113 protein-coding genes (1 of these 113 running past the window's edge) are annotated in these 112,833 nt (G+C 69.6%); 70 read left to right on the top strand and 43 right to left on the bottom strand.

The genetic code is table 11. The annotated features are described in order from the left end of the window. The 5 genes from yidC to DEI99_RS17155 all read left to right on the top strand — a co-directional run. A protein-coding gene (gene yidC, locus DEI99_RS17175; RefSeq protein WP_111041752.1) for a membrane protein insertase YidC crosses the window boundary here: on the top strand, positions 1-575 show its 3' portion. It extends 394 nt beyond the left edge of the window; the window shows 575 of its 969 coding nt (coding positions 395-969); the start codon falls outside the window, past its left edge; the stop codon is at positions 573-575. Further along, positions 576-1,070, top strand: a complete 495-nt coding sequence (locus DEI99_RS17170) for a Jag family protein (RefSeq protein WP_111041753.1) — start codon at positions 576-578, stop codon at positions 1,068-1,070. Then, positions 1,067-1,726, top strand: a complete 660-nt coding sequence (gene rsmG, locus DEI99_RS17165) for a 16S rRNA (guanine(527)-N(7))-methyltransferase RsmG (RefSeq protein ID WP_111041754.1) — start codon at positions 1,067-1,069, stop codon at positions 1,724-1,726. Before DEI99_RS17170 ends, rsmG begins: the two co-directional genes overlap by 4 nt. Positions 1,727-1,807: 81 nt before the next feature. Next, positions 1,808-2,701, top strand: a complete 894-nt coding sequence (locus DEI99_RS17160) for a ParA family protein (protein ID WP_111041755.1) — start codon at positions 1,808-1,810, stop codon at positions 2,699-2,701. Beyond that, positions 2,701-3,666, top strand: a complete 966-nt coding sequence (locus DEI99_RS17155) for a ParB/RepB/Spo0J family partition protein (protein WP_111041756.1) — start codon at positions 2,701-2,703, stop codon at positions 3,664-3,666. Before DEI99_RS17160 ends, DEI99_RS17155 begins: the two co-directional genes overlap by 1 nt. Before the next feature lie 784 nt (positions 3,667-4,450). Here the strand turns inward: DEI99_RS17155 and DEI99_RS17150 are convergent. From DEI99_RS17150 to DEI99_RS17125, 6 genes are all read right to left on the bottom strand, one after another. After that, entirely contained in the window at positions 4,451-4,963 is a 513-nt protein-coding gene (locus DEI99_RS17150; RefSeq protein WP_181434433.1) for a YdcF family protein, read from the bottom strand. Between the two features lie 165 nt (positions 4,964-5,128). Further along, positions 5,129-6,091 (bottom strand): D-alanine--D-alanine ligase family protein, encoded by a 963-nt coding sequence (locus DEI99_RS17145; protein WP_111041758.1) that lies wholly within the window; start codon positions 6,089-6,091, stop codon positions 5,129-5,131. Positions 6,092-6,142: 51 nt separating this feature from the next. Continuing rightward, the gene (locus DEI99_RS17140) at positions 6,143-7,447 is read right to left on the bottom strand and encodes an aminotransferase-like domain-containing protein (protein ID WP_111041759.1); all 1,305 of its coding nucleotides are present in this window, start codon (positions 7,445-7,447) and stop codon (positions 6,143-6,145) included. Between the two features lie 151 nt (positions 7,448-7,598). Continuing rightward, positions 7,599-7,925 (bottom strand): thioredoxin, encoded by a 327-nt coding sequence (trxA, locus tag DEI99_RS17135; RefSeq protein ID WP_071258698.1) that lies wholly within the window; start codon positions 7,923-7,925, stop codon positions 7,599-7,601. An 86-nt stretch (positions 7,926-8,011) separates the two neighbouring features. Then, positions 8,012-8,998, bottom strand: a complete 987-nt coding sequence (trxB, locus tag DEI99_RS17130) for a thioredoxin-disulfide reductase (RefSeq protein WP_071258704.1) — start codon at positions 8,996-8,998, stop codon at positions 8,012-8,014. 83 nt (positions 8,999-9,081) lie between these two features. Then, the gene (locus tag DEI99_RS17125; protein WP_284180894.1) at positions 9,082-13,125 is read right to left on the bottom strand and encodes a DUF6049 family protein; all 4,044 of its coding nucleotides are present in this window, start codon (positions 13,123-13,125) and stop codon (positions 9,082-9,084) included. Between the two features lie 128 nt (positions 13,126-13,253). Between DEI99_RS17125 and DEI99_RS17120 the strand changes: the two genes are divergently transcribed. The 16 genes from DEI99_RS17120 to dnaB all read left to right on the top strand — a co-directional run bounded on the left by DEI99_RS17120 (position 13,254) and on the right by dnaB (position 30,173). Next, positions 13,254-14,687, top strand: a complete 1,434-nt coding sequence (locus tag DEI99_RS17120) for a CCA tRNA nucleotidyltransferase (protein ID WP_111041761.1) — start codon at positions 13,254-13,256, stop codon at positions 14,685-14,687. Positions 14,688-14,921: 234 nt separating this feature from the next. Beyond that, on the top strand, positions 14,922-15,305 hold the full coding sequence (gene rpsF / locus DEI99_RS17115) for a 30S ribosomal protein S6 (protein WP_071258718.1): 384 nt from the start codon (positions 14,922-14,924) through the stop codon (positions 15,303-15,305). 3 nt (positions 15,306-15,308) lie between these two features. After that, the gene (locus tag DEI99_RS17110; RefSeq protein ID WP_111041762.1) at positions 15,309-15,878 is read left to right on the top strand and encodes a single-stranded DNA-binding protein; all 570 of its coding nucleotides are present in this window, start codon (positions 15,309-15,311) and stop codon (positions 15,876-15,878) included. 47 nt (positions 15,879-15,925) lie between these two features. Continuing rightward, the gene (gene rpsR, locus DEI99_RS17105; RefSeq protein WP_017887834.1) at positions 15,926-16,183 is read left to right on the top strand and encodes a 30S ribosomal protein S18; all 258 of its coding nucleotides are present in this window, start codon (positions 15,926-15,928) and stop codon (positions 16,181-16,183) included. A 14-nt stretch (positions 16,184-16,197) separates the two neighbouring features. Beyond that, the gene (gene rplI, locus DEI99_RS17100; protein ID WP_071258725.1) at positions 16,198-16,650 is read left to right on the top strand and encodes a 50S ribosomal protein L9; all 453 of its coding nucleotides are present in this window, start codon (positions 16,198-16,200) and stop codon (positions 16,648-16,650) included. A gap of 245 nt (positions 16,651-16,895) precedes the next feature. Beyond that, positions 16,896-17,189 (top strand): WXG100 family type VII secretion target, encoded by a 294-nt coding sequence (locus DEI99_RS17095; RefSeq protein ID WP_071258728.1) that lies wholly within the window; start codon positions 16,896-16,898, stop codon positions 17,187-17,189. 72 nt (positions 17,190-17,261) lie between these two features. Next, positions 17,262-17,573, top strand: coding sequence for a hypothetical protein (locus DEI99_RS17090; protein WP_111041763.1), 312 nt, complete (start codon positions 17,262-17,264; stop codon positions 17,571-17,573). Next, positions 17,573-18,997 (top strand): hypothetical protein, encoded by a 1,425-nt coding sequence (locus DEI99_RS17085; protein WP_111041764.1) that lies wholly within the window; start codon positions 17,573-17,575, stop codon positions 18,995-18,997. The genes DEI99_RS17090 and DEI99_RS17085 overlap by 1 nt, the downstream gene beginning before the upstream one ends. Before the next feature lie 269 nt (positions 18,998-19,266). After that, complete coding sequence (locus DEI99_RS17080; RefSeq protein WP_071258728.1) at positions 19,267-19,560, top strand: WXG100 family type VII secretion target; 294 nt, start codon at positions 19,267-19,269, stop codon at positions 19,558-19,560. A gap of 87 nt (positions 19,561-19,647) precedes the next feature. After that, positions 19,648-19,959, top strand: a complete 312-nt coding sequence (locus tag DEI99_RS17075; protein ID WP_111041765.1) for a hypothetical protein — start codon at positions 19,648-19,650, stop codon at positions 19,957-19,959. Next, a complete protein-coding gene (locus tag DEI99_RS17070; protein ID WP_111041766.1) occupies positions 19,959-21,413 on the top strand; it encodes a hypothetical protein in 1,455 nt (484 codons plus the stop codon). The genes DEI99_RS17075 and DEI99_RS17070 overlap by 1 nt, the downstream gene beginning before the upstream one ends. Positions 21,414-21,462: 49 nt before the next feature. Beyond that, a complete protein-coding gene (locus DEI99_RS17065) occupies positions 21,463-22,092 on the top strand; it encodes a hypothetical protein (RefSeq protein ID WP_146247110.1) in 630 nt (209 codons plus the stop codon). Further along, positions 22,089-22,799: a hypothetical protein gene (locus DEI99_RS17060; protein ID WP_111041768.1), complete on the top strand. Its 711-nt coding sequence runs from the start codon at positions 22,089-22,091 to the stop codon at positions 22,797-22,799. Before DEI99_RS17065 ends, DEI99_RS17060 begins: the two co-directional genes overlap by 4 nt. After that, the gene (locus DEI99_RS17055) at positions 22,796-23,719 is read left to right on the top strand and encodes a hypothetical protein (protein WP_111041769.1); all 924 of its coding nucleotides are present in this window, start codon (positions 22,796-22,798) and stop codon (positions 23,717-23,719) included. The genes DEI99_RS17060 and DEI99_RS17055 overlap by 4 nt, the downstream gene beginning before the upstream one ends. After that, complete coding sequence (locus tag DEI99_RS17050; protein ID WP_111041770.1) at positions 23,719-28,182, top strand: FtsK/SpoIIIE domain-containing protein; 4,464 nt, start codon at positions 23,719-23,721, stop codon at positions 28,180-28,182. Before DEI99_RS17055 ends, DEI99_RS17050 begins: the two co-directional genes overlap by 1 nt. Before the next feature lie 623 nt (positions 28,183-28,805). Continuing rightward, entirely contained in the window at positions 28,806-30,173 is a 1,368-nt protein-coding gene (dnaB, locus tag DEI99_RS17045) for a replicative DNA helicase (RefSeq protein WP_071258770.1), read from the top strand. Between the two features lie 233 nt (positions 30,174-30,406). On the opposite strand, the gene DEI99_RS17040 is transcribed toward dnaB, so the two are convergent. Both DEI99_RS17040 and DEI99_RS17035 read right to left on the bottom strand, forming a co-directional pair. Then, positions 30,407-32,095 carry a ThiF family adenylyltransferase gene (locus tag DEI99_RS17040; RefSeq protein ID WP_111040479.1) on the bottom strand — a complete coding sequence of 563 codons (1,689 nt, stop codon included), beginning with the start codon at positions 32,093-32,095 and terminating at the stop codon, positions 30,407-30,409. After that, positions 32,092-33,075: an SMODS domain-containing nucleotidyltransferase gene (locus DEI99_RS17035; RefSeq protein ID WP_111040491.1), complete on the bottom strand. Its 984-nt coding sequence runs from the start codon at positions 33,073-33,075 to the stop codon at positions 32,092-32,094. Before DEI99_RS17035 ends, DEI99_RS17040 begins: the two co-directional genes overlap by 4 nt. Before the next feature lie 101 nt (positions 33,076-33,176). Here DEI99_RS17035 and DEI99_RS17030 point away from each other — a divergent pair, with 101 nt between their 5' ends. Continuing rightward, positions 33,177-34,340 carry an SAVED domain-containing protein gene (locus DEI99_RS17030; RefSeq protein WP_146247044.1) on the top strand — a complete coding sequence of 388 codons (1,164 nt, stop codon included), beginning with the start codon at positions 33,177-33,179 and terminating at the stop codon, positions 34,338-34,340. Positions 34,341-34,454: 114 nt separating this feature from the next. Here DEI99_RS17030 and DEI99_RS17025 read toward each other — a convergent pair whose 3' ends face one another. The 4 genes from DEI99_RS17025 to DEI99_RS17010 form a co-directional block, all read right to left on the bottom strand. Beyond that, positions 34,455-35,006, bottom strand: a complete 552-nt coding sequence (locus tag DEI99_RS17025) for a DUF6998 domain-containing protein (protein ID WP_111040477.1) — start codon at positions 35,004-35,006, stop codon at positions 34,455-34,457. Further along, positions 35,003-39,790, bottom strand: a complete 4,788-nt coding sequence (locus DEI99_RS17020) for a DEAD/DEAH box helicase (RefSeq protein ID WP_111040476.1) — start codon at positions 39,788-39,790, stop codon at positions 35,003-35,005. Before DEI99_RS17020 ends, DEI99_RS17025 begins: the two co-directional genes overlap by 4 nt. A 440-nt stretch (positions 39,791-40,230) precedes the next feature. Beyond that, positions 40,231-41,376, bottom strand: coding sequence for an ATP/GTP-binding protein (locus DEI99_RS17015; RefSeq protein ID WP_111040475.1), 1,146 nt, complete (start codon positions 41,374-41,376; stop codon positions 40,231-40,233). Between the two features lie 232 nt (positions 41,377-41,608). Continuing rightward, on the bottom strand, positions 41,609-42,544 hold the full coding sequence (locus DEI99_RS17010; RefSeq protein WP_146247043.1) for a hypothetical protein: 936 nt from the start codon (positions 42,542-42,544) through the stop codon (positions 41,609-41,611). 395 nt (positions 42,545-42,939) lie between these two features. Here DEI99_RS17010 and DEI99_RS17270 point away from each other — a divergent pair, with 395 nt between their 5' ends. The 6 genes from DEI99_RS17270 to DEI99_RS16985 all read left to right on the top strand — a co-directional run bounded on the left by DEI99_RS17270 (position 42,940) and on the right by DEI99_RS16985 (position 50,224). Further along, positions 42,940-43,212: a helix-turn-helix domain-containing protein gene (locus tag DEI99_RS17270; protein ID WP_111040473.1), complete on the top strand. Its 273-nt coding sequence runs from the start codon at positions 42,940-42,942 to the stop codon at positions 43,210-43,212. A 458-nt stretch (positions 43,213-43,670) separates the two neighbouring features. Then, entirely contained in the window at positions 43,671-44,402 is a 732-nt protein-coding gene (locus DEI99_RS17005) for a hypothetical protein (RefSeq protein ID WP_111040472.1), read from the top strand. Beyond that, complete coding sequence (locus DEI99_RS17000) at positions 44,389-46,464, top strand: TnsB C-terminal domain-containing protein (protein ID WP_146247042.1); 2,076 nt, start codon at positions 44,389-44,391, stop codon at positions 46,462-46,464. Before DEI99_RS17005 ends, DEI99_RS17000 begins: the two co-directional genes overlap by 14 nt. Then, positions 46,461-47,627, top strand: coding sequence for an AAA family ATPase (locus tag DEI99_RS16995; RefSeq protein ID WP_111040470.1), 1,167 nt, complete (start codon positions 46,461-46,463; stop codon positions 47,625-47,627). Before DEI99_RS17000 ends, DEI99_RS16995 begins: the two co-directional genes overlap by 4 nt. Positions 47,628-47,695: 68 nt before the next feature. Beyond that, the gene (locus DEI99_RS16990; protein WP_181434305.1) at positions 47,696-49,699 is read left to right on the top strand and encodes a TniQ family protein; all 2,004 of its coding nucleotides are present in this window, start codon (positions 47,696-47,698) and stop codon (positions 49,697-49,699) included. A 321-nt stretch (positions 49,700-50,020) separates the two neighbouring features. Further along, entirely contained in the window at positions 50,021-50,224 is a 204-nt protein-coding gene (locus tag DEI99_RS16985) for a hypothetical protein (RefSeq protein ID WP_146247041.1), read from the top strand. 398 nt (positions 50,225-50,622) lie between these two features. On the opposite strand, the gene DEI99_RS16980 is transcribed toward DEI99_RS16985, so the two are convergent. Next, positions 50,623-51,756, bottom strand: coding sequence for a serine/threonine-protein kinase (locus tag DEI99_RS16980; protein ID WP_111040467.1), 1,134 nt, complete (start codon positions 51,754-51,756; stop codon positions 50,623-50,625). Beyond that, positions 51,756-52,214 (bottom strand): hypothetical protein, encoded by a 459-nt coding sequence (locus tag DEI99_RS16975; RefSeq protein WP_146247040.1) that lies wholly within the window; start codon positions 52,212-52,214, stop codon positions 51,756-51,758. The genes DEI99_RS16980 and DEI99_RS16975 overlap by 1 nt, the downstream gene beginning before the upstream one ends. 369 nt (positions 52,215-52,583) lie before the next feature. Between DEI99_RS16975 and DEI99_RS16970 the strand changes: the two genes are divergently transcribed. Next, a complete protein-coding gene (locus DEI99_RS16970) occupies positions 52,584-53,402 on the top strand; it encodes a hypothetical protein (protein WP_111040466.1) in 819 nt (272 codons plus the stop codon). Between the two features lie 650 nt (positions 53,403-54,052). Here the strand turns inward: DEI99_RS16970 and DEI99_RS16965 are convergent. The 3 genes from DEI99_RS16965 to DEI99_RS16955 are packed head-to-tail and all read right to left on the bottom strand — an operon-like array spanning position 54,053 to position 55,718. Further along, a complete protein-coding gene (locus tag DEI99_RS16965) occupies positions 54,053-54,460 on the bottom strand; it encodes an SRPBCC family protein (RefSeq protein WP_111040465.1) in 408 nt (135 codons plus the stop codon). Between the two features lie 40 nt (positions 54,461-54,500). Then, positions 54,501-55,103 (bottom strand): GNAT family N-acetyltransferase, encoded by a 603-nt coding sequence (locus DEI99_RS16960; protein ID WP_111040464.1) that lies wholly within the window; start codon positions 55,101-55,103, stop codon positions 54,501-54,503. Positions 55,104-55,154: 51 nt separating this feature from the next. After that, positions 55,155-55,718 (bottom strand): GNAT family N-acetyltransferase, encoded by a 564-nt coding sequence (locus DEI99_RS16955; protein ID WP_111040490.1) that lies wholly within the window; start codon positions 55,716-55,718, stop codon positions 55,155-55,157. Positions 55,719-55,923: 205 nt separating this feature from the next. Here DEI99_RS16955 and DEI99_RS16950 point away from each other — a divergent pair, with 205 nt between their 5' ends. Further along, the gene (locus DEI99_RS16950; protein WP_146247039.1) at positions 55,924-56,508 is read left to right on the top strand and encodes a hypothetical protein; all 585 of its coding nucleotides are present in this window, start codon (positions 55,924-55,926) and stop codon (positions 56,506-56,508) included. 16 nt (positions 56,509-56,524) lie between these two features. Here DEI99_RS16950 and DEI99_RS17265 read toward each other — a convergent pair whose 3' ends face one another. Both DEI99_RS17265 and DEI99_RS16945 read right to left on the bottom strand, forming a co-directional pair. Then, entirely contained in the window at positions 56,525-56,839 is a 315-nt protein-coding gene (locus DEI99_RS17265) for a transcriptional regulator (RefSeq protein WP_111040462.1), read from the bottom strand. A gap of 815 nt (positions 56,840-57,654) precedes the next feature. Further along, positions 57,655-58,611 (bottom strand): GlxA family transcriptional regulator, encoded by a 957-nt coding sequence (locus tag DEI99_RS16945; protein WP_111040461.1) that lies wholly within the window; start codon positions 58,609-58,611, stop codon positions 57,655-57,657. 103 nt (positions 58,612-58,714) lie between these two features. Here DEI99_RS16945 and DEI99_RS16940 point away from each other — a divergent pair, with 103 nt between their 5' ends. Both DEI99_RS16940 and DEI99_RS16935 read left to right on the top strand, forming a co-directional pair. Continuing rightward, positions 58,715-59,368, top strand: a complete 654-nt coding sequence (locus tag DEI99_RS16940) for a DJ-1/PfpI family protein (RefSeq protein ID WP_111040460.1) — start codon at positions 58,715-58,717, stop codon at positions 59,366-59,368. Positions 59,369-59,397: 29 nt separating this feature from the next. Continuing rightward, on the top strand, positions 59,398-59,718 hold the full coding sequence (locus DEI99_RS16935; protein ID WP_111040459.1) for a hypothetical protein: 321 nt from the start codon (positions 59,398-59,400) through the stop codon (positions 59,716-59,718). An 85-nt stretch (positions 59,719-59,803) separates the two neighbouring features. Here DEI99_RS16935 and DEI99_RS16930 read toward each other — a convergent pair whose 3' ends face one another. Then, positions 59,804-60,610 carry an SDR family NAD(P)-dependent oxidoreductase gene (locus tag DEI99_RS16930; protein WP_111040458.1) on the bottom strand — a complete coding sequence of 269 codons (807 nt, stop codon included), beginning with the start codon at positions 60,608-60,610 and terminating at the stop codon, positions 59,804-59,806. Positions 60,611-60,667: 57 nt separating this feature from the next. On the opposite strand from DEI99_RS16930, the gene DEI99_RS16925 reads away from it, so the two are divergent. After that, complete coding sequence (locus DEI99_RS16925) at positions 60,668-61,249, top strand: TetR/AcrR family transcriptional regulator (RefSeq protein WP_111040457.1); 582 nt, start codon at positions 60,668-60,670, stop codon at positions 61,247-61,249. 150 nt (positions 61,250-61,399) lie between these two features. On the opposite strand, the gene DEI99_RS16920 is transcribed toward DEI99_RS16925, so the two are convergent. Then, a complete protein-coding gene (locus tag DEI99_RS16920) occupies positions 61,400-61,738 on the bottom strand; it encodes a zinc-binding dehydrogenase (RefSeq protein ID WP_258369147.1) in 339 nt (112 codons plus the stop codon). 310 nt (positions 61,739-62,048) lie between these two features. On the opposite strand from DEI99_RS16920, the gene DEI99_RS16915 reads away from it, so the two are divergent. The 3 genes from DEI99_RS16915 to DEI99_RS16905 all read left to right on the top strand — a co-directional run bounded on the left by DEI99_RS16915 (position 62,049) and on the right by DEI99_RS16905 (position 63,965). Beyond that, positions 62,049-62,612: a GNAT family N-acetyltransferase gene (locus tag DEI99_RS16915; protein ID WP_111040456.1), complete on the top strand. Its 564-nt coding sequence runs from the start codon at positions 62,049-62,051 to the stop codon at positions 62,610-62,612. A gap of 223 nt (positions 62,613-62,835) precedes the next feature. Further along, complete coding sequence (locus DEI99_RS16910) at positions 62,836-63,327, top strand: AAA family ATPase (RefSeq protein ID WP_181434304.1); 492 nt, start codon at positions 62,836-62,838, stop codon at positions 63,325-63,327. A 53-nt stretch (positions 63,328-63,380) separates the two neighbouring features. Next, entirely contained in the window at positions 63,381-63,965 is a 585-nt protein-coding gene (locus DEI99_RS16905) for a recombinase family protein (RefSeq protein WP_111040454.1), read from the top strand. A 151-nt stretch (positions 63,966-64,116) separates the two neighbouring features. Here DEI99_RS16905 and DEI99_RS16900 read toward each other — a convergent pair whose 3' ends face one another. Then, the gene (locus tag DEI99_RS16900) at positions 64,117-64,710 is read right to left on the bottom strand and encodes a TetR/AcrR family transcriptional regulator (RefSeq protein ID WP_111040453.1); all 594 of its coding nucleotides are present in this window, start codon (positions 64,708-64,710) and stop codon (positions 64,117-64,119) included. 102 nt (positions 64,711-64,812) lie between these two features. Between DEI99_RS16900 and DEI99_RS16895 the strand changes: the two genes are divergently transcribed. Then, positions 64,813-65,577 carry an SDR family NAD(P)-dependent oxidoreductase gene (locus DEI99_RS16895; RefSeq protein WP_111040489.1) on the top strand — a complete coding sequence of 255 codons (765 nt, stop codon included), beginning with the start codon at positions 64,813-64,815 and terminating at the stop codon, positions 65,575-65,577. A gap of 206 nt (positions 65,578-65,783) precedes the next feature. Beyond that, a complete protein-coding gene (locus DEI99_RS16890; RefSeq protein WP_181434303.1) occupies positions 65,784-67,523 on the top strand; it encodes a choice-of-anchor D domain-containing protein in 1,740 nt (579 codons plus the stop codon). A 16-nt stretch (positions 67,524-67,539) separates the two neighbouring features. Here the strand turns inward: DEI99_RS16890 and DEI99_RS16885 are convergent, their stop codons facing one another. Further along, a complete protein-coding gene (locus DEI99_RS16885; RefSeq protein WP_111040451.1) occupies positions 67,540-67,914 on the bottom strand; it encodes a MerR family transcriptional regulator in 375 nt (124 codons plus the stop codon). 89 nt (positions 67,915-68,003) lie between these two features. On the opposite strand from DEI99_RS16885, the gene DEI99_RS16880 reads away from it, so the two are divergent. Then, a complete protein-coding gene (locus tag DEI99_RS16880) occupies positions 68,004-68,717 on the top strand; it encodes an SDR family oxidoreductase (protein ID WP_111040450.1) in 714 nt (237 codons plus the stop codon). 133 nt (positions 68,718-68,850) lie between these two features. Here DEI99_RS16880 and DEI99_RS16875 read toward each other — a convergent pair whose 3' ends face one another. From DEI99_RS16875 to DEI99_RS16855, 5 genes are read right to left on the bottom strand one after another with little or no spacing between them, the layout of a single operon-like run. Beyond that, positions 68,851-69,615 carry a DUF1932 domain-containing protein gene (locus DEI99_RS16875; RefSeq protein WP_111040449.1) on the bottom strand — a complete coding sequence of 255 codons (765 nt, stop codon included), beginning with the start codon at positions 69,613-69,615 and terminating at the stop codon, positions 68,851-68,853. Between the two features lie 33 nt (positions 69,616-69,648). After that, positions 69,649-70,404 (bottom strand): IclR family transcriptional regulator, encoded by a 756-nt coding sequence (locus DEI99_RS16870; protein WP_111040448.1) that lies wholly within the window; start codon positions 70,402-70,404, stop codon positions 69,649-69,651. Between the two features lie 33 nt (positions 70,405-70,437). Continuing rightward, positions 70,438-71,103, bottom strand: coding sequence for an RraA family protein (locus DEI99_RS16865; RefSeq protein ID WP_284180893.1), 666 nt, complete (start codon positions 71,101-71,103; stop codon positions 70,438-70,440). Next, positions 71,085-71,354: a hypothetical protein gene (locus DEI99_RS16860; RefSeq protein WP_071258812.1), complete on the bottom strand. Its 270-nt coding sequence runs from the start codon at positions 71,352-71,354 to the stop codon at positions 71,085-71,087. Before DEI99_RS16860 ends, DEI99_RS16865 begins: the two co-directional genes overlap by 19 nt. Before the next feature lie 31 nt (positions 71,355-71,385). Continuing rightward, positions 71,386-72,732, bottom strand: a complete 1,347-nt coding sequence (locus DEI99_RS16855; protein WP_111040446.1) for a TRAP transporter large permease subunit — start codon at positions 72,730-72,732, stop codon at positions 71,386-71,388. 188 nt (positions 72,733-72,920) lie between these two features. Here DEI99_RS16855 and DEI99_RS16850 point away from each other — a divergent pair, with 188 nt between their 5' ends. Both DEI99_RS16850 and DEI99_RS16845 read left to right on the top strand, forming a co-directional pair. Continuing rightward, a complete protein-coding gene (locus DEI99_RS16850) occupies positions 72,921-73,418 on the top strand; it encodes a pyridoxamine 5'-phosphate oxidase family protein (RefSeq protein WP_111040445.1) in 498 nt (165 codons plus the stop codon). Positions 73,419-73,586: 168 nt separating this feature from the next. Next, entirely contained in the window at positions 73,587-74,120 is a 534-nt protein-coding gene (locus DEI99_RS16845; protein ID WP_146247038.1) for a hypothetical protein, read from the top strand. A 41-nt stretch (positions 74,121-74,161) separates the two neighbouring features. Here the strand turns inward: DEI99_RS16845 and DEI99_RS16840 are convergent, their stop codons facing one another. The 3 genes from DEI99_RS16840 to DEI99_RS16830 all read right to left on the bottom strand — a co-directional run bounded on the left by DEI99_RS16840 (position 74,162) and on the right by DEI99_RS16830 (position 75,934). Continuing rightward, a complete protein-coding gene (locus tag DEI99_RS16840) occupies positions 74,162-74,377 on the bottom strand; it encodes a hypothetical protein (protein ID WP_111040443.1) in 216 nt (71 codons plus the stop codon). A 71-nt stretch (positions 74,378-74,448) separates the two neighbouring features. After that, complete coding sequence (locus DEI99_RS16835) at positions 74,449-75,285, bottom strand: SDR family NAD(P)-dependent oxidoreductase (RefSeq protein ID WP_111040442.1); 837 nt, start codon at positions 75,283-75,285, stop codon at positions 74,449-74,451. A 70-nt stretch (positions 75,286-75,355) separates the two neighbouring features. Continuing rightward, complete coding sequence (locus tag DEI99_RS16830) at positions 75,356-75,934, bottom strand: TetR family transcriptional regulator (protein ID WP_181434302.1); 579 nt, start codon at positions 75,932-75,934, stop codon at positions 75,356-75,358. A 126-nt stretch (positions 75,935-76,060) separates the two neighbouring features. Here DEI99_RS16830 and DEI99_RS16825 point away from each other — a divergent pair, with 126 nt between their 5' ends. From DEI99_RS16825 to DEI99_RS16815, 3 genes are all read left to right on the top strand, one after another. Then, positions 76,061-76,429 carry an RNA polymerase sigma factor gene (locus tag DEI99_RS16825; RefSeq protein ID WP_181434301.1) on the top strand — a complete coding sequence of 123 codons (369 nt, stop codon included), beginning with the start codon at positions 76,061-76,063 and terminating at the stop codon, positions 76,427-76,429. Positions 76,430-76,550: 121 nt separating this feature from the next. After that, positions 76,551-77,153 (top strand): TetR family transcriptional regulator, encoded by a 603-nt coding sequence (locus DEI99_RS16820; RefSeq protein WP_181434300.1) that lies wholly within the window; start codon positions 76,551-76,553, stop codon positions 77,151-77,153. 80 nt (positions 77,154-77,233) lie between these two features. After that, positions 77,234-78,019, top strand: a complete 786-nt coding sequence (locus DEI99_RS16815; RefSeq protein ID WP_111040438.1) for an SDR family oxidoreductase — start codon at positions 77,234-77,236, stop codon at positions 78,017-78,019. A gap of 68 nt (positions 78,020-78,087) precedes the next feature. On the opposite strand, the gene DEI99_RS16810 is transcribed toward DEI99_RS16815, so the two are convergent. Further along, positions 78,088-78,522: a nuclear transport factor 2 family protein gene (locus DEI99_RS16810; protein ID WP_111040437.1), complete on the bottom strand. Its 435-nt coding sequence runs from the start codon at positions 78,520-78,522 to the stop codon at positions 78,088-78,090. A gap of 109 nt (positions 78,523-78,631) precedes the next feature. Here DEI99_RS16810 and DEI99_RS16805 point away from each other — a divergent pair, with 109 nt between their 5' ends. Further along, positions 78,632-79,228, top strand: coding sequence for a TetR/AcrR family transcriptional regulator (locus tag DEI99_RS16805; protein WP_258369141.1), 597 nt, complete (start codon positions 78,632-78,634; stop codon positions 79,226-79,228). A 41-nt stretch (positions 79,229-79,269) separates the two neighbouring features. Here DEI99_RS16805 and DEI99_RS16800 read toward each other — a convergent pair whose 3' ends face one another. After that, positions 79,270-79,911 (bottom strand): helix-turn-helix transcriptional regulator, encoded by a 642-nt coding sequence (locus DEI99_RS16800; protein ID WP_111040435.1) that lies wholly within the window; start codon positions 79,909-79,911, stop codon positions 79,270-79,272. Between the two features lie 195 nt (positions 79,912-80,106). Here DEI99_RS16800 and DEI99_RS16795 point away from each other — a divergent pair, with 195 nt between their 5' ends. The 6 genes from DEI99_RS16795 (at position 80,107) to DEI99_RS16770 (ending at position 86,321) form a co-directional block, all read left to right on the top strand. Then, on the top strand, positions 80,107-81,027 hold the full coding sequence (locus DEI99_RS16795; protein ID WP_111040434.1) for a bacteriorhodopsin: 921 nt from the start codon (positions 80,107-80,109) through the stop codon (positions 81,025-81,027). Between the two features lie 88 nt (positions 81,028-81,115). Further along, a complete protein-coding gene (locus DEI99_RS16790; RefSeq protein WP_181434299.1) occupies positions 81,116-82,339 on the top strand; it encodes a lycopene cyclase family protein in 1,224 nt (407 codons plus the stop codon). Then, the gene (locus DEI99_RS16785; RefSeq protein ID WP_111040432.1) at positions 82,336-83,382 is read left to right on the top strand and encodes a Brp/Blh family beta-carotene 15,15'-dioxygenase; all 1,047 of its coding nucleotides are present in this window, start codon (positions 82,336-82,338) and stop codon (positions 83,380-83,382) included. Before DEI99_RS16790 ends, DEI99_RS16785 begins: the two co-directional genes overlap by 4 nt. A gap of 311 nt (positions 83,383-83,693) precedes the next feature. Beyond that, the gene (locus DEI99_RS16780; RefSeq protein WP_502867009.1) at positions 83,694-84,206 is read left to right on the top strand and encodes an ASCH domain-containing protein; all 513 of its coding nucleotides are present in this window, start codon (positions 83,694-83,696) and stop codon (positions 84,204-84,206) included. 133 nt (positions 84,207-84,339) lie between these two features. Then, positions 84,340-85,677, top strand: coding sequence for a sensor histidine kinase (locus tag DEI99_RS16775; RefSeq protein WP_111040431.1), 1,338 nt, complete (start codon positions 84,340-84,342; stop codon positions 85,675-85,677). After that, a complete protein-coding gene (locus DEI99_RS16770; protein WP_071258921.1) occupies positions 85,674-86,321 on the top strand; it encodes a response regulator transcription factor in 648 nt (215 codons plus the stop codon). The genes DEI99_RS16775 and DEI99_RS16770 overlap by 4 nt, the downstream gene beginning before the upstream one ends. A gap of 19 nt (positions 86,322-86,340) precedes the next feature. On the opposite strand, the gene DEI99_RS16765 is transcribed toward DEI99_RS16770, so the two are convergent. Next, a complete protein-coding gene (locus tag DEI99_RS16765; protein WP_111040430.1) occupies positions 86,341-86,934 on the bottom strand; it encodes a CGNR zinc finger domain-containing protein in 594 nt (197 codons plus the stop codon). A gap of 64 nt (positions 86,935-86,998) precedes the next feature. Here DEI99_RS16765 and DEI99_RS16760 point away from each other — a divergent pair, with 64 nt between their 5' ends. From DEI99_RS16760 to DEI99_RS16725, 8 genes are all read left to right on the top strand, one after another. Continuing rightward, positions 86,999-88,297 (top strand): MFS transporter, encoded by a 1,299-nt coding sequence (locus tag DEI99_RS16760; protein ID WP_111040429.1) that lies wholly within the window; start codon positions 86,999-87,001, stop codon positions 88,295-88,297. 241 nt (positions 88,298-88,538) lie between these two features. Then, positions 88,539-89,501: an arsenic resistance protein gene (locus DEI99_RS16755; RefSeq protein WP_284180892.1), complete on the top strand. Its 963-nt coding sequence runs from the start codon at positions 88,539-88,541 to the stop codon at positions 89,499-89,501. 138 nt (positions 89,502-89,639) lie between these two features. Further along, positions 89,640-90,488 carry a formate/nitrite transporter family protein gene (locus DEI99_RS16750; protein ID WP_111040428.1) on the top strand — a complete coding sequence of 283 codons (849 nt, stop codon included), beginning with the start codon at positions 89,640-89,642 and terminating at the stop codon, positions 90,486-90,488. After that, positions 90,485-91,795: a DUF2254 domain-containing protein gene (locus tag DEI99_RS16745; protein WP_111040427.1), complete on the top strand. Its 1,311-nt coding sequence runs from the start codon at positions 90,485-90,487 to the stop codon at positions 91,793-91,795. The genes DEI99_RS16750 and DEI99_RS16745 overlap by 4 nt, the downstream gene beginning before the upstream one ends. A gap of 69 nt (positions 91,796-91,864) precedes the next feature. Then, positions 91,865-92,149: a YrhK family protein gene (locus tag DEI99_RS16740; protein WP_111040426.1), complete on the top strand. Its 285-nt coding sequence runs from the start codon at positions 91,865-91,867 to the stop codon at positions 92,147-92,149. A 14-nt stretch (positions 92,150-92,163) separates the two neighbouring features. Beyond that, a complete protein-coding gene (locus DEI99_RS16735; protein WP_111040425.1) occupies positions 92,164-92,640 on the top strand; it encodes a CBS domain-containing protein in 477 nt (158 codons plus the stop codon). Next, positions 92,637-93,923 carry an ArsB/NhaD family transporter gene (locus DEI99_RS16730; RefSeq protein WP_111040424.1) on the top strand — a complete coding sequence of 429 codons (1,287 nt, stop codon included), beginning with the start codon at positions 92,637-92,639 and terminating at the stop codon, positions 93,921-93,923. The genes DEI99_RS16735 and DEI99_RS16730 overlap by 4 nt, the downstream gene beginning before the upstream one ends. 38 nt (positions 93,924-93,961) lie before the next feature. Then, a complete protein-coding gene (locus tag DEI99_RS16725) occupies positions 93,962-95,821 on the top strand; it encodes a BCCT family transporter (protein ID WP_258369139.1) in 1,860 nt (619 codons plus the stop codon). A gap of 131 nt (positions 95,822-95,952) precedes the next feature. On the opposite strand, the gene DEI99_RS16720 is transcribed toward DEI99_RS16725, so the two are convergent. From DEI99_RS16720 to DEI99_RS16710, 3 genes are all read right to left on the bottom strand, one after another. Beyond that, the gene (locus DEI99_RS16720; RefSeq protein WP_111040423.1) at positions 95,953-96,936 is read right to left on the bottom strand and encodes a GNAT family N-acetyltransferase; all 984 of its coding nucleotides are present in this window, start codon (positions 96,934-96,936) and stop codon (positions 95,953-95,955) included. 175 nt (positions 96,937-97,111) lie between these two features. Continuing rightward, on the bottom strand, positions 97,112-97,705 hold the full coding sequence (locus DEI99_RS16715) for a TetR family transcriptional regulator C-terminal domain-containing protein (RefSeq protein WP_111040422.1): 594 nt from the start codon (positions 97,703-97,705) through the stop codon (positions 97,112-97,114). Between the two features lie 4 nt (positions 97,706-97,709). After that, complete coding sequence (locus DEI99_RS16710) at positions 97,710-98,264, bottom strand: hypothetical protein (RefSeq protein ID WP_111040421.1); 555 nt, start codon at positions 98,262-98,264, stop codon at positions 97,710-97,712. A 101-nt stretch (positions 98,265-98,365) separates the two neighbouring features. Between DEI99_RS16710 and DEI99_RS16705 the strand changes: the two genes are divergently transcribed. Continuing rightward, positions 98,366-98,914, top strand: coding sequence for an MOSC domain-containing protein (locus DEI99_RS16705; protein ID WP_111040420.1), 549 nt, complete (start codon positions 98,366-98,368; stop codon positions 98,912-98,914). Between the two features lie 12 nt (positions 98,915-98,926). Here the strand turns inward: DEI99_RS16705 and DEI99_RS16700 are convergent, their stop codons facing one another. Together DEI99_RS16700 and DEI99_RS16695 are read right to left on the bottom strand one after the other, a co-directional pair. After that, a complete protein-coding gene (locus DEI99_RS16700) occupies positions 98,927-99,106 on the bottom strand; it encodes a hypothetical protein (protein ID WP_111040419.1) in 180 nt (59 codons plus the stop codon). 48 nt (positions 99,107-99,154) lie between these two features. Beyond that, positions 99,155-99,712, bottom strand: a complete 558-nt coding sequence (locus tag DEI99_RS16695; RefSeq protein ID WP_111040418.1) for a TetR/AcrR family transcriptional regulator — start codon at positions 99,710-99,712, stop codon at positions 99,155-99,157. A 62-nt stretch (positions 99,713-99,774) separates the two neighbouring features. Here DEI99_RS16695 and DEI99_RS16690 point away from each other — a divergent pair, with 62 nt between their 5' ends. Both DEI99_RS16690 and DEI99_RS16685 read left to right on the top strand, forming a co-directional pair. Further along, positions 99,775-100,506: an SDR family oxidoreductase gene (locus DEI99_RS16690; protein WP_111040417.1), complete on the top strand. Its 732-nt coding sequence runs from the start codon at positions 99,775-99,777 to the stop codon at positions 100,504-100,506. A gap of 4 nt (positions 100,507-100,510) precedes the next feature. After that, positions 100,511-100,939: a RidA family protein gene (locus tag DEI99_RS16685; protein WP_111040416.1), complete on the top strand. Its 429-nt coding sequence runs from the start codon at positions 100,511-100,513 to the stop codon at positions 100,937-100,939. A gap of 163 nt (positions 100,940-101,102) precedes the next feature. Here the strand turns inward: DEI99_RS16685 and tkt are convergent, their stop codons facing one another. Beyond that, positions 101,103-103,109, bottom strand: a complete 2,007-nt coding sequence (gene tkt / locus DEI99_RS16680; RefSeq protein ID WP_111040415.1) for a transketolase — start codon at positions 103,107-103,109, stop codon at positions 101,103-101,105. A gap of 201 nt (positions 103,110-103,310) precedes the next feature. Here tkt and DEI99_RS16675 point away from each other — a divergent pair, with 201 nt between their 5' ends. The 5 genes from DEI99_RS16675 to DEI99_RS16655 all read left to right on the top strand — a co-directional run bounded on the left by DEI99_RS16675 (position 103,311) and on the right by DEI99_RS16655 (position 107,513). Next, positions 103,311-104,042 carry a GntR family transcriptional regulator gene (locus DEI99_RS16675; protein ID WP_139196379.1) on the top strand — a complete coding sequence of 244 codons (732 nt, stop codon included), beginning with the start codon at positions 103,311-103,313 and terminating at the stop codon, positions 104,040-104,042. 15 nt (positions 104,043-104,057) lie between these two features. Continuing rightward, positions 104,058-104,516: a PTS sugar transporter subunit IIA gene (locus DEI99_RS16670; RefSeq protein ID WP_111040413.1), complete on the top strand. Its 459-nt coding sequence runs from the start codon at positions 104,058-104,060 to the stop codon at positions 104,514-104,516. Continuing rightward, positions 104,513-104,809 (top strand): PTS sugar transporter subunit IIB, encoded by a 297-nt coding sequence (locus tag DEI99_RS16665; RefSeq protein WP_071258974.1) that lies wholly within the window; start codon positions 104,513-104,515, stop codon positions 104,807-104,809. The genes DEI99_RS16670 and DEI99_RS16665 overlap by 4 nt, the downstream gene beginning before the upstream one ends. Positions 104,810-104,811: 2 nt before the next feature. Continuing rightward, entirely contained in the window at positions 104,812-106,224 is a 1,413-nt protein-coding gene (gene ulaA, locus DEI99_RS16660) for a PTS ascorbate transporter subunit IIC (protein WP_111040412.1), read from the top strand. A 299-nt stretch (positions 106,225-106,523) separates the two neighbouring features. Continuing rightward, a complete protein-coding gene (locus DEI99_RS16655; protein WP_111040411.1) occupies positions 106,524-107,513 on the top strand; it encodes a matrixin family metalloprotease in 990 nt (329 codons plus the stop codon). Between the two features lie 97 nt (positions 107,514-107,610). On the opposite strand, the gene DEI99_RS16650 is transcribed toward DEI99_RS16655, so the two are convergent. Next, entirely contained in the window at positions 107,611-108,261 is a 651-nt protein-coding gene (locus DEI99_RS16650) for an SDR family oxidoreductase (RefSeq protein WP_111040410.1), read from the bottom strand. 111 nt (positions 108,262-108,372) lie between these two features. Here DEI99_RS16650 and DEI99_RS16645 point away from each other — a divergent pair, with 111 nt between their 5' ends. Continuing rightward, positions 108,373-108,861, top strand: coding sequence for a DUF4126 family protein (locus DEI99_RS16645; protein ID WP_111040409.1), 489 nt, complete (start codon positions 108,373-108,375; stop codon positions 108,859-108,861). Positions 108,862-109,053: 192 nt separating this feature from the next. On the opposite strand, the gene DEI99_RS16640 is transcribed toward DEI99_RS16645, so the two are convergent. Then, positions 109,054-109,605, bottom strand: coding sequence for a TetR/AcrR family transcriptional regulator (locus DEI99_RS16640; RefSeq protein WP_258369135.1), 552 nt, complete (start codon positions 109,603-109,605; stop codon positions 109,054-109,056). A 93-nt stretch (positions 109,606-109,698) separates the two neighbouring features. On the opposite strand from DEI99_RS16640, the gene DEI99_RS16635 reads away from it, so the two are divergent. Continuing rightward, positions 109,699-110,430 (top strand): SDR family oxidoreductase, encoded by a 732-nt coding sequence (locus tag DEI99_RS16635; RefSeq protein ID WP_111040407.1) that lies wholly within the window; start codon positions 109,699-109,701, stop codon positions 110,428-110,430. Positions 110,431-110,557: 127 nt separating this feature from the next. Continuing rightward, positions 110,558-111,529, top strand: a complete 972-nt coding sequence (locus DEI99_RS16630) for an NAD-dependent epimerase/dehydratase family protein (RefSeq protein WP_111040485.1) — start codon at positions 110,558-110,560, stop codon at positions 111,527-111,529. A 10-nt stretch (positions 111,530-111,539) separates the two neighbouring features. Here the strand turns inward: DEI99_RS16630 and DEI99_RS16625 are convergent, their stop codons facing one another. After that, positions 111,540-112,709, bottom strand: a complete 1,170-nt coding sequence (locus DEI99_RS16625) for a PQQ-dependent sugar dehydrogenase (protein ID WP_111040484.1) — start codon at positions 112,707-112,709, stop codon at positions 111,540-111,542. Between the last annotated feature and the right edge of the window lie 124 nt (positions 112,710-112,833).

Below are 112,833 nucleotides of genomic sequence, written 5' to 3'. Positions count from 1 at the left end.
AGGCCCAGATCAACAAGACCGGCATCGGTCTGCTGACGAACGACCTCGCGGCCTCCTTCGGCAACGCAGCGCTGTTCGGTGCTCCCCTGCACGAGACGTTCACGAACGCCTCCGGCTGGGAGGTCCGCGCCATCGCCGGCTTCATGATCGTCGTGATGACGGCCTCGCAGTTCGTCACCCAGCTGCAGCTCGTCGCCAAGAACATGTCCCCGGAGACCAAGGAGTCTCCGATGTACCGCCAGCAGAAGATGATGCTGTACATCCTCCCGCTGGTCTTCGTCATCTCGGGCCTGAGCTTCCCCCTCGGTGTCATGTTCTACTGGCTCGCCTCGAACATCTGGACGATGGCGCAGCAGTACTTCGTCATCCGCAGTATGCCGACGCCGGGCTCCGAGGCTGCCCTCGCCCGCGAGGCACGTCTGGCCAAGAAGGCGCAGCGTCGCGGCATCGCCACCCCGGTGCTCGCCGAGGCCGGCGCCGGCGCCGGTGCGGCCGAGGTCAAGGCCGTGCGTGTCACCACCCAGCGTCAGCAGCCGGTCGGCAAGCAGCGCTCGAAGAAGAACGGGAAGAAGTAAGTGACCGAGCAGGACACCGCCGCGGCCGTCGACACCACCGAGTCCGAGGACGCGCGTGACGAGGCCGACATCGCCGCGGACTACATCGAGGAACTGCTCGACATCTGCGATCTCGACGGCGACATCGAGATCGAGGAACGCGCCGGCCGGGTCTACCTGTCCGTGACGGACGACGGCGAGGCCCTGCGGGTGCTCTCGAAGCCGGACACCGTGACGGCCCTGCAGGAGCTCACGCGCATCGCGGTGCAGGCGGAGACCGGCGAGTTCAGCCGGCTCATCCTGGACGTCGGTGGCTCGCGCGATGCCCGCGCGGGCGAACTCCAGCGGCTCGTCGACACGGCGGTCGAGCGGATCGAGGCGGGTTCGTCGTCGGCCGCACTCCCCCCGATGTCCTCGTACGAGCGCAAGCTCGTGCACGACCTGGTCGCCGAGAAGGGCTTCCACTCGGAGTCCGAGGGTGAGGGTCGGGACCGCCACACGGTCGTCACCCGATGACCGATCCGGACACCACGACCGAGGTCGCGCTCGCGGTCGAGGCCGAACCGTCGGCGGCGGCCACCCTCTTCGGTGCTCGGATCGACCTCGCTCGGTCGTTCACCGCTGAGCTCGCTCGCCGCGGCGAGGAGCTCGGCCTGATCGGTCCTCGCGAGCTGCCGCAGCTCTGGACACGACACATCCTCAATTCCGCGTTGTTGGCACCCCTCCTGGAGGCCCGTGGCCGGGTCGCCGACGTCGGCTCCGGTGCTGGGCTCCCCGGCCTCGTGCTCGCCATCGCTCGGCCGGACGTTTCCTTCACGCTCATCGAGCCGATGGAGCGGCGCGTCGATTGGCTGACGAGCGAAGCTGCCCGTCTCGGCCTCGAGAACGTGACGGTGCTGCGCGCACGCGCTGAAGACGTCGCCGACGACGTCGTGGTCGACCAGGTCACCGCACGTGCGGTGAGCGCCCTGTCGAAGCTCATCCCCTTGACGGTGCCGCTCGTCCGTTCGGGTGGACAGCTCATCCTGATGAAGGGTGCACGGGTCGACGAGGAGATCGAGAAGGCCCGCAAGGTGATCCTCCGCAAGCGGCTCTCCGACGTCGAGGTGCTCGAGCTCGGGGAGGGCGTGGTCAACGAGACCACCCGCGTCTTCCGGGCTACAGTTGACTGACGCTGCGGATCGGGTCGGGACCACCGACCGCCGGCGGCTCCGCGTTTCACGTGAAACACCGAACCGGGGAAGAGGCACTCGTTGAGTTCATCGACCGACTACGACGCGTCGACACCGCTCGCTCGCGAGATCGCCGACCTGAACCGTCGCCGGCGTGCCATCGCCACCCAGCAGTTCCCGTTGCCGGCCGAGACACGGATCATCACCGTCTCGAACCAGAAAGGTGGCGTCGGCAAGACGACCACCACGGTGAACCTCGCAGCCGCGCTGGCACACGGTGGGGCACGTGTCCTGGTCATCGACCTCGATCCGCAAGGCAATGCCTCGACGGCGCTCGGGGTGGACCACCAGGCGGAGGTCGCGAGCATCTACGACGTCATCGTCGACGAAGCATCGATGGCCCACACCGTGCAGGCCTCCCCCGAGTCGGACACGCTGTGGTGCGTTCCGGCGACCATCCACCTCGCAGGTGCTGAGATCGAGCTCGTCTCGCTCGTGGCACGTGAGCAGCGGTTGCGCACGGCGCTCGACCTGTACCTGCAGTCGCTCGACGAGCCGTACCACTACGTCTTCGTCGACTGCCCGCCGTCGCTCGGGCTGCTGACGATCAACGCCTTCGTCGCCGCGCAAGAGGTCCTCATCCCCATCCAGTGCGAGTACTACGCACTCGAGGGGCTCAGCCAGCTGCTGCGGAACATCGAGCTGATCGAGCGACACCTCAACCCGAAGCTCCGCGTCTCGACGATCCTGCTGACGATGTACGACGGTCGGACGAACCTGGCGAACCAGGTGGCCAACGACGTCCGCGAGCACTTCGGGAGCCAGGTGCTCACCGCCATGATCCCGCGTTCCGTGCGGGTGAGCGAGGCGCCGAGCTACGGCCAGAGCGTCGTCGCGTACGACGTCAATTCGTCGGGATCGTTGTCCTACCTGGAGGCAGCAGCCGAGATCGCAGCACGAGGAGCGCAGAACTGATGGCACCGAAGCGAACCGGACTGGGTCGAGGCATCGGCGCGCTCATCCCGACGGCGACCGAGCAGCAGGACCGCCCGGTCGACGTGTTCTTCCCGACCGGAGGCTCGCCGTCCTCCGCCCCGACCGCCGACGACTTGGTGGCGGTGCCCGGGGCTCGCCTGGCCAACCTCAACCCCCTCGACGTGATCCCGAATGCGCAGCAGCCGCGCAAGGAGTTCCGCGAGGAAGAACTCCAGGAGCTCGTCCACTCCATCCGGGAGATCGGCGTCCTGCAGCCGATCGTGGTCCGGCCGATCGCTGGCGCTTCCGGCACCGAACCCCAGTACGAGCTCATCATGGGCGAGCGTCGACTGCGGGCAACCAAGGAACTCGGGCTCAGCACGATCCCGGCCATCGTCAAGGACACTCCTGACGACGCCATGCTCCGCGACGCACTGCTCGAGAACCTGCACCGCGCGCAGCTCAACCCGCTCGAAGAAGCGTCGGCGTACCAGCAGCTGCTCGCCGACTTCGGCATCACGCAGGAGCAGCTCGGTCAGCGCATCGGCCGTTCACGGCCGCAGATCACGAACACGATCCGCTTGCTCCGCCTCCCCTCCCCCGTCCAGCGGCGTGTGGCTGCCGGTGTGCTCTCCGCCGGGCACGCCCGCGCGATCCTCGCCGCACCCGACGCGGAAGCGATGGAGTACCTGGCAGAGAAGATCGTCAACGAGGACCTGTCCGTCCGGGCCGCCGAGGCCATCGCGCAGCAGCTGTCATCGAAGACACCGCAGAAGCCCGCCCCGCAGCCCAGCAAGCGCCAGGCGCACTTCAACGACCTGGCCGACCGACTGGGCGACCGGCTCAACACCCGGGTGAAGATCGCGGTCGGGGCCCGGAAGAGCTCGGTCTCCATCGAGTTCGCGAACGGGGACGACCTCAACCGGATCCTCGGGGAGCTCGGTATCGAGGACGTCGCGGGCTGACGCTCCGCCGCCGCTTGCGGCACCGCCTTCTGTACGGCGCTGTGCGGCCGTCTGCGGGCCGAACGTCGGTGCCTTGCCCGCGGGTACGGTCTTGCGGCTGCTGCGTCCTGTACGAGCCTGGTGCGGCTTGTGCAGCACCTCGGTTGGCCGGGGCCTGATTGAGCGGGCGGCGTTCCACGTGGAACATCAGTGCACTCCGAGAGACGGGATCCCTGGCGCATCGGGCTGAGCTCGGATCGTCGTGCGCAGCGGCCCGCCTCAGTACGATCGCGCGATGTGCTGCTGATCGCCGAGGCCCCGAGATCGCCCCGACCCGGGTCTCGCAGAAGCGACCGGCCCGGGAGGCGGATCGTCAGCTGCACACCGGCATTGAGGACCTCAGAGCAGCCAGTTCGCGCTTGCGACATGGGACGGTTGCGGTCCGGGCCGGCCCTGCCCCGCTCCGAGGTGCCCCTGCAGCGCGGCAACGAGGGTGGCGAGTACCGATGCACGTTGGTGGAAGATGCGGGCGGTACGGGGAGGGGTTGTCACGTCGTGTCGGAGGCTCCGGTCGATGAGCTGCCACGATGGCCGCCTGATCGAGCGGGAGCGCGGCGCGAGAGCACGACCCCGCCCCATCGAGCATCGGAATCGCACGCGCGGATGTGCGATCGAGCCGTTGATGCACCCTGGTCGATGTTCCCGGTGGCGAACGTGCCGCACGATCAGATCAACGCCGGGGGCGGTGATGTCTGCCGTCTTCGTCGTCGCGCAGACCATGGCGGGAGCGCCGTCCGAAGACCAGTCAGCCGCCCTCGAGCGGGACATGCGGCGACTCTGCCGGAGGTTTCACGTGGAACACGGTCCGCAGCTTCCACAGTCCGACCGCGGCGAACAGGGGCTTCAGCAGGATGGCCTCGCCGAGCTGGTAGTCCTCCGCAGCGACCAGCCGCTCAGCGAGCTCCGGACGCTGACGCGCGAGGTAGGTACGCGCTCTGGCAGCGTGGAATCCGTTCGACGCGAACGCGATCCAGTCCGATGATTCGATCCAGGGCACCGCGTTGCGGACGTTCTCCCACGTCGAACGACTGTCGGGTTCGATGGACACCGGCCCCTCCCACCCGAGAGCGTTCGCGATGTAGCCCTGCAGGAGCACCGCCTCTGCGACCATTCCGCGCACCGCTCCCCCACTGCAGAGGATCCGAGTGGCGGCGCCGGCTGTGCGAGCCGAACGTGCAGTGCGGACCGCTGTCCGGGCTCGCCAACGATTGACGACGTTGACACGATGACCGTGATTGCCGAACCCCAGGACGACCACGAGCCCGGTCGACCCCGCAGTCGGTCGAGGGAGTCGAGCGGCCTGGCGAGCGGCCCACCAGTGCACGGCTTCGCCGGATGCGAGTACCACCAGGCCCACGGCTGCCAGGGCGCCGACTCGAGATGTTCCACGTGGAACCTGTCGGGAATCCACGGTCGGGACGTCTCAGGCGTGGTGGTCGCGAATGGCCTGCTCCGCGAGTTCGGCGTAGGTCCACCCGAGGTCGAAGCCGGAAGCCGACAGTGCCTGCGGCAGCAGCGACGTCTCGGTGAGGCCCGGGAGGACGTTGGCCTCGAGGAACCAGGGGGTACCGGCCGCGTCGATGATGAGGTCGACACGCGAGAGATGACGCAGGCCGAGCGCCGTGTGTGCAGCGACAGCGGCCTCGGCGGCCGCTCCCGCGAACACCTCGGTCAGTCGCGCCGGGGTGTAGAAGGTCGTCTCCCCCGCGTTGTACCGCGCCTCGAAGCCGTAGATGCCGTTCCGCGGGACGATCTCGACGGCGGCGAGCGGGACGGGTCCGTCGCCCGTGTCGATGATGCCGACGGCGACCTCGGTGCCCCGGATGAGCTGCTCGACGACAACGTCGTCGCAGTAGGTGTAGGCGGTCACCATGGCACGCGGCAGGTCCTCGACGTCCTCGACGAGCGTCACGCCCTGGGCGCTGCCTCCGCGAGCCGGCTTCACCGCGAGCGGCACGGGGTGTTCGGCTGCGATCGCCGCCAGGACGCCGGCGGCGCCGAGCTCCCGGAACACGTCGTGGGACAAGGTCACGGACCGTGGTGTGCGTACACCCGCCCGCGCGACCAGCGCGGAGGCGGTGGGCTTGTCCCAGGCGAGGCGAGCGGAAGTGGAACGTGAGCCGACGTACGGGATGTCCACGGCCTCCAGGATGCCCCGCAGGGCCCCGTCCTCACCGGAAGCGCCGTGCAGGGCCGGCCACACGACGTCCGGGCGCGACTCGGTGAGGGCCGGCAGGAGCATCGCGTCGGCGTCGCGCAGGTCGACCTGCCAGCCGTACCCGGTGAGTGAGTCCGCGACCCGACGGCCGGACCGGAGGGAGACGTCTCGCTCGTGCGAGATGCCGCCGGCGACGACGACGACGTGACGGCGGGTGAGCTCGGCCATGCTGGGTCCTCTGGTGTGGAACGGGCTGCGCGGGGACGCGGAAAGTGCTGGTCAGGAGACGTTCGGCGGCGGAGCGCTCACCGAGGACGACTCCCGTGCGACCGCGTTCGGACGGGTCGCGGGCCCGAAGGTCTCGATGAGCTCGAGCTCGTCGTTGACCACGTTGGCCAGGCGCTTCACGCCGACGCGGATCTGCTCGGGCGTCGGGTAGCAGAACGACAGGCGGATGTGTCCGCCGCCCCGACCGTCGGCGTAGAACGCGGTGCCGGGCGTGTAGGCCACGAGCTCCTTCACCGCGCGGGGCAGCATGCCCTTCGAGTCGAGCGACTCGGGAAGGGTGAGCCAGACGAAGAACCCGCCGTTCGGCTTCGTCCAGGACAGGTCCGGCAGGAACTCCCCCAGGGCGGACAGCATCGCGTCGCGGCGCTCGGCGTAGAGTCCGCGGAAGGTGTCCACCTGGCCCTTCCAGTCCGCGGCGTCCAGGTAGGCGTTCACGACGTACTGCCCGAACGAGTTGGGCGCGAGCACGGCGGACTCGTTGGCGAGCACGAGCTTCTCGCGGATGGCGTGGGGCGCGAGTGCCCAGCCGACACGGAAGCCCGGCGCGAGGGTCTTCGAGAAGGAACCCAGGTAGACGACGCCCTCTTCGTCGATCGACCGGATCGCCTGCGGTGCCGGCTCGTCGAACCAGAGCAGCCCGTACGGGTTGTCCTCGAGCACGAGGATGTTGTTCGACCGGCAGATGTCGAGCACCTCGATGCGGCGCTCACGACTCATCGTGACACCGGCCGGGTTGTGGAAGTTCGGGATCGTGTAGAGGAACTTGATCCGCTTGCCCTGCGTCCGCAGCGCCGCGATGGCCTCGCGCAGGGCCTGCGGGACGAGGCCGAGCTCGTCGGTGGCGACGTGCACGGTCTCCGCCTGGTACGACCGGAAGACCCCGATGGCGCCGACGTACGAGGGCGACTCGGCGAGCACGACGTCGCCCGGGTCGATGAACAGCCGGGTGACGAGGTCGAGCGCGTGCTGCGACCCCGTGGTGACGACGACGTCCTCGGCACTCGCGCGGATGCCCTCGAGGCTCATGACGTCGACGATGTGCTCGCGCAGGGAGCGCAGGCCCTGGCCGCCGCCGTACTGCAGCGCCATGGCGGCGTCCTCGTTCATGACGCGGTCCAGGGAGCCCGTGACGAGCTCTCTGGGGAGCGCGGAGACGTACGGCATGCCCCCGGCCAGGGAGACCACTTCCGGGCGCGAGGCGACGGCGAACAGGGCTCGGACCTCGGAGGCGCTCAGCCCGGCGGTGCGCTGGGCGTAGGAGTCGTACCAGGGGTCGAGGCTGTTGCCGTTCGTCATCGAGTGCTCCGTTCAGTGGGACATTCCCGCCACACTACGACATCGACCTCCGGAACCCGGGCTGCTGGGTGGGGCCGATCGGCAACGGGTGGCATGCACGACGCCCCCGTCACCACGTGGGTGACGGGGGCGTCGGGTGGACCGGGGTGACCTACGCGAGGAACTCGGCGAGGTCGGCCTCGAGCGCGGGCTTCGGCTTGGCGCCGATGACGGTCTTGACGACCTCGCCGCCCTTGAAGACCTTCATCGCGGGGATCGAGGTGATCTGGTAGTTCATGGCCGACTGGGGGTTGTCGTCCACGTTCAGCTTGACGATCTCGATCTTGCCGGCGTGCTCTTCGGCGATCTGGTCGAGGATCGGCGAGACGGCGCGGCACGGGCCACACCACTCGGCCCAGAAGTCGACGAGGATCGTCTTGTCGGACTGCAGGACCTCGTCCGAGAAGGTGGCGTCGGTGACAGCCTTGGCGTTGGACATGGGTGTCCTTTCGTGTGGAGTCGGTACAGGGTGTGCAACCGGTCGGCGGGTCCCGACATTCCGGGTGCCCGCGCGGCCGGTGCGGGTCAGGCGGAGATGGTGACCGGCTCGACCGGGGTGACGCCCTCGGCCTGGTCGGTCAGGGTGTCCTCGAGGTCGGCGAGGTACTTCTCGGCGTCGAGCGCTGCGACGGCACCGGAACCGGCGGCCGTGATGGCCTGGCGGTAGGTGTGGTCGAGGACGTCGCCGGCCACGAAGACCCCGGGGACGCCGACGGCCTTCGAGGTGCGGCCCTCGACCGCGATGGTGCCCTCCGGCGCGAGCTCGAGCTGCCCGTGCACGAGGTGCACGCGCGGGTCGTTGCCGATGGCGATGAACAGGCCGTCGAGGGCGAGCTCGCTCTCGGTGCCGTCGACGGTGTCCTTGAGGGTCACACCCGTCACGGCGGAGTCACCCTGGATGCCGATGACCTCCTTGTTCCACGCGAACTCGATCTTCGGGTCGTTGTGGGCGCGGTCCTGCATGATCTTCGACGCGCGCAGGGTGTCCTTGCGGTGGATGACCGTCACCTTGTCGGCGAAGCGCGTGAGGAAGGTCGCCTCTTCCATGGCGGAGTCGCCACCGCCGACGACGGCGATGTTCTTCTGACGGAAGAAGAAGCCGTCGCAGGTCGCGCACCACGAGACGCCGTGGCCGGACAGGCGCTCCTCGTCGGGGAGCCCGAGGTGGCGGTAGGCCGAGCCGGTGGCGTAGATGACCGCGAGGGCCTCGTACGTCGTGCCGGACCCGACGGTGACCTTCTTCACGTCACCCGTCAGGTCGACGGACACCGCGTCGTCGTACAGGACCTCGGCACCGAAGCGCTCGGCCTGCTCCTGCATCTTGATCATGAGGTCGGGGCCCTGGATGCCCTCGGGGAAGCCGGGGAAGTTCTCGACCTCGGTGGTCTTGGTGAGCTCTCCGCCCGTCTCGACGCTCGAGGCGACGATGAGCGGCTTGAGCTCGGCGCGTGCGGCGTAGATGCCGGCGGTGAACCCGGCCGGACCGGAACCGATGATGATGAGCTGGCGCATGCCTGAATGCCCTTCCGTTGCGTGCTGACCGGGTCAACACATGGTACCGGCGCGGCATTCCACGCCGTACGGCAAGCGTGCGGTCAGCGGCCGAGGCGCGTGCGCAGGAGTCCGACGGCGTTCCTGATCTCGCCGTTCTTCGCGACGACGAGGACCCCGAAGTACACGACCGCCATCACCGCGCCGGTCAGGACGATGGTGATGAGCGCGCCGGTGCGGTCCGACATCGCGAACCCGCTCGGGCTGAACGCGCCGAAGAACAGTGCCACGGCGGCACCGGCGACCCCGGCCACGAGCGCGGCGACGACGAACTGCAGGTGCGAGCGGGTCACGACGGGGCCCTCGATGCTGCCCAGCTTCCGACGAACGAGGACGAGCGCCACGATCGTCTGCGCGGTACCGGCGAGGGTCGTGCACGCGGCGACCCCGATGCCGATCGCCGCGTTCGGGAGCGTGGAGGCCGCCAGTGCGCCGATCACGAACAGGACGGACTGGATGCACTGCATGAGGAACGGCGTGCGGTGGTCGTGCATCGCCCAGAACACGCGCTGCAGGATGAACAACATGCTGAACAGCACGAGCCCGGGCATGTAGGCGACGAGGACCGCACCGACCTGCACCGCGCTCTCGAAGGTCCCCTCGTAGAGCCGGCCGAAGGGGACGGCGACGACGACGAGCGCGACCGACGAGAAGACGGTGAACAGCCCGACGATGCGGAGCGACAGCGACAGGTTGCGGCGGACGGCGTCGAGGTCGCCGCGCGCGGCGTCGTGGCTCATCCGGGTGAAGTAGGCCGTCGCGATCGAGACCGCGATGATCGAGTGCGGCAGCATGAAGATGAGCCACGCGTTGCCGAGCACCGCGTTGCCGGGGCCTTCGTCCTGGCCCTTCCACGCGACGCTCGACTGCACGATCCCGGCGATCTGCGTCACCAGGATCATCGCGAACAGCCAGCCGGCGGCCGTTCCGGTCGACTTGAGACCGACGCCGCGCCACCGGAAGTCGGGGCGGAAGGACAGCCCGGCACGCTTCCAGAAGAGCGGCAGGAAGGCCGCCTGGGCGAAGACCCCGAGCGAGGCGCTGCCGGCGAGCAGGGCGATCTTCGCCGGCGTCCAGTCGTCCACCGCGGCGCCGCTGTTGCCGTACAGGGCGATGAAGACGACCAGGCCGGCGATGGCGATCACGTTGTTGAGCAGCGGCGCCCACGTGAACGGGCCGAAGACCTGCTTCGCGTTGAGGACCTCGCCGAGCAGCGAGTACATCGCGTAGAAGAGGATCTGCGGCAGGCACCAGAACGCGAACGCGATCGCCAGGTCGGTCGCGGCCGGTCCCCGGGAGTCCGAGGAGGTCGTGTAGAGGCGCACGAGCAGCGGCGCCAGGGCGGTCGCCGCGATCGTGATGACGATGAACGCGGAGCCGCCCAGCGTGACGATCTTGTTGACGTAGGACTGCCCGCCGTCGGCAGAGTCGCGCATCGAGCGGACGATCTGCGGGATGAGCACCGCGGACAGCAGGCCGCCCGCGATGAGCGCGTAGATGTTGTTCGGCAGCTGGTTCGCCACGGCGAAGGCGTTCGCCGAGGGGCTCGCGTTCTGCCCGATCGCGTACGCCAGCACGAAGGTCTTCGCGAACCCGAGGATCCGACTGACCATCGTGCCCGCCGCGAGCAGGGCGCTCGCCCGACCGAGACTGCGCTCGGCCACCGGCTCGGCGTCGACCTCTGGCTGCGTCTGGGGGGTGCTCACGGTCGGCTCCTCGGGGTCGCGCGGCGGCGCGACGGTGCTCGTCGGGGCAGCGGCGGCCGGGAGGCCCGGCGCACCTCCGGCGCGGTCGGTCACGTCCCGCAGGTGGTCGCTCCCGGACCCCGGGGTCGGCCCGGCAGCGGTCGCAGGGGCGGTCGCATGCGCGCCCGCCACGGTGGGCTGCACCGCGAGCGGCCGGTTCGGGTCGTCGTCATCGTCGTCCGGCTCGCCGTTCCGGCGACGTGCGCGCTTGCGGATGCTGCGGAAGATGCCGAACCCGAAGACCAGGACGAGGGCCGCCGCGGCCGCCGCGGTGATGAACGTCTCCCACTGGGCCTGCACGTTGAGCTGCACGACGGCGGGATCGGCGACGGCGACGCCGCTCGGGCTCGACAGCGACATCGTGAGTTCGACCGTGCCGTTGGCCACGGACTGCACCGGGACGGTCGCACGCGTCGACGACTTCGGCTGGACCTCGACCTCGATGTCGTTGCGGACGACGCGCAGGGCGGAGTTCGACGGCTGCACGAACAGGTGCACGGTCACCGGGTAGTCGGAGCGGTTCCGGATCGACACCGGGAGCGACGAGCGGTCGCCGAGCAGGGTGAGGCTGCTCGAGTCGACGATGCCGACCTTCTTCGTGGTCGCCGCCCAGGCCGCGGTGCGCGCGTCGATCGCGGCGCCGAGTGCGTCCTCGTCGCCGCGCCAAGCATTGGAGGCCAGGGCGAGCAGTCGGAGGCGTGCGGGCGCGGTGACCTGCTGCGGCGTCTCGAGGATGGTCGAGAACGCGGTCAGGCCCTGTTCGCCGCGCACGAGGCGTCGGAGCTGGTCGATGCGGTCGTCCCCGGTCGACGACCCGTCGAGGGTGAGCGACCCGGCGACGGAGCCGACGGCCGTCGACAGGTCGGACGGGGCGACCCAGGCGGTGTTCTCGAGGGCGTCGAGCGCCTGGCTGAGCCGCTCGGAGTCGGAGGGCCAGTCGCGGCCGAGGGTCAGCAGGACCGGGCTGGTCGCGGTGCCGGCGCTGGCCGCGGTGGCGAGCGTCGCGGTGAGTTCGGACATCGCCGTGGCCCACGTCTGCCGGTCCGAGGCGTCCGCGGCGGTGCGGAGCAGCCGGGACATCGTCTGGTCGGCGACGAGCACGTGGTCGTCGCCGATCTTCTCGGACGCGGCGATGGTGGTGTCCGCGCCCGCCGAGGTGTTGCCGCTGGCGACGATGGTCGTCTTCGTACCGGCCCGGCGGAGTGCCGGCAGGTCCTTCGTCGAGACGGTGCCCTCGTCCGGCCAGGCGATGGACTGCAGCGAGTACGGGAAGTCGAGCAGGGACGCGGTGGTGGGGAGCGTGGTCGTGGCGTCCGTGGTGCCGGCACCGGGCGTCGCGTCGTCACCGGGGACGGCGCTGGCGGTCGGGCTCGTGGTCTGACCCGGGGTGCCCGTCGGGGTCGGCGGTGCGGTCTCGGCGCCGGGGAAGTTCTCGTCCTTCACGGACTGGTCGAGGGAGATCGGCCCGAGGACGCCGTCCGAGCCGGCCTGCCGCAGGCCGGTGACGTCGGCGTCGGCGTACGGCAGCGCGAACGTCTCGTTGCGCAGGGACTCGAGGCGCTGCAGCCAGGTGGACGCGCTCGACGGGGCGTTCTCGCCGAGGATCCGGATCGAGGCGATGATGCGGGGGTCGACGGCGACGGCGACGTTGTGGTCCTCGGCGGCGTCGAGCTGCTGCGTCAGGGTGCCGTCGACGGAGGTCGCCGCGGCCAGGACGGCGGGGGTCAGGATGCCGTCGGTGGACTGCGGGACGGTGACGGGCATCGCGACCGAGACGCTGATCGGGGCCTGCTCGAAGTCTGGGTACCAGGTGATCGCGGAGCGGTCGACGGCGACGGTCTCCCCCGCGGTGTACTCGGCGGCGATGCGGCGTGCGCCGAACCCGGGGTACCCGCCGAGGGCGACGTTGCCGGACACGATCGACACCGAGTCGATGGTCACCGAGCGGTGCGCGGGGACGGCCGGGATCTCTACGGAGTCCATCGGCGCGCCGAGGTAACCCGTCGTGGTGGTGTCCTGCAGCCACGCGGCCAGGACGTCGCGCGTGCTCGCGGAGCGGAAGATGTCGAACTCGGCGGTACCGGCGGGCAGTGCCGCGTCGGTGTCGTTCGTGACCGTCACGGACAGGGTGAGGTCCTGGTCGCGCTGCACGACGCCGCGGTTCGCCGGGGCGATCGAGATGGTCGCCTTGCCCGCGTCGGCGGCGGCCGGGTCGGCGACGTGCGACTTCGGGGTCGAGACCTCGGCCGCCGAGGCGTGGTCGGCACTGACGGGCGCGACGACCAGGCCGAGCGCGACGAGGGTCGACGCGGCTGCGGCGAGCGTGGTGCGGAGGATCTGCATACGAGAGAGCGGGCCACGGGGTCGGTGCGGGCCGAGCACGAGTGTACGAGGGGCGACGATGAACACAGCCCGTGCGCGCGGGACCGGTGGAGAACTCCTGGCCTCGATCTGGGAGGATGAGGACCGTCATGCAGTCCGTTGCCCAGGCCGTCGAACGACTCGACGCACTCGCCGCCACCGAGCCCGTCGCCCTCCTCGCTCGGGTGTTCGCCGACGCCGGGCACGAGCTGGCGCTCGTCGGCGGCCCCGTGCGCGACGCGTTCCTCGGTCGCCCCGTGACCGACCTCGACTTCACGACCGACGCCCGTCCCGACCAGATCCTGGCGGTCGTCGAACCGATCGCGACCACCACGTGGGACGTCGGGCGGCAGTTCGGCACCATCGCCGCCCTCGTGCGGGGCGAGCAGGTCGAGATCACGACGTACCGCAGCGACGTCTACGACGGCGAGACCCGCAAGCCCGAGGTCGCGTTCGGCGACACCATCCAGGACGACCTGCTGCGCCGCGACTTCACCGTGAACGCCATGGCGCTGCGGCTGCCGGCCCGCGAGCTCGTCGACGTGCACGGCGGCGTCGAGGACCTGTTGGCCGCGCGCCTGCGCACCCCGCAGGCCGCCGTCGTGTCGTTCCGCGACGACCCGCTCCGGATGATGCGTGCGGCGCGGTTCACGGCGCAGCTCGGGTTCACCGTCGACGACGACGTCCGCGCCGCCATGCACGACCTCGTCGACTCCATCGACATCGTGTCCGCCGAGCGGGTGCGCGACGAGCTCGTCAAGCTGCTGAACACGGGCGACCCGGTGCCCGGCATCCGCCTGCTCGTGGACACCGGCCTCGCCGAGCGGGTCCTGCCCGAGCTGCCCGAGATGCGGCTCGAGATCGACGAGCACCACCACCACAAGGACGTCTACGAGCACTCCCTGACGGTGCTCGAGCAGGCCATCGGCCACGAGGCCGAGCGGCACGCCGACGACCCCCCGGACACCGTGCTCCGCCTGGCCGCCCTGCTCCACGACATCGGCAAGCCCGCGACGCGCAAGCTCGAACCCGGCGGCGCCGTGAGCTTTCACCACCACGACCTCGTCGGCTCGAAGCTCGCGAAGAAGCGGCTGCGGGCCCTGCGCTTCGACAACGACACGATCGCCGCGGTGTCACGGTTGATCGAGCTGCACCTGCGCTTCTTCGGGTACACCGAGGGCGCCTGGACCGACTCCGCCGTGCGCCGCTACGTCCGCGACGCCGGCCCGCAGCTCGAACGGCTGCACGAGCTCACCCGCTCCGACGTCACCACCCGCAACCGCCGCAAGGCCGACCGCCTGGCCTTCGCCTACGACGACCTCGAGGCACGGATCGCGGTGCTCGCCGAACAGGAGGAGCTCGACGCGATGCGTCCCGACCTGACCGGCGACGACATCATGCGGATCCTCGACATCCCGCCGGGCCGTGCCGTCGGTGACGCGTACCGGTTCCTGCTCGAGGCCCGGATGGACGACGGCCCGCTCGGTGCGGACGTGGCCGAGGCCCGCCTCCGCGCCTGGTGGGCGGCCCGCGACGCCGGCTGACGGGCTCGCCCGCAGTCTCCGGAACCAGGTTCCGGACTCCGAACCGCGCGATTCCACGGTGTGGTGTCCGGAACCTGGTTCCGCGAGCCGACCCACAGGCCGGTGGCGCGCCTCCAGGCAGTCCGCTAAGCTTGCGGGGTTGTGCCCGCGCTCCTGCGCACCGGTACACATGCATCAACCCTCCTGTCCCGGGAACTGCCCGGGGCCGCTGAGACCAGAGGAGGTGGGTTCCGCATGCACCAGTACGAACTGATGGCGATCCTCGACCCCGAGATCGACGAGCGCACCGTCGCTCCGAGCCTGGACAAGTTCCTGGCCGTGATCCGCAACGACGGTGGCACCGTCGACAACGTGGACGTCTGGGGCCGTCGCCGGCTCGCCTACGAGATCGCCAAGAAGTCCGAGGGCATCTACGCCGTCGTCGACTTCACGTCGACCCCCGAGGCCGCCAAGGAGCTGGACCGTCAGCTCGGTCTCTCCGAGGCCGTGCTCCGCACGAAGGTCCTCCGCGCCGAAGAGGGCATCGCGCAGGTCGCCGCCCAGAAGCAGCGTGACGAGGCGCGTGCGGCCCGCAAGGCCGCCAACGCCTCCCAGGCCGCGACCGCGAGCGCCGAGTAGCCCGTGGCCGGCGAAACCGTCATCACGGTGGTGGGCAACCTCACCGCGGACCCCGAGCTGCGCTACACGCAGAACGGGCTCGCCGTGGCGAACTTCACCATCGCGTCGACCCCTCGCACGTTCGACCGTCAGGCGAACGAGTGGAAGGACGGCGACGCGCTGTTCCTCCGTGCGAGTGTGTGGCGCGAGTTCGCCGAGCACGTGGCGGGGTCGCTGACGAAGGGCTCGCGCGTCATCGCGCAGGGCCGTCTGCGTCAGCGTTCCTACCAGGACCGTGAGGGTCAGCAGCGCACGAGCATCGAGCTCGAGGTCGACGAGATCGGCCCGTCGCTCCGGTACGCGACCGCCCAGATCACCCGCGCAGCGGGTGGCAGCGGCGGTGGCCGTGGTCAGGTCGGCGGGGGCAACTCCGGCGGCGGCAACGGTGGCTGGAACGGCGGCGGCAACACCGGCGGCGGTCAGTCGGACGCGCCCTGGTCCCCCCAGGGCGGCCAGCAGGGTGGCGGGAACGCACAGTCGAACGACGTGTGGTCCACCCCCGGCGGCAACTTCGACGACGAGACCCCGTTCTGATCCTCAGCGATCCAACGGACACAACTTCTTCTTCTTAAGGACACACAATGGCTGGAAAGAGCACCGGCGATCGCCGGAAGCCTCGCGGTAAGGGCGGCAAGAACGCCGCTCCCGCGAAGTCGATCAAGGTCGGCGTCATCGACTACAAGGACGTCGCGACCCTTCGCAAGTTCATCTCGGAGCGTGGGAAGATCCGCGCCCGTCGCATCACCGGCGTCTCCGTCCAGGAGCAGCGCCTCATCGCCCGTGCCGTGAAGAACGCCCGTGAGATGGCGCTCCTCCCCTACGCCGGCTCCGGCCGCTGATCGGAGGTCGACACATGTCGAAGCTCATCCTCACCCACGAGGTCTCCGGCCTCGGTTCCGCCGGTGACGTCGTCGACGTCAAGAACGGCTACGCCCGCAACTACCTCATCCCCCAGGGCTTCGCTGTCGCGTGGTCCAAGGGCGGCGAGAAGCAGGTCGAGTCGATCCGTGCTGCGCGTACCGCGCGCGAGCTCGCCACCATCGAAGAGGCACAGGACCTCAAGATGAAGCTCGAGAACGCCACCATCCAGCTGTCGGTCAAGGCCGGCAAGGACGGCCGTCTGTTCGGCTCCGTCCGTCCGGGCGACGTCGCTGACGCCGTCCAGGCGCAGGGCGTCGGCTCGCTCGACAAGCGCAAGGTCGAGGTCCCCGCGACCATCAAGACCGTCGGTGACCACGAGGCCACCGTGCGTCTGCGCGAGGACATCACTGCCGTGATCTCGCTCAAGGTCGTCGCCGCCAAGTAGCGCGACCTCGTTCCGTCGGAAGGCGGGTCTCCCCTCTCGGGAGGCCCGCCTTCCGTCGTTCCCGGGCGTCACGTCGTCGACACGGCTGGTTCTCCTGCCCGACGCACGTTCTTCTCGTGCGCGCACCGCTGGTGGAAGTTGCGGTGAACACCACTTGAACACCCCCGTTCGGGGGTCGAGGAGCCGATAGCGTCATCCCGGCCTCCGGACCCGGGGGTGTCGAACACCGTGAACAGGAGCAGGCCATGCCCAACTTGAACGTGACCTACGGCGAGATGCAGGACGCCGCGACCCGCCTCGTCAACGGCGAGCAGGACATCACCTCGAAGCTGCGTGAGCTGAAGTCGCTGGTCGACTCGCTCATCTCCGGCGGCTACGTGACCGACCAGTCGTCAGTCGCCTTCGGCAACTCGTACCAGGAGTTCAACGACGGCGCGACGAAGACCATCGAGGGTCTCGAGGGCATGTCGATGTACCTCAACAAGGCGTCCGAGGCGCTGCAGCAGACCGACCAGGAGCTCGCGAACGCGATCAAGTAGTCGGTCCGCCCGGGGTCGCACGCGTGGTGACCCCGGGCGCCCTCCGCGTCCAGCCCACGACCGGGAGCACCCATGGCAGACCTCATCATCACCCGCGCCGTCCTCGAGGACTCCGCGACCAAGCTGCAGCACATCTCCGACGAGCTCGAGCACCAGAGGTCGGACGACCGTGCCCTGACCGAGATCTACGGCCAGCACGACGTGCAGAAGGCGATGCACGACTTCTCCGGTGACTGGAAGATCCACCGGAACAAGATGAAGGGCGCCGTGAGGGACCTGCACGACAAGATGCAGAAGTCCACGGAGCACTGGACCGAGCTCGAGACGGACCTGACGGACAAGCTCGACACCGAGGCGCAGCCGACCGACGGGCAGGCCGCCTGATGCCGGCACGCGGTGGCAACTGGGCGTTGCTGCACGAGGGGTCCGACCCGATCGTCGCGGACGTGCCGACCGTGCACGAACTCGTGAACTACTACACGACGATGGCCCAGGAGATCACCTCTGAGGCGGACGTCCTCCGCAGGATCGGCGACGGCGACGAGTCGCAGTTCAAGGGCGAGTCCGCCGACGCGGTCCGGAAGAAGAGCAAGGAGGTCGCCGAGTCCCTGCAGCGGATGTCCGGCCGGTACGACGCGATCCGCGACGCCCTGACCGGCTACCTGCCCGAGCTCGAGACGGCACTGACCGAGTCGGCAGCCGCCCTGCGCGACGCCGAGGACGCCTCGGCCGCCGGTGCCCGGGCCGGCGCGATGCCCGACCCCGGCCAGGGCCGCGCGCAGGACGCGCCGCCGCTGACCGACGACGAGCAGGGGGCGATCGACGCCAAGGCGCGCGCCACGAGCAGCGCGAAGGACGGCGCCGACGCCGCGGTCGCGCGGTTGCGGCGGGCGGTCGACGGGGTGGACGCGGCCGGCAAGGCAGCGGCGTCGACGATCCGGGCCGCGTGGGACGACGGGCTGCACGACACCCTCGGCGACAAGATCAAGGCGTTCTTCTCGAAGCTGCTGAAGATCCTCGTCAAGATCTTCACCTACATCGGCATCGCCCTCGCGGCCCTGGCGATCCTCATCCCCGGCGTCGGCATGCTCACGTTCATGGCGGCGGTCGCCGCGGCGGTCACGCTCGTGCTCAACATCACGCTGGCGGGGATGGGCGAGGGTTCGTGGCTCGACGTCATCACCTCGGCGGTCGGGGTCGTGCTCGTCGGCGTCGGCGCCGGACTCACCAAGGTCGCGTCGCTGGCGAAGACGGCCGGACTCGGCAAGGGGATGCAGGGCTTCGCGAAGACGAACCTCGACAAGATCAAGAAGCTGCAGGACGTCCGGGCCGTCGCGATCAAGGACACCCTGCGTGACCCCGGCGCGCTGCGGACCGTCACCACGATCAACCGGCACATCAACCGGCTGACGGACGCCCGCATCGCGACGATGGGGAAGAACACGCTCGGCGGCTTCAAGGAGAAGCCGAACTGGTGGCGGCCGAACCGCGCGCTCTGGAACGACGACAAGGCCAAGATCCGCGACGTCTTCGCGAAGGACGGCAAGGGCTGGCAGTGGCAGCGCCTGATGAGCGTCGACCGGCAGATCGAGATGGACGCCATGAAGGTCGCCATGAAGCGCGACCACGGCGTCGACATCGCCGCCCTGCCGAACTGGCACAAGTACGCCGCCGGCGGGCGGGTGGTGGCGAGCTGGATGAACACGTTCTCGTACGGCCAGGGCATCAAGCCGACCGGGTGGGGCTCCGACCAGGAGCGGGTCCCGGGCTACAAGGACGCCTCGGGGCAGCTCGTCCACGGGTTCTGACGGACGTCGGGTGTCCCCCGTCGGGGGGACTCTCGCCGTCCGCGGACCCCGCGACACGCCGATGACCAGGATTTTCGTGCATCGGTGACATGTGAATACCGACGGGGATCGACCGCGCGGTGCTGCCGGAATACTGGAATGTGCACATCGGTGTGCACGGCTCCGGCACCCGCTGCTGCGAAAACGTACCCCGCGAAGTGGTTCCGGCCTGAAATAACCTCGGTCCTGTCCCTCGACCGGGGGGTGCAGACGAACAGCAGGAGCAGGCCATGCCCAACTTGAACGTGACCTACGGCGAGATGCAGGACGCCGCGACCCGCCTCGTCAACGGCGAGCAGGACATCACCTCGAAGCTGCGTGAGCTGAAGTCGCTGGTCGACTCGCTCATCTCCGGCGGCTACGTGACCGACCAGTCGTCGGTCGCCTTCGGCAACTCGTACCAGGAGTTCAACGACGGCGCGACGAAGACCATCGAGGGTCTCGAGGGCATGTCGATGTACCTCAACAAGGCGTCCGAGGCGCTGCAGCAGACCGACCAGGAGCTCGCGAACGCGATCAAGTAGGTCCCACCGCAGCGGTCCCGGCCTCGTCGACACCGACGGGGCCGGGGCCGATCCGGTTCCGATCCCGTTCACCGACCAGGAGCACCCATGGCAGACCTCATCATCACGAAGGCCGTCCTCGAGGACTCGGCCGCGAAACTGCAGCACATCTCCGACGAGCTGGAGCACCAGAAGTCCGACGAGCGCGAGCTCCAGGAGGTCTACGGCCAGCACGACGTGCAGAAGGCGATGCACGACTTCTCCGGTGACTGGAAGATCCACCGGAACAAGATGAAGGGCGCCGTGAAGGACCTGCACGAGAAGATGCAGAAGGCATCGGACAACTGGGCGTCACTCGAGCAGGACCTGCACGACAAGCTGTCCACCGAGGAGCACCCGGCCGACGGGCAGGCCGCCTGATGCCGGCACGCGGAGGGGACTGGGCGCTGCTCGGGGAGTCCACGGACCCGGTGATCGCCGACGTCCCCGTGGTGAACGACCTCGTGCACTACTACACGACCATCGCCGACGAGATCACGAGCGAGGCCGCCGTGCTCAAGAGCATCGGCGACGGCGACGAGTCGCAGTTCAAGGGCGAGACCGCGAACGCCGTCCGCAAGAAGAGCAAGGAGGTCGCGGAGTCCCTGCAGAAGATGGCCGGGCGCTACGAGGCCATCCGCGACGCCCTGACCGGGTACGTGCCGAGCCTCGAGCAGGCGCTCGACGAGTCCGCGGCGGCCCTGCACGACGCCGAGGACGCCGCGGCGGCCGGGGCGCGGGCGAACGGGATGGCCGACCCCTCACAGGGCCGTGCGTCGGACGCCCCGCCGCTCACCGACGACGAGCAGGGCCAGATCGACGCGAAGCACCGGGCCGAGACGTCGGCGAACGACAGTGCCGACGCCGCGAAGGCCCGCCTCCGGCGCGCGGTCGACGCCCTGAACGCCGCGGGCAAGGCCGCCTCGTCGACCATCCGCGGTGCCTGGCACGACGGGCTGCACGACACCCTCGGCGACAAGATCAAGGCCTTCTTCTCGAAGCTGCTCAAGATCCTCGTCAAGATCTTCACCTACATCGGCATCGCCCTCGCAGCGCTGGCGATCCTCATCCCCGGCGTCGGGGTCCTCGCGATCATGGGTGCGGTCGCGGCCGGGGTGAGCCTGGTCGCGCAGATCGGGCTGACGGCGCTCGGCGAGGGCAACGTCTTCGACCTGGTGATGGCGGTCGTCGGCGTCGTGACCCTCGGCGTCGGCGTCGGCGTCACCAAGGCGACGTCGGTCGCGGTCAGCAAGGGCATCACGGCGAGCAAGTCGGCGGTGCAGAACGGCCTGAAGGTCGACCTGGGGAAGATCTCGAAGCTCCGGAACGACGCCATCGGCGGGTGGCTCACGAAGACCAAGAGCCTGGACGACGCCCACGACGCACTGCAGGTCGCCGACAAGCTCGACGGCGACGTGACGCAGATCGCGATCAAGCGGATGGACGACGTGCTCGACAAGTTCAAGGACAACCCCATGTGGTGGAACCTGTCGAAGTTCGGCACGGTGTTCCGCAACGACGTGGCCATGGTCCGGAAGCAGTTCGGTTCCGACCTGTTCACCCGGCAGGGGTTCACTGGTTGGGCGGAACGCATCGGCGGCGTGGACTTCCAGATCCTGCGCAACGACCTGAGCAAGTGGGGCGGCGCGAACGGGATCGGCACGCTGGCGTCGAGTGCGCCGAAGTGGCACACCTACGTGAACGGCGGCCTGAGCGTCTGGGGCCGCAACTACTCGATCGCCGGCCTCGTCCTCAACCCCGTCGGTGACGGCGCCGACACGAAGCGCCCGTGGACCGACGACTGGAACGCGACGAAGCACCCGATCTCCGTCTGAGCCGGGGACCCGCCCGGCCCGACGTCACCCGAGACAAGCAGTGGAGCACATGACCCCGACACCCGTCCTCACCTCGCGCATCGACGTCGAGATCCCCCAGTGGCTCGTCGTGCCGGACACCGAGGGCGCGACGCCCGCGTGGCGCGCCGAGGTGCTCGAGCTCTTCGCCGCCGTCGTCCGCGTGGACGACGCGGCGGAGGGCGAGGACCGCGTGTTCGACGACGGCCGACAGGTCGACCCGGTCGCGGCGCTCGACACCCTGCTCGAGTTCCGGGCGGCGCTCGGCACCGAGGGCCGCCTCGTCGCGGGGCTCGGTGTGCCGAACCGGTGGCCGCTGCCGGTGGTGGTGTCGGTCGGCGTGGCGGAACCGGGCGGCGAGAGCCTGCTCGAGCTCGCGGGCGCAGAGGGCGGGCTGCCGGTCGAGCGGCCGGCCGTCGACGAGCTGCCCGAGCACGTGGGCGGCGAGGGGCCGATCGTCACCCGCTACGACCTCGACGACAGCGGCGCGATCTGGGCCACCGTCTGCGCCGTCCGTCGGGAGACGCTCACCGGGGCCGACGGGCCGGTGGACGTCGACACCCGCGTCCTCTGGCGAACCAGCGACCTCGACGTCGTCCCCGTCTTCGGTGGGGAACTCGTCGGCCTGATCGGAGCCATCCGGAACGAGGTGCACGCATGACCGACCTGACCGCGTCCTTCTTCATGGTCGTCCCGCCGGGGTGGGCGCGTCTGCCCGCCCGCGAGGAGGACCGCCAGGAGCTCGGCGCGGTGGTCCGCGAGGTCATCGCCCGCGCGCTCCCCGACGACCTGCCCCGCGACCGGGCGGAGCCCCTGCGCCAGGAGATGCGCAAGCGGCTCGTCGCCACGGTGGCCGAGGCCGGCGACAACGGCGCGACGGCGGTCTACCTGCCCGTGCAACCCGTCGACGGGTACACGCCGCCGGTGTCGATCATCGAGACCGAGGCGGAGGACGAGTCCGAGGAATCTCCGGAGCAGGTGATCGCCCAGATCCTGGCGGACGCGCTGCCCGACCGGCGCGACGACGAGGACCCGGGGATCCGCGAGGTCGACGGCGGGATCGCCGCGCGGACCGAGACCGTCATCCGTCGCGCCGACCCGGCAGCGGAGCTTCCGGAGCTCGGCGCCGAGCTGCCCGTCGTGGACGACCGGCAGGTCGTGTACACGATCCCGGTGCCGCACCGTCCGGGGCGGTGGGTCGTCCTGTCGTTCTCGGCGATCAGCCTGCCCGAAGCCGACGACCGGCTCACCGACGCCCTGGTCGCCCTGTTCGACGCGATCGTGACGACCTTCCGCTGGACCGACGTGCCCGGGGTGGAGCCGACCGCGCTGGAACGTCGGCTCGCCGAACTCGGGGGCGCCGCGTGAACTGGTCCTTCGTCGAGCCGCAGTCGCACCTGCTGCTGACGATGGCGGTCGTGCTGTTCCTCGGCGCGCTCGCCTTCGTCATCCCCACGATCGTCGCCGTCCGTCGGCGGACCGCGACCGACGCGCTCGCGTGGGCCGACCAGGTGCGTCGCGACCCGGCAGCGCCGTGGGCCGTCGACCGGGTGCTCCGCTCCGTCGACGCGTCGTGCGCGAACGCCGGGGTCGTCTTCCCCGGAGCGGTCCGGATGACGGTCGGCACGACGGTGCGGCTCGACCTGGCCTCACCGACGATCGCACCGCCGCAGCCGTGGACGGCCACGCCCGACGGACGGTCCTGGACCGCGCCGATGTGGGCGCTGCAGGCCGTGCCGCTCGTGGCGGCGGCGCCGACCGAGTTCGCCACCGTCGTCTCGCTCGGCACCGACGGGGACGAGACCGTCCTGGTCGACCTGCGCCGGGTGCGCGGGGTCGTCGCGCTCCGCGGGGAGCGCCCGGCCCGCGCCGCGTTGCTCCAGCGGATCGTCGACCAGGTCCGGACCGATCCGTGGGCGACCGGGACGGCCGTGCTCAGCGTGGGCGGCGCGTCGGACGCGGGCACGGCGGTGTCGGTGCGCGACGCGATCGCGGCCGTCACGGCGGACGCGACCCCGGGCCTCCTGGTCGTCGCCCGCGTGCCCGCCGGCGCGGACGGCCGCGAACTCGTCCGGCTGCTCGAGCGGCCCGGCGGTCGCTGGGCGTGCGTCGCGGCCGAGCCGCACACGCTCGCGCGCTGGACGCTCGAGGTCCGTCGCGACGGGACGCACGTGTCGGACGTGCTCGGGACGGTCCAGTGGACCGGGCTCGGGCTGTCCGTGCCGCTGGCGGCATCCGTCACCGCCGACACCGTGACCGAGCGCGACGGCGCCGAGGCGGACGCCTGATGCGCGTCGTCGTCACCGTCGTCGACGACGTCACCGGCGAGTCGTCGGACGTCCTGGTCGACGCGTCCGGACAAACCCCCATGCGGGGTGTCGTGGACGCGCTCGCCCGCCGGACGGGCGGTGCGCCGATGCCGGCGGACGCGCCGGACGGCGACGTGCCGTTCGCACGGAGCGGCCTGGTCGACGGTGCGGTGCTGCACGTCGGCGGCGCGGACCGACCCGAGTCCGAGCGCGGCATCGTCCACCTGCTCACCGTCGGCGGTGTGGACGCGGGACGAGCGCGCCGGCTGTCGCCGGGCACGTACCGGATCGCGGTCGCCGACGACGGCGCCCCGGTGGTCGGTGCGGACGCCGACGAGATCGCCGGTCTGGAGGCACGGATCGCCTTCGACGGCACCGTGACGGTCCGGCAGGCGGAAGGCTCCGGAGTCGTAACCGGTCCGGCAGGTTCGGTCACGCCGACCCTGGAGCAGGAGCCGGTCGGGGCGGAGTGGGTGCCCTGGATCCCCGACGCCCTGGTCCGGATCGGGGACACGGCCCTGACGATCCGCCCGGTCGCCGTCGTCGACCGCATGCTGCTCCGCCCGCCGGACTCGGGACAGCTCGACTTCAACCGGCCGCCACGACTGCTCCCGCCGTTCCTGACGACGAACTTCCGGATCCCGAAGCCGCCGGTCCCCCCGCAGCGCTCGGCCATCCCGTGGATCATGGTCTTCGTGCCGGCGATGTTCGGCATCGTGATGGCGACGGTCTTCCACTCGCCGTTCTACCTGCTGTTCGCGGCGATGACGCCGATCATGGTGGTCGGCCAGACCGTCACCAGCCGGCGCACCGGCAAGAAGAGCCACCGCAAGCAGGTCGCCGAGCACAAGCAGCGCGTCGCCGCGCTCGAGGCCGCGATCGACGCCGCCGTGCTCGCGGAACGCGACCAACGGAGGACCTCGGCGCTCGACGCCGGATCGCTCCGGGTCGTGGCGAGCACGCCCGGCCGACGCCTGTGGGAGCGGCGACCGTCCGACACCGACCACCTGCACGTCCGAGTGGGCATCGGCGACCTGCCGTCCACGGTGACCGTCGTGGACGACCGCGACCTCGACGGTCTGGCCGACGTGCCGCGCACGACCCTCGGCGTCCCGGTCACGGTGCCGCTCGCCGAGGTCGGCGTGCTCGGGATCGCCGGCGCCGGGGACGCCCCGCGTGACCTCGGCCGGTGGGTGCTCGGGCAGCTCGCCGTGACGCAGAGCCCGCGCGAGGTGCAGTTCGTCGTGCTCACCGCGCAGCAACACATGCCGGCGTGGGCATGGACGACCTGGCTGCCCCACGTGCGGCCGACGGCGGGCCAGGAAGCCCTCGCGCTCATCGGCGCTGACGGTGAGTCGATCGGCCGGCGGCTGGCCGAGCTCACCCAGGTGCTGGCCGAACGCCGGGCGGAACGCGCGAAGAACGGGATGAACCGCTCCCGGTTCTCCCCCGAGATCGTCGTCGTGCTCGACGGCGCCCGCCGACTGCGCGCCATGCCCGGCGTCGTCGGCCTGCTGCGCGACGGCCCCGCGTGCGGCATCCGCCTGGTCTGCATCGACGACGAGGAGTGGCAGCTCCCCGAGGAGTGCGTCGCCACCGTGACGCACCGCACGCCGACCGAGCTCGTCCTGCGCCGCCAGCTCGCCGCCCCCGTCGAGCTCGTCCTGGCCGACCGGGTCCGCGACGACTGGTACGACGACGTCGCGCGGGCGGTGTCCCCGCTGCGCGACACGAGCGGCTCCGACGGCGACGGGCTCGTCCCCGACGCTGCACGGCTGCTCGACGTCGTCGACCTGCCGCAGCCCGACGGGCGCCTGGTCGCCGACCGCTGGTCGGAGGGCGGTACGAGCACCTCGGCCGTCGTCGGCGTCGGCATCGACGGGGCCTTCGAGCTCGACCTGGTGAAGGACGGCCCGCACGGCCTGGTCGCCGGCACGACCGGGTCCGGCAAGTCCGAGTTCCTGCAGACGCTCGTCGCCTCGCTCGCCCTGCGGAACCGCCCGGACCGGATGACCTTCGTGCTCGTGGACTACAAGGGCGGTGCGGCGTTCAGCGTCGCCTCCGACCTGCCGCACACCGTCGGCCTCGTCACCGACCTCGACCAGCACCTGGTGGAACGTGCGCTCCGGTCCCTGCGTGCCGAGCTCACCCGCCGCGAGCACATCCTGGCGGCGTCCGGCGCGAAGGACATCGAGGACCACGAGGCGCACCTGGAACGCGGCGGCGCCGGCGAGGCGATGCCCCGGCTCGTGCTCGTGATCGACGAGTTCGCGGCGATGGTCACCGAGCTGCCCGACTTCGTCACGGGCCTCATCGGCATCGCCCAGCGCGGGCGCTCGCTCGGTGTGCACCTCATCCTGGCGACCCAGCGGCCCGGCGGGGTCGTCGGCCCGGACATCCGCGCGAACACGAACCTGCGCGTAGCCCTGCGCATGACGGACTCCGGGGAGAGCAGCGACGTCATCGACGTCGCCGACGCTGCACGGATCCCGAAGAGCGTGCCGGGGCGTGCGTACGCGCGCCTCGGGCACTCGTCGGTGGTGCCGTTCCAGTCGGCTCGCGTCGGCGGTCGGTGGGCCGGCGAGGAGGACCCGGCCACGGGCCTCCCGTTCGTCCGCGTGCTCGACTGGCGGGACTTCGCGACCGCACCGCCCGCCCGACCGGTCCGGAGCGACCGCGCGACGGCCGCCACGGACCTGTCCGTCCTGGTGCAGGCGATGGTCGACGCCCGGGACCGGCTCGGGATCGGCAGCGTGCACAGCCCCTGGCTGCCGCCGCTGCCCGAGCTCCTGCCGCTCACCGAGGTCGCGTCGGCGTCGGTCGGCGACCGCCGTCGGGCGACCGCCGCGACCGAGAGCCTGCGGTTCCCGTTCGGGCTCGAGGACCTGCCGGACACCCAGGAGCAGCGCGCCGCCGAGATCGACCTGGCGAAGTTCACCCACCAGTTCGTCGTCGGTGCGCCCGGGTCCGGCCGGTCGTCGGCACTGCGCGGGATCGCGGCGTCGGCGGCGCGCTCGATCGCGTCGTCGGACCTGCACCTCTACGCCATCGACTGCGGCAACGGTGCGCTCGCCTCGCTGCAGCAGCTGCCGCACTGCGGAGCCGTCGTGCAGCGCACGCAGGTCGAGCGCGCGACCCGGCTCGTCGACCGGCTGACGCGCGAGATGGCCCGTCGCCACGACCTCATCGCGGCGGCGTCCGCGGCCGACATCACCGAGCAGCGACTGCTCGCCGCGGCCGGGGAGCAGCTGCCGCACGTGCTCGTGCTCATCGACCGGTGGGAGAACTTCACCACCTCGCTCGGCGAGGTCGACGGCGGGGTCCTCACCGACTCGATCCAGTCGATGCTGCGCGACGGCGCCGCCGCCGGCATCCACGTCGTCGTCTCCGGCGACCGGACGCTGCTGTCGTCGCGCATGTCGACGCTCACCGACGACAAGATCGTGATGCGGCTGACCGACCGGCTCGACTACTCGCTCGGCGGGATCAACCACCGGAAGCTGCCCGCGTCGATCCCGGCCGGACGCGGCTTCCGCGCCGACTCCGGCATCGAGGTGCAGTTCGCCACCCTCGGCACGGACGTCTCCGGGCAGGGCCAGACCACCGCCGTGCGGGACCTGGCGAACGAGCTGCGCGCGGCCGCACCCGTGCCGCCGTCGCCGCGGCCGTTCCGGGTGGACGCCCTGCCGAAGGACCTGGACCTCGACGGCGCACTCGAGCTGTCGTCGGCGCCGGAGCCCGCACCGATGGTCGCCGTCACCGGCATCGGCGGCGACGACATGGAGCTGCAGACCGTCGACCTGTCCACCGGAGGCGGCACCTTCCTGGTCGCAGGTCCCTCGCGGTCGGGCCGGTCGACCATGCTCGCCGCCATGGCGCGCTCGTTGCTCGTCGGTGGGACGACCCTCGTGGCGCTCGCTCCGCGCCAGGGAGCGGTCCGGGACCTCGCCGGACTGCCGGGCGTGCGCGCGGTGTTCACCGGCGACGACGTCACGCAGGAACAGCTCGAACCCGTGCTCACGCCGGACGGCACGCCCGTCGTGCTCGTCGTCGACGACGGGGAGCTCCTCATCGACTGCTCCGCCGCACGGTGGCTGCGCGACTGGGGGCGGGCCGCCGTCGACAACCGGCAGGGCATGCTGCTCGGCGGCAACACGACGGGGCTCGCGGCGGGCTTCGGCGGGTGGCAGGTCGACGCGAAGAAGAACCGGCGTGGGGCCCTGCTCTCGCCGCAGGACACGCTGGCCGGCGACCTGATCGGCGTGCGGATCGCCCGGTCATCGATCTCGACGCGGATCGTGCCCGGCTCCGCTCTCGTCCACCTCGGGACGGGCCTGGCGTCGACGCTGCAGGTGCCGATGGTGTCGGCGACGACGCGGGCTGGCTCCGCGGGGGCCGCGGGGACGCGGGCGGAGTCGGCGGCCTCGTCGCTGGCTGGGTGATCGGCAGCGTCGGTGTCAGCGGCGTCGGCGGCGTCGATGTTCGCTTCGGTGTCGGTGGTGTCGGTGGTGTCGGTGGTGTCGGTGGTGTCGGCGTCGGCGTCGGTGTCGGTGTCGTCCGAGTCGGCATCGGTGTCGTCCGCGGTGGCTTCGTCTGCGGGTTCCGCGTCCGATGCCTGCGCGGGCTGAGGACTCCGCTGGGCGGTTACTTCCGGCGGGGGTACGCGCCCGCCTGGGAGCCAGCCGGGAAGGTTCTCCCCAAGCAGCGGTTTGTCAAGTCGTTTTACACAGTGGAAACGTCAAATCGGAACCTTCAACTGCACGTTGAACCCCGGTTGTCCACACACAGTGTGGAAACGAAAACCCCCGATGAAACAGTCGAAAGTATGTTCCCCAGGCCTACTTTCCACACCTCTCTCCACAGTTGTGCACACACTGTCCCGGCGTGTTCGGCGCGTCCTCCACAGAGTTATCCACAGGGGCGTTTTGTGGGGATAACTCTGGCCCCCTACGTTGGCCCAGCGACCCGGACCCAGGGGTGTGGTGTCGGACGTGGGCGGTAGAACGTCGTGTGGAGCTGGACGGTCGTGGGCCGGACGGCGTGGACCGAACAGTAGGGAGAACGTGTGTCGATCGCGCATCTGGACCCGGCGCCGCAGGACTACGCCGAGCGCGGCGGGATGGAACGCACTCCCCCGCACGACCTGCTCGCCGAGCAGTCGACCATCGGCGGCATGCTCCTGTCGAAGGACGCCGTCGCCGACGTCATCGAGACCGCCCGCGGCGTCGACTTCTACGTGCCCAAGCACGAGGTCATCTTCGACGCGATCCTGTCGCTCTACTCGCACGGCGAGCCCACCGACGTCATCGCCGTCACCGACGAGCTGACCAAGACCGGCCTGCTGTCCCGCGCCGGCGGTGCCGAGTACCTGCACAGCGTCACCAGCATGGTGCCGACCGCCGCGAACGCCGGCTACTACGCCGGCATCGTGGCCGAGAAGGCCGTGCTCCGCCGTCTCGTCGACGCCGGCACCCGCATCGTGCAGATGGGCTACGCCAGCGAGGGCGAGGTCACCGACCTGGTCAACAGCGCCCAGGCCGAGGTCTACAACGTCGCCGGCGGGGTGCAGACCGAGGACTACGTCCCCCTCACCGACGCCATCTCCGCCGCCCTCGACGAGATCGAGGCCGCGAAGGGCCGCGACGGCCAGATGACCGGCGTGCCCACCGGGTTCGCGCAGCTCGACGGCCTGACCAACGGGTTCCACCCCGGTCAGCTCATCATCATCGCCGCGCGCCCCGCGCTCGGGAAGTCAACGCTCGCGCTCGACCTCTGCCGCGCGGCCGCCGTCAAGCACAACGAGACCGCCGCGTTCTTCTCGCTCGAGATGGGGCGCGCCGAGATCGCCATGCGCCTGCTCTCCGCCGAGTCGAGCGTGCCGCTGCAGAACATGCGCAAGGGCACCGTCGACTCCCGCGACTGGACCACCATCGCGCAGACCCGCGGCCGCATCAACGACGCCCCGTTCTTCATCGACGACTCCCCCAACATGACCCTCGTCGAGATCCGCGCCAAGTGCCGCCGCCTCAAGCAGCAGCACAACCTGCGCATGGTCGTCATCGACTACCTGCAGCTGATGACCTCGGGCAAGAAGGTCGAGAGCCGCCAGCAGGAGGTCTCCGAGTTCTCGCGTGCGCTGAAGCTCATGGCGAAGGAGCTCCAGGTCCCCGTCGTCGCGCTGTCCCAGCTGAACCGAGGCCCCGAGCAGCGAGCCGACAAGAAGCCGCAGATCTCGGATCTGCGCGAGTCGGGATCGATCGAGCAGGACGCCGACATGGTCATCCTGCTCCACCGTGAGTCGGCCTACGAGAAGGACAACCCGCGCCAGGGCGAGGCGGACCTCATCGTCGCCAAGCACCGCAACGGGCCGACGGACACCATCACGGTGGCGTTCCACGGGATGTTCTCGCGGTTCGTGGACATGCCGCAGTAGGGGGTTGTCGCCGCGCAAACAACTTGTCTCCTTCGCGCAGAACTTGTCGCCGATGGCTCCTATGAGTTCCAAGGAATCTGTCGAATTCCACACTGTCGCGTCGCAAGCGCCACCAGCAGAGGAGGCTTTGAGAATTCACGGCTGGGGACAGCCGCGCGATGAACCTCAGCGGATTGCCGATGGGACGACCGAGAGCCCGAACGCCGCGGTCGCCGCACGCGGCCGGCTGGGCATCACGAGCCCTCCATTCCGGCTGTTGGGGCGTCGACCCACAGTGCCGGGGGTGCGTCGGCAGCGCCGGTCGGCAGCGCGAACAAATGTGCCCCCGTCGACGTGCCGCCTCGGTGCCTCCCTAGCGCCGAGACCGCCATCGCTGCGACGGCCGCTTCGTCGGCGGCGGACCCGTGAAACGTCGGAATCGAGCAGCCGCGAACTGGTGTGACTTGATCACTGGGTGCAGCCCTCCTCCAAAACCCGTGGTAGGCCTCCAGCTGCGGCTGCTCGAGTACAGACCGCCCAATCGTGTGATCGATGGACGCCAAGGAACGGGTGTCGCCGATGCCGCGCACCGTGACGATCCCACGGGACCCGGTGGAAGGGTCCGTCGCCAGCTGAGCCACAACGGCACCATCGCATTCGAGGTGCGTCAACGCGGTCTCAAGATCGACGCCGGCCGCGAGATTCGCGGTTGCGTCGACGATGAAATCGGCACTGGTGAACGCTGCGACGGCTGCGGAGTGATCAAGGTCAGTCAGTACATCGACATTGACATCGTCGGCGATGGCTTGCAGTCGCGCGGCGAGGGCGTCATCCTTTGGACGACCGACATCCAGTTCGACGTAGTTCTGACGCACGAGTAGTCCCCGGGTGATCATCGCCGGATCTGCCAGCACGATCCGCGCGACCCCAGCGCGCACGACGAACTCGGCGAACCAAGAACCGAGCGCCCCGCATCCGATGAGGGTCACCGTGCTGCCAAGGAATCCAGCAGCGTGGGTTCCAACGTCGCGCCGGGTCGAGACGCCAGGCCGGTCGTCAGACATAGCCCGCCATGTGATCGCCGCCATCGCCGTCGCAGGAGTGATGGCCCGCAGCGCGGTGATCCCGTCTTCGTCGATCCAGCCGGCCGCGACGTGGCGTTCTCCGCCAGCGGGATGAGGGATGCCGAGGAGCATGTACATGCCATCCGCAGCGGCGGGCCGGTTCGCGGCGTTTTGCAACGTCCGCACCATCATTGCGATGTTGGAGTCCTCCGCCGCCCTGAGCCGGTTGATGAGCGTGCCGATCGTGTCCCCGACGCCATAGGGCAGGGGCGCCGCGACGGGAAGGAACACAGCGGGGACGGCGCCTTCGACGGCATTGCCCCGAACATCAATGCGTCGGGCCGACCGGCGGGTGGCCCAAAACAGCGCCGGTTTGTCTGGCATCTGCGATCGCACGGATAGCATCTCGCCGTTCTCTGCGCCCGCCGGGACGCCGCCGATCGCGTGGTACAGCGAATCGCGTGCCGAGAACCGGCCCTCGGCAGCGTCCGCCAGCCAGTCGTAGAGTCGGTTGAAGAATCCGATAGCACCGCCGGCAGGATCCCACTCGCGGGCCGGATCTAAGTACAGACACAGTTCGCGGCCGTAGAGGACATGTGGTGCCCCGACGAACCGGTCGTGGGCAACCGTCACGGCCGGTGGTCGAGCCGAGTCCTTGCGGACGTGAACTTCGACCTGTTCATGCAAGTCCAGGGCGAGCCCGCCTGGTTCGCGGGCGACGTCGCCGGTATTGATGGTGATCAGCAGCACGAGGTGGCCAAGCGAGTCGACTTGTCGACGTTCATTCAGCCGGATTGGGAAGTGCGGGTCGTTCGCGAGCGTGCGCGTCTCGCCCAGGAATGCCATCTGCCAGTCGGTCGGCTGGCGATGAGCGGTCATCCAGCGCGACCCGCGATGAAGGACGACGCTGCCGACTCCTCCGGCTTCCCAAAACGCTGCCGGCCAGTAGAGACGCCGGCCTCTTTGAACCCCGGGCCGAACAGGCTCTGCCACAGCTCGACGCTCTCGTCCTTGTCTGTCGACTCGTACGCCTGAGTGGTGGTGTCGGCGATCGTGTGCAGCCGCTGACGGAAGTTCGCGTACGTCTCTTGGGTCCAGCGATGGTCGAACGTGAGACCCGTCCCGGACGGGTCTGTCACCGACGGCTTGTTCTCGCGTGCCCACACGTAAGCGTCGAGGTCATTGACGAGGTGGAAGAACGAAGATGGCAGATCGGCGTAGTAGCCAGAGTCGTGGATCTCGTTGGCAGAGGACACGCGATCGCCAAGCATCGTCGTCAGCAAGATGGAGCGGACCCCGTTGAAGCTGTTGCGGTTGTCCCGTACCCACTTGAACAAGCGAATCACCTTACGGAGGTTGCCATGTGTGTCGGCGTCCTTCGCCTGCATCCAGGTGGTAAACCCGGACGGGTTCGTCGGCTCCCAGATGTTGTCGTCGTAATTTGCAATGTGGCGGACACCGCCGCGCTCGATGGACGGGACGACGTCAACGTGGAAGTCGTTTGCGTAGAGGACGCGGACGCAGCGCGTCTTCCGATTCAGCGTCATCCCGGTGTAGTCGTGGTGGTCGTTCAGCGCCTTGCGGGTGGCGTTGAGGTAGTCCTTCGGGGTCCACGACGAATCGTCGGCGAGGTGCAGCGTGAAGTCCGCATCGAAATCGCGCCCACCTGACGGGTTGATGATGGTTTTCTGCGCCCAGGAACCCTGCTGCGACATGTCGTGCACCATCGGACCGAGCGTTTCGTCCCGGTTCAACGCGGCGTAGATACTACCCGCGCGGTTTTCGAGTGACTGAAGACGAGACGCGCTGAGGTTGACGCGATCCGTCAACAGCGTGTCAAAGTGGGCGGCGAGCTTCACGAGGGCTCCGTTCGGGTCGGGCCGGCAGAACATGACCGCTTATCGTGTTCCGTGGGTGTTCATAGCCTAATCCCGACCACCGACACGCCTGGGAGTGCGCAGTGACTGATGACGATGTGGCCGCACCAATGAGACGGGTGCGCCCCACGCCGCTCGCGGAACGGGAAATCTGGGCCAAGTCAGCAGGCCGGTGCAACTTCTGCGCCAAGTACCTCTTCGCCGAGGAATTTGACTACAAGCCCATTGCGGTCGGCCAGATCGCCCACCAGGTCGGTGCTACAGACGGTCCGAAGTCACCCCGAGGCCAGGCGCCCCTTACGGCAGACGAGCGATCGGAGCCCTCGAACCTGATGCTGCTGTGCCAGCCCCATCATCAGATGATCGACGGCGATCCCGACCGTTTCCCCGTGGACTGGCTGCAGCAGACGAAGCACGATTTTGAGACCCGCGTACGAGAGGCCACGAACTTCGCCTCACTCGAGCCCAGCGCCGCCGTCGTGCTGACGGCTCCGATCCGCGGCAACGACGTATCGATCACGCGGGAGCAGATCTCCGAGGCGTTGCAGTTCGAGAGCCTTCGCTTCGCTGGTGAGCACTACCGGGACTCAACTCTGGAGGTCCGACTTCAGCTACCCGAGAGCCGCGAGGAGTCGTGGAACGCGGGACAGATGACCATCCATCACAGGCTTGAACGACTTCAGTCGATGGTCGATGATGTCGGGGCGGAGTCTGTGAGTCTGTTCGCGCTAGGGCCTATCCCATTCCTCGTCGACCTTGGTGCATCGGTTGGCAACAAGTACCCCGTCAACGTGTTCGAGCCGCACAGCGTGGGCAGTCGAACCCGCTGGCGGTGGCCTGTCGAGCCCGGCGAGCCGAACGAGTTCGCCATCGATGTCCCGTCCCCAGACCAATCAGCAACCGAGCTGGTCGTATCCGTGTCGCTAACGGCGGCGGTCCAACTCGATCGGGTGCCAGGTCCGGTCGCCGCGCTGCCGCGGGCAAGTCTTCGCATTGATGGCGAGCCGCGAGTCGGCGCGATCAACTCGCAAGAGACGCTTCGAAACTTCGTCCGAGCTTGGCGGACGCTTCTGCAACGGGTCGAGGACGCGTTCCCTTCTGCAACGAGGGTCCACCTCGTCGCGGCCGTCGGATGCGCCGCCGCGATCGAACTTGGCCGATGGCGTATGCGCGACGCCCACCCCGAGTTCGTCGTCTATCAGCTACTCGAAGACCACACGTACCAAGAGGCGATCACTATTCGTTGAGCTGCCCGTCACTGGCTCAGGGATGCGAGAACCAGAACCGAGCGATCCTGTGTGGCGGACGAACAAGCCTGACGACACACAGCAAAGCGGTTTACACGTCAGACGTGAGCCCGCTCAGGGGGTCCTTGACAAAGCGGCATCGATGCTCTCGTACGCCGATCGCACGGTGGCGGTGACGTCAAGACCGGCGGCGGCGACGTTCCGGACGACGATGGCGGACGAGTTGGTGTGTTCGACTCGTCGACCGATCGCTTGCGTCTTTTCCGATGTGAGCTCTCGCGCCCAGATCAGGTCGTACGAGGTTGCGTCGAAGAGGAGGAAGAGGGCGTCATCGAAGTCGAAGGACCTGAACGCTGAGAAGTTCTGAGACCGGCGGTCAGCGGGATCAACAAGGCGCGCCTTGACCTGGATGCGCCGGCCGTTGGGTGTAGTGAGGTCGTAGCTCTTCTCTGAAATGGGCGCAAGCGTGCCACAGTAGGCGCGGAGCGCGATCGTCTCAGCAAGATCACCCAGTGGCGCGTTGCGTGTGCGGACGACCCCTCGCCGCAGGAGCTCGTCGAGGACAGCGACGTGTGATGCGAGCAGCTGCCGAACGGTCAGCTCCTGCGGGCGGAACGCAAGCGTCACCCCTTCCGCCGGGCCTACGCCCAAGTCGGTCGGGGTCATTCAGCGGATTCCTGGTACCGCAGTGCCGGCAGGCTCTGCACGATGCGCACCGTTTCGACACTGACGGTCACGATGCGTTGGATTAGCTCAACGATGTACGCCGGATTGCCGTGCTCGGCACCCCAGTCGTTGGGGTCGTTGACGATGCCTGAGGCCTTGTCGGTCTTGACTTGGTATCGCTCGAGGATCCAGTCGAGTGCCGACCGAGAGCCAAGCTTGTATTCGTGCGCCATGGCTGGGATGCCACTGATCGTCACGCCGGGCGCTACGTGAATGACCGTACGGTCCCAGTTGCCCGCCTTGCCGCCGTACCGCATCTTCGTCACGCGCAGGTCAGCGGGAATCGGCCCACTGAGCTCTACCGGGTACAAGTCGGCGCTTTCGTACCCAATGTGCAGCTCGGACAGCGCCCGACCTGCCGCCGCAAACGCCCGGAAGTCGGCCGGATCTGTCAGTTCCGGGATGCGCGGCAGCATTTTCTTCAGATCAGCGTCGAACTCGCGTCGGTAGTCCTCGGAGTGCAAGAGTCCGTAAACAGCGAAGAACACGTCATCAGCAGTGACTTCCTGCCCGTACAGCTGTCGGTAGGTGGCGAGGGCGGCGTCGGTGATGTTGTCGCGCCGCTGTGGTCCGTCGAACAGCGCAAACGTTCCGCCCTGTGGCTCGACGTCGTACACGTACCGAGGGAAGAACTGACCGCCCGACCCGGCTCCGGTCACATGCAGATCAGGGATTGCGTCGATCATCAAGACCGAGAAAGGGACTGCCGAACCGGCTCCCACGTAGTAGAAGCCATGGTTGCGCTGGCCCGAGTGGAAGTACGACGCGTGCTGAGCGGGCCGGTGAATGAGGCGAGGGTCGAAGCACAGCTGCTGACGGTTGAAGGGACGATAAATACTTGTTGTGATTTGGTTGCTGCCGACGTTGATTCGCTCTTTACGTTTGAAGCGGGCGAGTAGCGACGAAGACCAGCTGATGCGTTGGGGATCGGTGTCGATGAAGTTTTCGACAGGTTGGGGTTGGCCGGCGCGTTGCCAGCGGTCGAGTTCGGCGTTGTAGGCGTCGATCATGCTGGTGACGTTGCCGCGAAGGGCTGGTTCAGACGAGTTGTATACCCAGGCGTCCCGGTTGGTTTGTAGCCCGGCTGAGAAGCTACGGAAGATCGCCGTCTCGGGCGCTTTGCGATCCCCGATCGCGGTGAAGGCCGCGAAGGCGTCGTTGCGTTGGTTGATCCAGTCGCCGTGTTTGTTCGGGGTAATCTGCCGCCACGGGACGCCGTCGGAGTCTCCATACTGCTCGAGGAGTCCGAGTTTGTCGTCGCGGGTGAGGTAGTCCCCGATGTCGCGGTAGTGGATCGTTCTGGAGGACGGCCGGTCCGGGTTCTTCACCAGCAGGGAGATGACGATCGTGGCGCGGCTGCCAGGGCCGAAGGTCTGGCCGCCCTCTCTGAGTGCCTGCTCGCCGGAGGTGCGGGTGTTGCCGCGGAGGTTGAGGATGTAGAGCTCGGTGAACTCGTCTTGGAGGGCGAGGCGGAGGCCGGCGGCGGTGTTGCCGTCGAGGAAGCCGCCATTGGTGACGTAGGCGACGATGCCGTGGTCTTTGATCCGGTCGGATGCCCACCGGATGGCGCGGATGTAGGAGTCGTAGAGGCTGTTCTTGTTCTGCCCCGTGGACCGGGCCGCGTAGGTGGTGGCGATGCGCTTGTCGAGGTAGGGGTATTTGAGGTTCTGGTTGTTGTCGTTGGCGGAGTCCTGCCCAGATGAGTAGGGCGGGTTACCGACGATGATGCGGATATCGAGGGCGTTCTGCTGCTTCACGCGTTCGTTATTGTCGCCGAACACGCCTTGATCGTCGTAGGTGTCGTCGTCCTCAGCGGTCTGGAACGTGTCGGTGAGGACCACGCCGGGGAACGGCACGTACTCACCGCCCTGGAGGCCGTTGTACGTGGCCTCGATGTTCACGGCGGCGACGTAGTACGCCAGGAGCACGATCTCGTTCGCGTGGAGCTCGTGACGGTACTTGTGCGCGAGATCACTCGGGGTGATCAGGCCGGATTGCAGGAGTCGGACGATGAAGGTGCCGGTACCGGTGAATGGGTCGAGGACGTGGACGCCGTGGTCGGTGAGGCCGGCGCCGAAGTGGTCGCGGGAGAGCCGGTCGGCGCTGCGGAGGATGAAGTCGACGATCTCGTTGGGTGTGTAGACGATGCCGAGCCGTTCGGAGGTGCCGCGGAAGGCGCCGGTGAAGAACTTCTCGTACAGCCGCTTGATGATCGTCTGCCGGCCGGACGCGTCGGTGATCCCGGCGACGGTGCGTTGCACGCCGGCGTAGAAGCCAGCGAGGTCGCTGGTTTCGGTGGTGAGGTTCTGCTCTTCGAGGGCGTCGACCATGCGCTGCATGACCTGCGACACCGGGTTGTGGTCACTGAAGGCGTGGCCGGCGAAGAGGGCATCGAAGACGGGTTGGGTGATGAGGTGCTGGGAGAGCATCTCGATCGCCTGCGGCTCGCTGACGCCCGGGTTGAGGTTGTCCTGCAGTCCCTTCACGAAGCGAGTGAACTCGGTCCGCAGACTCTCGTTGGAGCCGTCGACGAGGCTGGTGATGCGCGCGATCTGCCGGCCGGCGATGTCGGCGACGTCTTTGGCCCAGTTCTCCCAGTAGTCGCGTTCGCCGACCTTGTCGACGATGCGGGCGTAGATGGCGTTCTGCCAGTCCGCCCCCAGAACGCTCATGTCGAGCGGAATCTGCGACGTCTCTGGGGTCGCCGTGCCCGGTGCTGGCTCGGGCAGGTCGTGGTCGTCATAGTGCGTGCCTATGACGGGGCCGGTGTCCGTGCGGCCGTTGAGGTCGATCTGTTCGATCTTCGCTTCGAACCGTTCATCATGCGCACGGAGCGCACGGAGGACGTCCCAGACGACCTTGAACTTGGTGTTGTCGTTGAGTGCCTGCTCGGGTGACTGCCCCGCGGGCACTGCGATCGGGAGGACGATGTAGCCGTAGTCCTTGCCAGGGGCCTTTCGCATGACGCGGCCGACGGACTGGACGACGTCGACGGGGCTGTCGCGGGAGTTGAGGAAGATGACCGCATCCAAGCTGGGCACGTCGACACCTTCGGAGAGGCAGCGGGCGTTGGTGAGGATGCGGCACACGTTCTCACCCGCCGTGTCGGCCTTCAACCAGTCGAGCTTCTGGTTCCGTTCGAGGATGTTCATCCCGCCGTCGACGTGGTCCGCTTCGAGGCGAAACGTCTGCTCGTCGCCGTCGGCGTCCCGGTCGATGCGGGCTCCGGCGAGGCTGTCCGCACGGACGCCGTCGACACCGTCATAGCCGTTGAGGTATCCGCGGACGGTTTTCGAGTCAGCGATGGAACGGGAGAACGCAACCGCCCGGCGCAGCGGCTTGTGCGCGTTCGGGGCGGTCGTGTCGATGCCCTGCACGCCCCGCTTCGCAAGGCCGTTGTAGATCCCGACGATGCGGGCAGCGTCGGGGATGTTCAGTTCCCCGTCGGCGGCGAAGGTTTCCTGGAAAGCGGACCCGATGGAGTCCTCATCGATCGTGAGGACCAGGACCCGGTAGTCGGTGAGGAGGTCCCGTTCGACAGCTTCCCCAAACCCAAGCCGATGGAACACGGGCCCGAACACGGCTTCGTCGTCCATCGAGTACAGCACCGCCGCGTTCTCGTCCGCCTGGCTGCGGGCGGACTCGGCGTAGATCTTCGGCGTCGCGGTCATGTAGAGCCGCGCCTGCGTCTGGATCGAATCGTCCGAATGGACCCGGAGGAACGCGGACTCTTCCGCGCCTTGCCGGATGAACCCGGCGGTGCGGTGCGCTTCGTCACAGATCACCAGATCGAACGGCGCCAGCCCCTCGGCCTGCGCCTTCGCGATGACGTCAATCGACTGGTAGGTGGAGAAGAACACAGTCAGTCCGTCGGGCGCTGAGCTTTTCGCGACCTCCGTCAACAGCTGCGCGGTGTTGGTTGTCGCCGGGTAGGCGAGGTCGGCGACGGTGAAGTCCTCAGAGACACGGCCGACCTTGCTGTCCGAGCAGACCGCGAACGCCCGCATGTCCATCGCGCGTTCCGCGGACCACTCCTTCAACGTTTGCGACAGCAACGCGATCGAGGGCACCAGGAACAGAACCGACCCCCCGGCACCGGCGACGTCTTCCGCGATGCGGAGACTGGTGAACGTCTTCCCGGTCCCGCACGCCATGATCAGCTTTCCGCGGTCATGGTCAGCGAACCCAGACCGGACGGCGTCGAGCGCTTCCTGCTGATGGGGGCGGAGCTGCTTCTTCTTCGGCGGTGCGACCTCGTCGGGCTTGTCGAAGGAGTATGTCGACCAGTCGATGTCGGACTGGTCGAACTCATCGATCGGGATCTGGTTCGACGGCAGACCCTGCCCGACCATCGCGTCCTGCGCGTTCTTGCCCAGCGGGGCCGTCGCGACCACGATCCGCGACGTGAACGGGTGCTTCCCCGACGCGGTGAAGAACGAGTCCAGGTCCCCCTTCTGAATGGTGGAGGTGGGGGCGTAGAACTTGCACTGGATCGCACACCAGCCCCCGCCGTGCCGCTCGCGGGCGACGAGGTCGATACCGGTGTCGGGCTTGCCGTCGCGGCCGGGCCAGTCCTGCCACAGCCACACCTCGTCGAACCGGGCCGTCCACGTGGGGTCCGTCGTCAGGAACACCTTCGTCAGACGCTCGAACAGGCGCCCCTTCGTGCGGGTGTCCGGCGCAATCTGCGCGTACTCGGCAAGCAGGTCATGGATCGATGTCATCGTTCGTGCCCCTCATCACAGCCAACACACTCAGAACCGCTAGATCGGCACGAGCACCCCCGAAATCGTATCCGCCCGACCGGGCCACTTTGCCTACTAGATTGCGTCTGGAGACGGCGGCGACGGCTGATCCCAAACCGCCGCGTACGGTTCCCTGACCTCGTCCCACAGCGTTCGACGTGCAGCGGCTGCGTCCTGCAGATTGGCGTGATCTGGTGCGAGAACGACGAACTCGTGCGGGATGACCCGCCCTGCTCGGTCTGTACGTCCATCGGGATCAGGGAAGCGCACCGCAAGCGTTCCGTTGCGTCTCGTGAAGGTCTCTGGTGTGCCTTCTGTCCCGGCGAACGCGTCTTCGTAGACCGCGAGCGGGTTGGCCAGGCCTGCCGTGTGGAGGAAGCGGAATCCCCACGTCTTCCCGCGGGTGGACCAGAGGAAGTTCACTTCGGGCTCTCGATCAACACCTTGTCATCGACAGCGTGGTCGAGCTCGAGGCGGAAGCCGAGCAGCACCGCGGTGAGGAAGTCGTGCCGAACCTTCGCCGTGTTGTACGCGTCCTCCAGCTTGTCTCGGCTGTGGTCAAGGAGAGGGTCCATGACGAACGGCAACGCCACCGTGATGAGCTTCAACGGGCCCGGCAGCTTCAACTTCGTCGCGACGAACGCAAGGACGGGACCGGACCGGTCCAGTAGCTCCTTCGCCACCTTGCTGCCACGGCGCATGGCCCCTGCCCACCGCACGTACCGAGAGAACGGCAAAATCGCAGCGATCGGCAACATCAGCTTGACCCCGACCTGCTGGTCAACGTCGATCTTCCCCGGCTCGAAGCGCGCTGAGGACAGCAGCACGAAGTCCTCGCCAAGCGCGAATGCGTCCGGCTCCTCGACGAACGCCGCGAGCTCTTCGTGTAGCAGCGTCATCTCCTGCCCGGCCTTCTCCACCAGCAGGTCGCGGAACCCCGTCACGTCCATCTCCGGCAGCAAGTCCGCCTTCGACAGCCCGAAGAGCCAGACCCTGGGGAAGCGCGCTAGCCGCTTCCCATCGGGTAAGAGCTCGCCGCGCACCTTCGAGACGTGGGCGATGTAGTTCGTCAGCAGCGCCTTCAAGTACCGCTCTTCTTCGCCGGCGTTGTCGACCAGCCGCTGCGCGTCGACTAACAGGACTGCCACGTCTGAGCCGACCAGCGCCTTGAACGTCTCACCCCGACGGACAAGTTCCTCCGCGGTCGAGGGATCCTCCTCAAACCACTCCCCTGGGTAGTCGTGCCAGACCAACCGCAACTCCTCCGTCGCTGGCTTTTTGCCCTTCCCCCCTGCCGTGGGGCGACGGGTGATCGAGAACACGTACCGGGTCGCGGTGTAGCGAGTCGACTCAGGAGCGATGCCAGAGTTTCGCATCCCGAGGAAGTTCTGATGCAGCCGATTCCTCTGCGCGGTGTCGTCCGCGGTGATCTTGTACACACTGTCTCGAACGAACGCCGGCTCCTGCGCCGCTCCGTAGAACGACGACAGCAACACTGTCTTCCCACTACCCGACTCACCGAACACGGCAATCTGCTGTTCCCGAGCAACCTTCAACGGTTTCATCCCTCGAACCTAGACGAAGTCCTGCTAAGTGCCGCCGGCGCGATCGAGCCTCAAGGCGCGTAGATCGAGCGGAGGCCACAATTAGTTGGCCGTCCGATCGTCGGCGTCGTGATGCAGACGACAGGCACACCGGCGGTCGAAGCAATCGCCGTCGACGAGGAACGCATCGCGCCGCATCTGTCTCGACGGTCGGGGCGGCGAACTGCAACCGCACGTCGCCGTCCAGCGTGTCTCATCCAGATCGGAACGCTCCCGCTTGACGAGCGAGACGGATCACGTCGTCGGCTCGCTCAGTTCGGAGCGCCGCTGCGGGGGTGAGGCCGTCGAGGTCATCGCTTGGAGCGTTCAGCCATACGGCGTCGCCCCACGGATCGTCCGCTTCTGGATCGAGTTCCACGAGTACCTCGGACAGTCGAGGAAGAGGTTGGCCGACCGCATCGAACTGAAACGCGGGGAACAGGCGGAAGTCATCCGCAGTCACAACGGCAAGCAGCTGGCCTCCTTGAACCCGCGCGTCGACTGCCTCGTTGCTGATCTGAAACCAGCCGCGCAGGCCCGCGGCGTCGTAGAACGGCCCGATCCGGTCAGAGAGCGCGTTTGGGTGGGAGTTCGAGGGGAACTGCGCGGCGCCCGAGTTGCGACGCGGCGCAGTGATGGGGTCCGCTTGGTTTCCGGACTCCGACTGGGCATCCTCGGAAGAGCGAGCTGAGAGTGCGGGCTTCAGGACGTCGCCGCGTTTGACCACGTGGGGCGGATCAATACCCGGTGGCGCCGTTGCAACCTGGTAGTCGGGCTCTGGCGGCCTATCCGGATCCACGAGGTTTGCTCCGGCATCGATGAGTGCGGTGACGAAGGCAACCGCTTCGTCGCCGCTCATTCGTCCCTCGGCGACCCAGCGGGCGAGCTCCCGGGCGTACGGGTCTAAAACGGCAATGCCCTCAGCCCCATGGGCGGCATCCGCCAGCGCCATCGCGCGGGTGGCAGTTGTGTCATCGGTTCTGTTCGGGCGGCTGCCTTCGAGGTGGTCAGAGATCAGCGCCATCGCTTCGGACGGACGGAGCGCCCCGGACACGATCGCGTCACGCAAGGCGACCAGCACCGGATCGGTGACCTGCTGCCCTGCGTGTCGAGGGGCCTTGCCCTCCCACGCCTCAGGGTTCGATGGCACGCCCGTCACGTCCAGAGCCGTGTCTCGAGCAGGTCCGGCGGCGGCTGCACATCCCGGCGTGCGGTGAGCCATTCCACCGGCGACGCCGCCCGGCCGCGGGCAGCCTCCCCCCGGTATCCGTCGATTCTGCTCGTAAACGAGGAAGAATAGAGCCGCCCAGGTACGAGGCCGGAGCAGGGGCAATGACAGAGGGCGGGAGCTAGGATGACTTGCAGGCACGACTCGCAAGGGTCGATGTCGACCCCGCGGCAAACGATCGGCAAATCGTGCGCCGTGCAGACTGAAACCGAGAAGGCTACTTCCGATTCGAGCGGACTCCGCGTCGGATACTTCCATGTGCCCGCCCGTGGCGCAAGTGCGGTTCCGACGCTCCTCACGCAGATCGGAACAGGTCGATGACCACACCCACCCCGCCACGTCGAGCAGGTAAGCCTCGGAAGACCGTCACTGACGAGGCTCGTGCAGAGCAACTCCTCGACGAGCTTCGTCAGGCCGAAGCCCTCTTCCGCGAAACGGCAGAACGACGCGTTCAGCTCGCGATCGAGGCGCATGCCATCGGACTGACGACGACAAGGATCGCTGAGGCGGTCGGAGTGAGCCAACCCTCGGTCTCCAACTGGGTGCGCGCTGCCCGCGCAACAGACGCTCATAGCAACCCCAACGAGTAATAAAAACCACTTGTATAAGCAGACCATAGCCTCTACGGTCTGATCCTGTGCAGAACCCTCCGCCATACGGACAGCCGACGAACAGCGATCCGCGAAGCAAGCCAGAGCTCCGTTTCGCTGGCGGCCCAGCCGGTATCGGACAACCCTCGCCGAGGGGCGAGGCGCCATTGTGGCGCCGACTTCCACCGCGGGTAGTTCCGGTGACCGACTCGCCGAGCTGGGCTGGCGAGCACGGTGAAGAGCTGGTCCGACGCTCCAAGCGCAAAGCGCAGGCGAGCGCGCCCGATCCCTTCGAGCATGCAGATCCCTTACGGGTCCTCACGGATTGGTTTGGGCCCGGCGACGCCGCTTCGAAACCCGTGTTCGATCCGTCATTTGAAGGGTGGCACCCGCGTCGTATCCGAGTGGGGAGCCCTTCGAGAGGGCGACGGCGTCTCGATATCGATCCGGCCCCCGGCATGCAGGACGTCGTGACGGTCTCGTACTCCCTCGACGGGAGACATGTCGAGACCGAACGCTTCAGCGACTTCGATCAAGACGCGCTGTGGTCGGTGCTGCCAATGAGGAACTTCGCGCGCCGGCTCGAGCAAGAGAACAAGCCGGTCAGCACCTGGCTGCACACGAACGGCCACCATGTCGGCTGCGAGTCTCACCACGAGCGGACCATGATGACCGTCGCGGACTTCCACTCCGCCATCCACCACATCGCCGGTCAACCGTTCACTCTGACCTGGCCAAAGAACTCACCTGCAGTCAGCCACACCCCTGATTCGGCGCTCCTCAGCCCCGGCCGCATCCCTCTGGTTCTCGACGTCAAGACCCCCGAGGACGCTATGAGCGAGGACTGGGTTGCCAAGCGTCCTCACGTCGAGGCTGCGGTCCACGCGATGGGCATGGGGTATCTGGTGTGGACGGGGATATCGCGGCGCTACCGACGGAATCTGGAACTGCTCACTGAGGCGAGGGTGCCGGAAGAGTCATACGCTCTCTGGAGTGCCGCTGCGCTAGCGCTATGCGACGAAGCTCTACCGGCGCGGGTGCTTGCAGAGCGTCTTGAGGCTTCGGGATACCGCCTCGAGTGGGCGCTCATGCTGATCCGACGGATGTTGTGGCGGCGCGCGCTTCTGACTGACATGTTCCGCCCGTTCGACTCGATGTCCGTCGTATGGCGTGCTGATGTCGAAGTCTGAGTGGCGGCGATCAGTGGAGGTCGGCGAGACGGTCGTCGTCGAGGGACAACCGCTCGTCATTCAACGGCGCAGCGGCGGTTGGGTGCAGCTCAGGGACGCTGCCGGGATGACGCCGCCGATGATGCGCGAAGCAGAGGTCGCCGCACTCATGTCGCGCGACGACGCGGCCCCGCCGATGGTCAGCGATCGTCTCGATGCGATCCACGACAACTTGTCCGAGGTTGCTAAGCGAAACTTTCAGAGCAAGAGGGATCTGCTGGCGTGGATCGAGACCGGCCGGCGCCCGGGCGATGCTGCCGACACCTCTATCGAACCGAGCTGGGATCCGGCGAAGTTCGACGAGAAGCGGCGGAAGCGCGCGATCGCTCAAGAGATCGCTCGACAGCGCGGCGTCGATGTGAAAAGTGCGCAGCGTTACATCTCACGCACCTTGAGCGACGCGACGCTCGGTGAGGACAATCTGCTGGACGGTCGCGTGTTCGCCAATCGCGGGCACCGCGTACATCCGCGGATGGAGCACTGGGTGGAGGAGTTCCTTACCGAGGGCGAGTTCGGCTCGTACCTCCCATCGGAGAGCAAGTACGTCCTGTTCGCCGCCTGGCTGCAGACGGAGCACGGCGAAACCGCCCCAAGTCAGAGCGTCTACGACCGCATCCAGAGCGACGTGTTCGCACGGAAACCGCACCTTCGGCTGAAACGTCGCAAGACCGCTGAGCTGCAGACGAAGTCCAAGAGCCCCAAACCTGCCCTGCAGCGACGACTGCCGAAGCGCGCCGGCGAGCTGTGGTTCATCGACAGCACGACTTCCAACGTCTATGTCTGGGACCCCTACGCGCCCGACCCGAAGGCTTCTACGTTCCGCCCGACGATGACGAAAACCATGGACGTCGCCTCCCGCCTCATCACCGGACGCGCCATCAGCAATAACGTCGGAGGCCTCGCTGCGAATCTTGCACTCGCGGACGCCTTCCGCAGCATGGTCCACGACCAAGGACCCGTGCTCGTTGACGGCAAACCCCACCCGCGAGCTCTTGCCGGAATCCCTCGTGCGATCACCCGGTTCCCGATCCCCCCGCGAAGGCTGCTCACCGACAACGGGACGGAGTTCCTCAACCGACTCGTTCTCGCGGCGCTGCACCGGCTCGGCATCGACGTGGAACCAGCGCGTGTCACGGACCCTCGAATGAAGGCTGCGCTCGAGCGGCATTTCGGCACAGACAAGACGAAGTTCGAGTCCAAGCAGCCGGGCTACGTGTCCGGGTCAGTTGACACCCGCGGGAGCGCCGCCGAGCGGGAAGCGTGCCTGACCTGGGAAGAGCTCTTCGACCGCGACGGCGAATGGACGGACCTCCACAACACATCCGTACACGGAGGCCTCCTCCCTCTCACCGGACGCCGAATCAGCCCCAACGCGCGGTGGATCGAACTCGCGGAAGAGTACGGATGCGTCCAGATCCCTGCCTGGCGGAACGAGTGGATCCGTTTCCTCGACAGTGACGTGCTCGCCATCAGTCCGTTCGGTGTGACGAGAAAGAAGTTCGTCTACCACGCCCCGATCCTTGAGACCCTCCTCGCTGTTCCCGGAGCGGCGCCAGGCGGGGTCGCCCGCATGTTCTACGATCCGTCGGACCTGCGTCGGATGTACTGCTTCGACCCCGATGGCAACGCTTGGGAAGTTCCTTGGGTTGGACTCGACGACGACACCGAGCCGTTCAGCGACTTCACGGTGGACCGTGCTCGCGCATACATCCAACCGGGCTCGTTCTCACCTCGAGAAGCGCAGAAGCGGCTCATCGAACTCGTGACCACATGGCGCCACCAGAACGCCCTCCTTGCTGTCCGACGAGCAGGCAGTACCCGAAACGAGGAGATGTACGCCGCTCAATTCGATCGGCTGCTTGCCGCTGATCACGGCACCGTCCGGTCGGAGCGCACCACCTCCCCCGGTGATGGCATCGAAGCGTTGCCCGACGCGGGAGCAGACTTGCCGGACTCCGTCCTGGAGTTCCTGACCGATGGCGCTGACGACTTCGACTCGGACCTCTTCGAGGAGTATGCGTGAGCAGCACGCTGCCCGAAGAGATCGTCGAACTGTTCGGCGATGACCCACACCCGGAGAGGAGCTGGCGACTGCTTGCACCGGTCGATCAGCACTTCGTCGAGCAGATCGCACTGCGCGCCGGTACCGACCCCGGCCGCATGACCCGAGTTGACTTCCTCCGCCTCGACGCTGACGCTCGACGCCGACGGGAACGCCGCATGCAGCAGTGGTACCAGTCATGGCCCTACATGCGGACCGGCCAATACCGCCTCGCCGAACGGCGCATCGCGGCCCTCCCCGAACCGAAACCGGGACGAGCACCCGACCTCCTCGCAGCTCCCTTCATCACCGGTGAGTCAGGCGTCGGAAAGACCTTCTTCCTGAAACACGTCGCGATGCGCGCCATAACCGAGTCCGCATGGAACCGCCGGCTTGATCTCGAAGACGGTCTCGTCGAGTCCGACCCCACGTACCGGTCAACCTGGCGACCGGTCATCTGGCACTCGCTGCAGGGCAACCCCACACCGAAGTCCCTCTTCCGAACGCTTTGCTCGAGTCTCGGCGTCCCCACCGGCGACGACCCGCATGCGTCCTTCACCATGGCCGCGCAGCGTCACGGGGTGCGGTGGATCTTCCTCGACGAGATGCAGATGGTCAACTACGACGGCCAATACGGGCGATACCTCCACGACGCGCTCAAAGCGCTCCAGAACCAGGGTTTCCGGCTCGTGATGGGCGGCCACAACATGCGCAGCGTGTTCCGGCGGCAGAAGACCGCGGCGCAGAACGCCGCACGCATGCAATCAGAGGCGCGGTGGGCGTTCATCGACTTCTCACGGTACGAGCACCGGACGCCGCAACAGGTGAAGGAATGGCGAACGCTCCTGGGCCGGCTGGACGACCGACTGCGGCTCGAGGGTCACGAACCCGGGGAACGAGTCCTCAGCGAGCGGTTCGAGGAATATCTCTGGGTGTCCACGCTTGGATACGCCAACTCTCTTGCAACCCTCGTCACCGACGCCTGCATCGGGGCGATGCGAACCCCATCTCAGCGCATCACACGGGCGCTGCTCGATGACGGTGGCGTGGAAGACCGCGTAGCGCAGGGCCGACAAGAGCGAATACGGCTCTGGGAGTCGGGCCGGCTCTCGTGGTCCACCGACTGGCCGGCATGGGCAGTATGACCCGCGCACCCAACCAGCCCTACAAAATCGGCGCAGCCGACGTCCGTCCACTGGGAACTACGATCACCGTGTTCGAGCACGAATGGTTGCCGAGCCTCTTCCGCCGGATCGGGTACTTCTACGGTCAACCGGCCGTCGTCATCGCCCACTGGTGCGGCTTGTACGACCTCCCCCGCACGTTCCGGGACCGGCTGCCAAACGTGCTCCACCCCAAAGCCACCGCAGGCATCACGGGCGGACTCGACTGCGACCCGCAGCTACTCCAAACAACCGTGATGTCGCACCTCGCACCGGACCTCGTCGCGATACGCCCAGACGGGAAGCCCTCCCAATCACATAACTGGACTCGCGGCGGCGGGACAAGGTACTGCCCGGAGTGCCTCGCGGAACGACCCGGCGTCTTCTACACCTACTGGCGCACATGGTGGGCCTTCCTCTGCCTGAAGCACCACACACCCCTCCGCGACGACTGCCCCGCGTGCAGTAGCCCCATCATCGAAGCCAACATCATGGAGGTCGAGAGCCGTAACCCGAACCAGTGCCACGCAGCACTCCCCTTCGGAGGCATCTGCGGGCACACCCTCACCAAAAGCTGGCCTGAAGCGCCGGTTCTCGACTCGAGCCCCGCCTATCGGGCTCAGGTCGCTTTATCGAAGGCCTGGGTCGAAACGGACCGCCGCCGGCGTGTGGTCGACACGAGCACGCTTCGCGGTATCGCCATCGCACTTCTTGGAACGCGGGACATCGACCTGGTCAGCAGCCTGTCGGACGTCCCACGAGACGCGCTCGAGGGACTCATTGAGGACACCGAACGGATCGGCACCACACCGCCTCGCGACGCGCTCGCGATGAGCGCGCTCATTGGGGCGGCACACCGCCTTGCAACTGACCCCGAGCCAGAGGTCAGTGCGACGATTCGGCGCATCACGTTCTCGCGACCCGTCCGCACCACCCAGGAGCTGTCGGGCCCCGGCAGCGCATCGCACCTCCTCGAGTTCTGGCCAGGCATCGGCGCGCCCATGCGAGGGAGAGTGCTCCGGGCGCTCGACGGAGACCTTCCCGACATGCAACGGCTCGTGCACGCCACCGCCGTGTCGCCCGGCTTCGCGGAACTCATCGTCGCTTTTGAGAAACCGGACCCACGGATCGAGCGCACCGGGTGGTCGTGGAACACCCTCGCCCTGGCGACCGAACAACCCCTCACCGACGTCCTCATTCCACCTCTCATGTGGCCGACCTGGGCGAACCCCCTCGGCGTCGACAACATCACCGATCCCTCCGCTTTACAGCGAGGACTCGCGGACGCGCTCCGTGTCGCCGGTGTTGGAATCGAAGGCGGTAGCGAACGAATCGCCGGGATCGGCCGGAAGCTCCGCCCTTCCATGCTCGGCACCCCTGAACAGGCGACTGCAGTGCTTCAGCAACTCGGAGAGCTAGCAGGATGGCTCCGTCTCAACCCGTCGCCCATCAACTACGTCGCGCGCCGATACCTCCGATGGAGCGGCTTACTCCCCGAAGCGGACTGGCACCTACTGAGTAGCAGCGTCGGAGAGCACCCTGGCAGAGGCAGAAGGCTGCTGAACGCTCAGCGCTACGCGTGGTTACGACTCACCGCCGCCGGTACCCGCGACCTTCCGCAGCACCTCGAATTCCAACTAGGTAGCCCAGACGCGGCCAACTACACCCGCTTCCTCACCACGATGAGTGCTGAGCTCCAGGCCGCAATCGACGACTACCTCACCGCCTGGCTCCCAAAACACCGCATGGACGGCACATTCTCCGAGGTCGGGTTCGTTCGCGCCTTCGAGGACGAACCCCTCGTGTGGGCACCGCCGCGATGGAGACCATCCGCTTCACCGCTCGCGCCAGAACTTGACGACATCGACTTCACTCAGCTGCACGATCGGGTGCGTGCGGGCGAGTACGCCCTCACTCACCTGGCGATGGACCTGCAGCGAAGCCCACGCCACGTTCGATGGGCCCTTGCCGAGCGACCTGTGCGGAGCGGACAGCCGCGGACCACGATCGATTGGAACTCGCGCCTCGACTACGCAGAGCCCTTCTACAACTAGGCCTCGCCCGTGGCCCTAATCGCCCGGCAACTTTGAGCTCTACGTCGCCCGTTGCCACCATGGTCCGCATGTGGAGGTTTCCTAAGACGCACGAAACGTGAGAGATCCGCCGGGATCGTTCGCAGCGCAGACGCAATCGCTACTCAGCAACCGTCGGCGGTGCTTCTGCCGCCGGGCTACCGCCACAATCCGTAGTAACTCAGCGCAGCACCATCAAGCGCGCCGCGTGCGCGGACCAGGCTTACGACCCAAGAACTGCAAGACGTTGTCGTCAGGGACTGAGTGGTCCAGCACGGCATCCCCACAAGTGGCAGTTCGCAGATGGCGCAGCCGATCTCCGAGCTCTGCGCCATCCAGCTCGCAATCGAGCACGAGTGCTTGCAGGACTTCCGCCCTTGTGGTCCGCTCACCCGCATCGATAGCGCGCTCGACGAGGGCGTCAAGTCGCTGGTCCAAAGCGAGCTGCAAGCGCAAGCTGACCTGCCGGTCGCGGCTGGTGCGGAGCAGCTCTGCGGCATTCACTGAGTGTCGTGTCTCTGCCATGTCTGACCTCCTCGCTACCTTAGATGTATGACTAAGCGAGGTATGTCAAACCTCCTTACAACCATGATGGCTGTTGGAGGCGTCGAGTGGCTAGATGCTCGCGACCACAGGCTCGCGCATGCGGCGCTTACAGGTCTCAGCCAAACTGCAAGCGGTGCCGAAGTTCTAGCTAGTTTCCACGTACCCCGAGTATGGCGACCCGACCCCGAAGTAGGGCTGCGAGTGCCCGGGGTAACCGGCGCGCTGTGGGACGCCGTGACGACTGGTTCGCTGCAAGTCGTCGAGCACAGCACTCGGGCGGGGTTTGTGCTCGCCTCGGGCCGCCAAGCCGAGGCGAGGCAGCTCTTGAGCCGCCTTCCGGCTGAGCAGGCAAGTGAGGTCTACCGAGTTGCTACCGACTGGGCAGCAGCCTCGACGTCTCGGAACACAAGAGCAAGGGCTTCTGCGCCTTCCACCTCAGGAGCGCGGCGCGCGAAGCGCGCATAACGCCTCCATGTCCGCCCGCCATCCATGCTGGTGGCTGCCGTCACACTGACGTGCCCGACGTTGCGTCCGCCCAGATGTTCAGAACTCACTCTAAGCATTCGTTGGCGTGCGCTCACCTGGCGCGGCGGCCACTTCCCGATCCACTCTGTAGAGCTGACGGGAGTCCAGTCCACATATCTCAGCCCTCGTAGGGATCTGAGGGCCTCGTCGGCCGAAGCGAATCGGCTTTCCGGCTTTGTGGCGATCAATCGTCGAACGAACGTCATCAGACTTGGGCTCACCCATGGCTGAAATCTGAGGTGCCGAGGCGTGAGAGCGGGCTTGCCCGCTTCCACTCGCTGCAACAGGACATTGCCGTCTAGTGCTTGGTAATCAAATGGGCCGTTCAGCAACTCGAACATTGTCAGCCCGGTCGAGTACAGGTCGCTACGCGCATCGAGCAACCCGGAGGAGTACTCGGGTGGTCGGTAGAGCAATGTCCCGCCGGCCGCATCTACCTGCTGCGAGTCGGCATCCAGGTGAGCAGCGCTCCCGAAGTCGCCAACGAAACCCTGATTCCGCGCTGCGTTGAGCATCACGTTGCCTGGCTTCACATCGCGGTGGACGACCCCTGCGGAGACGTGGAGGTAGTGCAGCGCATCGAGAACGCAGTCGATGATTGCGACAGCATCCGCAGTGCCGAATGCGTGGCCCTCGTTCAGTGCGGCATGAATGCTCTGGCCTTCATAATAGTCAGTGGTGAACGTGATCACCTTTAGCGACTCATCGTAATCTGGATCCCACTGCGCGTCCCTGACTTTGATGAGACGAGGGTGATCCATGCTTTCGAGAAGACGCGGCTCACTACGGGCGACGCCGTCAGGGAGGCCAAGCACGGAAATCGACTTTTGTACACGGAGACCGCCGAGAACGGTGTGCTCGTAGAGTTTGGTCTCAGCAGCGCTGCCCTCGTCGATGGTGCGCAGGAAGCTGTAGGTGGGAGCGTGAAGCACCCTGCGGACCCGCGCGTTATCGCCCAAGATCGCCATCAGGAGAGACGCTCCGCAAGCGCCGCGAGAGCGGCGAGATCCCGTTTCCCAGTCCAGTGCGGGGGATGAGCATCGACGATAGCCCCGACGTGCCCCGAGAGCGCACCGTTCTTCGGAAGATCTAGCGCGGAGCGGACCCACTTTCGGCTCCGCCGAACAGACGGGATACCTGCTCGGTCTGCGGCAAGCACCACCGCCGATTCCAGGGAGATCCTCACCACAGATTGGAAGTAGCTGGGTTGGAATCGGCCCGTCTCGGGTTCGAGAATGGTTACGACTGTGATGCCGTTGGCTGAGATGAGTCGCTCGGCCTCATCAAGGGCAGTGCGGATCTGCGTTGCGAGCGGCGAATCGGGTGCAGGCAGGATTCGCAACTGGGCATCTAGGACGTCACCGTCCTCCGAGACGACTGCGAGCCAAAGTTCGTTTGCGGTGCCGTTGACGCCGAGTATCGCCATGATTCCTCCCTGATTCAACCCCCATCATGCAGCCTCGGTTGCCGGTGTACTGCGAGACGAGCCGCGATCACTGAGACTGCTTCGCTTTCGCGGCCTCGTCGAAGTTTGGCGCGCTCCTACCGAAGATGCCAATCCGACCACTCGAAACTCACGCTTCCGCGGGCAGTCGCGATAGTCGCGTGCGCCGGCTCGCGGCGTCCCTCCTCCCGTGAGCTGGCCCGTGATGGCGATGCATCGGACCAGATGCGGCTAGGGGACCACGCGCTGAAGCAGTTTGCTCCGGCGAATTCGTTCAGCACCTAGCCGCGTCCGGCGCCTCACACTGGAAGCACCACGACACCCGGGCCAGCATCAAGGCATGATGAGAGCGTGGATGACACCGAAGTCTCGGGCCCCTATGACAATCGTGAGGCGGACGCGGATGCCGAGCGTGGGTTGCTGTTTCTACAGTTCGGATTCGCGCGGCGGGATCGACTCGATGACCGCTACCAGCAGTTAGCGGTACGCCCCAAATCCTCACTCGCCGGTGACAGCGCGGCGGCTCCGTACAATTCTGTTCCCGACCAGATTGTTAACCTCCTCGGCGCTGCGCTGGACCATCTTCACGGCTTGCAGGTCAGCGTCGAGAGCAGTGGCGGGGCCCTGCTAGCCATGTCATCGTTCACTCTGATCCGGAGCGCAATCGAAGTGGCAGGAACAGGGCTGTGGCTGCTTCAGCCCGCCGCGCGCGATGAACGGTTGCTGAGATCTATGAGGCTGACCCGCGAGAATCGGCGGCAGCTCCGGTCAGTTCTGAGCGATCTCGGAAAATCTGACCCGCGATTCGAGGTTGTAGAAGAACGCCTCAAAGACCAGGCAAACGCTCGCCCCCGTCTCGTGGGAGCAGACCTGACGAAGCTTGAACCGGTTACCGACCGGCTTCGCTCGATAGAGACCATGGTTCCGCCTCGGCACCACCCGCCTCTGGTCATCTGGAGGATGGCGAGCGGCATCGCGCACGGGAACACGAGCATGATGACAGCGGTCCTCGAGCGTCAGCAGGTCGAGGAGTTCGACGGCCGGTCGGCCTCCTTCAACGTCACGTCCAGTTTCGTCACCGTTTCAATGTTCTTTGACGCGGCCCTAAACATGGTCGAAGAACTCCTAGATCAGTTTGACCGACGCAACGACCCGCTTTCCGTGGTCTGACCAGTGAACGGCCGGGCAATTGTTGGCAGGCGTTGGTACAGTCCCGAAGTCACGAGCCTCCGGCACCATGGTCCAGCGCCGGCTCAGCTACCACGCGTTGGCCAGTCCACTCATGATCAGCGACTGCGTTGAGGGGTGCGCTGTCGCGAGACGGATCGCTCTCGCAGGCATGCGCGCGATCCCGCGCATCGTTTGTGTTCGCGAGGAGGACGGCAGGCACGTAACCCTTCACAGGGATCGCACACCCGCACAGTCGTGAACGGGTGCCCCGCAGCCTAATCGAGGCGGTACGCGATTCGGCGACAAGTTATTTGGTCGAGCTGAGTGACATGCACGTTGACTGCGAATCGCGTCAGGCGTATTGGCGACAAGTAGTGAGTACGTTGACAGGGGTTGTCGTCGTCCGCCAGCTGACTTGTCCCACTGCCACGCAGCGAGTCTGAAACACAGAAGTCGACACGTTTCTCGGCAGTAGGAAGGGCGACGTCGACCAGAGGACGGTTCGGAATCCGTGCATCGTGAGGCGTTCGTATGGCGTACGTGAACTGAGAGACTTCGCGGACCATCTATGTGAGACAGGTTCGCCCCGGATTCGGGCCGTAGGGAGCCGGGGCCGCCTGCAAGCACCCGGAGGTCTACTGGACGACCGGCTATCGAGACGCTGCGGCCAGCAGGTTCGTGAGGTGGAACGCCCAGCCTTCCTGGTGCGCCGATCGGACGTCCGACCCGTGAGTCAGCTGCGCGAAGCCATCCTCGCTCAGGGTTACGAGACTGCCTCGGCCGGCCTGCTCGATCTCGAATCGAACGTGCAGCGGCGTAGGCCAAGCCGCCTGCTGCCACACGAAACCGAGCGTGTTCGGTGGGGCAGCTTCCGTGACGTGACCATCGGCGTACTGCTCCCGCCCGTCCTCGGTCCACGTCTCACGCACCGCGGCGCCGACTTCCGGCCTCAGTGAGAGTTCCGGCCACCAGCTGTCGCGACCTTCGGTGAGTGCGAACCAGACCGCTGTGATCGAGGCATCTGAGGTCACTGTGAGCGACAGATTGTCATCGGACATGGAGTGAACCTAACCCCCCACTGTTGCACTAACGGATCGGCTACTGAGACGCGGCGCTGGTGGCAAGGCGCTCGTGGAGTGCGAACTTGACGGTGGGCCACTCGTCGTCGGTGATGGAGTACACCACCGTGTCCCGGATCGTGCCGTTCTCGAACACGGTGTGCTTCCGAAGTACCCCGTCTTGCTTCGCCCCAAGTCCCTCGATTGCTCGACGTGACTGGTGGTTGTGCCAGTGGGCACGGAACTCAACAGCCAAGCACCCCAGCTCCTCGAACGCTCGCGTGAGGAGCAGGAGCTTCGTCGCGGTGTTGAGGCCGGTCCGCTGGGCCTCCTTGCCGAGCCACGTAGAACCGCTTTCGAGTCGCCGGTTGGCGGGGTCAAGGTTGCAGTAGGTCGTCATCCCGACCGCTCGATCGCTACGCACGTCGATGACAGCCCAAGGGGCCATGCGGCCGTCGCGTTGGAGCGCGAGGCGGCTTTCGATGGTGTCGTGCATCTGCTCGGGCGCTGGGATGTGGGTGTACCAGGTTCGCCAGAGCGCGCCGACCGAGACTGCTCGCGCGAGGTCTGCCGCGTGCACGAGGGACAGCGGTTCCAAACGCGCCACCCTGTTACTCAGGCTCGGGGTTGCCCATTGCTCCATGAGCAGAGCCTAGGCACCCGACGTCGCCGGAATCGTCCGTTTCCGGATCGGCTACCGGACGGTCTGGCTTGCGGGAGTTGGGGGTGTGTCCCCCGACAGAACACGAGAGAAGACGAGCTGCGGGCTGTCGTAGAAACGGCTCGTTACCCCTTCCTCGGCGAATCCAAGGCGACGGCATACCCGGTGCGAGGCACTGTTCCTCGGGTCGGTGACCGCGAGCACGGAAGCAAGCCCACGGCTGGCAGCGTCAGTGAGGGCGCCGGCTGCGGCCTCCGTCGCGAACCCGAGCGACTGAGCGCTCGGATGCAGGTGCCAGCCGATTTCGACGGGACGTTCACCAGAAGCTCCGGCCGAGAGGTGTGCAGGCTTCAGTAAGGGGTTGCCCGCAAGCGCGTTCGAGTCTCGGAGCGCGATCGCCCAGACCCCGTGCACCGGGTGATCGAGTGCCCGCCGTCGCTGGATCGAGGCGACCGCCTCGCTCTTGCTCCGCATCGGCGTGGGATCAGCGCCCAAGTACCTTACGGTCTCCCAGCGTGATTCGAGGTCGAACAGAAAGTCGGCGTCGCCTTCCTCCCAGGGACGAAGAATCAGTCTGTCCGTGACGATCGAGCGCATCCGCCCACTCTCCTCGACTGAGCGCACAAGCGCCAGCAGCGCCCCCAATAGCCAGTCGGGGAACACGAATGCCGCGTCCGTTAGACGATCGTCTAACGGGACAGACTTTGCGGTGCTCGCCTTGCAGCGGGCGGAGGTGCGCGAAAAGACCCAGAAGCAAGGTCGCGTGGATCAGCCGCCTCAAGTCACGATCGAGTAACGGGTCGTGACACCACCTGAGAAGGCTCATAGCATCGATAGTTCCACTGAGAAACCACCACTGGAACTGTCGAAAGGAACAATGATGTTTTCAAGACGATTGACAGCGGGCCTCGTGTCCGTTGCTACCGTGATGGGAAGTTTATTTATCGCCGCGCCAAGTTCGGGAGCCACATTCGAACAAAGCGTTCAGCAGGACGTTGCAGCGGACGCAGCTACCGTGAACACTGCAAGCTCGGGGGCTGTTGAAACGAAGGCTATCGCTTCCCCGAACTACGTTGCGGGGAAGTTCTACTACAACTGCGTCAACTCGGACGGATCAATCCGTACGCTGGAAATCGGTGAAAAGACCACTGACTGCAAGGGTGCCGCGATTCAGCAGTATTACGAGAGCGGTCAGTTTGTGCAGACGATTTCCCTCACAACGGCCGGCACGATCGCAGACCCCGACCTGAGTAACCTGGGCTGCGCAATTGGCGTTGTCGGTACGGCACTCGCGGTACTGGCCACCGACGGGATCACGGTGCTTTGGATCGCTTCCACCTCGGCCACGGTGGGAGGCACGATCCTTTCCTGCGCCACTGGCACGTAGAGCTATCCCGTTCGGCCTACTCGCGAAGCAGCGCGCGCAGCGCCGCCACGTGACGCGAGTAGGCCGAGCGGCCCTTCCCCGTAAGCCGAACCGTCGTGCGAGTGCGACCTGCGCGAGAAATCTTGCTGACTTGCACGTAGGACTCTGCGCTCAGCGTGGCGAGATGTTTGCTGAGAGCCGACTCCGAAAGCCCGAGGATCTCCCGTAGAGCGGAGAACTCCATAGTGTCTACCACACTGAGGTAGGCACATATTGTCAGCCTCTTAGGCGCATGAATAACTTCGTTGAAGTCAGCCGCGGAAAATTGACCCAGGATTTCACCGATGGACATGACCTCGACTGCGTTCGTAGATGGCACCATAAGCAATGGTCGCGATGAAGACAACGACGGCGATGAGCACTGGTAGCAGCAAGTTACTCGACCCGACTGTGATGAAGCGCCCGAGAACCATGAGCCCGAGGATGACAAGCAGCAGGGCATACGTCCAGAGTGACGCTCGTCCTGATCGGAGACCACCGACAGTCGAACCGGACGCTGACCGCCGAATGCTGTACAGCAGGCGACCGACAGCGAGAGCGGCCAAGCCCCCAACTACAATCCAGATAGGCGTGCCCAGGCTGACGACCAAGCTAAGGGCAGCAAGCAGTACTCCGGAGCATGCGTAGAACCACAACGGGGCCTTGCTCGCCTGAGCGGCAGTTGTCTCCGTATGTTTCGCTGCACGCAACGACGCGCGCAGGGCTGTCTGGTCCGGTTCCCGACTTTCCATAGGGGCAAGTTACGCCGGTTGCGCCCCGCAGTCAACGGCGCCTTGTCTGCCGATGCGTCCACCTGCGCGCTGACCTTGCCGTCGATGAGGTCGTGGATCTGTTCCCTGGCAGCGGCGCCGTGTCAGACGCAATCGCAACGTCCACCGCGGTGGTGCGGCACGAACGTCAACGCGCGGCGCATCCGGTACAGGCGCAGCAGGTGCGCCGGACCGCGAGGGCGAGCACCGCGCGGAAGGCCGCGGTCCTCGCTGCGTTGCGTGCTGGCGGGTCGATCCGGTCTGTCGCGGCGGACGCACGAGTGTCGACGACCACGGTGCGGAAGTGGAAACGAGAAGCCGCGAAGGAGTAGCCCTAACCGGACTCGTTCAAGGATCGTCATCCGGACACGGAGGCCCGCCCCGCGACGGTCAGGGCCGCGCGGTAACGGGCAGGGCTCGTGCCGACTACGTCTGCGAACCGTGCGCGGAGATTCGCCGGCGAGCCCAGACCGGATCGCGCGGCGATCTGGTCGACCGAGAGATCGGTAGTCTCGAGAAGCTGTTGAGCGATGCGCACTCTCGCCCTGATCAGCCATCGGGACGGGGGAAGCCGTAGCTCGTCGATGAATCGCCTGTTGAGGGTCCTGGCACTCACGGCGGCTATGGCGGCGATGTCCGCGACGGTGATTGGCTCGGCCGCATTCGCTTCGATCCACTCGAGGACCGAGGTCAGGCTCGTGCTCCCGACTCTGTCGTCCTTGATGAACTGGGCCTGTCCAGCCTCTCTGGTGAGGGGCACCACCGCAGTCCGGGCGGTGTCCGCCGCGACCCCAGCCCCGAAGTCGCGGTCGACGAGGTGCAGACAGAGGTCGATACCTGCGGATGCTCCCGCCGAGCAGAGGAGCTGTCCGTTGTCGACGTAGAGCGCCTCCGGTACGACTTCGACCTCGGGGTGCCGGGTCGCGAGCAAGTCAACCGCCCGCCAGTGCGTCGTCGCCCGCAGGCCGTCGAGCAGCCCGGTCTGCGCCAGATCGAGGGCTCCAACGCAGATCGACGCGATACGGGCACCTCGTCGCGCGGCGTCCCGGAGAGCATGGAGGACCTCATCGTCGAGGGGGGCGCTCGGGTCGCTCCGCCCCGGGACGATGATCGTGTCAGCGGCTGCGGTCTCCGCGAGGGAGTAGGGGACCGCGATGCCCAGCGGGCCCGATGGGACGGTCGAGTCCGGTCCGGCGACGCGCAGGCGGTAGAGCGGCAGCCCAGCGGCATCTACCGCGCGCCCGAGGACCTCCACTGGAGTGGTGAGGTCGAAAGCGATCACGTCGGGGAGCGCCAGGACGACCACTCGGTGCATGGCGAGATCCTCGCACACGTTGGCTCATCGGCCACTCGTGCAAAATCGTGTCACTCCGTAGCGTCATCATGTCAGCCCGATACGCCGCCCGGAAGGACCCGCTGTGATCGCCCAGATCGTCCTCTACGAGGGCTTCGATCCCCTCGACGTCATCGCACCATTCGAAGTACTCAACGCCGGTTCGGATGCGCTCGGAGGGATCATCGACGTCCGTCTCGTCGGGCTTGATGCACCAGGTCCGGTCACGAGCGGAACCGGCGGACTGCAACTGAAGGCGAAGCACGTCCTTATGCCCGAGGCTCCCGGTGTTGTAATCGTCCCCGGGGCCTCCGGCCCGGTGCACGGCGATCCCGACACGGAACGCATCATCCCCGTGATCCTCGCCGGCTTGGCCGAGACAGCCCTGCCGAGCCTGATGCGACGGGCGTTCGCGGCACCGGACACAATCGTCGCGACGGTCTGCGGCGGTGGGCTCGCTCTCGCGATGGCCGGCCTCCTAGAAGGGCGGACCGCCGTGACGCACACGATGGGCAATGACGTCCTCGAGGCCACGGGGACGACTGTGGTTCGCGCCCGGGTCGTCGACGACGGGGACCTCGTCACTGCCGGCGGTGTGACGTCTGGCCTCGACCTCGCTCTGTACCTGCTCGAACGTATGCACGGGCCACGTATCGCCCACGCCGTCGAGGAACTCTTCGAGTACGAGCGTCGCGGAACCGTGTGGTCAGCACGTGGCCCTGTTCCGCTTCCCGCCTGAACCCACTACCACCAGAGGAACGATTGATCATGAGCACCCTCCCCGGTATCTGGGACCTCTCGATGCGAACGCCGATCGGCACCATTAACGCCAGGATGCAGTTCACCGCCGATAGGGGGATCATCGTCGGCGCGGCTACAGGCAGAGGAGAAGACGTGCCGCTCCGCGATGTCCGCGTCGAGGACACGAGCACTGGGGAGCACGTCACCTGGTCACAGAGCATCACCAAGCCGATGCGCCTCAATCTCGAATTCGACGTGCTCGTGAACGGGGACGGGATGGTCGGGCATTCGCGCGCCGGACGTCTCCCACGGACGACCGTCACCGGAACTCGCGTCCTGCACTCCTGAGGACGGCGCCGAGGAAGGCCGCCTGTGGCAGTGGCGGGACCTTGATCATGTTGACGGTCGAACGCTGCCCCGCTCGACAAGAGGGCTATCGATGGCGGCGCACGGGGTCGGTCACCCGATGCATGAGGGCGACGGTCCGACGACGACTGAGTAGCCGCATCGTGCTGGCCGCGATGCGGTTGGCCCTCCCGTCGATCACGCTCGGTCCCGGGTTTCGCGAGTCGAGGTGCGCCAGTGCGGTGGCTACGACGTCCCCGGCGGATCGCATCGCCGCCCCGGCGGTCGCGTCCTCTGTCCCGACGACGCTGTTGAACTCGGTGCTCGTGGCACCGGGCGACAACGCGAAGACAGTGATACCCGTGCCACGGAGCTCGGCCCACAGGGATTCGGTGAAGCTCAGCACGAACGCCTTCGCCGCACCGTAGACGGCCATCCGCGGACTCGGGCTGTACGCAGCCATGCTCGCGACGTTGATCAGCAAGCCGCGCTCAGCGGCAAGTAGATCAGGCAGGAACGCGGAGGTGAGCCGAACGGGTGCCATCACGTCGAGGGCGACCTCGGCCTCGAGTCGTTCTGCTTCCTCGTCGACGAACGGGCCGAACGTGCCGAAGCCGGCGTTGTTGACGAGGCCGGTAATGCGCATCCCTCGCTCCCCGACCGCGGCCCGCAGGTCAAGACCCGCCGTCGGCGATGTCAGATCAGCAGCCATGATTTCTACGGTGCTGCCGTGGTCACGGCGGAGGTCGGCGGCAAGCTGCTCCAGGCGGTCGCGGCGCCGCGCAACGAGGACGACAGCGGCGCCCCGGGCGGTGAGGTCGACAGCGAACCGATGACCGATCCCGGAGCTCGCTCCGGTGATCAGGATCGTCTGGGTCGAGAGGTCGTAGGCCACCCTGGCACTTTATGCCTACTTGGCACGCAGTGCCAAGAAGGCACATAGAATGGTTAGATGACCGAAACGACAGCATGGGACCGCCAGCGAACGGCTGTGCGCGACGAGATCACCCGCACGGCGGTCGACCTGTTCCTCCGGCAGGGGTTCGAGGCGACAACGGTGGATCAAATTCTCGAGAGCGTCGGGGTCTCGCGGCGGTCGTTCTTCCGTTACTTCGGCACGAAGGAGGACGTGGTCCTCGGCGACCTGGTCGCCAGGGGTGCCGTTATCGCCGAAGCGCTGAAGGTGCGCCCGGAGGACGAAGAACCGTGGGCTGCGATCCGCGCAGCGTTCACTGAGGCCGGTGAAATACTGACTCTCGACCGCTCATCCATGCTCGCCCTCGGCCGCATGCTCTTCGACACTCCGTCGCTGCTGGCTCGCCACATCGAGAAGCGGCTCCGTTGGCAGGGAATGTTCGTGCCCCTGATTGCCGCTCGTCTCGCGGACACGGACGACCGCGACCTCCGCGCGCACGCCATCGTGGCTGCGGCGCTTACCTGCCTCGATGCTGCCTCTCGGGAATGGGTGCGAGGGGATGGTCAGTACGACCTCAGCGAGCTCTACGACCGGGCGGTCTCGGCGGTACGCGCGTGACACCGCCGTCGCTTTTGGCATGTGCACGCATCGAAAGCTGATCGGCCGGCCAGAGCTGAGTGCGCCACCGCGCAGGAGACCGTCAGTCTCCTCGCCCGCAGCGCTGCCGAGCGCAAATGCTAAGACGGTCGCGGCCTTGCCGCGACCGTCTTAAAGTTCACATCGCGGGGAGCACGATGACCTTGCCGGCGACCCGGCCAGCCGCCCCTTCGGCGTGCAGCGCCGAGACTCGGCGAGCGGGATCCGCCGCGTGACCTCGACCGTCAGCGAGCCGTCGTCGACGAGGGCGACGAGCTGCCGGAGGCGGTCCCGGTCAGGCCGGACGAAGACGGTCGCCGCTCGGACTCCACGAGAGGCGTCGTCCGGGGTGGCCATGAACGCCGTCGTGCTGACGACGACCCCGCCGTCCCGGACGAGGGCGACCGCGGCCGCGAACTCGTCCGGCTCGATCGGCGCGAGGTTGAGCAGCACGTCGACGGGCTCGGCCACGGCGGCGAGGACGCACCGTATCGCGTCGCCTCTCGCCCTGTCTCGGTAGCCGATCGGTCTGCGAGGTAGTTCGATCACAAACCGAACAGGCCAAGTCCTCCTGAGATGGCGATCCCGAGTCCCATGACTATTGCCACCGTGCTCCCGATGATGACGGCCAGCCGCTGATCCTTGTTCATCCCCATAGCCCGAGCTTAGGAGTGTCCGGTAGCCGATCGGCTATCGGACGCTGGCGAGCGGTGGAGGCCGGGCGACCCGTCACAGGAGTCGTTCCTCGGCTCGGTGAGTGGAGTTGCAGTAACGTCATTTCATGCGTTTGCCTCACGACCTCGGCGATGGATACGGCCTTGCTCTGCGTGATGGTTCGACGGTCGAAGTGATGCATGATCTGACCCTCAACGAGCTGTCGCGCCTACGAGCCTGGGAACCTTGGGCTGCTCCGGAGCAGACCCTCGAATCTGCTGAGGCATACGCCTCGTTCGCGATAGCGCTTTACGAGCAGGGCACGAGTCTCCCCTTGATGATCACCTGTGGCGACGAGCCCGTCGGGAGCGCATCGCTACGCCTCGACCGGTATGCCGGCATCGGAGAGTTGGGATTCTGGATCGCTGCAGCGCATGAGGGACAGGGAGTGGTGACCCGGGCATGCGAAGCACTGATCGATGAGGCGCGCGCAGAAGGCTTAGCGCGAGTCGAGATTCGAACGGCGGTTTTGAACACCCGTAGTCGAGCAGTAGCGGAGCGCCTGGGCTTCATGCACGAGGGCACTCTTCGCTCCGCTCTTGCGCTGAGCCCGGAGCGAGCCGATGTGGCCTTGTACGGGATGGTGCTTACTGCCGGTCACGGCGCAGAGCAGGACGCGCCCGCCGCCTGACGGCCGTGGTGACGCAGAGCAGGACGACTGCCATCCCAGCGGCTTGCATCCAGGACAGCGTCCTTCCCGAGCACCTCGCCACGGAAGAAGCGCTGCTGATGAAACTCAGTGCACAAGAGCGAGAAAGCCTGGTACAGCTCCTGAAACGCCTCGCGCCGATGTCTCAATAGCCGATCGGCTATCGAGACAGCGCGCACACCGGCGACGTCCTAGCCTGCTTGTCGTGCTCATCGTGATCCGCGGTGCCTCTGGCTCTGGCAAGTCGACCCTCGCGGCGCAGCTGCAACAGGAGCTGGGGTGGCCCACCGCGGTCCTCAGTCAAGACCACTTCCGGCGGACGATCTTCAAGGAGCGCGCGGACGCCGGTCACGCTGACGGCATGGAGCACGCCGCGCTCCTCGAAGTCGCAGCGAAACACTGCCTCTGGGCCGGCCATGACGTCGTTTTAGAAGGGATCTTCCAGTCCGCCGGCTACGCAACGATGCTGGATCGGATTTCGAGCATGTCGACCGATGCCCGCTTCTATGCCTTTGACCTCACATTCGAGGAGACCCTGCGGCGGCACGCGGGACGTTCGCTGGCGTCCGAGGTCAGCCAGGACCAAATGCGCGCTTGGTTCCGCGGATGGGACCCGCTCCCGTTCGTGACGGAGCAGCCGATCCTCCCGGGTGAAGACTTAGCCGCAGTGACTCAACGAATCCTCCGCGGCCGTTGAAGGATCGGAAGTGAGACGACGCAAGCACGGCGCAGCAAGCCGATCCTCGCGCCATGAATGCTCTCCTCATCGGGTACGCCCGCGTCTCAACCTACGAACAAGACCTCACCGCCCAGCGCATCGCGCTTGAACGGCTTGGAGTCCTTCCGACCAACATCCACACCGACCACGGCTTGACCGGCACAAATCGTTCACGACCCGGTCTCCGCGAAGCGCTCGCTTCCTGCCGTGACGGCGACACCCTGGTGATCGCGAAGCTGGATCGATCAGCCAGGAGCCTCCGCGATGCGAAGGACATCGTCGACGAGCTCACCGCGAAGAACGTCAAGCTCAACATCGGGGGCTCAGTCCACGATCCCAACGACCCCGTAGGCCGGCTGCTGTTCAACGTCCTCGCGATGGTGGCTGAGTTCGAATCAGACCTGATTCGAGCCCGGACGCGCGAGGGGATGCAGATCGCCAAGGCCAAGGGGCACCTGCGCGGCCGACAGCCCAAGCTCAGTGCCGCGCAGCAACGACATCTCCTTGAGGTGCACGAAGCCGGCACGCACTCGGTCGCCGAACTCGCCGAACTGTTCGGCATCGGACGAGCAACCGTCTACCGCTGCATCGACCGCCAAGCTCACCCCGACCGCTGACCAGGCCGATCCGGTCTCGGGCCAACACGTCCGAGAGCGGATCGCTCGCCGGACGGCTCGACGTGCCCGATCAGCACGCCGACCACGGGTGTCGTCGCCGTCGGCGGCGGAGTCGAGCCGGGTCGTGACACCGCCCGCCCACGACCGCGCGTCACCGACGAGCGGCGAGGACCTCGATCGCGCTGTCCGCCGCGTCGACGAGGACCTGCTCGTCGACGCCCGACTCACCGAGCGCCTCGAGCCCTCGCAGCGTCGCGAGCAGGGAGTTGCCCGTTCGCACCGGATCGAGTCGGGGATCGACGTCCCCGGCTCGCTGGCCGGCAGCGACGCAGGCGGCGAGGATCCCGGCGAGGTCCTCGAAGGTCCGGCGAGACCGCTCGGCGACCGACGGTCGGCGCGCGGCCAGCTCGGCGGTGGTCTTGGCGAGCAGGCAGGCCCGCTCGACTCCTGACGACCCCCGTCGGGTCGCAGCTCGGACGAGGTGGCTGCGCAGCCGCTCGAACGCCGATTCGTCCGGTCCGCCGAGCGCCGCGCGCACGGCGGCTGTCGCATCGTCGCAGTAGAGCTCGTAGACCCGGTCGAAGATCGCTTCCTTGTCGCCGAACGCCGCGTACAGGCTGCCCTTGCCGAGGCCGCTCGCGGCCATGATGTCGCTCATGCTGGTCGCGGCGAACCCGCGGTCCCAGAACTCCTGCTCGACGCTCCGCAGCACCGTCTCCTCGTCGAACGTCCTCGGCCTGCTCATGAGGACATCCTAGAGACTCCTGACCGACCGGTCCAGAACCTGTGTATGGTGAACCGAGCGGTCCAGAACGGGCGCGCGGAACCGACTGAGCAGGAGACCCTCATGGGGCAGTTCGACGGAAAGACCATCCTCGTCACCGGCGGGAGCACCGGGATCGGCTTCGCAGCCGCGCAGCGCTTCGTCGACGAAGGCGGCACGGTGTACCTGACGGGCCGACGACAGGACGAGCTCAGCGCGGCCGTCGATCGCCTCGGCCCCCGCGCGGTGGGCGTGCGCGGCGACGTCGCCGACCCTGCGGGCCTGGACGAGGTGTTCGCGACGATCGCGCAGCGGAGCGGTTCGCTCGACGTCCTCTTCGCCAACGCCGGCGGGGGCACGGGCCTGGCGACCATCGACGAGTTCGACGCAGCGGACTTCGACGCGACCTTCGGACGGAACGTCCTCGGTACCGCGCTGACGGTCCAGCGAGCACTCCCGCTGATGGGCGCATCGGCTTCGATCGTCATCACCGGCTCGACCAGCGCGGCGACCGGCTCGCCCGGGTTCGGGATCTACTCGGCGAGCAAGGCAGCGATCCGCCAGTTCGCCCGGGTCTGGGCGGCCGAGTTGGCACCCCGTGGGATCCGCGTCAACACGGTGGTGCCCGGCCCGACGGACACACCCGGACTCCGAGGCATCGCGAAGGGCGACCCGGAACGCGAGTCGGCGCTGCTCGCGCAGATGGCAGCGGACACGGCGCTGGGCCGGGTGGGGGACCCCGCCGAGATCGCGGAGGTCGTGCTGTTCCTCGCCTCGGACCGAGCCAGCTTCGTGACCGGGTCGGAGTTCCTGGTCGACGGCGGCCAGGTCGAGACCCGCACCGACTGATCGAGGGGACTGTCGCGCGTCGGGAGCAGGTCGCGTCGTCCGGGCACGTGGGGTCGAGGCGCTGGTCTCGGCGGAGCGATGGAGCCGTCGTCTCCTCGGACGGACAGCTCGACCGCTGGCCGATAGCGTCGAGTCGCCGCTCTGTCCGGAGCGTGCACGGGGACAGAACGGACCACGCAATGCGGCGCATCGCCCGCTCGGCAGCCATGAGCGCTGTCACCCTCCTCACCGCAGGACTGATCAGCACCATCGGCACATCGGCAGCAGACGCAGCAGACGCGGCCGCGACGCCCGGGGCGGTCCTGCAGATCGCATCCCCCTGGTACCAGACCCGGGGCGACGCCGAGTTCGCCGACGGGGACGACATCGAGGTCGTCACCGCCGACACCACTCACGGTGTCAGCGCGCGCACGACCGGGTCGAAGCGCGGGTCGTTCCGGCTGACCCCTCCGGAGGGGAAGCCGCTCACGACCGGGGCCTACTGGCTCGATCCCAACCGCCAACACAGCGAGGCGCTCCCGAGCCTCGAGATCGACGGGACGGACATCTACGGGGACTTCACCGTCCTCGACCTCGAGTCCGACCCGACGAACGGTCGGATCACCCGGTTCGACGCGGTCGTCCCCGGGATCGGCGAGTTCCGCTTCGGCTCGGACCCGGCCGGTTCGGTGGTCCTCGGCGCACGGAACGTCGTGTTCGAGAAGCGCTTCATCGGGCTGCCGAAGAAGAGCCAGGTCCAGACGGTCCACAACACGGGAACAGCGCCGGTGTCGTTGGGGAAGCCCGTCGTCACGGGGGTGGACGCGAAGTCGTTCTCCGTCAGCAACAGCACCTGCGCCGCCACGCTCGCCGCCGACGCGACCTGCACGTTCTCCATCAACTTCCGTCCGAGGGTTGCCGGGCCCGCCACGGCTGCGGTGAGCCTGCCCGTCGGGGCGACGACGCAGACGGTGGCGCTGACCGGTTCGGCGTTCCTTGGGAAGACGATGATCACCTCCTCCGGGAAGGACATGGTCAACAAGGGCAAGACGACGAAGGCCACCTCCGGCTCGACCCAGATGCTCATCTCGTACGCCGCGCTCGACTGGTGGTTCCGGGCGGACGACCTGGACGGCAGCGGCGGCATCGTCAGCGTCAGGCTCGGTGGTCCGTACGGCAAGGCGTTCCCGCTCGGGACGACGAAGACGTCACCCAGCGGGAAGTACTCGATCGTCACCACGGTGGACTCCTACGGGTGCGACACCACCGGCACGATGACGGTGAAGCAGTTCGCTCTGGACCCGGTGACCGGGTTGCCTGCCACGGTCGACATGTCGTTCACGCAGTACTGCGCGGACAAGATCGCGCAGCACGGCACGCTGCAGTGGCAGGCGCGTTCCGACGTCACGGCACCCGCGGCCCCGACCGGGGTCCGCGTCGCTTCGGCGACACCGACGAAGGTGAAGTGGACGTCCTCGGCCTCGAAGGACGCGACCTCGGTCGTCGCTCGACTCGTGCAGGGCGACGGTGCCGGCGCGACCGCGCAGAGCGGTGTGCCGCTGGTGGTCACCGGCGCCTCCGCAGCCGTGCCGAAGCTGCCGACGGGGCAGCAGTACACGATCGCCGTGTTCGCCGTCGACGGGACGGGGAACGTCAGCAAGGCCGCGTCCACGTCCTTCGGGACCGCCCCGGTGACCGTGACGGCTCCGGGTCGACCGACCGTCACCGGGACGACGACCGGTCCCGGCTCGGTCACCGTGACGTTCGACGCGCCGGCGAGTGACGGCGGACTGCCGATCACGAGCTACGTCCTCTCCGGCTTCCACTCCGAGCAGACCGTGTCCGGGACGTCGAGCCCGCTGACGCTCACCGGGTTGCCCGCCGGGAACAACCAGGTCACCGTCGTCGCGGTGAACGCAGCAGGCAAGGGCATGCCGTCCGCCGCCAGGGTGGTCACCGTCGAGTAGCGCCCGACGGGGACGCTCAGGCCACCGAGGGCTCTGCCCCGACCGGCTCGGCCCGGACCTCGGCATCGTCGATGAAGCGGTCGAGGCGGTCCTGCAGCTCGGTGAGCTCGGCGATCTGCGTCGCGAGCCTGGCGCGTTCCCCCTGCAGCAGCGACCGCTGCGCGGCGGTCGTCCGGCCGCTGCGCATGCAGGGCATGATCTCGGCGATCACCTTCGTCGGCAGTCCGGCGCGCAGGCAGTGCCGGATCAGTTCGACGTACGCGACGGCGGCGTCCCCGTAGTCACGCTGGCCGCCACCGGTCCGTTCCGACCGCAGCAGCCCCTGCTGCTCGTAGTAGCGGAGCGACCGCACGCTCGCTCCGGTCGCCTCGGCGAGTTCCCCGATCCGCATGCCGGCCCTCCTCGTGGCTCCGCTCTTGCACCTGACACTGGTGTCAGGTCCTACGGTCACGGTACAACCCACACGGAAGGACCACCACCATGCAGATCAGCGGAGCAGTCGCCCTCGTCACCGGCGCGAACCGGGGCCTCGGCCGCGAGTTCGCCCGCCAGCTCGTCGAGCGCGGCGCGACCGTCTACGCGACCGCCCGTCGACCGGAGTCGATCGACCTCGAGGGGGTCGTCGCGCTGCCGCTCGACATCACCGACGCCGACCAGGTGGCCGCCGCCGCGGCCCGCGCCGGCGACACCACCCTGCTCGTGAACAACGCCGGCATCTCGACGGGCGCCGACCTCGTGACGGGGGACCTCGAGCTCGCGCACCGTGAGATGGACACGCACTTCTGGGGCACCGCGTCGATGCTCCGGGCCTTCGCGCCGGTGCTGGGTCGGAACGGCGGGGGAGCAGCGGTCAACGTCCTCTCCGCCCTGAGCTGGTTCAGCACCCGGGGCGCGGGTGCGTACCACGCAGCCAAGGCGGCGGAGTGGGCGCTGACGAACAGCGCCCGGCTCGAGCTCGCCGAACAGGGCACCCTCGTGACCGCGGTGCACCTGGGTGCCGCGGACACCGACATCACCCGCGGATGGGACGGACCGAAGGTCAGCCCGCAGGCGGTCGTCGACGCCGTCCTCGCCGGCGTCGAGTCCGACGCGACCGAGGTGCTCGTCGACCCGTGGTCCGAGTTCGTCAAGACGGCGCTGACGGACCAGCCCGGCACGCGCGACGCGCGCATCGCGGCAGCCTTGGCGGGCTGAACCGAGGGCGGACGGGAGGCGCGGGTCGGGCCCGACCCGCGCCTCCCGTCCGCCTCCCGGCACGTCGCGAACGCCGCGCCGCACGCGGTGACCGCGCCGGAGGGGACCCGCTACTCGTCGCCGGCGCTGGCCGCTACGCGGCGGCGAGCCGCTCGAGCACCCGGCGCGACGCGGCCGACATCTCGGGGCGCACGCCGAGGCGCTCGAGGTACTCCGACACGGACTGCATCTCGTGCGCCCGTCGCACGGCGTGCTTCCGGCTGCCCGACTCGTACCGCTCGATCTTCGCGTCGGCGTCCCCGGAGAGCTGCGCCGCGATCTGCGCGTGCACCCAGTCCTCGCAGCCCGCGGCGCGGCCGGCCTCGAGTGCCTCGACGACGACGGTCGCCAGGCTCTTCATGAGCACGCTCCGCAGCAGCTTCCGCGAGGTCGCGGTACCGGCCGGGCCGTCGACGTGCTCGACGTCGGACCCGAGCGAGGTGAGCAGCTCCCCGACGACGTCCGCTGCCCCGCCGGACACGATCGTCTCCGTCGCGGCGCCCTTGAGCGGTACCGGGCCGAGGATCGCGACGTCCGCGAACCGACCACCGGCCGCGACGATGCCCTGCTCCGCGGTGACCATGTCCTCGGGCGAGGCGGTCGTGAAGTCCGCGTAGACCGCGCCGGGGGTGATCGCCCGCGCGGCGTCCTCCGCGATCGAGCGGCTGAGGGCGGCTCCGGTCAGGACGATCGTCAGCTCGCTGGCGGCGACGACCTCGCCGACGGAGCCGAGCCGCTCGACGCCGTCCGGAGCCGGTGCGGGGGCGGGGTCGAAGCCCCGGACCTCGTGACCGGCGGCGACGACGGCCGCCGCGTAGATGGACCCGGCCTCGCCGAGACCGATGAACCCGACTCGCATGGTGTTCCTCTCCTGCGAGCCGTGGCTCGCTTCCTACCGACCGACCGCCTGCGCGGCCCGACGGACCTCCGGGACCAGTGCCTCCAGTCCCGCTCTGTCGTTGTGTTCTGCCGGACCGGACGCCGAGACGGATCCGATCACGGCTCCGCGCTGGTCGAAGACCGGCGCGCTGACCGCGGCGACGGCGACGTCACGCTCGGCGATCGAGACGTGGAAGCCGTCCCGGTGGATCGCGTCGAGCGACGAGCGCAGCTCGTCCGCGGGCACCGTGCGGCCGTTCGCGTCCGACGTGTCGCCGTGGCGCGCGAGGATGTCGTCGCGTTCCTCCGGCGTCGTGAAGGCGAGGATCGTCTTGCCGGCGCCGACCACCAGGGGGAGCCGCCGACCGACCGGCAACTGGTAGCGCAACGGGTCCCGGCCGTCGACGCGCGCGGTGAGGATGCGCTCCTCGCCGGTGCGCACGTAGAGCGACGTCGTGAGGTGCGTGGAGTCGGCGAGCTGCTGGAGCACACCGCGTGCCCGGGTCGTGAGCGGGTCGCCGACGAGGTAGCCGTGCGCCAGACCGAGCGCTCCCGCTCCCAGTCGGTACTCCCCGCCGTCGTGCTGCACCAGGCCGCGGCGCTGCAGTACACCGACGATGCGCAGCGCCGTGGCGGCGTGCAGGCCCGTGCCCCGGCTCAGGTCGACCAGCCGGAGCGGGCGGGCGCTCCGCTCGAGGAGTTCGAGCACGTCGAGCGCACGTTCGACGCTGCGGACCGTCGGCTGGGAGGTCTGCCCGTCGGTTGCCATGACGCCATTGTGGCGGACCGTCTCGCCGCACCGTCACTCGGACCTCGACGCGGCGACGATCTCGTCGCGGATCCGGGTCTCGTCGGCGTGCTTCGCCTCTGCTCGGGTGAGCACCTCGGCGGCCTCGGCTGCGGGCACCACCGCGACGCCGTCCCCGTCGGCCACGACGACGTCGCCGGGGTGGACGACGACACCGCCGATCGCCACCGGCAGCCCGACGCGGAAGGGTCCGTTGCGGTAGGGGCCGGCGGGGGTGACGGCGCGGGCGAACACCGGGAAGCCGATCTCCTCGAGGTCGCCGACGTCGCGGACGGCGCCGTCGACGACGAGTCCGACGCACCCGCGTGCGCGGAGGCGCTCCGCGATGAGCTCGCCGACCAGGGCGCGGTCACGGACGGCGTGGCCGTTCACGACGAGGACGTCGCCCGGCCGCAGGGTGTCGAGCGCCTCGTGGACGCCGGCGTTGTCGCCGCCCGCGACCTCGACGGTGCGCGCGGTCCCGGCGGTGCGCGCACCGCGCCAGACGGGCCCGATCTCGGCGTCCACGACGCCGAGGCGCTGCATGGCGTCGCCGATGTTCGCGACCGGCAGGGCGCCGAGCCGGTCGACGACGTCCTGGGTGACGGTGGGCTCGGTGTGCTCGGTGTGCCCGGTGTGCTCGGTGTGCTGGGTGTGCTCGGTCATTCGTTCGACTTCCATCCGTGTGCGTAGGCGAGGAGCAGGGTCCAGATGCCGAGGGCGCCGCCGACCCCGAACGTCCACGGGGCGAGGGCGGCTGCGGCCGCGGAGACGAGCGCGGCGTCGAGGACCAGGACGCCGACGAGCTGCAGCAGCACCATGACGGTGCCGAGCGCGAGCATCGAGACGAGCAGGACGACGAACACGGCCGTCATGCCGGTGGCGATGCGCTTCCGGGTCGGACCCGTCGTGGGTCCCGTGGGGTCTGCCATGGTGCAGTCCTTCCGATCGGTGGGGACGGGTTCAGTGGGGGACGGGCAGCCAGCCCGGCCCGATGAGCGCGGCGATGAGCAGGATGGGGACGACGTACAGGACCACGAGCGGGACGAAGGTCTTCACCGGGTTGACCCCCGCGATCCCGGTCGCGATGTAGATGGCCGACGCTCCGGGCGGCGAGGCTCCCTCGGTCGAGGCCGCCACCAGGACGACGCAGGCGGCCAGCACGGGGTCGACACCGGCGACGACGAGGACGCTGAAGCCGATGCCGCCGATCGTGGCGATGGTCGCGGTGGAGCTGAGCGGGCCGGCGACCAGCACGACCATCACGGCGACGATCACGCTCATCACGACGGGGGAGGCGTCCAACCCGTTGAGCACGGCCGCGAGCTGGTCGGCGAGCCCGAGCTCGGTCAGCACGGCACCGCCGGCGAACGCGAAGACGAGGGTCGCACCGATGTCGCGGTAGCGCGGCGCGGTCTTCGCGACGAAGTCGTACCACCCTCGGGTGCCCTTCGGCAGCTTCTTCCGGCCGAGGAGCAGTGCCAGCAGGCCGAGGAGCACGGGGATCCAGACGACGATGCTGATGGTGTCGGCCGCGTCCTCGCCGAGCGCGTCCGTGACGAACGCACCACTCGGGCCGAGCGTCACGAACACCGGGACGAGGATGCCGAGGAACACGAGCAGCGACGTCCACCCGTGTCGGAAGGACTGGCGGAAGGGGCTGATGTCCTCTGCCGGGACGCGCTGGATGCGGTGCCGACGGACGAAGTAGGCGATGACGATCAAGCGCCACAGCACGCACCACCCGGCGGCGACGAACATCGCGGGCAGGAGCTCGCCGATCGTGATGAGCGGTGCGACCGTCGCGGTACCGATGAGGATGAAGAACGAGGCGCTGGGCGGGATCACCGTGCCGTTGCCGGCGTTCCCCGCGACGACGGTGGCAGCCACGGGGGCGGGCCACTGCGACCGCTTCATCCACGGGATGGTGACGGTGCCGAGCGTCGCCGCGTTCGCGGACCCGGAGTGCGCGACCGAGCCGAACAGCGCCGAGCCCACGGTCGCGACGTAGCCGGCCCCGCCGGGCAGCCGGCCGAGCAACGAGTTGAGGATCTCGACCTGCCGGTCGATGACCCCGGTCGACGCCAACAGGAACCCGACGAACGTGAAGGCGAGCGCGGCGAACACGATCTCCTCGTTGAAGGCGTCCTGCAACCCGAACACCAGCAGCTCGAGGAACCGGGTGCCGCCGAACGCGCAGACGACGAGGAACCCGACGACCATCCCCTCGCCGATACCGCGGCGGAGCGCCACGCTCCAGATCACGATCGTGCCGATGTAGGCGATCAGCGCCCAGACGGCCAAACCCATGTGCGACTCACTCTCCGTTGAGGGTCATTTCACCTGATGCAACGTTCTTGCATCTGTTGATAGAGCAAAGCAGCAGCGTCGGCACACGTCAAGGGACTCGGGCTCGTCACCGACCGTCGAACCTCGCAACGCGCACGGCATCGCGGTGGTGGACTGGCAGGAACCGCAGCACGATGAGGAGCTCCACCATGACCGACTCCACCACTCCGGAACAGCGTCACGTCGCCGACCTGGTCAGCGACGCGAAGGTCGCGATGCTGACGACCATGACCACCGACGGCCGCCACGTGAGCCGCCCGATGGCCCTGCAGGAAGCCGAGTTCGACGGCGACCTCTGGTTCTTCGCCTACGAGGACTCGGCCAAGGTGCAGCAGATCGGGAGCCACCCCGAGGTCAACGTGTCGTTCTCGGACACCAAGGGCCACTCGTGGACCTCGGTGACCGGTCGGGCGACGGTGGTGCACGACCGCCAGAAGGCCGAGGCGCTGTGGTCGAAGCCCCTGCGCGCCTGGTTCCCCGAGGAGCTCGAGACCCCCGGACTGACCCTGCTGAAGATCGAGACCGACTCCGCCGAGTACTGGGAGGGTCCGGACAGCACGGTCGCGTTCGTCGCCCAGACGGTCCGGGCCGCGGTCACGCGCGAGCCGAAGCGCGACGCGATCGAGAACGACACCGTCCAGCTCTGAACGCTCCGCCGTCGGTGACGGGAGGCGCGGGTCGGGCCCGACCCGTGCCTCCCGTCCGTCGTCGGCGCGGGCTGCGCGACCTGGTCCGACGTGCAGGACGCGCCCGTGTCGCAGCGCGCGGAGGGCGCGCGCCGCTGGTCCGTCCGGGCCGGCAGTAGCCTCGTGCGCGTGGGCATCCCGGAGTTCGACGTCGAACCCGCGGTCGGGCCGCGAGCGTGGGCGGTGGTGCTCGGTGCGGTGAGCGTGCTCGCGGGTGTCCTCGCCGTCATCGGCTGGCCGTTGCCCGTCATGTCCGGCCGTCACGGCCACGACCCGCTCGCGTGGGAGCTGACCGTCGGGGCCGTCGAGGACTGGCTCGCGCACGACGGCTGGCGGATGTCCGGTACGTCCTGGGTCCACGGGGCTGTGGCCGTCGCCGCGCTCGCGGGGGCGGTCGTGCTCCTCCGGCCGGCCTGGAGCGGGGTGCGGAAGGCGGTCGTGGTCGTCGTCCCCGCCGGCGTGCTGCTCGTCCTCGGTCCGGCGGTGCAGTGGGCGCTCGGGCTGCCCTGGTCGAACTACGAGGACCGGTCGACCGGTGCGATGGCCCTCGGCATCCTCGTCGTGGTCACCGTCACCGTCGGGGCCGCCGTGCTCGCTGCTGCGGTCCGGCGTGGCCGTCCCGACGACGTGGACGCACCGTTCGGCGGCCGTCGGCGACCCTGATCCGGACGTCACTGCGCAGGAGCGACCGCGTCGTCCCCGGGCTACCGGTCGTCCCTCCGCTGCCGGCCGCGGAGCGCACGACGCCAGAGCCGCACCCCGACGACGAGCAGCAGGACACCGAGGGCGGCGTTGAGCACGACGAGGAGCACGTCGGCGTCCGGACGCCAGAGCCGCACGACCGACGTCACGACGAAGACGAGGCCGAGGATGATCGCGCCGGTGCCGAGGACCTTCGCGCTCACGGTGTCGACGTCCATGTGGGCAACGTACCGGCCCCGGGCCGCGGCGGGTCCGCGTGCCCGCAGCGGCCGGGACCGTCCCGTGTCGGTCAGCGCTGGTTGTACTCCGCCGCGGCGGCGACGACGTCCGTCGCGAAGCTGCCCTGCGTGACGGCGGTCGCGCCACCGTCGACCGGGATCGTCACGCCGGTCACGTAGTCGGCGAGGTCGCTCGCCAGGAACGTCGCGACCTTCGCGATGTCCTCGGCGGTCCCGGTGCGCTGGAGCGGCTGCGTCGACCCGAGCCGGTCGGCGAGGAAGTCGGCGAAGGGCACGGCCTCCTCGACAGGGACGCCGAAGGTGCGCGCCATGATCGGCGTCATGATGATGCCCGGTGCGATCGCGTTGGAGCGGATGCCGAGGGGGGCGAGTTCGGCGACGGCCTGCCGGACGACGCCGACGACGGCGTGCTTCGCGATCGTGTAGCCCGCTGCTGACCAGCCACCCTGCAGCCCTGCCGCGGACGCGGTGGAGATGATCGATCCGCCCGTGCCCTGCGCCCGGAACTGGCGCGCGGCGTACTTGTGTCCGAGCACCACCGAGCGCGTGAGCAGGGCGAGGGTCTTGTCGAACCCGGCCGAACCGATCTCGAGGATCGACGACGGGTCGCCCTGCGCTCCCGCGTTGTTGTGGATGACGTCGAGCTTGCCGAAGCGGTCGACGGTCGTGGCGACGAGCGCCTCGATCGCCGACTCGTCGGTGACGTCGGTGTGCACGTACAGGGCGTCCTCGCCCAGGCGGTCGGCGACGGCGCCGCCGAGGTCGTCCTGGATGTCGGCGATGGCGACCTTGGCGCCTTCCTGCACGAATCGTTCGACCGTCGCCAGACCGATGCCGCTGGTCCCGCCGGTGACGATGGCGACCTTGCCGTCGAGCAGTCCTGTCATGGTTGTTCCCTCGTTGTCCTGGCCCTCGTGTCTGCGCGCCGTCGTGGGGCCGGTCCGACGGCGCGATCCGTCATCGTCGGCGGATGGCTCCTGACGCGAAGGCGTCGATCGTCTGCAGGTAGACCGCCTCGGGGTCGGCTCCGGTCGTGACCATCGACTCGAGTGCGATCCGGGTCGAACTGGCGACGGCGGCTGCGGCAGCGCGAGCGGGGGAGGTGTCGGGCTCCAGCCCGAGGTGCGGTGCGAGGACGGGTGCGAGCGAGCGCTCGCCGTCGTGCACCTTCCGCAGGAACACGGACCACATCTCGGCGTCGCGGAAGACCAGGGGGAAGAGCGCTGCCGTGCGCTCGCGGACGCTGCCGCCGAGCGACGCCGCGAAGGCCCCCTGCAGGACGTCGCGGACGTCGACGGACGTGCTTGTCCCGGCGACCGCGGCGTTGAACCGACGGGTCGTCCAGTCGAACAGGGGGCTGACCGAGTCCGCCTTGATCGGGAAGTACCGGTGGAACGTGCGCTGCGAGATCCCGATCGCCTCGGCGATCTCCGCGACCGTGAGGTCGACGCTCCGGCGGTCGGTGAACAGCTCGGCGCAGCGTTCCGACGCACGCAGGCGCGACGCTTCGAGCGGTGGGAGGACGTCGTCGTGCACGATCATCACGCTACTCGCCTGTGGCAGAAACTGCCACATCGGCTCCGACCTCCTGACCCGCGCGCCCGGACACGCCCCGCCGCGGCGAAGATGGAACTCTCCACCCAGGACCGCGCAACACCAACTGTGACCACCGAGAACCCCCCCCCACCAGGAGCCGCGGAGCTCGGTCGACTGTTCGACGAGCACGGTCGACGCATCCTGCTCTACCTCGCGCGTCGGACCGACCTGCAGAGCGCCGAGGACATCCTCGGCGAGACGTTCGTGACGGCGCTCGTCCGGTGGGGGTCGTTCGACCCGGACCGGCAGGAGCCGCTGCCGTGGCTGTTCGACATCGCGTCGAACCTGCTGCACCGGCACTGGCGCTCGCAGCGGCGGGCGGACCGGGCGATGTCCCGGGTCGCCGTGCCCGAGCGCCTCGAGGACGCCAGCGTCGCCCTGCGCGTCACCCCGGTGGACGACCGCCCCCGATCGGCGACCGGGTCGCGATCGTGACCACCCGGCGGACGGGAGGCCCGGTGCCAGCTGGCACCGCGCCTCCCGTCCGTCCGTGGTCCCGTCGGCCGCTGCAAGCATTTTCCGGACAGGTGACCGGAAAAGTCGTAGGCTGGCGCCCGTGCAGCGAAGCCTCCCGACCCGCGCGGCCGATCCCCGCCCCGCGCGGACGCGCGCGGCGATCATCGCCGCGACCGAACACCTCGTCGCCGAGGACCACACCGCCGAGGTGTCCGTCAACGCCGTCGTGCGCGCTGCGGGCGTGAGCCGGAGCGCGTTCTACGCCCAGTTCTCGGACCTCGACGAACTCGCGGTGGCGATGCTCGTCGACGCGTTCCGCGAGATCGGCCTCGACGACCTGCGCGGGCGGGCCGCTGCCGCCGGCGACGACCGACGGCGGTTGGCGCTGGCGTCGAACCGCCGTCTCGTCGAACACCTGGCGGCGCGGTACCCGTTCTACCGGGCCTCGCTCGACTGGCGGTTGTCGGGCCGCGTCCACGAGACCGTCGTGGCGGCCTACGCGGACCAGGTCGCATCCACCATGGAGGCGCTCGGTGACCGCGTGCCGGCCGGGCTCGACCGGTCGGACACCGCGCGGTTCATCGCCGGCGGCGCGGTCGCGTTGCTGACGACGTGGCTCCGAGCGGACGCCCCGGCGCAGCAGGAGCGCATCGTCGCACGGCTGCTCGCCGTGATGCCGGACTGGCTGGTCGGTCCCGACTGAGCCGCAGGACTTCTCCGCCACCCGAGCGGAGCTCGCGCGTCACGTGACGCGCCGACGTCGAAGAAGACGGAAGGAACACCATGAGCAGGACCTACGTGGTCACCGGCACCGCGTCCGGCATCGGCAAGGCGACGGCGGAGCGCCTCCGCGCGGACGGGCACGAGGTGATCGGCGTCGACGTCAAGGACGCCGACGTCGTCGCCGACCTCAGCACCGCCGAGGGGCGCACCGCCCTCGTCCACGACGTCGCACAGCGTTCGGGCGGGCGGATCGACGCGGTCGTCGCCGTCGCCGGCCTGGTGGCGGCGAGCCCCGTCACCGTCGGGGTGAACTACTTCGGCGCGATCGCCACGCTCGAGGGGCTCCGGCCGCTCCTCGCCGGTTCCGACGCCCCGCGTGCGGTCGTCGTCGCGTCACTCGCCGCACTCGAGGAGGTCGACGAGGGGCTGTACGAGCGCCTGCTCGCCGCCGACGAACCGGGGGCCCGCGCCGAGGCCGAGCGCATCGGGACCGCCACGAACGCCGCCGGGTCGAGCGCGATCTACTCCACCACGAAGAAGGCGATCGCCCAGTGGGTGCGGCACCACGCGAAGGACCCGGAGTGGGCCGGAGCCGGCATCGCGCTCAACGCCATCGCTCCCGGGGTGATCGAGACGCCGATGACCGCCGGTGCCCTGCAGACCGCAGAGGGACGCGCCGCGCTCGACGCCGGGGCGCCGTCGCCGCTCAACGGCCCGGCCGCACCGCCCACCGCCCCGGCAGCGCTCCTGGCGTGGCTCGCCGGTGCCGAGAACACGCACGTCACCGGTCAGGTCGTGTTCATCGACGGCGGTGCGGAGAGCATCCGCCGACCCGACCTGGTCTGAACCAGTCGCGCCGAGGGCCTGCCGCTCGTGCAGCAGGGCCCTCGGCGCTCAGGCGGCGTCCTCGTCGTTCAGGCGGCGTCCTCGGCTCGGGCGGCTCGGGCGGGGACGATCCGCCGCTCGGCGATCCGCCAGCCATCGGGCTCGCGGCGCACGACGTCGTGGTTCACGACGGCGGTCACCGATCCGTCGGGCATGAGCATGAGCCCCTTCGAGTCGACGGTCGCCTCGTCGCCGCTCCGGCCGGCGACGACCACGTTCGTGACGAGGTGCGCGACCGGGCCGTGCTCGGCCATCGCGCCTGCTGCGGCCCGTGCGCCGTCGATCCCGGTGATGACCGGCATGCCGAGCGCGCTCATGTCGTACACGACGTCCGTGGTGAAGACGGACCCGATCTCGTCGAGCCTGCCGTCGTCGAAGACGTGGCCCACCAGGGCCAGCACCTCGCCGATCGCCACGTGGTCGTCGGTTTCCGTGAGCCTGTCGTCGTCCGTGTGCACAGCCATGTCGTTCGTCCTTCCGTCCGACGGCCGCGGTGACCGTCACGGCTGATGGTACTCAGTACCAAACGGAACGCAATACCTCTGTACTCGCGGTGGGCGGTAGCCTGTGCAGGTGCCTCAGACGCCCCCGCTCATCGAGCGCAAGCAGCGTGCCGCCCGGGACCGCATCGTGCGTGCCGCGGGCGAGCTGTTCGCCGAGCGCGGCTTCGCGGACGTGTCGGTGTCCGACATCGCCGAGCGGGCCGAGGTCGGGCGGACCACGTTCTTCCGCCACTTCGGCGACAAGCAGGAGGTCGTGTTCGCCCGCGAGCAGTCGCTGCTCGAGGCCCTCACCGCGGAGCACCTGGGCGACGTGGACCCCGGTGACCGGTCGGCGCGGAGCGCGGTCGCAGCGCTGCAGCCCCTGGTGCTGCGTCTCTGCGCCCACGTCACCGAGGACCCCGAGGACTTCGCCCGGCACGAACGGCTCGTCGCGGCGAGCACCGAGCTCCGGGGGCGCAGTGCCGCGAAGGCACAGCTCGTCGCCGAGCGGTTGAGCGCCCTCCTGGTGGACGGCGGCTGGGACGAGCCGACGGCGCGCTTCGCCGGGCAGATCGCCCTGGCCTGCTCCGCCACCGCCCGGGCATTGTCGGGCCGCCCGGAACGCCTGGTTGACGACACGCGTGCGGCGTTCGAGCGGGCGCTCACCCTGGGTGCCGATCCGACCTGACGTCCGCTGCCCGGTGGTCGGTCTGTGCGCTTTCCGGCCGCTCAGCGGTCGATGCTTCGGTGGTCCGGCCGGAAGCCGTGTTCGGATCCCCACAGGACCGCGTCGACCCGGTTCACGGCGCCGATCTTGCTGTAGAGCGTGCGGATGTGGGTCTTCACCGTGTTCGGGCTCAGGTGGACCAGTTCGGCGATCTCGGCGTTGCGCTTGCCCTGCGTGATGAGGGCGAGGATCTCGGACTGCCGGTCCGAGACGCCGTGCTCCCGACCGGGCCAGTCGACGCCGGGGCCGCTCGGCACGCGTCGCCTCGGCGACCCGATCACCGACTCGCCAGCGGCCACGCGCAGCAGGCCGTCGGCGAGCTCCGCGCCCGAGATGCTCTTCGCGAAGTACCCGGTGGCGCCCCGGCAGGTTGCGGCTCTGATCAGGGATTCGTCCATCTTCCAGGTGAAGACGGCGACGGTGCGGATCTTCGGGTTCGTCACGAGGCGGGACACGTCCTCGTCGTCGGGCTCCGGCTGCGCGAACGTGTCGTAGAGCGCGACGTCGACGTTCACCGAGACCCGCTCACGGGCGTCGAGCTGCACGATCTCGAGCCGGTCGGCGAACGGCGCGAGCATGTCGGCGAGCCCGCGCAGGACGAGCTCGTAGTCGTTGACGAGCGCGACGCGGATGCGCTCCGGCATGGTGGATCCTCCCTGTTTCACCCCTGGGGGTGAGACGACTCGTCGAGCTCGGGCGTTCGCTCGGTGCTGTCACGTTACGGACGCGTTCGTACCCCGTTCGCAGCCGTACCTGGAAATCGGTCGATCCGGGCGGGAGCACGTTCTCCTCGGCGGACAGCTCGATCGCCGCATGCTCACACCTGGAAGGACCCCCACATGCCCGATGCACTCGCTCCGTGGAACGCGACCCTGTCGCTCGCCGAGCACTCGATCATCGTCTACGCACTCTCCGTCGCCGGCCTCGCCCTCTTCGCGTTCTTCGTGAAGTCGTGGGTGTCGACGAACGAGATCACCGGCCGGTTCCGGTCCGGCGTCTACGCCGGCATGTGCATCACCGGCATCGCCTTCCTGTCCTACGTGCTGCTGGTCATCGAGTTCGCGCTCGGCTACGAGCGCAAGGGCGACTCGTGGGTCCCGAACGCCAACGCGATCCTGTCGTGGGCCCCGCGGTACTTCGACTGGACCGTCACCGTCCCGCTGCTCGTCATCGAGCTCCTCGCCGTCGCGACCCTCGTCGGCGCCGCGGCCCGCCGCCTGCGCGCCGTCGGCATCGCCGCCGCGTTCCTGATGATCAGCACCGGCTTCATCGGCGGCGTCGTCATCGACTCGGGCACGAACACCGGCGCCCTGTGGCTCTGGGGCATCATCTCCGGCATCTTCATGGTCGTCCTGTACGTGCTCGTGGTCTACGTCGTCGTCAAGGGCGGCCGCGACCTCCGGGGCACCGAGGCGGCGGGGACGCTCCGCAACACCGGCATCCTGCTCATCGTCACGTGGCTGGCCTACCCGATCGTCTTCGGCCTGCAGGGCTGGGGCCACGGCGGCGCCGTCATCACCTGGATGCAGGTCATCCTGTCGGCCGCGGACATCGTCGCGAAGGTCGGCTTCGGCTCGATGATCCACAAGATCGCCAAGCTCCGCTCGGCCGAGGACGTCCGCGCCGGGGTCGACACCCTGCCCGAGGCGCTCTGGATCTCGTCCGAGAAGCTCTCGGACGGCACCATCCCGAACACCGCCACGGTCCACCACACGCAGCACTCCGGCAGCGCTGCCGGTGAGCACCTTGGTCGCCACTGACCGACACGTCGCGGTGGACCCGGGGGTCGGAGCGCGCAGCGCTCCGGCCCCCGGCCCGTCCCGGGCCCAGCTGCCGGCGACCGTCGACGTGACGATCGTCGGCGGCGGGTGCTCCGGTCTGGCCACCGCGGCACAGCTGGCCGCGCTGCCGGGCTCGCCCTCGGTGCTCGTCCTCGAGGGCCGGACCGGCGACGACCCCCGGTCGTGGTGCTCGTGGGACGACGGCAGCGACCCGCTGCCCGAGGCCCGGTCGGCGTCGTGGGACCGCTGGGACGTGCGGACCGACCGCGGCACCAGCACCGGGACCGATCCGGACCACCCCTACGTGCTCGTCCGCGGCGCGGACCGCCGAGCCGCGGCCGAGCGACGGCTGGCCCGTTCCGGGAACGTCACGGTCGTCGACGGCACGCCCGCCACCTCGATCTCCGGCGACGCCGACACCAGGACGGTGCACACCCGTTCCGGGTCGGTCCGGTCCGTCACCGTCCTCGACGCCCGCGGGCCGCGGTGCCCCGAGGTCGTGCCGGCGGGACGGGTCCTGCTGCACCAGCGGTTCGTCGGTCAGTGGATCGACACCGACCGCCCCGTCTTCGACCCGACGACCGTCACGCTCATGGACTTCACCGGGCAGCGGCCCGGTGGCCCGGTCCGCTTCGTCTACGTCCTGCCCGTGTCCACCACCCGGGCACTCGTCGAGTCGACCGTGTTCACCCCGGACCCGGCCGACCCGCTCGACCACCGTGCCGCGATCGCCGAGTACGTCGGCCGGCGCTGGGGGCTCGACCCGGGGGAGTGGCGGGCCGCCGACGAGGAGTCCGGGTGCATCCCCATGACCGACGTGCCCCCTGCGGACCTGACCGGCCGGCACGACGACCGGTGGCACCCCGCGGGGGTCGACCGGCTCGAGACGGTCGTCGGGACCACCCGGCCCAGCAGCGGCTACGGGTTCGCCCGCAGCAACCGCCACAGCGTCGCCGTCGCCCGTCACCTCGTTGCCGGCACCCCCGTCCCGGCGCTCCGGGACCACCCGCGCACGCGGTTCCTCGACGCCGTGTTCCTGCGGTTCCTGCGCGACCGCCCCGAGCAGGCGGCCGAGGCGTTCCGACGGCTCCTCGCACTGCCCGGGCCGCTCGTCGTCCGCTTCATGAGCGAGCGGTCCACCACGGTCGACGACATCCGCATCGTCCTCGCGCTGCAGAAGCGCCCGTTCCTGGCGGCACTCGTCCGCACGCTCGCCGATGCGCTCGTCCGGCTCGGGCAGCGGGACACGCACCCGCGGAACATGCGGCACCACTCCCGGCGGCCGGCATGACCGCGCTCGTCCGGGCCGACCCGGCACCCACGAGCACGTCCGAGGTCGCTCCCGCGCTCCGGATGTGGGTGGCCGACCGGGTCCTCGCCCCCGTCACCGTCGCGCTGGTCGTCGTCGCGGCGGTGTGCGCCGTCGTGCACCTGGCCGGTGCACCGATCCCGATGGCGGTGCAGCTCGTCCCGTTCGCGGCCAGCATCCTCGTGTTCGGGCTCCCGCACGGCGCCCTCGACCACCTCGTGCCCGCCCGGCTGCGTCCGGGGACGAGCACGTGGACGTCCGTCGTGCTCGTGGTCGTGCTCTACCTGGTGGTCGGCACCGCCACCGCGGCGCTCTGGGCCGCCGCGCCCCTGGCCGGCTTCCTCGCCTTCATCGCCGTCACCTGGTTCCACTGGGGGCAGGGCGACCTGTTCGTCGACCGCCTGCTCGACGACGGTGCCGCAGGACGGCTCGGTGCGGGCCTGACCGTCGCGGTGCGGGGCGCGCTGCCGATGCTCGTGCCGTTCGTCGCGCAGCCCGCCGCCGCCCTGCTCGTCGTGACCGGCACCACCGCCGCGCTCGGTGGCGGCACGGCCGCCGGTGCCGCGGACGCCGGACTGCCCGCCGGGGCCCGGCTCGCGGGGGCGGCGTTCGTCCTCGCCCTCGTCGCACTGCACCTGGTCGTCGTGCACCGGGCCGGCGGCTCGCTGTGGCGCCAGGGCGCCGAGTACGTCGTGCTCCTGGTGTTCTTCGCGACCGTCCCACCGGTCCTGGCGGTCGGCCTCTACTTCACCCTCTGGCACTCGGTGCGGCACATCGTGCGGCTCGAGCTGACGGACGGCGCCTCGGCGGAGGACCTGCACCACGGCCGGCTGGCTGCGCCGTTCCTGCGGTTCATGCGACAGGCGTGGCCGATCACCGCGATCGCCGTCGCGATGCTCGTCGTGCTCGCGGTCGTGCTGCGTCGCGCCGACCTCGGCGTGTACCTCGCCCTCATCGCGGCGCTCACGACACCGCACGCGGTCGTCGTCACCTGGATGGACCGGGTGCAGCGCACGTGGCGGTGACGCGTCCTACGACGCCGGCCCGCCGCGCCGGTCCAGCTGGCAGACCGGGCCCGACACAGAGGGGGACGGTGGTCGACGTGGTCTGGATCGCTGCGGTCGTCGTGGGGCTCGTCGCCGTCGCGTTGCTGGCCCGGACGCGGCGCTGACGCCGTCTCCGCCGCCACCCACCGGGCGGCAGGCGCGCTGCGGGCCCGCACCGTGCCTCCCGTCCGACGGCCCGGTCGCGCTGACGGACGCGACCCGACCTGGCGACGTCGGGTCCGGCGCGCCGGGCGCCGCGGGACCGGCGTGCGGTCTGACAGCATGGCCCCGTGGACGACGCTCTCGACGTGACCCCCGTGCTGGCCCCCGACCGGACCGCGGCGGCGGCGATGTGGGCGGAGTACGTCGGCTCGCGGCCGCTCGGCCAGGTGGACGACGAGCACACGGTGGAGCACTTCGGCGACACGGCGCGGCTCGCCGACGAGCTGCTGCAGATCGTCCTGGACGGCGGCAAGCGCGCCACCGCCGAGCTCGTCTCCGAGTTCGCGCACCGCGGGGACCCGCTGCCGCGCATCGGCTCGCACTGGATCGCCTGCGACAGCACCGGGGCACCGCGCATCGTCATCCGGAGCACCGCCCTGCGCATCGGACCGTTCGACAGCGCGGACGCCGCCTTCGCCCACGCCGAGGGCGAGGACGACCGGTCGCTGCGGAGCTGGCAGCGGGAGCACCGTCGCTTCTGGGAGCGGACCTGCCGGGCGCGCGGCGCGGTGTGGTCGGAGCACGAGGACATCGTCTTCGAGTACTTCTCCGTCGTCTGGCCACCGGCCCACGCGGACTGACGGTCCGCGTACCGCGGCGGGCGGTACCCGGGTTCTCCGGTACCGGGTCGGGGGCTGGCCGGGTGTCACCGGTGCGCCGCCGTCGCGAAGCTGATCAGGCCCCGCAAGCCCCTGGACGTCACGAAGAGGTCGCATGTCCCACACGCCCGTTGCCCACCCGGCACCCACTCCTCCCCGGTTCCGCTTCGCGTCCGGGTTCTTCGCGGCCGCGACGTGGCGGCAGTTCGCCTTCCACGCGGCCCACCTGCCGATCGCGATCGGCGGGCTGGTGTGGTTCGCGCTCGCCGTCGGTCTGGGGCTGCCGTCGGCGCTGACCTGGTTCGGCATCGTCGTGACCGCCTTCCTGGTCGGCGGCTCGGCCTGGTTCGCGGCCGTCACCCGCCGGATGTCCGCCGCCCTGCTCGGCCAGCGGGTCGCCGCGCCCACGCCGCGTCCGCGTCGGGGCGGACCGCTCGCCTGGGCGACGACCCGCCTGACGGACGGATCGACCTGGCGCGCGGTCGCCTACCTGGTCGTCGGCTTCGTCGTCACGACGGTCACCTTCGCCGTGTCGGTCGCCGTGCTCGTCTCGGCGCTCGGTGCCGTCACCCACGCCGTCTGGGGCGGGTTCCTGCCGGAGCAGATCGGTGCCGACGGTCGTCCGCACCGCGGCGCCCAGTTCCTCGGCGTCTTCGTCGACACCGTCCCGCTGCAGGTGGCCTTCGCCGGTCTCGGCGTCGTCGTGCTCCTCGCGGTCTGGCCCGCCGTGAACCACGGTCTCGGCTCCGTGCAGCGTCTGGTGATCCGGTCGATGCTCGGAGCGGGGTCGCGTCGACGTCGGCTCGCCGAGGTCACGGCGTCGCGCGACGCCGCCGTCGTGGACGCCGACACCACCCTGCGACGGATCGAGCGCGAGCTGCACGACGGCACGCAGGCGCGCCTGGTCGGCCTGGCCATGACCCTCGGCGACGCCCGTGACCGCCTGGAGAACGGCGCGGGCGACGACGTCGGCGTGCTGGTCGCGCAGGCGCACGCGTCGACGAAGGAGGCGCTGGTCGAGTTGCGCGCGCTGGCTCGCGGCATCCACCCCCCGGTCCTCGACGCGGGCCTGGAGGCGGCGCTCGCCTCCGCCTGCTCGCGCACGCCGTTCCCGGTGACGCTCCGGGTCGACCTGCCGGTCCGGCCGGCGCCGGTGATCGAGGGGGTGGCGTACTTCGGGGTCCTGGAACTCCTGACGAACGTGTCGAAGCACGCGGGGGCCACCGGCGCCTCGGTCGACGTCGCGACGGACGGGACGGACCTGGTCGTCACGGTCCGCGACGACGGCTCCGGCGGGGCGCACGTCTCGATGCCCCGTCCGGACGGCCACGGCACCGGGTTGGGCGGTCTGCTCGAGCGCCTGCGTGCCGTCGACGGCGGGCTCGTCCTCGACAGCCCGGTGGGAGGCCCGACGACGGTCACCATGACGATGCCGAGCGGGGGACCGTCGTGAGGATCGTCATCGCCGACGACAACACGATCGTCCGCGAGGGCCTGGCGGCGCTGCTGCAGGGCCGGGGCCACGACGTCGTCGCCGCCGTCGGGACCGGCGAGGCCGTGCTGCCCGCGATCGCGTCCGAGCAGGTCGACGTCGCGGTGATGGACATCCGCATGCCGCCGACGCACACCGACGAGGGCGTCCGGGCCGCCGTCCGGTTGAAGGCCGCCCGCCCGGAGGTCGGCGTGCTGCTGTTCTCGCAGTACGCCGAGGTCGGGTGGGCGCGTGCGCTGCTCGACGTGGCGACCGTCGGGGTGGGCTACCTGCTCAAGGACCGGGTGGCCGAGGTCACGACGTTCATCGACTCGCTGCAGCAGGTGGCCGCCGGACACGTCGTGCTCGACCCCGAGGTGGCGGCCGCGCTCGTGCAGGCACCCCGTCCGCTCCGGGACCGGCTCGACCAGCTGACCGCCCGCGAGACCGACGTCCTGCGGCTCATGGCGGAGGGGCGCTCGAACGCGGCGATCGCCGAGGCGCTCTTCCTGTCCGGTGGCACCGTCGAGAAGCACGTGACGGCGGTCTTCGCGAAGCTCGGGCTCGAGGCGACGCCGTCCGACCACCGACGGGTGCTGGCCGTCCTGCGCTTCCTGTCCGCCTAGTCGGCGACGTCCCGCCCGGTCAGGCCCGCTTCCGCGCCTGGTGCCGCGCCACCCGGTTGCGGTTGCCGCACCCGGCCGCGGTGCACCAGACGCGGTTGTGCCGCGGCGACGTGTCCAGGTAGACCCAGCCGCAGGCGTCGTCGGCGCACTGCCGTGCCGCGCTGAGGTCGGAGGTCACCAGGTCCTGCGCGAGCATCGCGATCGCCGCTCGTGGACCCGTCAGGTCGGTCGGGACACGCCACGACCAGGACCGCTCGTCCGGCCCCCGGACGAGCGAGGCGCGCGCGAGGGCGGCGACGTGTTCCCGCGCGATCAGCCCGACGGCGGACGGGGACGCCGCGAACACCGCGTCGTGGACCGCCTCGCGGAGGGCGAGGACGGCGGCGTGCTCCTCCGCGGCACCCGAGGGATCCCGTCGGGCCAGCGACCGCAGGGCGTCCGGTTCGTCGGCGAGGACACCGAACTGCGCGCACCAGGCGACGACGTCGTCGAACGACGCCAACGTGTCGATCGCACGCCGCTCGTCGAGGCGCCAGTGGACCGTGTCGACGAGGTCGAACGCGGGGTGCCCGCCGACCCGGGGGAACGGCGGGGCCGTGTCTGCCGTGACCATCCTCCAACACTAATGCGCGATCCGCCCTTGCGCCATTAGTCGTCGGCCTGTCACTGTCTAACGCGTGATCGACGACGAGAGCATTAGTGCACGCCGCCCCGGGCTCGGCCCCGACTTCGCGCGCTTCTGGGTCGCCCAGGGGGCCTCCTCGGTGGGGGCGCAGGTCAGCGAGCTCGCGGTACCGCTGCTGGCGGTGATCGTGCTGCACGCGTCGGCCGCCGAGGTCGGGCTCCTCGGTGCCGCCCGCTGGGTGCCGTTCCTCGTGCTCGCGCTGCCGCTCGGCGTGCTGGTGGACCGGTGCCGACGGCGGCCGGTCCTCGTCACCGCCGACGTCGCACGCGCCGTCCTGACCGTCGCGGTCGTCGTCCTCGCGTTCTCCGGTCGGCTCACGCTGCCGACCCTCGTCCTCGCGGTCGGCCTGCTCGGGGTCGGCACGGTCGCGTTCGAGGTGGCCTACCAGTCGTTCCTGCCGACGGTCGTGCACCGGGCGCACCTCGAGCGGGCGAACGGACGCCTGCAGGCCACGGCCTCGGCGGCGGAGGTCGGCGGCCCGGGCCTCGCCGGCCTCCTCGTCCAGGTGTTGTCCGCGCCCTGGGCGCTGCTCGCCCACGCCGTGACGTACGTCGTGTCCGCGGTGTCGCTCGTCGGGATCGCGACGCCGGAGCGCCGGCCGGGTCGCTCGGGGCGGAGCGCCCTGCGGGACCTCGGCGACGGGCTGCTGTTCGTCCGCCGTGACCGGTACCTGATCGGGCTGCTCGGGTTCGCCGCGATCTACAACCTCTTCGCGCAGTGGGTGATGGTGCTCTTCACCGTCCACGCCGTCCGGACGCTCGGGCTGACGGCCGGCACCCTCGGGATCGTCCTGGGGCTCGGCGCGGTGGGAGCCGTCCTCGGAGCGGCCGCCGCCCCGTCGAGCGTGCGCCGCTTCGGAGCCGGTCCGGTGATGGTCGCCTGCGCTGCGGCCGAGTGCCTCGCCCTGGCGGTCCTGCCCGTCGTCGACGTGTCCTGGACGGCACCGGTCGTCCTCGGGGTGCTCGTCGCGGTGTTCGCGGTCAACGGCGCCGGCACGTCGCTGTCGAGCGTCGTCGCCCTGACCCTCCGGCAGCTCCGCACACCGGACGACCTGCTCGGTCGCGTCAACGCGACGATGCGCTGGTTGTCGTACGGCGTCGTCGCGGTGGGCGCGGCCGTCGGCGGCGTCGTGGGCGAGGCCCTCGGCACGCGGACCGGCATCGCGATCGGCTGCGCCGGCACACTCCTGACGGTCGTCTGGGTCGTCGCGTCGCCGCTCCGACGGATCGGCGACCCGGCACTCCTCGCGGTCGGGCCGGTGACGGGGGCGGCGCCACCGAGCGGGCGGTGAGCGGACGGGCGCGCCCGGTGGCGGCACGGCCGTCGATGCCCCGGTCGTCGTCACCTGGACGGACCGGGTGCAGCGCACGTGGCGGTGACGCCTCCCCGCGGTGTACCGCTCGACCGCGGCCCGCTGCTGGCACACTGGAGCCGACACAGAGGGGAACGGTGGTCGGCATGGTCTGGATCGCTGCGGTCGTCGCGGGGCTCGTCGCCGTCGCGCTGCTCGCCCGCGCACGGCGCTGACGGTGGTGGCCTGGCTCGAGCGGCGCCAGGTCGCGCTGTACCTGACGACCATCGCCGTCGCGGCGGTCGTCGGCACCCTGTTGCCCGGTGCGGGGCACCTCGACGCGGCGATCGAACCGGTGCTCGCCGTGCTGCTCCTGGCGACCTTCCTCGGCGTTCCGTTCGTCGGCATCGGGCGGTCACTGCGCGACGGCAGGTTCCTCGTCGCGGTCGGCGTGCTCGGCTTCGTCGTCGTCCCGGTGGTCGCCTTCCTGCTGTCGCGCGTCGTCGCCGACCAACCGGCACTGCTCGTCGGCGTGCTGCTCGTCCTGCTGGCACCCTGCATCGACTACGTCGTCGTGTTCGCCGGTCTCGCCGGGGGCGCAGCCGACCGGCTCCTCGCCGTCGCACCGCTGACGATGCTGGCGCAGGTCCTGCTCCTGCCGCTCTTCCTGCTGCTGTCCGCCGGTCCGGAGGCGCTCGCCGCCGTGCGGGTCGAGCCGTTCGTCCGCGCCTTCCTGGTGCTCATCGCCGCCCCGATGGTCGCGGCAGCCCTGGTGCAGTGGTGGGCGCGGCACCGACGTGCCGGCGTGCTCGTCGAGCGTGCCGCCGCCGGCGCGATGGTCCCGTTGCTCATGGCGACCCTGTTCGCCGTCGTCGCGTCGCAGGTCCGGACGGTCGGCGGGTCGGTGCCCGGGCTGCTCACCGTGGCGGCCGTCTTCGTCGCGTTCGTCGTGGTCATGGTCCCGCTCGGCATCGCCGCCGGGCGCCTCGCCCGCCTCGACGTGCCGGGGACCCGCGCGCTGGTGTTCAGCGGGGTGACCCGCAACTCCCTCGTGGTGCTGCCGATCGCGCTGGCGCTGCCGCCGCCGCTGTCGTCCGCACCCGTGGTCGTGGTGACGCAGACCCTCGTCGAGCTCGTGGCCGTGGTCGTGCTGGTCCGACTCGTCCCGCGCTTCGTGCCCGACCGCGGGACCGCCGCGACCTGACGGGCGCGCCACGTGCCCTGGTCGTCACCACGGTCGGACGGGAGGCCCGTGGCGGGGCCGAGCCGCGCCTCCCGTCCGCCCCCTGGTCGCGTCCGCGTTCCTCCGGGCGCCCCCTGCACGCGTCGGTACGTTCGGGTGATGAGCGATGACCGACGCCGCGAGCTGGGCGACAGCGATGCCCCGGTGGAGGACGAGATCCACGAGTCCTTCGACGCGATCGTCGAGGAGGGCGCCGAGCGGCTGCAACGCTCGATCCGCGTCGTCCTGACCACCGGGTTCGCCGGGGGGCTCGAGATCGGTCTCGGCGTGATGGCGTACTTGGCCGTGCTGCACCAGACCGACGACCACCTGCTCGCCGGACTGGCCTTCAGCATCGGCCTCGTCGCCCTGTACCTCGCGCACAGCGAGCTCTTCACCGAGAACTTCCTGCTGCCGATCACCGCGCTCGTCGCCCGGCAGGGCACGCCCCTGCAACTGGTGCGGCTCTGGGTCGGCACGCTCCTGGCCAACCTGGCCGGCGGGTGGCTGTTCATGTGGATCGTCGTGCAGGCGTTCCCCCAGTGGCACACGGTGCTCATCGAGAGCGGACGGCACTACGTCGACGCACCGTTCGGCCTGCAGACCGCCATGCTCGCGGTCCTCGGCGGCAGCACGATCACCCTCGTGACCAGGATGCAGCAGGGCACCGATTCGGACCCGGCGAAGATCGTCGCCGCCGTGGTCGGCGGGTTCGCCCTGTCCGGCCTGCAGCTGTTCCACTCGATCCTCGACTCGTTGCTCGTCTTCGGGGCGATCCAGGCGGGTGCCGACGTCTCGCTCGGGCAGTGGGCAGGGTGGTTCGGGTACACCCTGCTGTTCAACGTGCTCGGCGGGCTCGTGCTCGTCACGGCGCTGCGGCTCGTGCGCTCCGCCGAGCTGGTGGGCGACCGACGCCGGGACTCGGCCGACGAACCCGACCGGTCGAGTCGCGAACAGGCTGATCGGTGACGCGGTCGTCGCCGACCGGCGCCCTGCGGGCCGTGACCCTGCAGATCCGCGAGTCGTTCTGGTTCCTGCCGGCGCTCGCCGGGGTGCTGGCGGTCGTGGTCGCCGAGTCGCTCGTCGGCGTCGACCGTGCGGTGCAGGCATCGGGCGTGCAGATCGGCTTCCTCGACGCCCTCAGTGCCAGCGGCGGGCGCTCGATCCTGACGACGATCGGTTCGTCGATGCTGACCGTCGCCGGCACCTCGTTCTCGATCACGATCTCGGTGCTCGCCACCACGTCGTCGACGTACGGCCCGCGGCTCGTGCGGAACTTCATGGCGGACCGGGCGAACCAGGCGGTCCTCGCCGCGTTCACCGCGACCTTCCTCTACGCGATCGTGGTGCTCCGGTCGGTGCACACGGACGTCGACGACGGCTCGGCGTTCGTCCCCGTCATCGCGGTGCACGTCGCGGTCCTGGTCGGCGTGCTCGACGTCGGGGTGCTCGTCTTCTTCATCCACCACATCGCCACGAGCGTGCAGATCACCTCGTTGCAGAAGCGGGTGCAGGTCGACCTGGTCGGCGCGGTGCACGAGGCGTACCGCGACCGCGACGCCGAGCACGACGACGCCGAGCACGACGACGTCGTGGTCGGCGACCCGGTCGCACCGGCGCCCGAGCAGGGTGTGCCCGTCGTCGCGGACCGGGACGGTTACGTGCAGTCCGTCGGCTGGGACCGGCTGGTCGCCTGGGCGGACGACACCGACCGCCTGGTCGACCTGCGGGCGATGCCCGGCGACCACGTGATCGCCGGGGACGTCCTGGTCGTGGTGCACGCCGGCAGCGGCGCGGGACCCGGTCCGGCGTCCGTCGTGGTCGACGAACGGGCGGTCGCCGCACTCCGCGGTGCGGTCACGATCGGGACCGCCCGGACGCCCGTGCAGGACGTGCGCTTCGCCCTGCAGCAGCTCGTCGAGATCGCCGTGCGCGGTCTGGCCAGCGGGTCGAACGACCCGTACACGGCGGTGAGCGCGCTCGACCTGTCGGCGACGGCACTCGTCCCGGCGTGGCGCGACGCCGCTCCGGTGACCGGGTACCGCGGCGACGCCGGTCGGGTGCGGCTCACGGTGCACTGGCCGCCGCTCGAGGAGCTCGTCGACTCGCTGTACGAAGGGGTCGTCGTGTACGGCGCGGAGCACCCCATCGTGCTCCGTTCGGCGCTGCACCTGGCCGGCAGGCTCGACGCCGTCGCGCCGCCGGACCGGCGCGGTCACCTCGACGAGGTCGTCGCCGGGCTGCGTGCACGTCTCGCGGCGGCCGTGCCGGAGTGAGCGGACAGGTCCCGGCGCGGTGGGGGACGGGGCCCGGACGCGGCCCCCGCACGCTGGTTGGATGCACTGATGAGCGGTGCGCACCACGACCTCACCCTGCAGGTCGGTCCGGAGGAACTCCGCATCCGCGGCGTCTACGAGACCATCAGCATCGTCAACGACATCATGGTGGCGCTCTGGTTCATCGTCGGCAGCATCCTGTTCTTCTCGGAGTCGACGACCACCGCGGGGACCTGGCTGTTCCTGATCGGCAGCGTGCAGCTGCTCGTCCGACCGGTGATCCGGCTCGTGCGACGGGTGCACCTCGGTCGGGTCGCCCCCGGCAGTCCCCGTTCCTCGGCCCGCGACTTCTGAGCAGGAGCTCCACCGTGCACGCCTCCGACATCGCCACGACACTCGTCGTCGTGGACCGCTCGACCCTCGCCCTCGACGCCGTGCGGCTCATCGCCGAGCAGGACCTCGTGGGCCTCGTCGTCGCCGAGGCCGACGGGCACCCGTCCGCGGTCGTCTCGAGCGTCGACGTCGTCCGCTACATGCTGCCCGGGTACCTGCTCGACGACCTGTCGCTCACGAACACCGTCGGTGACGTGGGACTCGAGGACCTGCGCCAGGGGCTCGAGGGCCGGACGATCGGCGACCTGGTGGACTCGTCCGACGTCGCCGTCCGTTCGGTGCTCGTCGTGCCGGCCGACGCCGGCCCGGTCGAGATGGCCGCCCGCATGGTCGACGCGCGCACCCAGGTCGCGCTCGTGCACGACCCGTCGCGGTCCGAGCCGGCGTTCGTCACGCTGCCCGGGCTCCTCGACGCCCTCGTCGCGCACTGGGACGGACGGCCGACCGCGTGAGCGTCCAGGTCGTCCTGGCGATCGCGGTCTTCGTCGTCGCCTACGTCTTCATCGCCACCGAGAAGCTCCCACGGGTCCTCGTGGCGCTCGGCGGCGCTGCCCTCATGGTGCTCATCGGTGCCACCGACGACGCCGCCGTCTTCTTCTCCGAGGAGACGGGCATCGACTGGAACGTCGTGTTCCTGCTGCTCGGCATGATGATCATCGTCGGCATCCTGCGGCAGACCGGGCTCTTCGAGTACCTGGCCATCTGGTCGTCGAAGATCGCGAAGGGGCGTCCGTTCCGGATCATGGTGATGCTCGTCGTGATCACCGCGGTGCTCTCCGCGTTCCTCGACAACGTCACGACGATCCTGCTCATCGCCCCGGTGTCCCTGCTCGTCGCGCAGCGGCTCGGCAAGTCGCCCGTGCCGTACCTGCTCGCCGAGGTGTTCGCGTCGAACATCGGCGGGACCGCGACGCTCATCGGCGACCCGCCGAACCTCATCATCGGCAGTCGCGGCGGCATCGGGTTCAACGACTTCATCACCGAGCTGGCGCCGATCATCGTCGTGCTCGTCGCGGTGCTCATCGGGCTCTGCCGCGTCCTGTTCCGCGGCACGTTCGCCTTCGACGCCGAGCGTGCCGAGCGGGTGATGGCACTGGACGAGCGCGAGGCGATCCGCGACCGTGGCCTGCTCGTGAAGTCCCTCGTCGTCGTCGGCCTCGTGCTCGTCGGCTTCGTCACGTCGACCTTCACCGGGCTCGAGCCGGCCATCGTCGCGCTGCTCGGCGCCGGGCTGCTCGTGCTCCTGGCCCGGCTCGAGCCGAAGCGGGTGTTCGGCGACGTCGAGTGGGAGACGCTGCTGTTCTTCGCCGGGCTCTTCATCATGGTCGGCTCGCTGGTGAACCTCGGCGTCATCGAGACCATCGGGCAGGCGGCGAAGGGTGCCGTCGGCGACCACTACTTCGCCGCGAGCGGTGTGCTGCTGTTCGGGTCGGCGGTCTTCTCCGGCATCGTCGACAACATCCCGTTCGTCGCGACGATGGCGCCGCTCACCGCCGACATCGTGCAGTCCGGCGGCGGCGACGCCCGTCCGCTCTGGTGGGCGCTCGCCCTCGGCGCGGACCTCGGCGGCAACCTGACGGCGGTCGGCGCCAGCGCGAACGTCGTCATGACCGGCATCGCGAAGCGCAACGGGCACGCGATCTCGTTCTGGGAGTTCACGAAGTACGGCCTGATCGTGACCGCGGTCACGGTCGGCCTCTGCTTCCCCTACCTGTGGTTGCGCTACTTCGTCTGAGTGGGCGCACAGCGACGATCCCAGGCACCATGGATGACATGGCAACGACAGACCCACCCGCTCCCCTGACCGCAGACGGTACCGAACGCCTCGGTACCCCGGTCACCACCTCCCCGCGACTCAAGACCTGGGTGTTCTGGCCTGCCGCCGTCGTCGTCCTCGGGTTCGTGGCGTGGACGCTCATCGCGCCCGCGTCCGCCGAGGCGACGTTCTCGGCGCTGCAGAGCGGCATCGTCCGCAACTTCAGCTGGTACTACGTGCTCATCGCCGCGTTCTTCGTCGGCTTCTCGGTCTTCGTCGGCTTCAGCCGGTTCGGCGACATCAAGCTCGGCAAGGACAAGGACGAGCCGGAGTTCTCGACCGGCTCCTGGTTCGCCCTGCTCTTCGCCGCCGGCATGGGCATCGGCCTCGTCTTCTACGGCGTCTCCGAGCCGCTCAGCCACTTCGCCTCGCCCCGCCCCGGTGTCACCGGCGACGAGCAGTCCCTGGCCCAGCAGGCGATGACCCAGACGTTCCTGCACTGGGGCCTGCACGCGTGGGCCATCTACGTCGTGCTCGGCCTGGCGCTCGCCTACGCGATCCACCGCCGCGGACGCCCGGTGTCCATCCGCTGGGCACTCGAACCACTGCTCGGCTCCCGCGTCAAGGGCGGCTGGGGCAACGTCATCGACGTGATCGCCCTCATCGGCACGCTGTTCGGCGTCGCGACCTCGCTCGGCCTCGGCGTCATCCAGATCGGTGCCGGCCTCGAGAGCGCCGGCATCGCCGAGAGCAGCACGGTCAGCCAGATCGCCATCATCGCCGTCATCACGGCCCTGACGATCGTGTCCCTGGTGACGGGTGTCACCAAGGGCATGAAGATCCTGTCCAACTTCAACCTGATCCTGGCGGCCGCGCTGCTGCTGTTCATCCTCATCGTCGGCCCCACCCAGTACCTGCTGCGCGACTTCGTGCAGTCGACCGGTGCCTACCTGCAGAACCTCGTCGGCATGTCCTTCAACGTCACGGCGCAGCAGGGTGCGGCCGGCGAGGAGTGGCAGGGCGCCTGGACCACGTTCTACTGGGGCTGGTGGATGTCGTGGGCGCCGTTCGTCGGCATCTTCATCGCCCGCATCTCGAAGGGCCGCACGGTCCGCCAGTTCGTGTTCGGCGTCCTGCTCGTGCCGACGGCGCTCACGCTGCTCTGGTTCTCGGTCCTCGGTGGCGCCGCGATCCACCGCCAGATGGAGGGGTCCGGCGGCCTCGTCGGCTCCGACGGCACCGTCGACGTCGAGGGTTCGCTGTTCACCCTGCTCGGCGACCTGCCCGCCGGCATCGTGCTCACCTTCGGGGCGATCCTGCTCATCGGCGTGTTCTTCGTGACGTCGTCGGACTCGGGCTCGCTCGTCATGGCGATGATCGCCTCCGGAGGGGACATCGAGCCGAAGAACTGGCTCCGCGTGTTCTTCGCCGGGGTCTCGGCCCTGCTCGCGGTCGCGCTGCTGCTCACCGGTGGACTCAACGCCCTGAAGACCGCGGCCATCACCACGGCCCTGCCCTTCAGCGTCGTGCTCCTGCTGACCTGCTGGTCGACGATCATCGCCTTCACCCGTGAGCGGCGCGCCTACGACCGCGCGGAGCGCGCGCTCCTGCTCGAACGCGTCGGCGAGTACTACGGACTCGAGGTCGACGCCCGCGCGGAACGCGGCATCCAGACCGGCCTCGGCAAGCCGTGGCGTGTCCTCCGCGAGCGGCTGCGCCACGACCGCACGGCATCCTCGCGCGACGCGCGACCGGACGTCGCGCTCGAACCGGACCCGCCCGTGCACACGGCGGCCGTCTCGCCGGACCCCGCGCTCGACGCGCGGCTCGACACCGAGACGGCTCACGACGGATCGGAGACGACCGAGGGTCGCTGAGGCGACCACGGACGGACGGGAGGCGTGGTGTCGGCTGGCACCGCGCCTCCCGTCCGTCCTGGCGTCGGCTCGACCGCTGTCCTGCCCGGGCGGCGTCGTGACGAACCGGTCGGGCCCGCTTCCGGGGCCCGCTACCGAGCGCCGCCCACGCGCACCGCGGCCGCGGCGGTCCGGACCACCCGCGGCAGGGGCGACGAGACCACGTTCACGAACGCCCGCTCGGTCGCGCCGAGGGACGTCTTGAACCGGGCGATCCCGTCGTCGACGTGCCCGACGAGGTCGACGGCCGTGTGCCCCCGGCGCAGCGACCACACGAGCAGGTCGTGGAAGAGCGCGGTGCTCGGGTTCGCCGCGCGGTGTGCACGGAGGGTGCCGCCGGCCCACCCGGTCACGACCGGGTGGCTCGCCAGTGCCACGATCACGCCGCCCGGCTCCCCGGCGACGACCGCCGTGGTGACGAGGACGTCGTCGCGGCCGGCCGCCCAGCGTTCGACCCGTGCGCCGATCTCCTCCGGGTAGGGCGAGGGCACGCCACGGCTGCGGTACGACTCGCCCAGGACCTGCGGCAGCAACGCGGTGAGCTCGCCCGGGAGCGCGGGACGGACCTCGACGGCGTTGCGACCCGCGGCGCGGAGCGAGTACCGGGCGCCCTTCTTCATCGAGGCGACGATCTGCTCGGGCGACGAGCCGACGAGGTCGACGACGTACGTCCGGTCAGGCGTCTGCTCGACCCCGGCGCGGGCCAGGTCGACGCCCGCGGCCGCGACGACCGCCGGCCCGAGGTCGAACCGCGCCACCGGGACGGCGTGACCGACCTGCCAGCGCCGGAACGCCCGGAGGGTGCTCGTCAGGAGCGCCGGGGGCACGAGCGGTCCGACGAACGGGAAGGGCGGCTCCGCCGGTCGACGCGTCCACCCGGACCGCAGGAGCACCGGGAAGACCCCGACCGGCTCGTCCCCGTCCGAGACGACGAGGGGTTCGAACCGCCACCCGAAGACGTCGGCCTGCAGCTGCAGCCAGGACCAGTCGTGGAAGCCGGTGGCGCCAGGGCTCAGCGCGACGAGCGCGTCCCACTCCTCGGCGTCGCGAGCGGTGCTGAACCGGATGGGTGCCACGACGGGTGCCTCCTGGGGTCGGGAGCGGTGCGGTCGCGAGCGTACCCACGGGGCCGGGACCGGCGGATCCGGACGGCGCCGAACGGCGGGGTGTCGACGGCGAATGGCGGGAGTACGCAAGCGGTCCGCGGCGGGCGGGACCGCGCACGCCGAGCGCGGCGCCCGACCGGGGCCGTCAGCCGCGCGGGCCGCGCAGGCCGTCCAGGTGCAGTCCGACCAGTGCCAGCACGCGCTCGGCCGACCTCGCCGTCGGGTCCCAGGTGTGCTCGACCGCGAGGCCGTCGACCACCGCGTGCAGCCGGTCGGTCTCGTCCGCCCGGTCGCGCGCGGGGTCGAGGGCGCCGGCCTCCGCCAGGGCGTCGAGCGCGCGTGCGCAGACCAGGCCGACCCCGGCGTTCAGTCGCCGGGCGCTGCGTGCCAGGTGCTCGTCGGTGCGCGACAGGACGCCGAGCTGCACCTGCGCCAGGACCTCGGTCGTGCGCTCGGCGTCGAGCGGCAGGACCTGGGCGAGCGTCTCCACCGCGAGCTCGCGCCCGGTCGACCGCAGCGCCGCGAGCCGCGCGGTGACGCGGGCCTCGATGATCGTCAGGCAGTGCTCGCGGAGCGCGTGCTGGGTGGGGAAGAGCCGGCGGAGCGACGCGGCGGCGATCCCGGCCTCGTCGGCGGCGTTGCGCACGGACAGCGATGCCAACCCGTCGCGCTCGAGGATGCGGAGACAGGCCGCGGTGACCACGGCGCCCCGTTCCTCGAGGTCGACACGGCGTGGCACCCGGTCAGCCTACGGCGGGGTCGGTCGACGACGCGGTGGGCTTGCGCGGCCAGATCGTGTAGCTGACCGCCCAGAGGACCTCGATGCCGAAGACCACGGCGAGCAGCCCGAGGGTGCCCTGGAACTCGGCGGTGCGCTCCGGGTCGCCGACCACGGCGACGAGTGCGCCGATGATGCCCCCGGCGATGAGGACGGCGAGGCCGGTGCGCAGGACGTCGCCCCAGCAGCGCGCGGTGTGCCGCCGACCCGACAGGCGGAGCGGTGCCGGACCACCGGCGAAGCGGTGCTCGAAGCGGACGTCCGCCCACGCGATCATCCGGTGACCGTAGGCGACCGACATCCCGATGTACACGGCGGCGAGCCCGTGGTGCCAGCTCGCCGTCGCACCGCGGAGCAGGTCGAGCGTGACCAGGGCGAGCAGGACGACGTCGACGGCGGGCGCGGTGACGAGCAGGGCGGCCCCGAGGCGTGGTCGGCGCAGCAGGTACCGCGCGACGAGACCCCCGACGATCGCGATCCAGAACGCGACCTCGCAGACGATGACGGCGACGAGTGTCACTGGTTCCCCCGAGTGTTTGAGTACAGGTGTGCTCAAACACTACGAGGCCGTGTCGGCGGCCGCCACTGGTGCCGAGCCGGACTCCGCGCCAGACTCGACTCGTGACCACCGAATCCGTCGTCGTCGCCGTCAGCACCGACGGCGGCCACCACTTCAGCAAGCCCGTCGTCGACGCGATCACCCTGGTCGAGGGGTGGGGCGTCGAGGGCGACGCCCACGCCGGCACGACGGTGCAGCACCGGTCCCGCGTGGCCCGCGACCCGTCCCAGCCGAACCTGCGGCAGGTGCACCTGCTGCACGCCGAGCTCTTCGACGAGGTCGCCGACGCCGGGTTCGCCGTCGCGCCGGGCCAGATGGGCGAGAACGTCACGACCCGCGGGGTCGACCTGCTCGCGTTGCCGACGGACACCCTGCTGCACCTGGGAGCAGAGGCCTGCGTCCGCGTCACCGGGCTCCGCAACCCGTGCCAGCAGATCAACGGCTTCGAGCCGGGGCTGCTGCGCGCGGTCCTCGGCCGCGCGGACGACGGCACGGTCGAGCGCAAGGGTGGTGTCATGGCCGTCGTCGTCACCGGTGGGACGATCCGGGCGGGCGACACCGTCCGCGTCGAGCTGCCGACCGGGGAGCGCGTGCCGCTCAGCCCCGTCTGACGACCGCGACCATCACGGGTACATCCGGCCGCGCGCTGCATCGGCCTCCGCCTGCCGGAGCGCCTCGGCGATCTCTGGTTCGGACCCGTCGAAGCGCCGTGAGCGCGCGCCGAGGTCCGTGTACCGGTGCATCACGAGCCACAACGCGACGAGTCCCACGAGCACCGCTCCGGTCAGGATCCACCACCACATCGCATCCACGGTAGGCGTCGTCCCCTCGGGGCGCCAGCCCGTCGGCGATCACGACCGCCGCCGTACCCCCGCCAGGTACGCGGTCAGCACGGCCGCCGGGTCGAGCGGACCCGCCTCGGCCACGCGGTAGAGCAGGAGCGCGTCGACGACCCCGACGAGGTCGACGGCCGTGCCCGCCGGGTCCTCGGCCCCGACCGCCTCGAGCAGCACGCGGGCGGTGTCGACGAGGCCGACGCGGACCGGTGCCGCTCCGGTCAGTGGTGCGCGCAGGTCCGGGTCGTCGCGCAGTTCGAGCAGCAGGGCGAAGCGTGCGGCCTGGGCGTCCCGGCGCGCGGCCAACCCGTCGAGGAACCCGATCGCGACCCCGACCACCGCCGCGTCGTCGAGGTGCTCGGGCAGGCGGAGGCCCGACAGGTCGTCGGCGAGCTGCGCCGTGATGCGGTCGACCACGAGGGCGGTCAGCTCGCGCCGCGTCCGCGCGTAGTAGGTGGTCGACCCCGGCGGCAGACCGGCTTCGGCGTCGACGGCACGGTGGGTGAGCGCCCGGGCACCGCCCCGTGCGGTGAGCCGGACGCCCGCGTCCGCCAGGTCCTCGCGTCGTCCCATGCTCGCCTTCCCGCCGCTGTCAGCGTAGTGTCCTCTACAGACGTAGAGGAACGGTGGGGGACATGCGGGTGGCAGTGGTGGGTGGCGGGATCTCGGGCGACGCGATCGTGCGGGCGGTCCGGCAACGCGGGTGCTCCGTGACGCAGCGGTCGCGGTCGACGGGGTTCGACGTGCTCCGTGACGACGCGACCGCCGCGTTGGCGGACGCCGACGTGGTGGTCGAGGCGACCGGACGGTTCACGACGAGCCGCCGACGGGCCACGGCGTTCTTCACCGGGTCGACCGGGGCGATCGCCGCCGCCACGGCCCGGACCGGCGCACGGCACGTCCTGCTCTCGATCCTGGGCTGCACGCGGCCGGAGGTGCAGGGCTACGGCTACTTCGCCGGCAAGACCGCGCAGGAGAGCGCGGCTTGGAGATCCGGCGGGCGGCTGACCGTCGTGCGGTCGACGCAGTGGTTCGAGTTCGCCCGGCAGAACCTCGAGCGCCTGCGGGTCGGTCCCGTCGCGCTCGTGCCGGGCATGACGATCGCGCCGGTCGCCCTCGACGCCGTCGCCGCGGTGGTCGCGGACGTCGTGGTCGGCGACCGCGGTGGGCCGGCCGTCGAGGTGGCGGGCCCGGAGCGGACGACGCTCTGGTCGATGACGACCGCACTGCCCGACCAGGGGGTGCGCCCGGTCCCGCTGTGGATCCCGGGTCGGACGGGCCGGGCCTTCCGGGACGGCGCCCTGCTGCCCGCTCCCGGGACCGAGGTGGTCGGTCCCCGCTTCGACGACTGGCTGCTGGCAGGATGACGGCATGGCCAGTGCCGTCCGACTCATCCGTTCCGGGACCCTGAGCGACATCGCCGAGTACGCGTACGCGGCGACCGTGCCGGCCGATGCCCGCTTCGTGTTCCTCGCCGGGGCGTGCCCGCTCGAACCCGACGGGACGACGGCCGCGGTCGGCGACCACCGCGGTCAGGCGGCGAAGTGCGTCGAGACGCTGACCCAGGCGCTGCACGCCGCGGGGGCGACGCTCGAGGACGTCGTCAGCACGCGCGTGCTCGTGGCGTCGTCGCGGCAGGACGACCTGGTCGCGGCGTGGGAGGTCGTGCGTGACGCGTTCGGGGCCCACGACGTGCCGAGCACCTTGTTCGGCGTCACCGTGCTCGGGTACGACGACCAACTCGTCGAGATCGAGGCGGTGGCGGCGGTGCGCGACGAGCCGGTGCCCGAGAACGGGTGACGCGACGAGCACTCGGTGAGCAGAAGACGTCGGGTGCGGACCTCGCACTCGACGTCTTCTGCTCACTCGAGCGGCGTCACGGCCCGCACGGCCGACACGGCCCGCGCGGCCCGCGCGGCCCGCGCAGCCCGCACGGCCCGCGCGGCCCGAGGCGCCCGTCCCGTCAGACGCGCGCGGCCACGGTGCGGAGCGCCTCGACGACGCGTTCCACGGTCATGCCGCGCGCCTCGAGCGCGTCGGCCGCCGGCGCGGAGACGCCGAACTCGTCGATGCCGACCACGACGCCGTCCGGGCCGGCGATGCCCTCCCAGCCGAAGGGCGACGCCGCCTCGACGACGACCCGGGCGCGCACGGAGCGGGGCAGGACGCGCTCGCGGTGGTCGGCGTCCCCGGCCTCGAACCACTCGCGGCAGGGCATCGACACGACCCGGACGGCCAGGTCCGGCACCTGCTCGGCGGCCTGCAGGGCGAGGGCGACCTCGCTGCCGGTCGCCACCACGACGACGTAGGGCTCGCCGTCGGTGTCGCGGACGACGTACGCGCCGCGGGCGACGCCCTCCCGCACCGCGTCGACCGGGGTGTCGGCGACGGGCAGCGGCTGGCGGGCGAGCACGAGCCCGGCGGGTGCACGCCGTTCGAGGACCGCCGCCCAGGCCGCGACGGTCTCGTTGCCGTCCGCCGGCCGGACCACGGCGAAGCCGGGCATCGCACGCAGGCTCGCCAGGTGCTCGATCGGCTGGTGCGTCGGACCGTCCGCGCCGAGCGCCACCGAGTCGTGCGACCACACGTACGTGACGGGGAGCTGCATGAGGGCGGCGAGGCGGATCGCGGGGCGCTGGTAGTCGCTGAAGACCAGGAAGGTGCCGGCGAAGAAGCGCGACCCGCCGGCGAGGGTGATGCCGTTCATCGCGGCGGCCATGGCGTGCTCGCGCACGCCCCAGTGCACGTTCCGGCCGGTCGGCGACGACGGCAGGAACGAGCCGCCGTCGACGATGGCGGTGCGGTTCGGCTCGGCGAGGTCGGCGGAGCCGCCCCAGAGCTCGGGCATCCGCTCGGCGAGCGCCTGGATGACCCGGCCGGAGGCATCGCGGGTCGCCAGTTGCGTGCCGGGTTCGAAGGTCGGGAGGCCCGTGGTCAGCCCGGCGGGCAGCTCGCCCCGTGCGGCACGTGCGTGCTCGGACGCCGCCTGCGGGTGCGCGTCGGTCCAGGCCGCGAACGCGGTGTCCCACGCGGTGCGGAGCGCCTCGCCCCGGTCGAGCGCGCGGCGGGTGTGTGCGAGGACCTCGGCGGGCACGTCGAACGGTTCGCGGTCGATGCCGAGCGCCGCGCGGGTGGCGGCGGTCTCGGCGGCGCCGAGCGGGGCGCCGTGCGACGCGGCGGTGCCGGTGGCGTTCGGTGCCGGCCAGGCGATCTGCGAGGCGAGCACGACGAGGTGCGGCCGGTCGTCGCGCTCGCCGGAGAGCACGCGGTGCAGGGTCGCCAGGTCGACGTCGCCGTCGGGGGTGGTGGCGACGTGGTCGACGCGCCACCCCTGGGCGGCGAAGCGGGCGCCGGTGTCCTCGGACGAGGTCAGGGTGGTGCTGCCCTCGATCTGGATGTCGTTGTCGTCGTACACGACGGTGAGGTTGCCGAGTCCGTGCCGGCCGGCCAGGGCGCCGGCCTCGTAGGAGATGCCCTCCTGCAGGTCGCCGTCGGACGCGAGCACCCAGACGCGCTGGTCGAAGGGCGACGTGCCGGCGGGGGAGTCGGGGTCCAGGCGTGCCCGGTCCCGCTTGAGCGCCATCGCCATGCCGACCGCGGTGGCGAGGCCCTGGCCGAGGGGGCCGGTCGTGGTCTCGACCCCGGGGGTGTGCCCGAACTCGGGGTGCCCCGGCGTCCGTGAGCCCGCCGAGCGGAACGCGCGCAGGTCGTCGACGGTCAGGCCGTAGCCGGTCAGGAACAGCTGCGCGTAGAGCAGGATGCTCGCGTGCCCGCACGAGAGCACGAAGCGGTCGCGCCCCGGCCACTCCGGCGACGCGGGGTCGTGCCGGATGTGCTCCTGGAACAGCAGGTGGGCGACGGGGGCGAGTGCCGCGGCGGTGCCGGGGTGGCCCGACCCGGCCGCCTCGACGGCGTCGATCGCGAGCATCCGGGCGGTGTCGATGGCGTTCCTGCCGACGTCCGTGGTCATGCGTACTCCTTCATCGGGGCGTGGTGGGACGATCTCGACGGTAGGACATGGATCATGACGTCATGACGAATCAAGACCAATCGCCGTCGTTTTGCGATCCCGGTCGGCGAGGGGTAACGTCTCAGACGTCAAGTCGTCATGACGAATTGACGGTCCACCCCTGGCCCGCACCGCGAGCCACACAACGACGTGGAGGAACCCGTGCGCACGATCAGCGGGACGAGCAAGTACGTGGCCGTCCGCGAGCACCTGCTCTCGCGCATCGTCAAGCTCGCGCCGGGCACCCGACTCGCACCCGAACCGGTGCTCTGCGAGGAGTACGGGGTCAGCCGGATCACCCTGCGGCACGCGGTCGACGGGCTCATCGCGGACGGGCACCTCGTGCGCGAACAGGGCCGCGGCACCTTCGTCACCGAGCCGCAGTTCCGCACCCACTACCGGGAGCGCTTCGCCGACGAGGTGAAGGGCTTCTACGTGCAGCAGACGGAAGAGGGCTTCGCCGTCTCGAGCCAGGTGCTCCGGCACGACGTCGTCGTCGCCGGCGAGACGGTCGGCGCGCGCCTCGACGTGTCCTCCGCCGACCGCGTCGTGGAGCTCGTCCGGCTCCGGTTCGTCAACGGCACCCTGCACCACCGCGTCACCACCTACCTGCCGGTCGAGCGATTCCCCCTGGCGGCGACGACCGACTTCACCGACGGGTCGCTGTACGGCTTCCTGCGCGAGGCCTACGGCGTGACGCTCGTCCGGAACGACCTGCTCGTCTCGGTGAGCGCCGCGGACGGCCCCACGTCCGACGCCCTGATGGTCGACCACGGCGAGAAGCTCCTGCGGGTCGCCTCGACGGTCTTCGACCAGGACGACCAGGCCGTCGCGTACGGCGTCTCGGACTTCACGCCGCAGAACTCCGAGATCTTCTTCGGACTGCACAGCTGACGGAACAGGAACACCATGCTCAGAGAACGTCTCACCCCCGACCGGATCCGCTTCGCCGCGGACGTCGAATCGTGGCAGCAGGCGATCGACCTCGTGTCGGCGCCGCTGGTCGACGACGGGTCGATCACCCCCGACTACGTCGAGGCGATGACGACCGCGGTCGCGGCACCCGGCGGCACGTACATCGACCTCGGGTCCGGCGTCGCCCTCGCCCACGCCCGCCCCGAGGCCGGCGTGGTCCGACCGGCGTTGTCGTACCTGCGCGTGCGGCCCGCCGTGCTGCTCGCCGACGACCCGGCGCACCCGATCGACCTGTTCCTGTGCCTCGCCGCGAGCGACTCGAGCGAGCACATCCAGACGATGCAGGAACTCGCCGTCCTGCTCACCGACGAGGACGCCCGCGCCGGGCTCCTCGACGCCACCACCCCCGCCGACGTCACGTCGGTCCTCTCACAGATCGGACAGAACGCATGAAGATCCTCGCCGTCTGCAGCACCGGCCTCGGCTCCAGCTTCATGACCCACATGAACATCGACAAGGCGCTCAAGGAGCTCGGGGTCAGCGGGGTCGACGTCGACCACACCGACCTCGGTTCGGCCTCGTCCACCTCGGCCGACGTCGTCTTCGTCGGCAAGGACATCGCCGAGGCCGCCCAGGACCTCGGTGACGTGGTCGTGCTCGACAGCCTCATCGACTTCTCCGAGATCAAGACGAAGACCGCCGCGGCCCTCACCCGCCACGGCGTCGACGTCCCCGCGGGGGCCTGACGATGAACGGGTTCGTCTCGATCCTGCTCGACCTGTTCCGACAGCCGTCGATCATCGTCGCGCTCATCTCGCTGATCGGGCTCGCGATCCAGCGGAAGAGCGGCAGCGACGTCTTCAAGGGCACCGTCCGCACCCTGGTCGGCTTCCTCGTGCTCGCGGCCGGCGCCGGTGTGGTCAGCGCCTCGCTCTCGCCGTTCGGCGACATGTTCCAGCACGCGTTCAACGTGCAGGGCGTCGTGCCGAACAACGAGGCGATCGTCGGCCAGGTGCTGCTCGAGTACGGCTCCGCCGCCGCGCTCATCTTCTTCTTCGGCATGATCGTCAACGTCGTGCTCGCCGCGACGACGCAGTTCAAGTACATCTACCTGTCCGGCCACGTCGCCTTCTACATGGCGGCGATGGTCGCGGTGATCTTCGGCGTCGCCGGGTTCAGCACGTGGCAGGTCATCCTGTGGGGCTCGATCGCCCAGGGCATCGTCATGACGGTCTCCCCCGCCGTCGTGCAGCCCTTCATGCGCAAGGTCACGGGCACCGACGACGTCGCACTCGGGCACACCGGCGGTGCCGGCATCGCCCTGAGCGGTGTCGTCGCGACCCTGACCCGCAGCAAGAAGAAGCCGTCGAAGTCGACCGAGGACATCGCGTTCCCGTCCGGCCTCGGCTTCCTGCGCGACACCACCGTCATCGTGGCGCTGTCGATGGGCGTCATCTACGTCGTCGTCGCACTGTTCGCCGGTGCCGGGTACATCGAGTCCGAGCTGAGCGACGGCCAGAACTTCATCATCTTCGCGGTGATGCAGGCCGCCACGTTCTCCGCCGGTGTCTTCATCATCCTGGCCGGCGTCCGCGTCGTCCTGGCCGAGATCGTGCCGGCCTTCAAGGGCATCAGCGAGCGGCTCGTGAAGAACGCGAAGCCGGCGCTCGACGTGCCGATCGTGTTCACGTTCGCCCCGAACGCCGTGCTCATCGGCTTCCTGTCGAGCTTCGCCGGCGGCATCGTCGGCATGGTCGTCATGGCCGTGAGCGGCACCGCGGTCATCATCCCGGGGGTCGTCGCGCACTTCATGACCGGCGCGGCCTCCGGCGTCATCGGCAACGGCGCGGGCGGCCGACGCGGCGCGGTGCTCGGCGCGTTCACGAACGGGCTCGCCATCACCTTCCTGCCGCTGCTGCTCCTGCCGGTGCTCGGCGATGTGGGACTGGCGAACTCGACCTTCTCGGACGCCGACTTCGGCGTCGTGGGCCTGGTCTTCGGGCACCTCGCCGGTGCCGGTGGACAGGTCGCCGTGATCGTCGGACTGCTCGCCGCGATCGTGCTGGTGTACGGCGCGTCGATCGTGATGCGCGGCCGAGCGAAGCGCCGGACCGAGGCCGAGGCCGCCGAGCGCGACCAGGAGGTCGCCGCGGCGCGCTGACGACGAGCGGACACGCGCGTCCCGCGCGGTCCGTGAGCAGGGATGGTCGGGTCGCGTTCGCGCACCCGACCATCGCTGGTGTGGGGTGCGTCCGGTGGTGGGCGCGACCCGGCGTCGGACGGGAGGCGCGGTGCGGCGCCGCCACGGGCCTCCCGTCCGACCCGAAGCGCGCAGGAAGCGCGCTGGCAGCGCGTGGGGCGCTGTCCTCTCGGCGAACCGCTGGACCCGGGCGGGGTGCATCCGCGAGCATGGACCGACCAGGGACGGCGGGCACAGGGGTCCGTCGCGGGAAGGCAACCATGCGACCTGTCCGGAACGGCTTCACCGCGGGGGCGGTCATCGCCCTCGCTGCGGGACTCACGATCGGCGCCGCACCGGCGCAGGCGGCGACGCCGACCGCTGCGGAGCACTGCGTCGACGGCACGCTCACGCTGCGGGCGCTGCAGAGCGGCTGCACCGTCGCGTCCGGGTCGGTCGCCCTGCCGGACGGCCGCACGTTCACCGTGCCGGCTCCCGGCGAGAGCGTCGCCGCGACCAGCTCGTCGGTCCCCGGCGCGGCCGAACTGCCCGAGGTCGTCGTCTCGAACACCGGGTCGTCCGGCGTCGCGGTGCGGATCGACGACGTCTGGAAGGGCTCCTCGGCAGCGGCGTCGGCGGCTTCCCGCGCCGCCGCGGCACGCGAGGCGACCGCCCCGACCGCCACGACCCGGGCCGCCGCCGACCCGAAGTGCACGAACAGGTCGTACGCGACGACGGGGTACCGGTGGGCGGGCTCGGTGCAGTGGTACTACAACGAGTCGGGGCAGAAGTCGACGTACGCGAAGGACGCGCTGCGCAAGGCGGCGAACGCCTGGACCGGCACGATCGCCGCGTGCGGGACCACCGTCACCTCCACGGCGCGCAACGGGTACCTCCGCCTGGCGACGCAGGCTCCGGGCCTGACCGACCGTGGCGGCTGCACGAGCAGCAACGGGTACAGCGTCATGGGCTGGGGCAAGCTGCCCGCCGGCACCCTCGGGGTGACGTGCGTCTGGTACGACGGCAGCGGCGTCGCCAAGGAGTCCGACCAGCGGTACGCGACCGGGTACAAGTGGAGCTCGACCGCCGCGTGCTCCGGCGGCCGCTTCGACACCCAGGCCGTCGCGACGCACGAGTGGGGCCACGTCTACGGCCTCGCACACGTGAAGACCGGCACCGGTCAGGTCATGCAGCCGTCCGGCGGGTACTGCGACCTCGGCGCCCGCACGCTCGGGCTCGGCGACCTGACGGGCATCGCGGCCCTCTACTGAGCGCGGTGAGAGCGCTCACGGCGGCGGCCGCCACCGCTGTGGTGGTGGCCGCCGCGCCGCTGGTGGCGGGTGCGGTGGTGGCGGGTGCTGCGGTCGGTCAGGCGCCGCTCTCGCGCACGAAGTCCGCGATCGGCGTCGAACCATGGTTGAAGCGGTAGGTGCGACCGACGGCCTCGGGGCGCTCGACGGCGTCGGCGACCACGTGGGCGACGTCGCCGCGGGCGACCTGCGACGACGAGCCGTCCCAGTCGACCGAGCCGGTGGCGTCGTCGTCGGTCAGGGTGCTCGGCGCCACGACGGTCCAGGACAGCCCCGAGTCGCGGAGCACGGCGTCGGCGACCATCTTGGACTGGGCGTAGGCGAAGAAGTCGTCGTCCTGCGGCACCCCGTGGTCGAGCTCGGAGCCGGACCAGGACACCATGACGTACCGCTCGACGCCGGCCTGCGCGGCGCCCTGCATCGAGAGCACGGCCGCGTCGCGGTCGATCGCCCACGTGCGGTCGGCGGAACCACCACCGGCACCGGCGGACCACACGACGGCGTCGTGCCCGCGCACCAGGTCGGCGAAGTCGGTGAGGGACTGCTGCTGGACGTCGGCGACGCGGGGTTCACCGCCGTGCGCACGGACCTCGTCGGACTGCTCGGCCTTGCGGATGACGGAGGTGACCGAGTGGCCGCGCTCGGACAGGATGCGGGTGGCGAGGAGTGCGACCTTGCCGTGGCCGCCGAAGACGATGACGTTGCTCATGGCCCGGACGGTACTCGCCGTGGCTCAGCACCCGGGGGACGCCGACGAGGAGTCTCGGAGCGCACCAGGTCGCGGTGGGTAGCGTCGGCCGTGACACGTCAAGGAGACACGATGAGCAAGCAGCACGAGCAGCACACCCTGGTCCGGACACTGGTCCTCGGCATCCTCAGCGGTGGGCGCAGCGCCACGCCGCTCGCCGTGATGGCCCTCAACCACGACCGGTCCTCGCTGAAGGGGGCCTGGCAGGACTGGAAGGTCTTCAGCACGCCGATCGGCCGAGGGCTGCTCGTCGCCTCGGCCGTGGGTGAGCTCGTCGGCGACAAGCTGCCGAAGACCCCGAACCGCATCTCCCCCACCGGACTCATCGGCCGGATCGGGTCCGGTGCGCTCGTCGGCGCGGCCCTCGGCACCACCGGCAGGCGCGACCTGCGCATCGAGGGCGCGATCCTCGGCGGCATCGGCGCCGTCGTCGGTTCGTTCGTCGGGTGGGGCCTCCGCAAGGCCGTCGGCGCCACCACCGGCCTGCCGGACCCGGTCGTCGCGCTCGCCGAGGACGCCGCCACCGTGGCCGGCTCGGTGAAGGTGATCACCACCGCCTGAATCCCGGAGCGCGGTCGTCGCGCTTCGTGAGCAGGAACGGTCGGGTCGCACCCGCGCACGTCCCGCTTCGTGAGCAGGAATGGTCGGGTCGCACCCGCGCACCCGACCGTTCCTGCTCATGATGTTCCTCCGCGCCCGGCCCGCGCCCGCCCTGTGCCGCGCCCGGCCATTGCCGCGCACGTCGCGCGCCGGTCAGGCCGCTGCGACCACCCCGGCGGTCGCGAGTCGGACCCGCTTCCGCGCACGCGCCTCGTCGTCCCCGAACCGGTCGAGCCCCCACGACACCGCCGTCAAGAGCTCGAACACTGCCGAGGCGTCGACCTCGTCGTCGGTGCTGCTCGCCGTTCCGCGCGCCCGCTCGAGGAACTCCGCCGTCCGGGCCGTGAGTCGCGAGCAGATCGTCCGGACGGGCGAGTCCTCGTCGTCGACGGCGTCGGCGATGCAGGTCGGCAGGTCCTGCCAGACCCGGAGCCCCCACGCCAACCGGAACATCCACTCCTGCAGGGCCGGTACCGGTTCCTGGTCCTCGAGCTCCGCGGAGTCGTCGATCACCCGGTGCACGGTGTCGGTCATGACCGCCGCGAGCAGGTCGTCCCGCGTCGGGAAGTTCCGGTAGAGCGTCGCGTTCCCGACCCCGGCCCGGGTGGCGATGCCGTCGATGGGCGCCAGGATGCCCTCGGACTCGAACAAGTCGCGCGCCGCGGCGAGGATCGCGTCGCGGTTGCGGCGGGCGTCGGCGCGCACGGGACCTCCCGGACTTGACGGATGTGGGGAGTGTCCCCACATACTGTTCCGGGGAGCATCCCCGTTTCCACCGAGCCTACCGCAGGAGTCACCATGACCGAAGAGTTCACCGACCGCACCGTGCTCGTCACCGGCGCCAACGGAGGGCTCGGCACCGAGTTCGTCCGCCAGGCACTCGAGCGCGGTGCACGACGCGTGTACGCCGCCGCCCGCTCACCGCGCGCCTGGGACGACGAGCGCGTCGTCCCGATCGCACTCGACGTGACCGACCCGTCGTCGATCGCCGCGGCCGTCGCGACCGCGTCCGACGCCGACCTGCTCGTCAACAACGCCGGCATCGCACCCGAGGTGGACGTCTCCCTCGTCTCCGTCGCCGACGACACGCTCGAGCACGTGTTCGCGACGAACACCTTCGGCGTCATCCGGGTCTCGGCGGCGTTCGCACCGGTCCTCGCGGCGAACGGCGGCGGTGCGGTGCTCAACGTGCTCTCGCTGGCCGCCTGGATCCCGCTGCCCACGGTCTACGCGGCGTCGAAGGCCGCCGCGCTGGCCGCGACGAACGGTCTGCGGACCGAACTCGCCGGCCAGGGCACCGCGGTCACCGGGCTCATCGTCGGCATGGTCGACACCGCCATGGGCGCGCGGTTCGACGTGCCGAAGTCGACCCCGGAGCACGTCGTGACCCAGGCGTACGACGGCGTCCTGGCCGGCGCGTGGGAGGTGCTGGCGGACGACGACTCCCGCTTCGTGAAGGGCCTGCTCAGCGCTCCCGCCGAAGACCTCGCCGCAGCGACCCGGGCCGCGATGGGCGCCGTGGTCGACTGAGACCGCCCGTCCGACCGCTCGCCGGTCGCGCGCGCTTCGCGCTTCGTGTGCAGGAACGGTCGGGTCGTACCGCCGCACCCGACCGTTCCTGCTCACGATCCGCACGCCTCGGCCTACGGTGGGCCGCATGCACATCGTCGTCATCGGAGCCACCGGCCACATCGGATCGTTCCTCGTCCCCCGTCTCGTCCGCGCCGGCCACCGGGTCGTCGCCGTCAGCCGCGGCACGAGCACCCCCTACGCCGACGCCCCCGAGTGGCAGCAGGTCGAGCGGGTCACGGCCGACCGTGAGCAGGAGGACCGTGACGGCACCTTCGGCGACCGGATCGCCGCGCTCGGCGCCGACGCGGTCGTCGACCTGGTCTGCTTCACGGAGTCGTCCGCCGCCGCGCTCGTCGCAGCCCTGCGCGGCACCGGCACGCACCTGGTGCAGTGCGGTTCGATCTGGCGTGCCGGCGTCTCGCACGTGCTCCCGATCACCGAGGAGAACGCGACCCCGCCCTCCGGCGAGTACGGCGTCCAGAAGGACGCCATCGCCCGGATGCTCAAGGAGGAGACCGCATCAGGCGGTCTGGTCACCACGTCGCTCCACCCCGGCCACATCAGCGGTCCGGGCTGGACGCCGATCGGTCCGCTCGGCAACCTCGACACCTCGGTGCTCACGAAGCTGTCCGCCGGCGAACCGCTCGAGGTCCCCGGCCTCGGCGCCGATACGATGGCCCACGTGCACGCCGACGACGTGGCGCAGGCCTTCGAGCTCGCGGTCGAGCACCGCGACGCGGCGGCGGGCGAGGACTTCTCCGTCACCGCCCCGACGGCACTCACCGTGCGCGGGTACGCCCACCTGGCAGCGTCCTGGTTCGGCCAGGAGGCCCGGCTCGACCCCGTCTCGTGGGACCGGTTCCGCGAGACCACGGCCCCCGAGCACGCCGACGCGAGCTGGCAGCACCTGTCCCGCAGCCAGGTCTTCTCGATCGAGAAGGCGACGCGGCTGCTCGGCTACGCACCCGCGTACACCGCCGAGGAGACCGTGCTCGACGCTGTCCGTTGGCTCGTCGACCACGGTGGACTCGAGGTCGCGAACCCGCTCGTCGTCTGACGGTGCCGCGTCAGCCCCGCGTGATCGGCACCGAGACGATCCGGTCGTCACCGCTCGCCGGGGTCCCGCGGCCGTCGGTGTTGTTCGTCACGAACCAGAGCGTGTCCGACGGCCCCTCGAGCACGGTCCGGATCCGGCCGAAGTCGCCCGCGAAGTACTCGGTCGCGGTGCCGGGGTCGTCGGCGGGGACCGCGCGGAGGACACGGCCCTGCAGGTTCGCGACGAAGACGGTGTCGTCGACGACCGCGAGGCCGCTCGGCGACGCCTCGTCGGTGGACCACTGCTGCACGGGGTCGACGAAGCCCTGGTCCTCGCCGCCGGTGCCCTCGACCTCGGGCCAGCCGTAGTTCGACCCGGGCTCGATGACGTTGAGCTCGTCGTGGGCGTCCTCACCGAACTCCGACGCGAACATCGTGCCGTCCGACGTCCACCCCATGCCCTGCACGTTGCGGTGCCCGAGGCTCCACACCGGCGACCCGTCGATCGGGTTGTCGACGGGCACGTCGCCGTCCGGGGTGAGCCGCAGGATCTTGCCCGCGAGCGAGTCCTCGTCCTGCGCGTCCGTGCTCGCACCGGCGTCCCCGACGCTCGCGTAGAGCATGTCGTCGGGCCCGAAGGCGATCCGGCCGCCGTCGTGGAAGGTGTTCTTCGGCAGGCCGTCGATGATCGTCGTCGCGTCGCCGAGGCCCCACGACCCGGCGCTGCCGGTCAGCTCGTACCGCTGGATCCGGTTGCCGTCGTCGGCGGTCGAGTAGACGAACAGGTCGTCGTCGTGCAGCGCGAGTCCGAGCAGTCCGCCCTCGCCGCCGTGGCTGACACCGTCGACGGTGCCGACCTGACGGGTGGTGCCGTCGGACCGCAGCTCGAGCACCCGGGCCGAGTCGCGCTCGCTGACCAGCGCGTCGCCGTCGTCGCCGGTCAGGACCACCGACCAGGGGGCCTCCAGGCCGGTGACCACGTCGGTGGTCTCACCGTCGAGCGCCACCTGACCGGCCGACAGGTCGGCGGGCGCGGTCGCGCGCGCCGACGGCGGACCGCCCCGGTCGGATCCGTCCTGCTCCGCTCCGCCACCGCTCGTGCAGGCGCTGAGAGCCAGCACCAGGGCCAGTGCGGCGACGGCGGCGAGGCCGGCCGCCGACCAGCGTCGGCGGCTGCGGGGCGTTCCGGCGGGTGTGTCCACGATGATCCTCCCGGGGTCGTGCGTCGATCCCACACGCCGTGTTCGGGAAACGCCTGGGGGAGCACGGTCCCCGGCTTGGTTCAGTGGGTGTCGGTCGGCACCACGTCGTCCCGGAAGGACCAGC

This window comes from Curtobacterium sp. MCLR17_036 (assembly GCF_003234445.2).
GTDB lineage: Bacteria > Actinomycetota > Actinomycetes > Actinomycetales > Microbacteriaceae > Curtobacterium.
The sequence above is the reverse complement of the archived record's forward strand: the minus strand, read 5'-3'. Positions and strand labels throughout refer to the sequence as shown.

Excerpts from the sequence above, each read along its gene's own strand:
- DEI99_RS16860 (WP_071258812.1), bottom strand. The coding sequence starts at position 71,354 with ATGGCAGACCCCACGGGACCCACGACGGGTCCGACCCGGAAGCGCATC.
- DEI99_RS16875 (WP_111040449.1), bottom strand. The coding sequence starts at position 69,615 with ATGCGAGTCGGGTTCATCGGTCTCGGCGAGGCCGGGTCCATCTACGCG.
- DEI99_RS17015 (WP_111040475.1), bottom strand. The coding sequence starts at position 41,376 with ATGAAACCGTTGAAGGTTGCTCGGGAACAGCAGATTGCCGTGTTCGGT.
- DEI99_RS16965 (WP_111040465.1), bottom strand. The coding sequence starts at position 54,460 with ATGTCCGATGACAATCTGTCGCTCACAGTGACCTCAGATGCCTCGATC.
- DEI99_RS16885 (WP_111040451.1), bottom strand. The coding sequence starts at position 67,914 with ATGCGGATCGGGGAACTCGCCGAGGCGACCGGAGCGAGCGTGCGGTCG.
- DEI99_RS16655 (WP_111040411.1), top strand. The coding sequence starts at position 106,524 with ATGCGACCTGTCCGGAACGGCTTCACCGCGGGGGCGGTCATCGCCCTC.
- DEI99_RS16740 (WP_111040426.1), top strand. The coding sequence starts at position 91,865 with ATGAGCGGTGCGCACCACGACCTCACCCTGCAGGTCGGTCCGGAGGAA.
- DEI99_RS16985 (WP_146247041.1), top strand. The coding sequence starts at position 50,021 with ATGGCGCAGCCGATCTCCGAGCTCTGCGCCATCCAGCTCGCAATCGAG.
- DEI99_RS16695 (WP_111040418.1), bottom strand. The coding sequence starts at position 99,712 with ATGGGACGACGCGAGGACCTGGCGGACGCGGGCGTCCGGCTCACCGCA.
- DEI99_RS17080 (WP_071258728.1), top strand. The coding sequence starts at position 19,267 with ATGCCCAACTTGAACGTGACCTACGGCGAGATGCAGGACGCCGCGACC.
- DEI99_RS16855 (WP_111040446.1), bottom strand. The coding sequence starts at position 72,732 with ATGGGTTTGGCCGTCTGGGCGCTGATCGCCTACATCGGCACGATCGTG.
- DEI99_RS16795 (WP_111040434.1), top strand. The coding sequence starts at position 80,107 with ATGCCCGATGCACTCGCTCCGTGGAACGCGACCCTGTCGCTCGCCGAG.
- DEI99_RS16935 (WP_111040459.1), top strand. The coding sequence starts at position 59,398 with ATGAGCACCCTCCCCGGTATCTGGGACCTCTCGATGCGAACGCCGATC.
- DEI99_RS16870 (WP_111040448.1), bottom strand. The coding sequence starts at position 70,404 with ATGGCAACCGACGGGCAGACCTCCCAGCCGACGGTCCGCAGCGTCGAA.
- rplI (WP_071258725.1), top strand. The coding sequence starts at position 16,198 with ATGTCGAAGCTCATCCTCACCCACGAGGTCTCCGGCCTCGGTTCCGCC.
- rpsF (WP_071258718.1), top strand. The coding sequence starts at position 14,922 with ATGCACCAGTACGAACTGATGGCGATCCTCGACCCCGAGATCGACGAG.
- DEI99_RS17095 (WP_071258728.1), top strand. The coding sequence starts at position 16,896 with ATGCCCAACTTGAACGTGACCTACGGCGAGATGCAGGACGCCGCGACC.
- DEI99_RS16980 (WP_111040467.1), bottom strand. The coding sequence starts at position 51,756 with ATGGCGATCTTGGGCGATAACGCGCGGGTCCGCAGGGTGCTTCACGCT.
- DEI99_RS17040 (WP_111040479.1), bottom strand. The coding sequence starts at position 32,095 with ATGACCGCTCATCGCCAGCCGACCGACTGGCAGATGGCATTCCTGGGC.
- DEI99_RS16915 (WP_111040456.1), top strand. The coding sequence starts at position 62,049 with ATGCGTTTGCCTCACGACCTCGGCGATGGATACGGCCTTGCTCTGCGT.
- DEI99_RS17060 (WP_111041768.1), top strand. The coding sequence starts at position 22,089 with ATGACCGACCTGACCGCGTCCTTCTTCATGGTCGTCCCGCCGGGGTGG.
- DEI99_RS17025 (WP_111040477.1), bottom strand. The coding sequence starts at position 35,006 with ATGACCCCGACCGACTTGGGCGTAGGCCCGGCGGAAGGGGTGACGCTT.
- DEI99_RS17050 (WP_111041770.1), top strand. The coding sequence starts at position 23,719 with ATGCGCGTCGTCGTCACCGTCGTCGACGACGTCACCGGCGAGTCGTCG.
- DEI99_RS16785 (WP_111040432.1), top strand. The coding sequence starts at position 82,336 with ATGACCGCGCTCGTCCGGGCCGACCCGGCACCCACGAGCACGTCCGAG.
- DEI99_RS16955 (WP_111040490.1), bottom strand. The coding sequence starts at position 55,718 with ATGCGCTCGATCGTCACGGACAGACTGATTCTTCGTCCCTGGGAGGAA.
- ulaA (WP_111040412.1), top strand. The coding sequence starts at position 104,812 with ATGAACGGGTTCGTCTCGATCCTGCTCGACCTGTTCCGACAGCCGTCG.
- DEI99_RS16800 (WP_111040435.1), bottom strand. The coding sequence starts at position 79,911 with ATGCCGGAGCGCATCCGCGTCGCGCTCGTCAACGACTACGAGCTCGTC.
- DEI99_RS16725 (WP_258369139.1), top strand. The coding sequence starts at position 93,962 with ATGGCAACGACAGACCCACCCGCTCCCCTGACCGCAGACGGTACCGAA.
- DEI99_RS17265 (WP_111040462.1), bottom strand. The coding sequence starts at position 56,839 with ATGTCCATCGGTGAAATCCTGGGTCAATTTTCCGCGGCTGACTTCAAC.
- DEI99_RS17145 (WP_111041758.1), bottom strand. The coding sequence starts at position 6,091 with ATGGCCGAGCTCACCCGCCGTCACGTCGTCGTCGTCGCCGGCGGCATC.
- DEI99_RS16905 (WP_111040454.1), top strand. The coding sequence starts at position 63,381 with ATGAATGCTCTCCTCATCGGGTACGCCCGCGTCTCAACCTACGAACAA.
- DEI99_RS17085 (WP_111041764.1), top strand. The coding sequence starts at position 17,573 with ATGCCGGCACGCGGTGGCAACTGGGCGTTGCTGCACGAGGGGTCCGAC.
- DEI99_RS17125 (WP_284180894.1), bottom strand. The coding sequence starts at position 13,125 with ATGCAGATCCTCCGCACCACGCTCGCCGCAGCCGCGTCGACCCTCGTC.
- DEI99_RS16810 (WP_111040437.1), bottom strand. The coding sequence starts at position 78,522 with ATGGCTGTGCACACGGACGACGACAGGCTCACGGAAACCGACGACCAC.
- rsmG (WP_111041754.1), top strand. The coding sequence starts at position 1,067 with ATGACCGATCCGGACACCACGACCGAGGTCGCGCTCGCGGTCGAGGCC.
- DEI99_RS17075 (WP_111041765.1), top strand. The coding sequence starts at position 19,648 with ATGGCAGACCTCATCATCACGAAGGCCGTCCTCGAGGACTCGGCCGCG.
- DEI99_RS16975 (WP_146247040.1), bottom strand. The coding sequence starts at position 52,214 with ATGGCGATACTCGGCGTCAACGGCACCGCAAACGAACTTTGGCTCGCA.
- DEI99_RS16635 (WP_111040407.1), top strand. The coding sequence starts at position 109,699 with ATGACCGAAGAGTTCACCGACCGCACCGTGCTCGTCACCGGCGCCAAC.
- DEI99_RS17065 (WP_146247110.1), top strand. The coding sequence starts at position 21,463 with ATGACCCCGACACCCGTCCTCACCTCGCGCATCGACGTCGAGATCCCC.
- DEI99_RS17090 (WP_111041763.1), top strand. The coding sequence starts at position 17,262 with ATGGCAGACCTCATCATCACCCGCGCCGTCCTCGAGGACTCCGCGACC.
- DEI99_RS16880 (WP_111040450.1), top strand. The coding sequence starts at position 68,004 with ATGCAGATCAGCGGAGCAGTCGCCCTCGTCACCGGCGCGAACCGGGGC.
- DEI99_RS16750 (WP_111040428.1), top strand. The coding sequence starts at position 89,640 with ATGAGCGATGACCGACGCCGCGAGCTGGGCGACAGCGATGCCCCGGTG.
- DEI99_RS16850 (WP_111040445.1), top strand. The coding sequence starts at position 72,921 with ATGACCGACTCCACCACTCCGGAACAGCGTCACGTCGCCGACCTGGTC.
- DEI99_RS17005 (WP_111040472.1), top strand. The coding sequence starts at position 43,671 with ATGCAGGACGTCGTGACGGTCTCGTACTCCCTCGACGGGAGACATGTC.
- DEI99_RS17140 (WP_111041759.1), bottom strand. The coding sequence starts at position 7,447 with ATGACGAACGGCAACAGCCTCGACCCCTGGTACGACTCCTACGCCCAG.
- DEI99_RS16960 (WP_111040464.1), bottom strand. The coding sequence starts at position 55,103 with ATGGAGCAATGGGCAACCCCGAGCCTGAGTAACAGGGTGGCGCGTTTG.
- rpsR (WP_017887834.1), top strand. The coding sequence starts at position 15,926 with ATGGCTGGAAAGAGCACCGGCGATCGCCGGAAGCCTCGCGGTAAGGGC.
- DEI99_RS16700 (WP_111040419.1), bottom strand. The coding sequence starts at position 99,106 with ATGTGGTGGTGGATCCTGACCGGAGCGGTGCTCGTGGGACTCGTCGCG.
- DEI99_RS17070 (WP_111041766.1), top strand. The coding sequence starts at position 19,959 with ATGCCGGCACGCGGAGGGGACTGGGCGCTGCTCGGGGAGTCCACGGAC.
- DEI99_RS16670 (WP_111040413.1), top strand. The coding sequence starts at position 104,058 with ATGCTCAGAGAACGTCTCACCCCCGACCGGATCCGCTTCGCCGCGGAC.
- trxB (WP_071258704.1), bottom strand. The coding sequence starts at position 8,998 with ATGCGCCAGCTCATCATCATCGGTTCCGGTCCGGCCGGGTTCACCGCC.
- DEI99_RS16650 (WP_111040410.1), bottom strand. The coding sequence starts at position 108,261 with ATGAGCAACGTCATCGTCTTCGGCGGCCACGGCAAGGTCGCACTCCTC.
- DEI99_RS17270 (WP_111040473.1), top strand. The coding sequence starts at position 42,940 with ATGACCACACCCACCCCGCCACGTCGAGCAGGTAAGCCTCGGAAGACC.
- DEI99_RS16840 (WP_111040443.1), bottom strand. The coding sequence starts at position 74,377 with ATGGACGTCGACACCGTGAGCGCGAAGGTCCTCGGCACCGGCGCGATC.
- DEI99_RS17120 (WP_111041761.1), top strand. The coding sequence starts at position 13,254 with ATGCAGTCCGTTGCCCAGGCCGTCGAACGACTCGACGCACTCGCCGCC.
- tkt (WP_111040415.1), bottom strand. The coding sequence starts at position 103,109 with ATGACCACGGACGTCGGCAGGAACGCCATCGACACCGCCCGGATGCTC.
- DEI99_RS16685 (WP_111040416.1), top strand. The coding sequence starts at position 100,511 with ATGGCCAGTGCCGTCCGACTCATCCGTTCCGGGACCCTGAGCGACATC.
- DEI99_RS16690 (WP_111040417.1), top strand. The coding sequence starts at position 99,775 with ATGCGGGTGGCAGTGGTGGGTGGCGGGATCTCGGGCGACGCGATCGTG.
- DEI99_RS16900 (WP_111040453.1), bottom strand. The coding sequence starts at position 64,710 with ATGAGCAGGCCGAGGACGTTCGACGAGGAGACGGTGCTGCGGAGCGTC.
- DEI99_RS16945 (WP_111040461.1), bottom strand. The coding sequence starts at position 58,611 with ATGCACCGAGTGGTCGTCCTGGCGCTCCCCGACGTGATCGCTTTCGAC.
- trxA (WP_071258698.1), bottom strand. The coding sequence starts at position 7,925 with ATGTCCAACGCCAAGGCTGTCACCGACGCCACCTTCTCGGACGAGGTC.
- DEI99_RS16865 (WP_284180893.1), bottom strand. The coding sequence starts at position 71,103 with ATGGAAGTCGAACGAATGACCGAGCACACCCAGCACACCGAGCACACC.
- DEI99_RS16895 (WP_111040489.1), top strand. The coding sequence starts at position 64,813 with ATGGGGCAGTTCGACGGAAAGACCATCCTCGTCACCGGCGGGAGCACC.
- DEI99_RS17000 (WP_146247042.1), top strand. The coding sequence starts at position 44,389 with ATGTCGAAGTCTGAGTGGCGGCGATCAGTGGAGGTCGGCGAGACGGTC.
- DEI99_RS16630 (WP_111040485.1), top strand. The coding sequence starts at position 110,558 with ATGCACATCGTCGTCATCGGAGCCACCGGCCACATCGGATCGTTCCTC.
- DEI99_RS17020 (WP_111040476.1), bottom strand. The coding sequence starts at position 39,790 with ATGACATCGATCCATGACCTGCTTGCCGAGTACGCGCAGATTGCGCCG.
- DEI99_RS16835 (WP_111040442.1), bottom strand. The coding sequence starts at position 75,285 with ATGACAGGACTGCTCGACGGCAAGGTCGCCATCGTCACCGGCGGGACC.
- DEI99_RS17155 (WP_111041756.1), top strand. The coding sequence starts at position 2,701 with ATGGCACCGAAGCGAACCGGACTGGGTCGAGGCATCGGCGCGCTCATC.
- DEI99_RS16645 (WP_111040409.1), top strand. The coding sequence starts at position 108,373 with ATGAGCAAGCAGCACGAGCAGCACACCCTGGTCCGGACACTGGTCCTC.
- DEI99_RS16775 (WP_111040431.1), top strand. The coding sequence starts at position 84,340 with ATGTCCCACACGCCCGTTGCCCACCCGGCACCCACTCCTCCCCGGTTC.
- DEI99_RS16815 (WP_111040438.1), top strand. The coding sequence starts at position 77,234 with ATGAGCAGGACCTACGTGGTCACCGGCACCGCGTCCGGCATCGGCAAG.
- DEI99_RS16665 (WP_071258974.1), top strand. The coding sequence starts at position 104,513 with ATGAAGATCCTCGCCGTCTGCAGCACCGGCCTCGGCTCCAGCTTCATG.
- DEI99_RS16925 (WP_111040457.1), top strand. The coding sequence starts at position 60,668 with ATGACCGAAACGACAGCATGGGACCGCCAGCGAACGGCTGTGCGCGAC.
- DEI99_RS16890 (WP_181434303.1), top strand. The coding sequence starts at position 65,784 with ATGAGCGCTGTCACCCTCCTCACCGCAGGACTGATCAGCACCATCGGC.
- DEI99_RS16765 (WP_111040430.1), bottom strand. The coding sequence starts at position 86,934 with ATGGTCACGGCAGACACGGCCCCGCCGTTCCCCCGGGTCGGCGGGCAC.